Annotated in this window: 104 protein-coding genes, 1 tRNA gene and 1 pseudogene (1 of these 106 running past the window's edge); 14 read left to right on the top strand and 92 right to left on the bottom strand. The window is 33.4% G+C overall.

Going from position 1 to position 115,343, the window contains the following annotated elements:
- From QE109_RS09140 to QE109_RS09115, 6 genes are all read right to left on the bottom strand, one after another.
- Positions 1 to 803 carry the 5' portion of a hypothetical protein gene (locus tag QE109_RS09140; protein WP_281094295.1) on the bottom strand. 1,216 nt of this gene lie to the left of the window's left edge, so only the first 803 of its 2,019 coding nucleotides appear in the window; its start codon is at positions 801 to 803; its stop codon lies beyond the left edge, outside the window.
- Positions 796 to 2,121: a hypothetical protein gene (locus QE109_RS09135; protein ID WP_281094152.1), complete on the bottom strand. Its 1,326-nt coding sequence runs from the start codon at positions 2,119 to 2,121 to the stop codon at positions 796 to 798. Before QE109_RS09135 ends, QE109_RS09140 begins: the two co-directional genes overlap by 8 nt.
- Positions 2,122 to 2,281: 160 nt before the next feature.
- Positions 2,282 to 2,812, bottom strand: coding sequence for an ECF transporter S component (locus tag QE109_RS09130; RefSeq protein ID WP_281094151.1), 531 nt, complete (start codon positions 2,810 to 2,812; stop codon positions 2,282 to 2,284).
- Between the two features lie 54 nt (positions 2,813 to 2,866).
- On the bottom strand, positions 2,867 to 3,232 hold the full coding sequence (locus tag QE109_RS09125; RefSeq protein WP_281094150.1) for an ArsR/SmtB family transcription factor: 366 nt from the start codon (positions 3,230 to 3,232) through the stop codon (positions 2,867 to 2,869).
- A 48-nt stretch (positions 3,233 to 3,280) separates the two neighbouring features.
- Complete coding sequence (gene rarD / locus QE109_RS09120; protein WP_281094149.1) at positions 3,281 to 4,189, bottom strand: EamA family transporter RarD; 909 nt, start codon at positions 4,187 to 4,189, stop codon at positions 3,281 to 3,283.
- A 7-nt stretch (positions 4,190 to 4,196) separates the two neighbouring features.
- Positions 4,197 to 5,177 carry a M15 family metallopeptidase gene (locus QE109_RS09115; RefSeq protein ID WP_281094148.1) on the bottom strand — a complete coding sequence of 327 codons (981 nt, stop codon included), beginning with the start codon at positions 5,175 to 5,177 and terminating at the stop codon, positions 4,197 to 4,199.
- A gap of 262 nt (positions 5,178 to 5,439) precedes the next feature.
- On the opposite strand from QE109_RS09115, the gene QE109_RS09110 reads away from it, so the two are divergent.
- Together QE109_RS09110 and QE109_RS09105 are read left to right on the top strand one after the other, a co-directional pair.
- Positions 5,440 to 7,155: an ABC transporter ATP-binding protein gene (locus QE109_RS09110; RefSeq protein ID WP_281094147.1), complete on the top strand. Its 1,716-nt coding sequence runs from the start codon at positions 5,440 to 5,442 to the stop codon at positions 7,153 to 7,155.
- Positions 7,148 to 8,953, top strand: a complete 1,806-nt coding sequence (locus tag QE109_RS09105) for an ABC transporter ATP-binding protein (protein WP_281094146.1) — start codon at positions 7,148 to 7,150, stop codon at positions 8,951 to 8,953. Before QE109_RS09110 ends, QE109_RS09105 begins: the two co-directional genes overlap by 8 nt.
- 94 nt (positions 8,954 to 9,047) lie before the next feature.
- On the opposite strand, the gene aroD is transcribed toward QE109_RS09105, so the two are convergent.
- From aroD to QE109_RS09090, 3 genes are read right to left on the bottom strand one after another with little or no spacing between them, the layout of a single operon-like run.
- The gene (aroD, locus tag QE109_RS09100) at positions 9,048 to 9,845 is read right to left on the bottom strand and encodes a type I 3-dehydroquinate dehydratase (RefSeq protein WP_281094145.1); all 798 of its coding nucleotides are present in this window, start codon (positions 9,843 to 9,845) and stop codon (positions 9,048 to 9,050) included.
- Positions 9,846 to 9,894: 49 nt separating this feature from the next.
- Positions 9,895 to 11,706: a sensor histidine kinase gene (locus QE109_RS09095; protein ID WP_281094144.1), complete on the bottom strand. Its 1,812-nt coding sequence runs from the start codon at positions 11,704 to 11,706 to the stop codon at positions 9,895 to 9,897.
- The gene (locus QE109_RS09090; RefSeq protein ID WP_281094143.1) at positions 11,681 to 12,382 is read right to left on the bottom strand and encodes a response regulator transcription factor; all 702 of its coding nucleotides are present in this window, start codon (positions 12,380 to 12,382) and stop codon (positions 11,681 to 11,683) included. The genes QE109_RS09095 and QE109_RS09090 overlap by 26 nt, the downstream gene beginning before the upstream one ends.
- Before the next feature lie 240 nt (positions 12,383 to 12,622).
- On the opposite strand from QE109_RS09090, the gene QE109_RS09085 reads away from it, so the two are divergent.
- Positions 12,623 to 13,825, top strand: coding sequence for an MFS transporter (locus QE109_RS09085; RefSeq protein WP_281094142.1), 1,203 nt, complete (start codon positions 12,623 to 12,625; stop codon positions 13,823 to 13,825).
- Positions 13,826 to 13,863: 38 nt separating this feature from the next.
- On the opposite strand, the gene QE109_RS09080 is transcribed toward QE109_RS09085, so the two are convergent.
- Positions 13,864 to 15,507: a GGDEF domain-containing protein gene (locus tag QE109_RS09080; RefSeq protein ID WP_281094141.1), complete on the bottom strand. Its 1,644-nt coding sequence runs from the start codon at positions 15,505 to 15,507 to the stop codon at positions 13,864 to 13,866.
- A gap of 230 nt (positions 15,508 to 15,737) precedes the next feature.
- Between QE109_RS09080 and QE109_RS09075 the strand changes: the two genes are divergently transcribed.
- Both QE109_RS09075 and QE109_RS09070 read left to right on the top strand, forming a co-directional pair.
- Entirely contained in the window at positions 15,738 to 15,959 is a 222-nt protein-coding gene (locus tag QE109_RS09075) for a hypothetical protein (protein WP_281094140.1), read from the top strand.
- A 10-nt stretch (positions 15,960 to 15,969) separates the two neighbouring features.
- Positions 15,970 to 17,484, top strand: a complete 1,515-nt coding sequence (locus QE109_RS09070; protein WP_281094139.1) for a methyl-accepting chemotaxis protein — start codon at positions 15,970 to 15,972, stop codon at positions 17,482 to 17,484.
- A gap of 71 nt (positions 17,485 to 17,555) precedes the next feature.
- On the opposite strand, the gene QE109_RS09065 is transcribed toward QE109_RS09070, so the two are convergent.
- The 5 genes from QE109_RS09065 to QE109_RS09045 form a co-directional block, all read right to left on the bottom strand.
- The gene (locus QE109_RS09065) at positions 17,556 to 18,497 is read right to left on the bottom strand and encodes a cation diffusion facilitator family transporter (protein WP_281094138.1); all 942 of its coding nucleotides are present in this window, start codon (positions 18,495 to 18,497) and stop codon (positions 17,556 to 17,558) included.
- A gap of 26 nt (positions 18,498 to 18,523) precedes the next feature.
- The gene (locus QE109_RS09060; protein WP_281094137.1) at positions 18,524 to 19,903 is read right to left on the bottom strand and encodes a glycoside-pentoside-hexuronide (GPH):cation symporter; all 1,380 of its coding nucleotides are present in this window, start codon (positions 19,901 to 19,903) and stop codon (positions 18,524 to 18,526) included.
- Between the two features lie 19 nt (positions 19,904 to 19,922).
- Positions 19,923 to 21,548, bottom strand: a complete 1,626-nt coding sequence (locus QE109_RS09055) for an alpha-glucosidase (protein ID WP_281094136.1) — start codon at positions 21,546 to 21,548, stop codon at positions 19,923 to 19,925.
- A gap of 142 nt (positions 21,549 to 21,690) precedes the next feature.
- Positions 21,691 to 21,945 (bottom strand): response regulator transcription factor, encoded by a 255-nt coding sequence (locus QE109_RS09050; protein ID WP_281094135.1) that lies wholly within the window; start codon positions 21,943 to 21,945, stop codon positions 21,691 to 21,693.
- Positions 21,946 to 22,108: 163 nt separating this feature from the next.
- The gene (locus QE109_RS09045; protein ID WP_281094134.1) at positions 22,109 to 22,951 is read right to left on the bottom strand and encodes an undecaprenyl-diphosphate phosphatase; all 843 of its coding nucleotides are present in this window, start codon (positions 22,949 to 22,951) and stop codon (positions 22,109 to 22,111) included.
- Between the two features lie 167 nt (positions 22,952 to 23,118).
- Here QE109_RS09045 and QE109_RS09040 point away from each other — a divergent pair, with 167 nt between their 5' ends.
- A complete protein-coding gene (locus QE109_RS09040) occupies positions 23,119 to 23,415 on the top strand; it encodes a putative signal transducing protein (protein ID WP_281094133.1) in 297 nt (98 codons plus the stop codon).
- Here QE109_RS09040 and QE109_RS09035 read toward each other — a convergent pair.
- The 6 genes from QE109_RS09035 to QE109_RS09010 form a co-directional block, all read right to left on the bottom strand.
- The gene (locus tag QE109_RS09035; protein ID WP_281094132.1) at positions 23,384 to 23,998 is read right to left on the bottom strand and encodes a GyrI-like domain-containing protein; all 615 of its coding nucleotides are present in this window, start codon (positions 23,996 to 23,998) and stop codon (positions 23,384 to 23,386) included. The genes QE109_RS09040 and QE109_RS09035 overlap by 32 nt on opposite strands.
- Positions 23,999 to 24,157: 159 nt before the next feature.
- Positions 24,158 to 25,198, bottom strand: coding sequence for a DUF6709 family protein (locus tag QE109_RS09030; RefSeq protein WP_281094131.1), 1,041 nt, complete (start codon positions 25,196 to 25,198; stop codon positions 24,158 to 24,160).
- 38 nt (positions 25,199 to 25,236) lie between these two features.
- A complete protein-coding gene (locus QE109_RS09025; RefSeq protein WP_281094130.1) occupies positions 25,237 to 25,575 on the bottom strand; it encodes a glutaredoxin domain-containing protein in 339 nt (112 codons plus the stop codon).
- 43 nt (positions 25,576 to 25,618) lie between these two features.
- Positions 25,619 to 26,308, bottom strand: a complete 690-nt coding sequence (locus tag QE109_RS09020; RefSeq protein WP_281094129.1) for a 5'-methylthioadenosine/adenosylhomocysteine nucleosidase — start codon at positions 26,306 to 26,308, stop codon at positions 25,619 to 25,621.
- A 20-nt stretch (positions 26,309 to 26,328) separates the two neighbouring features.
- On the bottom strand, positions 26,329 to 26,802 hold the full coding sequence (locus QE109_RS09015) for an S-ribosylhomocysteine lyase (RefSeq protein ID WP_281094128.1): 474 nt from the start codon (positions 26,800 to 26,802) through the stop codon (positions 26,329 to 26,331).
- Entirely contained in the window at positions 26,799 to 28,322 is a 1,524-nt protein-coding gene (locus QE109_RS09010; RefSeq protein WP_281094127.1) for a serine hydrolase domain-containing protein, read from the bottom strand. Before QE109_RS09010 ends, QE109_RS09015 begins: the two co-directional genes overlap by 4 nt.
- A 113-nt stretch (positions 28,323 to 28,435) precedes the next feature.
- Here QE109_RS09010 and QE109_RS09005 point away from each other — a divergent pair, with 113 nt between their 5' ends.
- Positions 28,436 to 29,011, top strand: coding sequence for an ANTAR domain-containing protein (locus QE109_RS09005; protein ID WP_281094126.1), 576 nt, complete (start codon positions 28,436 to 28,438; stop codon positions 29,009 to 29,011).
- On the opposite strand, the gene QE109_RS09000 is transcribed toward QE109_RS09005, so the two are convergent.
- The 31 genes from QE109_RS09000 to QE109_RS08850 form a co-directional block, all read right to left on the bottom strand.
- Positions 29,012 to 30,298 (bottom strand): NAD(P)-dependent oxidoreductase, encoded by a 1,287-nt coding sequence (locus tag QE109_RS09000; protein ID WP_281094125.1) that lies wholly within the window; start codon positions 30,296 to 30,298, stop codon positions 29,012 to 29,014. It lies immediately after the preceding gene.
- A 264-nt stretch (positions 30,299 to 30,562) separates the two neighbouring features.
- Complete coding sequence (locus tag QE109_RS08995) at positions 30,563 to 30,931, bottom strand: rhodanese-like domain-containing protein (protein ID WP_281094124.1); 369 nt, start codon at positions 30,929 to 30,931, stop codon at positions 30,563 to 30,565.
- 89 nt (positions 30,932 to 31,020) lie between these two features.
- A complete protein-coding gene (locus tag QE109_RS08990) occupies positions 31,021 to 34,047 on the bottom strand; it encodes an efflux RND transporter permease subunit (protein WP_281094123.1) in 3,027 nt (1,008 codons plus the stop codon).
- Positions 34,040 to 34,954 (bottom strand): efflux RND transporter periplasmic adaptor subunit, encoded by a 915-nt coding sequence (locus QE109_RS08985; RefSeq protein ID WP_281094122.1) that lies wholly within the window; start codon positions 34,952 to 34,954, stop codon positions 34,040 to 34,042. The genes QE109_RS08990 and QE109_RS08985 overlap by 8 nt, the downstream gene beginning before the upstream one ends.
- Before the next feature lie 96 nt (positions 34,955 to 35,050).
- A complete protein-coding gene (locus QE109_RS08980; RefSeq protein WP_281094121.1) occupies positions 35,051 to 35,725 on the bottom strand; it encodes an HAD-IA family hydrolase in 675 nt (224 codons plus the stop codon).
- Positions 35,726 to 36,040: 315 nt separating this feature from the next.
- On the bottom strand, positions 36,041 to 37,528 hold the full coding sequence (locus QE109_RS08975; protein ID WP_281094120.1) for a methyl-accepting chemotaxis protein: 1,488 nt from the start codon (positions 37,526 to 37,528) through the stop codon (positions 36,041 to 36,043).
- 104 nt (positions 37,529 to 37,632) lie between these two features.
- Positions 37,633 to 39,606, bottom strand: coding sequence for a TRAP transporter permease (locus tag QE109_RS08970; RefSeq protein ID WP_281094119.1), 1,974 nt, complete (start codon positions 39,604 to 39,606; stop codon positions 37,633 to 37,635).
- Positions 39,607 to 39,620: 14 nt separating this feature from the next.
- On the bottom strand, positions 39,621 to 40,190 hold the full coding sequence (locus tag QE109_RS08965) for a DUF1850 domain-containing protein (RefSeq protein WP_281094118.1): 570 nt from the start codon (positions 40,188 to 40,190) through the stop codon (positions 39,621 to 39,623).
- Positions 40,191 to 40,272: 82 nt separating this feature from the next.
- Positions 40,273 to 41,292, bottom strand: a complete 1,020-nt coding sequence (locus tag QE109_RS08960; protein ID WP_281094117.1) for a TAXI family TRAP transporter solute-binding subunit — start codon at positions 41,290 to 41,292, stop codon at positions 40,273 to 40,275.
- A 245-nt stretch (positions 41,293 to 41,537) separates the two neighbouring features.
- Positions 41,538 to 42,299 carry a Na-translocating system protein MpsC family protein gene (locus tag QE109_RS08955; protein ID WP_281094116.1) on the bottom strand — a complete coding sequence of 254 codons (762 nt, stop codon included), beginning with the start codon at positions 42,297 to 42,299 and terminating at the stop codon, positions 41,538 to 41,540.
- A 24-nt stretch (positions 42,300 to 42,323) separates the two neighbouring features.
- Positions 42,324 to 44,516 carry an ATP-binding protein gene (locus tag QE109_RS08950; RefSeq protein ID WP_281094115.1) on the bottom strand — a complete coding sequence of 731 codons (2,193 nt, stop codon included), beginning with the start codon at positions 44,514 to 44,516 and terminating at the stop codon, positions 42,324 to 42,326.
- Between the two features lie 121 nt (positions 44,517 to 44,637).
- Positions 44,638 to 46,134: a tripartite tricarboxylate transporter permease gene (locus QE109_RS08945; protein ID WP_281094114.1), complete on the bottom strand. Its 1,497-nt coding sequence runs from the start codon at positions 46,132 to 46,134 to the stop codon at positions 44,638 to 44,640.
- Between the two features lie 9 nt (positions 46,135 to 46,143).
- Positions 46,144 to 46,638, bottom strand: a complete 495-nt coding sequence (locus QE109_RS08940; protein ID WP_281094113.1) for a tripartite tricarboxylate transporter TctB family protein — start codon at positions 46,636 to 46,638, stop codon at positions 46,144 to 46,146.
- Positions 46,639 to 46,691: 53 nt separating this feature from the next.
- On the bottom strand, positions 46,692 to 47,699 hold the full coding sequence (locus tag QE109_RS08935) for a Bug family tripartite tricarboxylate transporter substrate binding protein (RefSeq protein ID WP_281094112.1): 1,008 nt from the start codon (positions 47,697 to 47,699) through the stop codon (positions 46,692 to 46,694).
- A gap of 20 nt (positions 47,700 to 47,719) precedes the next feature.
- Positions 47,720 to 48,223, bottom strand: coding sequence for a citrate lyase holo-[acyl-carrier protein] synthase (citX, locus tag QE109_RS08930; RefSeq protein WP_281094111.1), 504 nt, complete (start codon positions 48,221 to 48,223; stop codon positions 47,720 to 47,722).
- Complete coding sequence (gene citF / locus QE109_RS08925; RefSeq protein WP_281094110.1) at positions 48,223 to 49,686, bottom strand: citrate lyase subunit alpha; 1,464 nt, start codon at positions 49,684 to 49,686, stop codon at positions 48,223 to 48,225. The genes citX and citF overlap by 1 nt, the downstream gene beginning before the upstream one ends.
- A 4-nt stretch (positions 49,687 to 49,690) precedes the next feature.
- Entirely contained in the window at positions 49,691 to 50,560 is an 870-nt protein-coding gene (gene citE, locus QE109_RS08920) for a citrate (pro-3S)-lyase subunit beta (RefSeq protein ID WP_281094109.1), read from the bottom strand.
- Positions 50,553 to 50,858 (bottom strand): citrate lyase acyl carrier protein, encoded by a 306-nt coding sequence (gene citD / locus QE109_RS08915; protein ID WP_281094108.1) that lies wholly within the window; start codon positions 50,856 to 50,858, stop codon positions 50,553 to 50,555. Before citD ends, citE begins: the two co-directional genes overlap by 8 nt.
- A 37-nt stretch (positions 50,859 to 50,895) precedes the next feature.
- Positions 50,896 to 51,957, bottom strand: coding sequence for a [citrate (pro-3S)-lyase] ligase (gene citC, locus QE109_RS08910; protein WP_281094107.1), 1,062 nt, complete (start codon positions 51,955 to 51,957; stop codon positions 50,896 to 50,898).
- 215 nt (positions 51,958 to 52,172) lie between these two features.
- Positions 52,173 to 53,057 (bottom strand): triphosphoribosyl-dephospho-CoA synthase, encoded by an 885-nt coding sequence (locus tag QE109_RS08905; protein WP_281094106.1) that lies wholly within the window; start codon positions 53,055 to 53,057, stop codon positions 52,173 to 52,175.
- Between the two features lie 90 nt (positions 53,058 to 53,147).
- Positions 53,148 to 53,912, bottom strand: coding sequence for an ATP-binding cassette domain-containing protein (locus QE109_RS08900; RefSeq protein ID WP_281094105.1), 765 nt, complete (start codon positions 53,910 to 53,912; stop codon positions 53,148 to 53,150).
- A complete protein-coding gene (locus tag QE109_RS08895) occupies positions 53,905 to 54,864 on the bottom strand; it encodes an ABC transporter ATP-binding protein (protein WP_281094104.1) in 960 nt (319 codons plus the stop codon). Before QE109_RS08895 ends, QE109_RS08900 begins: the two co-directional genes overlap by 8 nt.
- Before the next feature lie 31 nt (positions 54,865 to 54,895).
- A complete protein-coding gene (locus QE109_RS08890) occupies positions 54,896 to 57,088 on the bottom strand; it encodes an ABC transporter permease (RefSeq protein ID WP_281094103.1) in 2,193 nt (730 codons plus the stop codon).
- A complete protein-coding gene (locus tag QE109_RS08885; RefSeq protein ID WP_281094102.1) occupies positions 57,081 to 59,492 on the bottom strand; it encodes an ABC transporter permease subunit in 2,412 nt (803 codons plus the stop codon). The genes QE109_RS08890 and QE109_RS08885 overlap by 8 nt, the downstream gene beginning before the upstream one ends.
- Before the next feature lie 24 nt (positions 59,493 to 59,516).
- Positions 59,517 to 59,590, bottom strand: a tRNA-Gly gene (locus QE109_RS08880).
- A gap of 56 nt (positions 59,591 to 59,646) precedes the next feature.
- On the bottom strand, positions 59,647 to 61,089 hold the full coding sequence (locus tag QE109_RS08875; RefSeq protein WP_281094101.1) for an S-layer homology domain-containing protein: 1,443 nt from the start codon (positions 61,087 to 61,089) through the stop codon (positions 59,647 to 59,649).
- 171 nt (positions 61,090 to 61,260) lie between these two features.
- Positions 61,261 to 62,880 carry a phosphoenolpyruvate--protein phosphotransferase gene (ptsP, locus tag QE109_RS08870; protein WP_281094100.1) on the bottom strand — a complete coding sequence of 540 codons (1,620 nt, stop codon included), beginning with the start codon at positions 62,878 to 62,880 and terminating at the stop codon, positions 61,261 to 61,263.
- A gap of 54 nt (positions 62,881 to 62,934) precedes the next feature.
- The gene (locus tag QE109_RS08865; RefSeq protein WP_281094099.1) at positions 62,935 to 64,875 is read right to left on the bottom strand and encodes a BglG family transcription antiterminator; all 1,941 of its coding nucleotides are present in this window, start codon (positions 64,873 to 64,875) and stop codon (positions 62,935 to 62,937) included.
- Positions 64,872 to 65,339 (bottom strand): PTS sugar transporter subunit IIB, encoded by a 468-nt coding sequence (locus QE109_RS08860; RefSeq protein ID WP_281094098.1) that lies wholly within the window; start codon positions 65,337 to 65,339, stop codon positions 64,872 to 64,874. Before QE109_RS08860 ends, QE109_RS08865 begins: the two co-directional genes overlap by 4 nt.
- 21 nt (positions 65,340 to 65,360) lie before the next feature.
- Entirely contained in the window at positions 65,361 to 65,777 is a 417-nt protein-coding gene (locus tag QE109_RS08855; protein ID WP_281094097.1) for a PTS sugar transporter subunit IIA, read from the bottom strand.
- Between the two features lie 131 nt (positions 65,778 to 65,908).
- Entirely contained in the window at positions 65,909 to 66,739 is an 831-nt protein-coding gene (locus tag QE109_RS08850; RefSeq protein WP_281094096.1) for an AAA family ATPase, read from the bottom strand.
- A 120-nt stretch (positions 66,740 to 66,859) separates the two neighbouring features.
- On the opposite strand from QE109_RS08850, the gene QE109_RS08845 reads away from it, so the two are divergent.
- A complete protein-coding gene (locus tag QE109_RS08845) occupies positions 66,860 to 67,636 on the top strand; it encodes a nitroreductase family protein (protein WP_281094095.1) in 777 nt (258 codons plus the stop codon).
- A 16-nt stretch (positions 67,637 to 67,652) separates the two neighbouring features.
- Here QE109_RS08845 and QE109_RS08840 read toward each other — a convergent pair whose 3' ends face one another.
- Positions 67,653 to 68,384 carry a phosphatase gene (locus QE109_RS08840; protein WP_281094094.1) on the bottom strand — a complete coding sequence of 244 codons (732 nt, stop codon included), beginning with the start codon at positions 68,382 to 68,384 and terminating at the stop codon, positions 67,653 to 67,655.
- A 187-nt stretch (positions 68,385 to 68,571) separates the two neighbouring features.
- Between QE109_RS08840 and QE109_RS08835 the strand changes: the two genes are divergently transcribed.
- Positions 68,572 to 68,958, top strand: a complete 387-nt coding sequence (locus QE109_RS08835) for a hypothetical protein (protein WP_281094093.1) — start codon at positions 68,572 to 68,574, stop codon at positions 68,956 to 68,958.
- Entirely contained in the window at positions 68,958 to 69,503 is a 546-nt protein-coding gene (locus QE109_RS08830; protein ID WP_281094092.1) for a DUF2087 domain-containing protein, read from the top strand. The genes QE109_RS08835 and QE109_RS08830 overlap by 1 nt, the downstream gene beginning before the upstream one ends.
- Before the next feature lie 66 nt (positions 69,504 to 69,569).
- On the opposite strand, the gene QE109_RS08825 is transcribed toward QE109_RS08830, so the two are convergent.
- The 6 genes from QE109_RS08825 to QE109_RS08800 form a co-directional block, all read right to left on the bottom strand.
- Entirely contained in the window at positions 69,570 to 70,886 is a 1,317-nt protein-coding gene (locus tag QE109_RS08825; protein ID WP_281094091.1) for a TldD/PmbA family protein, read from the bottom strand.
- A complete protein-coding gene (locus tag QE109_RS08820) occupies positions 70,886 to 72,238 on the bottom strand; it encodes a TldD/PmbA family protein (protein ID WP_281094090.1) in 1,353 nt (450 codons plus the stop codon). The genes QE109_RS08825 and QE109_RS08820 overlap by 1 nt, the downstream gene beginning before the upstream one ends.
- Positions 72,239 to 72,338: 100 nt before the next feature.
- Positions 72,339 to 73,508: a PP2C family protein-serine/threonine phosphatase gene (locus QE109_RS08815; protein WP_281094089.1), complete on the bottom strand. Its 1,170-nt coding sequence runs from the start codon at positions 73,506 to 73,508 to the stop codon at positions 72,339 to 72,341.
- 16 nt (positions 73,509 to 73,524) lie between these two features.
- Positions 73,525 to 73,830, bottom strand: a complete 306-nt coding sequence (locus QE109_RS08810) for an STAS domain-containing protein (RefSeq protein ID WP_281094088.1) — start codon at positions 73,828 to 73,830, stop codon at positions 73,525 to 73,527.
- Positions 73,812 to 74,246 carry an ATP-binding protein gene (locus QE109_RS08805; protein ID WP_281094087.1) on the bottom strand — a complete coding sequence of 145 codons (435 nt, stop codon included), beginning with the start codon at positions 74,244 to 74,246 and terminating at the stop codon, positions 73,812 to 73,814. Before QE109_RS08805 ends, QE109_RS08810 begins: the two co-directional genes overlap by 19 nt.
- A 16-nt stretch (positions 74,247 to 74,262) precedes the next feature.
- A complete protein-coding gene (locus QE109_RS08800; protein WP_281094086.1) occupies positions 74,263 to 76,062 on the bottom strand; it encodes an SLC13 family permease in 1,800 nt (599 codons plus the stop codon).
- A 185-nt stretch (positions 76,063 to 76,247) separates the two neighbouring features.
- On the opposite strand from QE109_RS08800, the gene QE109_RS08795 reads away from it, so the two are divergent.
- Entirely contained in the window at positions 76,248 to 76,817 is a 570-nt protein-coding gene (locus tag QE109_RS08795; RefSeq protein WP_281094085.1) for a LemA family protein, read from the top strand.
- 29 nt (positions 76,818 to 76,846) lie between these two features.
- Entirely contained in the window at positions 76,847 to 77,641 is a 795-nt protein-coding gene (locus tag QE109_RS08790; protein ID WP_281094084.1) for a TPM domain-containing protein, read from the top strand.
- 74 nt (positions 77,642 to 77,715) lie between these two features.
- Here the strand turns inward: QE109_RS08790 and clpB are convergent, their stop codons facing one another.
- The 7 genes and pseudogenes from clpB to QE109_RS08755 all read right to left on the bottom strand — a co-directional run bounded on the left by clpB (position 77,716) and on the right by QE109_RS08755 (position 87,064).
- A complete protein-coding gene (gene clpB, locus QE109_RS08785; protein WP_281094083.1) occupies positions 77,716 to 80,313 on the bottom strand; it encodes an ATP-dependent chaperone ClpB in 2,598 nt (865 codons plus the stop codon).
- 223 nt (positions 80,314 to 80,536) lie between these two features.
- Entirely contained in the window at positions 80,537 to 80,914 is a 378-nt protein-coding gene (locus QE109_RS08780; RefSeq protein WP_281094081.1) for a DUF302 domain-containing protein, read from the bottom strand.
- Positions 80,915 to 80,980: 66 nt separating this feature from the next.
- Entirely contained in the window at positions 80,981 to 81,865 is an 885-nt protein-coding gene (locus QE109_RS08775; RefSeq protein WP_281094080.1) for a TrmH family RNA methyltransferase, read from the bottom strand.
- The gene (locus QE109_RS08770; protein WP_281094079.1) at positions 81,865 to 82,311 is read right to left on the bottom strand and encodes a YaiI/YqxD family protein; all 447 of its coding nucleotides are present in this window, start codon (positions 82,309 to 82,311) and stop codon (positions 81,865 to 81,867) included. The genes QE109_RS08775 and QE109_RS08770 overlap by 1 nt, the downstream gene beginning before the upstream one ends.
- 77 nt (positions 82,312 to 82,388) lie before the next feature.
- The gene (locus QE109_RS08765) at positions 82,389 to 83,543 is read right to left on the bottom strand and encodes a methyl-accepting chemotaxis protein (protein WP_281094078.1); all 1,155 of its coding nucleotides are present in this window, start codon (positions 83,541 to 83,543) and stop codon (positions 82,389 to 82,391) included.
- Positions 83,544 to 83,868: 325 nt separating this feature from the next.
- Positions 83,869 to 85,530 (bottom strand): annotated as a pseudogene (locus QE109_RS08760) (methyl-accepting chemotaxis protein); the annotation flags it as partial.
- Positions 85,531 to 86,026: 496 nt separating this feature from the next.
- Entirely contained in the window at positions 86,027 to 87,064 is a 1,038-nt protein-coding gene (locus QE109_RS08755; RefSeq protein ID WP_281094076.1) for a DUF2804 domain-containing protein, read from the bottom strand.
- 138 nt (positions 87,065 to 87,202) lie between these two features.
- On the opposite strand from QE109_RS08755, the gene srtB reads away from it, so the two are divergent.
- Positions 87,203 to 88,015 (top strand): class B sortase, encoded by an 813-nt coding sequence (srtB, locus tag QE109_RS08750; RefSeq protein ID WP_281094075.1) that lies wholly within the window; start codon positions 87,203 to 87,205, stop codon positions 88,013 to 88,015.
- 71 nt (positions 88,016 to 88,086) lie between these two features.
- Here srtB and QE109_RS08745 read toward each other — a convergent pair whose 3' ends face one another.
- The 3 genes from QE109_RS08745 to QE109_RS08735 all read right to left on the bottom strand — a co-directional run bounded on the left by QE109_RS08745 (position 88,087) and on the right by QE109_RS08735 (position 91,906).
- Positions 88,087 to 89,529 carry an aldehyde dehydrogenase family protein gene (locus tag QE109_RS08745; protein ID WP_281094074.1) on the bottom strand — a complete coding sequence of 481 codons (1,443 nt, stop codon included), beginning with the start codon at positions 89,527 to 89,529 and terminating at the stop codon, positions 88,087 to 88,089.
- Positions 89,530 to 89,630: 101 nt separating this feature from the next.
- Complete coding sequence (ytvI, locus tag QE109_RS08740; protein ID WP_281094073.1) at positions 89,631 to 90,662, bottom strand: sporulation integral membrane protein YtvI; 1,032 nt, start codon at positions 90,660 to 90,662, stop codon at positions 89,631 to 89,633.
- Between the two features lie 47 nt (positions 90,663 to 90,709).
- Entirely contained in the window at positions 90,710 to 91,906 is a 1,197-nt protein-coding gene (locus QE109_RS08735; RefSeq protein ID WP_281094294.1) for an Nramp family divalent metal transporter, read from the bottom strand.
- Positions 91,907 to 92,247: 341 nt separating this feature from the next.
- Here QE109_RS08735 and QE109_RS08730 point away from each other — a divergent pair, with 341 nt between their 5' ends.
- Complete coding sequence (locus tag QE109_RS08730; protein WP_281094071.1) at positions 92,248 to 94,206, top strand: EAL domain-containing protein; 1,959 nt, start codon at positions 92,248 to 92,250, stop codon at positions 94,204 to 94,206.
- 83 nt (positions 94,207 to 94,289) lie between these two features.
- On the opposite strand, the gene QE109_RS08725 is transcribed toward QE109_RS08730, so the two are convergent.
- From QE109_RS08725 to QE109_RS08615, 23 genes are all read right to left on the bottom strand, one after another.
- Positions 94,290 to 94,763 carry a DUF4358 domain-containing protein gene (locus QE109_RS08725; protein ID WP_281094070.1) on the bottom strand — a complete coding sequence of 158 codons (474 nt, stop codon included), beginning with the start codon at positions 94,761 to 94,763 and terminating at the stop codon, positions 94,290 to 94,292.
- Positions 94,756 to 95,640, bottom strand: a complete 885-nt coding sequence (locus QE109_RS08720) for a GDSL-type esterase/lipase family protein (RefSeq protein WP_281094069.1) — start codon at positions 95,638 to 95,640, stop codon at positions 94,756 to 94,758. The genes QE109_RS08725 and QE109_RS08720 overlap by 8 nt, the downstream gene beginning before the upstream one ends.
- A gap of 37 nt (positions 95,641 to 95,677) precedes the next feature.
- Positions 95,678 to 96,790, bottom strand: a complete 1,113-nt coding sequence (locus QE109_RS08715; RefSeq protein WP_281094068.1) for a DHHW family protein — start codon at positions 96,788 to 96,790, stop codon at positions 95,678 to 95,680.
- A 14-nt stretch (positions 96,791 to 96,804) separates the two neighbouring features.
- A complete protein-coding gene (locus tag QE109_RS08710; RefSeq protein ID WP_281094067.1) occupies positions 96,805 to 98,205 on the bottom strand; it encodes an MBOAT family O-acyltransferase in 1,401 nt (466 codons plus the stop codon).
- A 246-nt stretch (positions 98,206 to 98,451) separates the two neighbouring features.
- Positions 98,452 to 98,925, bottom strand: coding sequence for an acyl-CoA thioesterase (locus QE109_RS08705; RefSeq protein ID WP_281094066.1), 474 nt, complete (start codon positions 98,923 to 98,925; stop codon positions 98,452 to 98,454).
- Positions 98,926 to 98,947: 22 nt separating this feature from the next.
- On the bottom strand, positions 98,948 to 99,433 hold the full coding sequence (locus QE109_RS08700) for a hypothetical protein (protein ID WP_281094065.1): 486 nt from the start codon (positions 99,431 to 99,433) through the stop codon (positions 98,948 to 98,950).
- 43 nt (positions 99,434 to 99,476) lie between these two features.
- Entirely contained in the window at positions 99,477 to 101,663 is a 2,187-nt protein-coding gene (locus QE109_RS08695; RefSeq protein WP_281094064.1) for a bifunctional alpha,alpha-trehalose-phosphate synthase (UDP-forming)/trehalose-phosphatase, read from the bottom strand.
- 257 nt (positions 101,664 to 101,920) lie between these two features.
- A complete protein-coding gene (locus QE109_RS08690) occupies positions 101,921 to 102,280 on the bottom strand; it encodes a DsrE family protein (RefSeq protein WP_281094063.1) in 360 nt (119 codons plus the stop codon).
- A gap of 38 nt (positions 102,281 to 102,318) precedes the next feature.
- A complete protein-coding gene (locus QE109_RS08685) occupies positions 102,319 to 103,098 on the bottom strand; it encodes an N-acetyltransferase (protein WP_281094062.1) in 780 nt (259 codons plus the stop codon).
- A 135-nt stretch (positions 103,099 to 103,233) separates the two neighbouring features.
- On the bottom strand, positions 103,234 to 104,151 hold the full coding sequence (locus tag QE109_RS08680; RefSeq protein ID WP_281094061.1) for a glycine betaine ABC transporter substrate-binding protein: 918 nt from the start codon (positions 104,149 to 104,151) through the stop codon (positions 103,234 to 103,236).
- A 12-nt stretch (positions 104,152 to 104,163) separates the two neighbouring features.
- Complete coding sequence (locus QE109_RS08675; protein ID WP_281094060.1) at positions 104,164 to 104,898, bottom strand: ABC transporter permease; 735 nt, start codon at positions 104,896 to 104,898, stop codon at positions 104,164 to 104,166.
- On the bottom strand, positions 104,867 to 105,988 hold the full coding sequence (locus QE109_RS08670) for a betaine/proline/choline family ABC transporter ATP-binding protein (protein WP_281094059.1): 1,122 nt from the start codon (positions 105,986 to 105,988) through the stop codon (positions 104,867 to 104,869). The genes QE109_RS08675 and QE109_RS08670 overlap by 32 nt, the downstream gene beginning before the upstream one ends.
- Before the next feature lie 16 nt (positions 105,989 to 106,004).
- Complete coding sequence (locus tag QE109_RS08665) at positions 106,005 to 106,625, bottom strand: ABC transporter permease (RefSeq protein WP_281094058.1); 621 nt, start codon at positions 106,623 to 106,625, stop codon at positions 106,005 to 106,007.
- Positions 106,626 to 107,076: 451 nt separating this feature from the next.
- Complete coding sequence (gene hisIE / locus QE109_RS08660; protein ID WP_281094057.1) at positions 107,077 to 107,691, bottom strand: bifunctional phosphoribosyl-AMP cyclohydrolase/phosphoribosyl-ATP diphosphatase HisIE; 615 nt, start codon at positions 107,689 to 107,691, stop codon at positions 107,077 to 107,079.
- An 85-nt stretch (positions 107,692 to 107,776) separates the two neighbouring features.
- Positions 107,777 to 108,550: an imidazole glycerol phosphate synthase subunit HisF gene (gene hisF / locus QE109_RS08655; RefSeq protein WP_281094056.1), complete on the bottom strand. Its 774-nt coding sequence runs from the start codon at positions 108,548 to 108,550 to the stop codon at positions 107,777 to 107,779.
- Between the two features lie 61 nt (positions 108,551 to 108,611).
- Positions 108,612 to 109,358 carry a 1-(5-phosphoribosyl)-5-[(5-phosphoribosylamino)methylideneamino]imidazole-4-carboxamide isomerase gene (locus QE109_RS08650; RefSeq protein ID WP_281094055.1) on the bottom strand — a complete coding sequence of 249 codons (747 nt, stop codon included), beginning with the start codon at positions 109,356 to 109,358 and terminating at the stop codon, positions 108,612 to 108,614.
- Positions 109,359 to 109,374: 16 nt separating this feature from the next.
- Positions 109,375 to 110,004: an imidazole glycerol phosphate synthase subunit HisH gene (gene hisH / locus QE109_RS08645; protein WP_281094054.1), complete on the bottom strand. Its 630-nt coding sequence runs from the start codon at positions 110,002 to 110,004 to the stop codon at positions 109,375 to 109,377.
- Positions 110,001 to 110,573 carry an imidazoleglycerol-phosphate dehydratase gene (gene hisB / locus QE109_RS08640; RefSeq protein ID WP_281094053.1) on the bottom strand — a complete coding sequence of 191 codons (573 nt, stop codon included), beginning with the start codon at positions 110,571 to 110,573 and terminating at the stop codon, positions 110,001 to 110,003. Before hisB ends, hisH begins: the two co-directional genes overlap by 4 nt.
- Positions 110,570 to 111,640: a pyridoxal phosphate-dependent aminotransferase gene (locus tag QE109_RS08635; RefSeq protein ID WP_281094052.1), complete on the bottom strand. Its 1,071-nt coding sequence runs from the start codon at positions 111,638 to 111,640 to the stop codon at positions 110,570 to 110,572. The genes hisB and QE109_RS08635 overlap by 4 nt, the downstream gene beginning before the upstream one ends.
- Positions 111,612 to 112,883, bottom strand: coding sequence for a histidinol dehydrogenase (gene hisD / locus QE109_RS08630; protein WP_281094051.1), 1,272 nt, complete (start codon positions 112,881 to 112,883; stop codon positions 111,612 to 111,614). Before hisD ends, QE109_RS08635 begins: the two co-directional genes overlap by 29 nt.
- Complete coding sequence (hisG, locus tag QE109_RS08625; RefSeq protein ID WP_281094050.1) at positions 112,884 to 113,498, bottom strand: ATP phosphoribosyltransferase; 615 nt, start codon at positions 113,496 to 113,498, stop codon at positions 112,884 to 112,886. It lies immediately after the preceding gene.
- 13 nt (positions 113,499 to 113,511) lie between these two features.
- A complete protein-coding gene (locus QE109_RS08620; protein ID WP_281094049.1) occupies positions 113,512 to 114,405 on the bottom strand; it encodes an ATP phosphoribosyltransferase regulatory subunit in 894 nt (297 codons plus the stop codon).
- Between the two features lie 506 nt (positions 114,406 to 114,911).
- Positions 114,912 to 115,343: hypothetical protein (locus QE109_RS08615; protein ID WP_281094048.1), on the bottom strand; the 432-nt coding region annotated here is incomplete at its 5' end.

Genomic DNA, 115,343 nt, shown 5'->3' with positions numbered 1-115,343 from the left:
TTCTCATACATCAGAAAACGTGCATAAATTACTAATACTGCGAGATAAGCAACGTATAACTGATAGTTACCCATGTTTAATGAAAGATCATATAGTAAACTTTGTTGAGGATTAAGATAAACCATACTTATATAACTCAAACTAAATGTAAATGGTGCTGATATAAAAACCACTACACCTAGAAAAGACGCAATTGAAGTTGCAATAATCTTAAAGCGGTCTCTTTGTATGTTTCGATATAAATAAACCAATATAAGAGGTAAAGCAAAAAGCATCGGAATTTTGACACTAAACCCAAGTGCAAGCGCTACTGACATAGATATATAATGACGCTTTTGAAGATGATAAAGTGACAGGAGTAAAAAGAATATTGCGATCAAATCCAAGTGTCCAAGAAAAAAGGATGCATATATAACAACGGGTGACAACAGAAAAAAGTAAATGATCTTCCATGCTTTTTTAGGAAACATCTTATTCAGTACTAAAAAACAACCAAGATCCGCTGCTAAGATCGGTAGCGTATAAAGTAAATTTCTTAGCCATTGAGGTGCAGTGCCAAAAACGGATAATAAAAGTTGCATGAATTTATATACATATAGCATGAGTGCTGGATATGGAAATACAGAATAATCTCCATTTGCATAGAAAACTTCCCAAGGAGAAGTACCTATCGAGAAAGTACTTACAAAATCGAAAACAGAGTCCACTTGCGCACGATTGATCAAAACAGTTCCTATTATTAACTTTATGGTCGTGATTAAGACGATAGATAAGAATATCTTGTTTTTAATAAGTTTATTCATTTTCAATAGTTCGCTCCTGTTTTAAAGGTATTTCGAATATAATAAATACAGCTGCAAAAAAAGACCATAGCAAAGGCTCTGCCATATATCTCGCTTGAATTTCAAATATACTATGGAGCATCATAAATGCCAAATAGATTGTAAACGGTATAAATGCGCCTCTAATCTTATATCTGATTCTAAACATGATACATGCCAATATCAATAAACTGGTAATCCATTTAAAGGTCTTAACCCATCCCTCTTCTACTTTTTCATAATGTCTTGTGATTTCTAAGTCAGACACAGTATAATCTCTATATTTAACGCCAAATGCAAGTGTTTCCCTAAAAGAAAATTCATCATAATTTATGACGGCTTCTAGTTTACAAAAAATAATATCCAAAATATAACTTTTGCTCTTTACACTCAAATGTTTGGAGATTACATCAACTAACGGTAAATCGATTTCTTCTAGTGTTTTATCATAAGCTTCTCTTGTCCATCTACCACACATTGAACCTACTTCTGTATCTAATAGGCCAGTGTAGAGTTGTAATCGGCCTTGTCTCGCCACATCTAGCGGACGATCTGACTGACTTCTAAGTGCGAGCTCAGATATTGCAGCAAAAAAAACCGCAATGCATACAGTCAAAATGACAGCCCTTAAAACGCTGTCTTTCGTCAATTTTTTAATATTAAATAATATCGTGAAGCCTACAATAATACCAAGTGCCAAACCAGTTTTTACTCTTAAAGCCACAGCTAAAAATATAGCGATACCACTTAGAATAAGCCAAAGTTTAGATTGGGGCTGATCACTATTCTTTGATAGTTGACTAGTCAGATACAAACTAAAAAAACGTGTTGCCGCAATAAGTAAAGCTACGTTTGGAAAATCAGCATTTACCATACCAGCATAACCGGTATTCCAAAGTGCAAACATTGCAAATCCAAAAGTTGCAAATAACTGTCCACCTAATTTATACCATATATTCTTCTGTTTAACGCCTAACCAAGTGGTGGTAAAAACAAGTATTAAAAAATTTGAATTTACAACTAAAGCAGACCAATAAGGCTGAATCCCAAAGTATTTAAACGGTGCATATATAAAACCAATAATACCACCTTTATGGTATATGGATAAATCACTCGCAAGGTTCCAATAATAAATAAAATCACTTGTTGGCATAGGTCGAATAGTAGAAACTACATCATAAGATAATTTAAGAAAATATACCAGCACAAATGAATGTAGAATAAATAGTATATAATCGACGATCTTTGCTTTAGAAATAACTTTAGAAAATGCTTTAAATATTGCCTTATAAAATCTCATTTAACGCCCCTTTAATGATATTGATTAAACACCTAATTATAACATAAGGAAAGGCTTATAAACAGCGATAATCACTAGATTCTGCTATGAATTCATTACAAAAAAAACTGCTAATGGACCTAATATTAAGACGAATCCATTAACAGCATAATTTTATATGTTATTTTTCTTGATTTTTTAAGTAGCCTGACAAATAGTGAGCTATAATCACTGCTAAAACGCCACCAATTAGGGCTGTATATAGTTGAGGTAAAGAAAATGCAGCGATAAGTTTAGGTGGTACTTTCTCAACAAATAATACAACTAAATATCGTATTGATATCGCCAAAAAGCTTGCTTTAACTACGGCTGCAAGAACCACACCTATCCAAGCACCAAATTTGTGAAACTTTCCTTTGAATAAAGAAAAAGTCAATACTAGCAAGGTATTTGCTATCATGATAAATGGAACGACTGGTAAAAGTGGCATAATACCCAAGAAAAATGCAACTAGCGGCGTCAAGCAACCAATGATTACAGCTGATATTGGACCCACTACAATTGCTGCGATAATCAAAGTCATATTGACTAAAGGTCCTACTGCTGGCTGTGCAAATTGATTAAAACCAACTTGAAAAATTAAAGCTAGAGACAAAAGAACTGCTGTCCTCGTTAATGTCAACATCGTTTTGTTTCGTTCATTAGAATTCATAGAATGCTCCCCTTATTTACCTAAATTTAGTCTTTCATCGTAAACTTTGTAATCTTACTCGGCGTTGTGAACAAGACCTAGACCAATAATTTGCTTAACATGATCATCGTCTAACATATAATATACCACTTTGCCTTCTTTTCGCGATTTAACAAGTCTAGCTTGTTTTAAAACTCTCAATTGATGTGATATTGCACTTTGAGTCATACCCAAAAGAAAAGCAATATCGCATACACAAAGTTCAGAAACTGAAAGTGCAGACAATATTTTTACTCGTGTTTGATCACCAAAAACTTTAAAAAAATCTGCTAATAGACCTAAGTCATCATTAGATGGAATCACTAATTTCACTTTATCAATTGACTCTTGATGAATGACATTACACTCACATCTATCTTCACTTTGATTTTGTTTTTTCATGTTTACCTCAGTTCATATTTTATTTATTCTATTATAAAATCTAAGGCTTTAGATTTCAACCTTTACCGATGGTGTTTTTGCTTTTACAAGTCGAACTTGTGAATAAGAGAAAAACACAAGTCCGATCCAAATAATGATAAATGGAATAAATTCAACCACTCCAAAGGGCTCATCAAATACATATATTCCTAAGAATAGTGCTATAGTTGGTGCGATGTATTGCAAAAATCCAACAACATTAAGCGGTAAGCGTTTTGTACTTTCAGCATACATAAGTAATGGTGTGGCAGTAACTATACCACTGGTTGCAATTAATAGCCAAAACCAACCAGATAGATTACCTGATATCCCTACACCACTTGTTTCAACATTAATCAAATATATCAAAGATGGAATTCCTATGACAAAAGTCTCAAAACCAAGGCCCATTAATGATGGTAATGCTGACTTCTTCTTTAATAATCCATAAGCTGCAAAACAAAATGCAAGTACGAGTGCAATGATTGGTATGCGTCCATATAATATGGTTTTAAGTAATACACCAACACCTGCAAATGTTAAACCAATCTTTTTATATTTATCTAGTTTCTCCTTGAAAAAAATTGCTCCAAATAAAGTGAGTATCAAAGGGTTCATATAATAGCCCAAACTTGTTTCGATGACATAATTGTTATTGACAGCCCATATATAAAGCAGCCAGTTAATTGATATAAAAATTGCTGGCAGGGCAATTCTGCGCCATTGTACGGGCGATTTTATAATATGGACTAACTTTGAAAAATCACCTTTTACTAGCATCAATACAGTCACAAAAACAAAAGACCAGACAACGCGTTGTGAAAAAATTTCATATGGTGTTATTGCTTTTACAAGTTTCCAGTATAAAGGGAGTAAACCCCATATTACAAATGCTAGCGCCCCCATCAAGAGACCTTGAATATAATTTTTTTTATCCAATTTTCACCTACTTTAGCAAGAATTTTGCATAATATTCATCATATGTTAGCCCTGACTCATATACTTTCGTAGCCAGTTCAACACCTAGATATCTATAATGCCATGGTTCATACATATAACCAGTGGTTGATTCTTTTCCCTCAGGATATCTTAAAATAAAACCATATTGATGTGCATGATCTTGCAACCAAACAAACTCTCTCGTGTTTTCAAAAGATTGAGAAACATCATTAATATCAATTGCTAAACCCGTTTCATGTTCAGAATGTCCTGGTCGTGCTGAAAAACGATCGGCTGCTGCTTGTCCATTATTGGCTTTATATTTGTTATAAAGTCTCTCTTGATAAGCGTAAGTACGATAAGCAGATATAATTTTTATCGTGAGCTCTTCTTTTTTTGCCTCATCAGACATTTTGATAAATGCATCCAATGCATTTTGAGATAATTTATATTCTTTTCCATCATTTACAAAGTAACCATTTGTCACATTCACTAAATTTTCAGGTGTAAAATTACTTGATAATTGATAATACTTATTACAAATTACATTTAATACACTTGGTTCAGTTACAGGAATTATATTTGTATAAAAATCAAAATCATGATTCATATTAACCGCCAAAACTATTTCCTCTGCAGTTTTAGAAAGATGCGAATTCAGGTATGCATTATATCTTTGTTCGTTTTTTTCAATATAATAGGGAATCTTTGAAAAATCCATACTTGCCTCCTGTTGTCTTGTTGACTCTGAACTGGTTGACTCAGCGCTACCTACTTCTATAGTAGTTTCAGTCGTTCCGGCATCAGCTTCACCACTCTGGGTTTCATCTATTGAATTTTGTTCATTGGTGATAGGATGAGTCGTTTCTATTAGAGCACTATCATTTGAAGACATCTCGGTACTTTCAATTAATTGACCATCAATTTCTTGATTTGAATTTATAGTATTCTTAATCAAACTAAAAATAAAAATTAATAAGATGATCATTATAAGAATGATAACTAATCTTCTATAAAGATATTTCGATGATAGAAATTTTTGGAGTTTATTCTTTTTTGCCATTATAATTTTGTCCTTTCAATTGATGAAATATTAATTGTGTCATTATTGGTTCATTTTCCTTCATTACATTATAGCTTATGTAACCATGAATGACATTAAAAATTTGTGAATTTCAGACACTTTGACATAATCTTTCGGGTATGGTAATATTTTTTTAACATAACTCTACTTTGTTTTCGGAGGTTTTATGAAACGCATAATTTCATATCTTAAACCCTATCTACCTAAAATGACGATAGGACTTTTAATAAAATTTACAGGTACTATTATGGATCTTTTGATTCCTTGGATTTTAGCACATATGATTGATAAAGTTGTGCCCCAAAAAGACATTAAACTTATTATATACTGGGGTCTTGCCATGGTTTTTTGTGCAGCACTTGCTATCGTAGCCAATATTACAGCGAATCGAATGGCAACAAGAGTTGCTGCTGAAACAACAAGAAAAGTAAGACACGACCTCTTTGAAAAGATAACATATCTTTCTTGTGGTCAAATTGATAATTATACAGTTCCCTCTCTCGTGTCAAGACTTACATCCGACACTTATCATGTACATAGAATGATCGGTATGATGCAAAGATTAGGTGTTAGGGCGCCTATTTTACTACTTGGAGGAATCATAGTTACCATTTCAATTGATCCCGTCCTGTCATTAGTACTTTTAGGTATTCAACCCTTTATCTTTTTAACTGTATTTTATGTATCAAAGAAAGGGATACCACTATACAATAAACTTCAACAATCTGTAGACCAGATGGTTCGAGCACTCCGTGAAAATATCACTGGTGTGCGTATTATTAAAGCGCTAGCAAAAACCGATTATGAAAAAGATCGTTTTGCATCGGTCAGTTCCGAAGTAGTTAAACGTGAAAAAAAAGTTGGTATGACAATGGCGCTTACTAATCCAGTGATGAATTTATATCTTAACTATGGCTTAACAGGAGTGATACTCATGGGTGCCTATCGCGTTAATGCAGGACTATCTCAACCTGGTGTTGTCATAGCTTTTTTAACTTATTTCACTATTATTTTAAATGCAATGCTATCAATAAGCAGAATTTTTGTTTTGGCATCTAAAGGACTTGCTTCGTTTAACCGAATTATAGAAGTGATAGACACACCGGAAGATCTTACAATAGAAGATATACCACCTACTCCTTCAGCGTACCATATTGAATTCAAGAATGTTACCTTTTCATATCATAAAAACCAAGCCAATCTCAGAAATATAAGTTTTAGCTTAAAAAAAGGAGAAACACTTGGGATTATCGGACCGACGGGTAGTGGAAAATCAAGTATACTTAAACTTTTGCTAAGGTTTTATGATACTGATGAAGGGGAAATATGTATTAACGGTCGCAATGTCAAATCAATTCCAAGAAAAGAGCTACATAAAATGTTTGGTATCGTTTTTCAAAACGATATATTATTTGCAGATAGCATCGCTGAAAATATTGATTTTGGAAGAGGATTACCTTTAGAGAAAATTATGTTTTCTACAGACTTAGCTCAAGCGGGAGAATTCATTGATACACTAGAAGCGCGGTGGAACCACAGACTTACAAACAAAGGTTCTAATCTCAGTGGCGGTCAAAAACAACGTATACTTATTTCTCGTGCATTGGCTGCAAATCCAGAAATTTTGGTATTGGACGATTCTTCTAGTGCACTTGATTATAAAACTGATGCACAACTTAGAAATTCACTTAACCAACATTTTGAAGATACAACTACAGTAATTGTTGCACAGCGTATTAGTTCCATTATGCATGCACGTCATATCATTGTGCTAGAAGATGGAGAAATCATAGGTAGTGGATCACATCAAGAACTCATGAAAAATTGTAAAAGCTATCAAGAAATAAGTATATCTCAGATGGGAGGTGCATCACTTGACTAGAGCTGACAGATCACCTACTCCAAATAAATCAACAGAATATACACCCAAAAACAGAAGAAAAATACTGTTTAGATTAACAAAATACCTCTATGCATATAAATTATATATTTTGCTTGCTTTAATTCTCACTTTTACAAGTAATATTTTGTCCTTAATAGGACCTTCTTTAGCGGGATCTGCCATTGATGCCTTTGGGACTTCACTGGGCCAAGTAAATTTTCCAAAAGTTTTTGGTTATATTATAACCATGTTAATCTTATATGGCTTTTCAGCTCTGTTGTCTTACTTATTAGCGATCTTAATGATTCAACTTAGCCAAAAGGTTGTCTATAAGATGAGAAAAGATGTTTTCGATCGACTTGCTGATTTACCTGTAGGATATTTCGATCAACATCAAACAGGAGATATCATAAGCCGAGTTACTTATGACATTGACACAATTAACACTTCACTCTCCAATGATGTGATTCAAATTTTTACAAGTTTAATTACAGTTGTTGGTTCACTTACTATGATGATCATCATTTCACCTCAACTTGTTTTGGTTTTCCTTTTGACAATTCCAGCCTCCATCGCTTTCACACGATTTATGACTCAAAAGACTAAACCTCTGTTTCGAAAAAGGTCAGGCAAGCTAGGTGAACTAAATGGTTTTGTAGAAGAAGTTATTTCTGGTCAAAAAGTTATCAAAGCATATCATCAAGAAGATGTAATGATTGAACGTTTTGATATAAAAAACGATGAAGCAGTGGAAGCTTTTTACAATGCAGAATACTACAGCAGTACTGTTGGTCCAACCATTAACTTTATTAATAACCTTTCACTCAGTTTAGTCAGTGTTTTTGGGGCTATTTTATACCTGCTTGGTCAATTGACCATAGGAAATGTCTCTTCATTTGTGCTCTATTCTAGAAAATTTTCAGGACCAATTAACGAACTTGCTAACATCATCAGTGAATTACAATCGTCACTTGCTGCTGCTGAGCGCGTTTTTAAAGTTATCGATGAAATACCCGAAAAAGAAGATGCAATTGATGCTATTAATATGTCTGAAGTAGAGCTCAAAGGTAACATCACTATAGAAAATTTAACGTTTGGGTACAATGATGAAAAAATTATTATTGACAATCTTAACCTTCAAGCCAAAAGTGGTGACTTAATAGCAATTGTAGGACCTACTGGTGCTGGAAAAACAACAATTATTAATCTTTTAATGCGTTTTTACGATCCTCAAAGCGGAAAAATATCCATTGATGGACATGACATTAAATCAGTTACTAGAAAGAGTTTAAGACAGTCATTTGCAATGGTTTTACAAGATACTTGGTTGTTTCAAGGCACAATATACGAAAATATAGCTTACGGAAAACCTAACACCACACTAGAAGATGTCATCAAGGTTGCTAAAGCCGCTAAGATTCACAATTATATAACCCACTTGCCTAATGGTTATGAAACCCTACTGAACGAAGAGGGAATCAATATATCACAGGGTCAAAAGCAGTTACTCACAATAGCAAGAGCAATGTTACTTGATGCAAAGATGTTAATACTTGATGAAGCAACATCAAACGTTGACACACGTACAGAATTACAAATTCAAGAAGCTATGTATGATCTAATGAAAGGTAAAACAAGTTTTGTTATCGCACATCGACTTTCTACTATTCAAAATGCAGATACTATATTAGTAGTTAACAATGGTCTAATCGTAGAACATGGAAAACACACTGATTTACTTTCGTTAAAAGGACTTTATGCTGAAATGTATTATAGTCAATTCTCATCTCAAAACTAAACAACTCTATCAATTTCAATCCGTAAAAAAGCTACAATAACAGTGCTAGAAAGCAGTATTATTGTAGCTTTGTTTAATTGTAAGGAAAATCGAATTATATTTCATCCATCAAGACAGAATCCCAACTATGAAGCATGGATTCAATAGACATTTGTCCAGGTGCTGATGGGTAAGTCCCTCTAGCAAAGGTAATTTCAGATCCAAACTCTCCACCAATAATTCTAGAAATACGACCAATCTCACCCATAGATAATGCAATCATTCTCTGGTTTAAAACAGTAGCACCATACTGACTAGCAGCTAATAAAGATAATACATCCTCGCTAGTTGATGGCATATATGCCAATTTAACTAAATCTGCTCTTAAACTTTGCGCTCGTTTAATGATAGCAACCATATCCTGAAAAGAAGGTGTTTTTGTAAAATCGTGATTAGACAAGATCAACTTGATATTTTGTGTTCTCGCTTCATTGACAATTTGCTTAAAAAGAAGGGATAGCACTTCATCTTTTTCAGTTGCATCACCATGATCATATAATTCTAGTTCTAAGTCAATGTATTGTATTTTACACTGCGTCATCGCCCAAAAGATCAGCATCATACGTACAGTATCATCAAGTTCTGCACTGCCACCTTCGTGTTTACCTCTTAATGTTAAGATTAATTCAATTTTTTCATGCTCTAAAATACTAGATACATACATAAGTGGCTTAACAAGTTCTAACTTTATATCTTCTACAGTTAAATTTGAAACCTCAAGTAAAGATAAAAACTGATCTACTCGCCACTCAATAAGATCCGGTTTCATACCAATGATCAAGTTGATTTCTTCTATAAAATCATCATAATTAGTTGCAACGATTGGAATACAAATTTTAGGTCTTTTGATCATTTGGTCACCTCCAAGAATATATCTATATTCTACCCTATTTCTTGGATTATCATATTAAAATTTCGTTAAATTGTAAAGTTACTTTAAAAAGATCACCATCAATGCTTAAAAAGAACTGTCCACCGCTTACCTGAGTAAAACTTTCTGCAATGGATAAACCCAATCCACTACCTTCTGTAGTCCTAGATGCATCCGCTCTAGAAAAACGCTGTAAGATCTCATCAGCAGTAAATTCCATTTCATAAGAAGCCGTATTTTTAATCGAAACATAAGCCTTATGATTAATGGTTTCAAGTTCTATAAATACTCGAGTTCCATGAAGGGCGTATTTTAAAGCATTATCAATTAAATTTTGGAAAACTCGATATAACTTTTGTCCATCGGCATTTACCATAACAGGCACTTCAGGAAGCTTAATTTTAAACTGTATTTCAGTTTTAGCGATTTCATCATCCATATCTGCCAGTGTTTGTTCAATTAATTTTTTCAAATCAATCGGTTCTAATTGCAGCGCTATATCACCTGATGAGCTTTTTGCTAAATCAAATAAATCTGCAACAATATTTTTTAGTCTATTGGATTTATCGATCAAGATGTTCACATAATCTCTAGAAACCTCACTTAAGTCTTCTTCTTTTGATAGCAGATCTGCATAACTGATGATTGAGGTCAGAGGTGTCTTCAAATCATGTGATACATTCGTAACAAGCTGTATTTTCATCCGTTCAGCTTTCATCTGCTCTTCAAGACTATCATTGAAGCCTCTATCAATTGCTTCAAAAGTCTCTCGATTTCCTTTTACAAACCAAAAGATAAGTAGAATTTCTAAAAGTGGTGGCAATAACATAAGTGGAGGAAGAAACAGCAACACAAAGGTCATAAATACTAACACAAAACTAATCCCAATAAAGGATGCTTGTCTATAGAATAGTTGTTTGGTTAATTTATTACTTGAAAACTTTCTACCATCGAATATACTCCTAAAGTAATCGCCTATACCAAAAATCACTTTATAAATTAAAGAATTTTTTATAAGTTGTTTCGCCTTAATTCTTCTGACTATCGAAAGGTAAAATACCCCTGATAAAACCATAAAGATAAAGAATAACATCCCAGAAATCACTAGAAAGGTCATCATTTCACTGATATAATACGTGCGATATCCCAACGTATTATCAAGCATCATAAAACATATGCCAGTTAATGCAGCATAGATGACTAAAAATACATCCGAAGGGATAAGATCAAAAAAATTCAAGTGAATTACGTCGTCTTTGTACGACTTCCCCACTGTAATTGTGAGATAAATCAACAAAAGTATACTTCCAAGTATTGCACCAATCATAGAATATACAACTGGAAGTGCACTTTCTCTATCTGACTGCCATTCTTTTTGTGCATCAATCATATAATCAGTTGAGAAAACGAGATAAGCGTTCACATCTGACTTCACAAAACCATTGAGGTAAGTTCTGTTTAAATCGCCATTATATTCCCAATACCCATTATTTAAGATGAACATTTTCCCTGTATATTCCTTAAAAAATGAGTCATCACCTGAAGCCAGATTTGTATGACTTCCCATTTGATCTTCATAGTAATAATAATAGTGATCGCCAAGATTAGAAACGACATCACCGTTAATTGCACTTGATAAACTATAAATTGCTGAAGACGCATCTCTTTGTAAGAACTGTGTACTATCTCTATATGATGGAACTAATATAGATTCCATTGCAATATCAGAAAATGCTAAATACTGAATTTCAACAACGGCTGTTGTAAGTGAAGCTGCTATCAAAAGAAACGCTATCACTTTAAAAAACATCGCATATTTAAAACTTTTCAATTTTGTATCCAATTCCCCACACCACCTTTAAGTATTTTGGCTCTTTAGGATTAATTTCTATTTTCTCTCTAATTCTTCTTATATGGACCATAACTGTATTTTCAGCTGCATATGGCGTTTCATTCCACACTCGTTCATAAATTTTGTCTGCTGAGAAAACAACACCTGCGTGTGACATTAAAAATTCCATAATTTTCAACTCTTTAGCCGTCAATCTAACAGGGTCGCCATCAACATAGAGTTGCATTCCTTCTAAGTCTAATCTTAGTCCACCAATTTCTATCAACTGTTCTGGCATAAAATTACTCGCATCTCCCAATTGAAAATAACGTCTAAGCTGGCTTTTCACCCTTGCGATCAGTTCAGGTGGACTAAATGGTTTGGTCACATAATCATCAGCACCCATAGATAGACCAAGTACTTTATCTGTATCTTCACTCTTAGCAGATAATATTATAATTGGAATATTTTTCTTCTCACGTACTTTCATTGTTGTTGACAATCCATCAAGTTTTGGCATCATCACATCAAGTACGATCAGATGAATCGCTTCAGTTGATATAATATCAAGTGCCTCAAGTCCATTATGTGCTATGAGAACATCATATTCTTCTTTCTTCAGAAGCTTTGCAATTGCTCTTGCAATCTCTACATCATCATCTACAACTAAAATTTTTGCTTGATCCATTGTCTACTTCCTTTCAGAGTCATTGTCATCATTATACATGTTACACCTTAAGAAAATACCACTATAAATCTTACGAAATTCTTAAAGATGCAAGTTATCCTATTTTAAGATATAATTATCTTGATATATGATTATCTGGATTAATATAATCATAACATATTTATCAAATTTCTAAGTTCTTTAATGGTTAACTATGAAGTAAAATCAATACAAAATAAATAATAGAATAAGGAGAAAGTTATGAAACTGGATGTCAAAAAAACGTTTTTACTAGGTCTTGGTTTTTTCGCTGTAAGTTTGGTTTGGCCGCTTTATAATGTCTATGTACCAATTTTCCTCAGAGATTTCTTAGATAGTCAATTTCAAATTAACGCCATTATGACACTCGACAATTTATTAGCGGTAAGTTTAATTCCATTTATTGCCTCTTTAAGTGATCGAACCAATACACGTTTTGGGCGAAGAATGCCATTTTTAATGATTGGGATCCCAATATCAGCTATTGCTTTTGTATTTCTACCGAATTATACGAGCTTTCTTACTTTCATGATTATTATTACCGTTTTAAACTTCTCAATGGCAATTTTCAGAGCACCTACAGTTGCACTCATGCCTGATATCACGCCAGCTCCGCTGCGTAGTAAAGCAAATGGGATCATCAATTTTATGGGTGGGCTTGCTTCAGTTTTTGTCTTAATTGGTGGTTCATTCCTATATAAAGCTAATAAAAATTACCCTTTTGTCTTCACTGCGCTTATGATGTTCTTTGCACTAGGGATGCTTCTCAAATATATCAAAGAACCTAACATTGGAGAAAAAGCTGCCGAAGAACGAATTGGCATCATTAAATCTGTAAAAGAAATCATACACGATCATGACAAATCAACACTTTTTATTCTTTTTGCAATCTTCTTTTGGTTTTTTGGTTATCAAGGAATCGAAGCTACATTTAGTAATTATTGTGTTCAACTCCTAGGACTAGAAGTTTCAGATGCATCTTTGATTCTTGGTTTTTTTGCACTCTCCTTTTTGGCATTTGCCATACCTGCTGGTTTTATAGGTACTAAAATAGGTAAAAGAAAAGCTATTTTAATCGGACTTATTGGTGATGCAACTATATTCATATTATTATCATTTATTGGAACAGTGATCCCTTTCAACCAACTCCTTATGATGTTTCTTATGGCAGTTGGAGGTTTTTTCTGGGCCCTAATTAATATTAATTCTTATCCGATGATCGTCGAAAGAACAAGTGAAGAAAAAATCGGCACTTTTACAGGACTTTACTACTTCAGTTCTTCGCTTGCTGCAATCTTTGGTCCATTGTTCTTAGGTGCTTTTGTTGATTTAATTGGATTTTCAATCTCATTTTGGTTTACCTCACTCGCATATTTAATTGCATTTGTCTTTATTAAAAACACCAAAATTCTACAAACAAGTTAGACTTTTTTTTATCAAATTAGAATTAAAGCCAGTACTCATTATTTGAGTACTGGCTTGTTTTTTTTGTCTTGATACAATCGACGATCTGCAACTTCAAACACCTCATCAAATGTATTAATTCCTGGTTCAAACACAGCCGTACCAACTGACAACTCATAATCATAAGACAAATCATTTGATTTCATATGCATCATAGTACGTAAATCAACCACCATTTTTTCGAAATTGTCGGCTTTTTGAACTGCAGTTAAGCATGCGAACTCATCACCACCTATACGATAGCAATTTTCAAAAACAGATTGGATACATTCATATGTGCTCATGATAGCCAAATCACCTGCTTTATGTCCATAGTTATCATTAATTTGCTTTAAATTATCAATATCAAATAAAATGAGTTGGATATGATGGTTTGAATAATCTCTGACAGCACTGTGAATATCGCGTTCAAAAGCAGTTCTATTATTTGCACCCGTGAGTATATCAATATAAGCTAACTTTTCATATAAATTCGTCTCACTTTGTTTTAAGATCATCGAATTGATGTATCGAAAAGAGTCACCAATTAGCAATCCAAAGAATATGAGAATTCCAAACTTGGTATATGATGAAATTGAAAGGTAGTTTTCTGTATAGTAATCATACAACTCAAATCCAAGTACAACTCCCATTACAATCAGTGACAATAGAAAAGTCTTAGCCGCGTTATTTTTAAATACTATGGACTCATAAAATAGTACTATTATAAGTACCATTAAACATAAAAACATGAGTGCATTTGTAATACTAATTAACTCAATAAAATGAAAAACATCTAATAGCTGCAAGCTCAAATTAATAATAAAGCTACTTCCAAATATTGCTATTGGTAAATAGAAAAATTTGTAATATTTTTTTAGAGTTGTATCCCTTAAGTAAAGCAGTAAAGGTATAGGTATAAGTGACAATACCATATAACTTGTTCCACCAACAATCAACCGATTACCAGTAAAAAACTGCATTACTTTTGCTTCTGATAATAGCCATAATGAAACAAAAATTGCAAATAAACCAAGATAGAATACCCTTCTATCAGGAAGTTTTTTTACAAACAATGATACAATTAAACTAATACACCCAACTATAAATAAAACGATCCCTACCAAGATACTCACCATATTCTCTGTAAACGTCTTATATAGAAGTGCGTCACTCTTCCCATAGTAGACTGTATTGATAAGACCAGAAAAGGAACTCACTGGGGACTGAATTTCTAAAGATATTTTTTTTCCACTTGATCCATTTGGAAGAGAAACAAAAAACCAAGCACTCGCTTCTGGAAGTTTAGGAATTTGTGATGAAGCAAGTTGATTTTCAAATATTAGCGTGTCATTCAAAAAAACTTTTATCTTTTGCATAGATGCTCTAAATCTAAGCGTTGTTTGCTCTGGCATATCTTTTGGTAAGATTCTCCAAGCGTATGTAGTTGTCATAGTAGGTATCTTATCTTTGAATGGCAGCACCTCATCTTCATAATTTTTTCCATCAAGTGTAATTTGCCATCCATCATTGAGATCATATACCTCAGAGTCCGCTAGTTTTAGTTCAGCATCATTTACATTCATTGATAGAAAAATAATCAATCCTAGCAATGCCACAAGTGATATAACTATACTAAAAATATATGACTTTTTTCTTTTCATTTTTCACCTTAACTATTCTTAAATAAGTAAGCATATAAATATCAGCAATTTTAATTATAACTCAATCTAGGTATTTTTAAGTACTATTTTTATCATTTTATCATATTTTTTATGTATTCATTATAGAGATGCAGTTGTATTATAAGATCATCTGCCCTTTGAATCATTGATCTATGAATATTTGGTTGATTCAAAACGATAAGGGGTATCTAATTTTCATAATAACAATTATGGAGGCAAGTATGATAAGAAATTTAAGTATTACAAAAAAACTAGTACTTATGGTTTTACCCTTGTTTATCGTTTTGATTGGTTTCATTGGTGTTTCTTCCTATCAGCTTTATACTATTAGTAGAGATACCAACGAAGTAATTTATCATCAAACTTATCTTAGTACTGCACTTATTTTAAATGCTGATCGTGATTTTTATCAAGCTGATTTAGCGCAATAGAACCTATTTCTTGATAAAAATCTTAGTACTGACGAAAAACAGAACATTAGTTACTGATTATCTAGATAACGCTGATCAAGTTAAAACCAGAGTAACAGATGCATTTACCAGTATGAAGAAGGACAACGAACTATTTAAGCTAACTAAGCATCCTTCAACTGGTGAAACCATGGATCAGTTAGAGGTAAAATTTAATCAGTCATATGCCGCATGGTTTTCGGCATTTGATACCAATACTGCAACTGGTGATCAAAACACAATCTTTACTAATTTTGATATTGCAAGAGAGGCTTTAAACAGTGCAACTGAGATTTTAGAATCCTATGGCGCCGAAAAATCTGATGAGATGAGTTCAAAAGCCATGAATAGCATTATCGTAATGGTTGTTATTGGACTGATTTCTATAGGTGTAATCACATTTTTATCGTTAACTATTTTATTTTTAATGAGAAAGGGTATTACACATATTTCAGAATCTCTATCACAACTTTCCAACAAAGAATTAAATGTTACCTTTGATGATAAAATCATCAGTGGAAAAGATGAATTTGGCTTATTAACCACTTCAGCTTCCAATGTTGCTACAATGTTAAAATCAATGGTCAGTGCTATTGGTGAATCTGTTCAAAACATTGATAATACTTCTGATTTCTTACTAACAAGTACTGGTGAAATAAACATAGCACTTGGTGAAGTCTCTGATGCAGTCAATGAAATTGCAAGTAGTTCAACCAAGCAAGCAATTGACACACAAAAGGTTACCATGGATGTAAGTGAACTTGGAAACTTTATTAAGACAAATACTGAGAATACAACGGCATTATTCCAGATGAGTTCAGAAATAGAAACCCTTTCATCTGATGGCCTAAAACTTGTCAGTGATTTGAGTAAAGAAACAGTTAGAAACTCTAAACTTTTTGAAGAAATTTTTACAGTTATTGATCAAACCCAATCAAGCACAAACAAAATTGGTGATGCAAGTAAATTAATCACAGAAATTTCTAATCAAACAAACCTTTTAGCGCTCAACGCTGCCATAGAAGCTGCTAGAGCTGACGAAGCAGGTCGAGGTTTTGCAGTAGTCGCTGACGAAATTAGAAAGCTTGCTGAGCAAACTGCACAATCAACAACATTAATAGACAGTATGTTAAGTGACTTAATCAACAATGTTGAATCTGCTCAAAGCAAAAGTGATGTCGTAAGAAAAGCAATTGATACTCAAAATCAAAGCGTCCTCATGACTGAGAAAAAATACAACACAATCGTAGAAATTCTTGCCTCTATGCAATCTGAAATCAAGACTCTTAGTGACATCAGCACACACATGGAAAACAATAGAACCAGTGTTGTAGATGTCATAGAACAACTCTCTCAGATCGCAGAAGAAAATGCAGCAAGTACTGAAGAGACCTCAGCTTCAACTGAACAAATTCTTGCTACAGTTAATGAACTGAATGGTTCAAGTGATACTTTAAAACAGTTAGTTAATTCACTTAGTAATTTAGTTTCAGAATTTAAAAACTAATTAGCTACCCTATTTTTCACATATAAAAAGGAGCATGAACTCATGCTCCTTTTTAATGCAGTTTTATTAAGTCAATCTATTGGTCCGACTTGTCCATCGCCTATTGGATCAACATGGATTACTAAATCTATTCCTAGTTCTTTTAATATCTTTTTTTCAAGGCCATCGATAATAGCATGTGCTTTGACAATATCAGTTTTATCGGATAGTTCAGTATGAATTGATGCAATTGTTCTTCCTGGACCATAGTCATGTACTTTCAAATCATGCGCACCACGTATACTTTCACTTTCAGTGATCAGTTCCATTATTTTATTTACAGTTTCTTCGCTTGGTGACATCCCTAGTAATATATTCACAGTGTCTTTGGCAATTCCAAATCCCGTATACATAATCAATAAAGATACAATAATTCCCGCATATCCATCCAGTGGGATTTTAGTTAAAGCTCCTATAATGGTTGTAATAATTACAGCACTTGTTGCAATGACATCATTTAGACTATCTGCAGCCGTTGCAATATTTACTCCAGACCGAATCAGTTTACCAATATAGCGATTATAAGAATACATCCATAGTTTAACAACCACAGTCATTGTCAAGATTACGATGATGATGGGATTAATCGATACCAAACTTGGATTCAATGCTTTTGAAAAAGAACTTTTTAAAAGTTCAAAACCCACTAATAAAATAATAAATGAAATTATCAGTGAGGCTACATACTCAAAACGACCGTGGCCATAAGGATGTTCGTGATCAGCATCTCTTGAACTTAATTTAGCTCCAACAATAGCAACCAAAGATGAACCCGTATCAGATAAGTTATTAAATGCATCTGAAGTTATAGCGATACTGCCAATCATAAAACCAATCAGCAACTTCGTTACAAATAAAATAAGGTTACATATAATACCTATCACACCTGATAAAACGCCATATGCCTCTCGGACACTTGTTTTCTCGAAACTTTCATAATCTTTTACAAATATTCTTATCAATAATTTAATCATATATTCCTTCTTACATTTGATTTATGCTATAACAGATCGCCTTTATCTCTTAGCTGCTTGAGGATATCATCATATAATTTTGCATCTATAATATATCTTTTTCTATAGATCATGTATCCTGAAAATATACAGATGAGTGGAAATATCATCATAGCAAGTTTAAGTAAAAATAGTCCTTCTTTTGAAACATCTGAGGGTATCACAGCATCATTTATACCAGAAAGTATAACAGTAACACCAACAACGCCACTTGCTATAGCACCTCCCATTTTGTTGATGAAAGGTTGAATAGAAAATGTAACACTTTCATTTCTTCTTCCCAATTTTAATTGGCCGTATTCAATCGTATCAGCAAGAAACATTAACATTAAAATCTGAATAAAAGCTTGCCCTACAAATAGTAATATTCCAGCTAACCCTATATAGATCATGTTCATTGGTGAAAAGAAAAATATGATATAGCCAACTACAACTAAAATTGTCGCATATCGATATAAAATCTTTCGTTCAACCTTCTTACCTAGAATCGGAAAAAAAGCAAGAGCAATGATTTGAGATATCCCTAAGATCAAAGCAAAGATTGAATACATCCCCTCATCACCATATGCATATTTAAAAAAATAAAGACCAAAACTTGCTGTTGTAGTATAACCAATCATAAAAAGCGCCATTGAAATTCCAGTCACCATCAACTGATCGTTTTTAAAAATCGCAGTTACTAGATCATGAAGTGAAGTATGGCTATCTTCTTTTATTATTCTTTTAGGTTCAACGACACCAACTACTGTAATAAACTGTCCTACCCACATTATGATAACAACTAAAACAGAAAAAATCAAATAACCCATGTACATACTTCCAAATTGATCACCAAGTGCGTTGGTTAATGGCACAATTCCTGCAACAACAGCAAATAAACCAATGTTTGCACAGATCCTTGCGAATGCACCAATTTCTTCCCTTTCATGCGGATTGGTTGTGAGTGAAGGCATCATAGACCAGTACGAAATGTCATTAGCAGTATAAGTGATCCCCCATAATAAATATAATACTGCAAAAATTGGTACAAATACTGCTTCACTTAATCCATAGTCCATAAAAATCAGTATAGTGAAAATACCTGAGGTAAATGCACCAAATGTTATCCATGGTTTGAATTTTCCAAAACGCGATCGAGTATTATCAACGATAACACCCATAATAGGGTCATTAAACGCATCAAATATACGAGCAACTAAGATGATCCCTGTAATCCACCACATGGCATTATTACTAAGTTGCTTGATTTCAGTTAAGAAAAAAATCAAGTACATACTAATTAAAGAATATACCATATCCCTTCCTATAGTACCTAGTCCAAAAGTTATACGATTTCGATTAGAGAACCTTATAGCACTTTTCTCCATGTTAGCCTCCAAAATTTATTTATTTTTTTGATTTCAATACAACTGCTTCATATGGTAATAAAATACCATCAAAATACTGTTTGTCATAATTTGAAACCAAGACATTCCCAGTTGCGTTAACAGTTTGAGTGCGTATACTAAAGTTCAAAATAATAGTAATTTTGTCTTGATTGAGTTGTCTTGAAAAAATAAATATATTTTTAGATGCTTTGTGCAGTTTGTACTCTCCATATATAAGTATATGGTTTTCTGCTCTTAATTTAATCATCTTTCGATAGTAGTTTAAGATTGAATTCGAACTATGATCTTGATCTTGAAAATTGATCTTGATGTGGTTCTTATTTAACTGAATCCATGGCGTACCATCAGTGAATCCAGCATTTTTTTCTCTTGTCCACTGCATTGGTGTACGTCCATTATCTCTAGAGCAACGTTTCATCATTTTCCATATATAGGATTTAGGAATATGCAATTTTCTTGCGAGCTTCTCAATATTGAAAGATTCAATATCTCTTAACTCTGACATATCTTTGTAGTCAAAATTAGTCATACCAATTTCTTGACCTTGATATATAAAAGGGGTTCCCTTTAGAGTAAATAATAAAGTTGCTAATAGTTTACTTGATTTATCCCAATACTTTTGATCATTACCAAATCGACTAACACTTCGTGGCTGATCATGATTTTCAAAATATATAGCATTCCAATCAACAGTGTTTTGCCATTTGCTAATTACTTTTGCGAAAGTATCTGAGTTAAATTTTTTCTTAAACCATTTGACAATATATTGATCCGTTTCCATGTGTTCAAAAGAAAAAATCATATCTAATTCTTCACGTTCAGGAGCACATAAAGCATTTCCCATCTCAGGTGTCACAAAAACTGTTTCCCCCACTGTAAAACAATCATACCCTTTTAAGACGTCATGCCTCAGTTCTCTTAGAATCGCATGATTTCCTTCTTGGGATAGATAATGCTCTGAACCTGTTAATATCAATTTTTTCTTACCATCCTCTAGTGAGGATTTATAGATAATATTAATCACATCACATCTAAAACCTGCAACACCTTTATCTAACCAAAATCTCATAATATCTTTAATTTCAGCTAAAACTTTAGCACTGTGATAATTGAGGTCGGGTTGTTCTTTTGCAAATAAATGAAGATAATATTCATCACTTAAGGCATCGTATTCCCAGCATTTTTCACCAAAGAAACTAGTCCAATTGTTAGGTAATCCACCGTTCTTACTTTTATGCCAATAATAGTAATCCCTATAAGGACTTTTAGGATCACGGCTTGCTTGAAACCAAGGGTGTTGATCAGAAGTATGATTGATCACCAAGTCCATAATAATCTTAATATTTCGTTTTTCTGCTTCTTTAATTAAAAGTTCCATATCTGCCATACTACCATAATCAGTATGAATCTCTCGATAATCACTTATATCATATCCATTATCAATATTGGGAGATTTGTAAACCGGACTTAACCATATTACATTGATACCTAGCGCTTCAATCTCATCTAAACGCTGGAGAATTCCATTTAAATCTCCAATTCCATCGCCATTTGAATCTTGAAAACTTTTTGGATATATTTGATAAACAACTGCTTCTTTCCACCATTTCCTATCATATTCCATTGATGCCTCCATGAGAAACAAAATTAATTTATTTATACCAAAGTTTGTTTAGATATAAACATTTTTAATTCAAATTAAACTTATTTTGTAAATGGAAAAACCTTAGGTCAAATTTTATGACCTAAGGTTTTTCTTTCAAATTTTATTTAATAAAATTTTCGTACCATTCTGAATATAACTCTAAAAAATGTTTTCTATCATTTGCTTCACATTTACGAAACATATTCTGTATATGCTTTTTTACCGTTGCTTCAGATATATATAAACTTGCAGCAATATCTTTATTGCTTTTTCCTTCCATAATCTTTAACGAAACATGAATTTCTCTTTGAGAAAAATCCTTTGAAGTTAAAATACTATAGACAACTTTTGCATCATAAGGATTCGATTGTATCATTTCATTCTTATCAGAAATTTTATCATTGTCACAACACCACTGAAAAAAAATAACGCCTATAAGCAATTATCCCATAGGCGTATTTAAGGCGTATTCACACCAAAATCATAATATTTTTACAAAGTAGTTGATCTTTTCAATTTATTTTATTACATTTGATTGATTAAGCGATTACAAGAAAATATAACAAGACGACAACACCCAATATAATTCTATACCAACCAAAAACTTTAAAATCATGCTTTTTGATATAGCCCATTAAAAACTTAATCGAAATTATAGATACTACGAAAGCTGTTATCATACCGCTAATCAAGATACTTAATTCCATCGTTGAAAAATCAAGTCCAAATTTAACAATTTTTAGTAAGCTAGCACCAAACATAACCGGAACGGCCATAAAAAAAGTAAATTCTGCAGCTACTGTTCTAGACAAAGATAGCATTAACCCTCCGATGATGGTAGCACCCGATCTTGATGTTCCCGGAAAAATAGCCGCTACCAACTGGAAAATACCAATGATAAACGCTGTTTTAAAAGTAATATCATCAAGCGAATTAATAGTCGTCTGCTCTAAATTTTCAGTGTTAGACTTATGCTTGTTTTCTATCCATATAAACCAGATTCCAAATACGATTAATGCCACTGAAACGATAACATAGTTATAAAAGATAGCATCAATCTCATCACCCCATTTGATACCAACTATTGCAGCAGGGATACATGCAACAACGATTTTTGCCCACATTATCATTGTATTTTTTTTGATGAAATATTTTTCTCCTCTCGTAAAAGGAAATATTTTGTTCCAAAATATAACAACAACCGCTAGAATTGCACCTAACTGTATGACAACTAAAAACATTTCCAAAAAAGCCTCTGAAACATTAAGCTTAATAAATTTATCTAGTAGAATCATATGTCCTGTACTACTAATAGGTAGCCACTCTGTGATCCCTTCAACAATGCCGAAAAATATTGCTTTTATTAGTTCTATTAAGTCCATTGTACACCTCTATCATCTAGTCATTATTTATGTCATAAATACAATAACATGATAGTGTCATTCTTTCAAGCATCAAGAAATTATTTGATATTATTTGAGTTCAAACAAGTTCTCCGGGTATAATAATAATATAAACAAATCAAAATACTTAACAAAAGGAGTAAATTATGACTTATTTAGCAACAGTAGATGATAATATGGAAATTGAAATGCTCAAAGAAGTTTTTGAGAACAATAAAATTGGTTTAATGACAAAACATCGCGAAACTGGTGAATTTATGATGCTAAGTGCTGGGATGTCAATGTTTGGTTCTGATTTATACGTTAATGAGGATGATTATGATAAGGCTCTAGAACTATACAATGCATATTTTAATGCTGATCATCCAATTTCCGACTCAAAATTAGAAGAACTAGCACTTAACGCTAAGCCTATTCCTGATGAATCTGAAAGCGAAGAATAGTTTTAAGTTTTGATTCAATTGTTTTTCTAGGATCTGAAAGATATATTTCTCTATGCGTCTTGTAGCTTCTTGTGTAACCATTTTCTTTACAAAAAGATGACATAATTTCAAAACTCTCAGCTTCTTTTGAAAAACTTCCGAGATGAAGAATTTGACAACAAAGACCTTCATCTAAATACTCAAACCTAGTTCGACTCAAGTTCGGATTGGGTTTTTTATTGCTTACTTTTGCTCGAAAATTTTCAAATATTTCACTATTCATAAAATCAGGTTGACGAATCATAATTTTATATTTGTAATTTTCTTTATTTTCACTTCCAAGCGACGGATCAATTAAATCCCAAATTCCTTCCAAAGGAAAAACCTTATAGGCAAAGTATCCTTCAGGGACATCTTCTGACTTATATGACATCTTTATTGCATAAGATAAACTATAAAGGGCCTCTACTGATGACTTAAAACCTTCTCCGTTTGGATTGCCTTGTCCCTCTAATGTAATATACGGAATTCTAGGTACTGTCAAAATCTGTGGTACTGCTTTTGCGCCATACAACTCTTTATAATCTTTTTTATAATCTATCATGACTCCTCCTTTGTCTATTATAGATACTGTATACTTTACTTTTTGCAGTTTACATATTTATTATACCAACTATTCCTGACAACTGTATGTCAATAAATACAATTTCTTTGGACAATTAAAAAACGCTAACAGTATGTAACTGCTAACGTCTTTTTTTTATTAATACTCATCATCTAATTCAGTTTCTTTGTATGATCTATTCACTTCACTAATAAGATAATCTCTGTTATTTTTATACATCTGCTCAATTTCTTTAGTATATCCAAATATCAACCAAGGCGTGGTTTTATTGACGGTTTCAAGAGCAGAAGGTATTTCCTTTGCTTTTAAAACAACTTGATATTTTTTATCTTTTGTCGCTAGCAGAAGGCTGTGAACCTTAGAAACAGTAAACAAGAAATAAACACGCTTCTTATACACATGTTCATAAGCCCATATTACTTCACGTGATGGAATTATATTGATTTTATTTTTATGAATTAGTATATAATTTGAACCAGCAACACCAAAATTAGGATGCATTGCATGGACGGGTGCTCTTTCTAGATCCATCAATATTCTATCTGCATCACCCGCTAAAGCAGCTTGTTTTTGTATAGCTGCATTACTTGAATCTGCTAAGACGCCTATGAATTTAATTACAGAATAAATTATATACAAATACCCAATTATCAGTATAGCTACAAAAAACCAAGAGACTGTTCGGTTGTCTTCAACTTTGAAAAGCTGACTAGGCATCATATCGATTGCTTCCTGTTCAGAAAAGTCTAAAGCAATCAAATCTTCTAATATCATAGCTTTTAAGTCTTCTTCTACAGCAACAAAATGGCCAATATACTGTTTAACATCAATATCATCATATAACTTAACAGGCACTTCCGCCAATACAAAATAACCATCCTCGTTAATCAAAGCTGCATAATACTGAAGAACATTATCATCTTCATCAACATACGCTGTATCAAATGTGTAAATATTATTAAAATCAGCGGGCGTTTCATAATAGTACGGTGTAAAATCATATGAAATTTCATATAAGCTGTTGAAATCTTTATACTCAACTGGTTGGGTTAGCGATCTGATATCGTCGTAAAACGCAATAGTTAAAAATGTAAATAGTATCAATAAAACAACGATTCTTACAATATAACTTCGCTTATGCACATTTTTGATGTGCGTCAATAAATTTTCAGCAATCATTTCAACCATCCTTAAGTATTTATTTGTTTTTTTCGTAATTATGACATATGTTCGAATTGATTTTTACAATTTTTACATGTTATTTTCAACTTGCCTTTGCCTTTTGGTACCATCATCTTCTTACCACAATTCGGACATTTCTCAACAGTAAAGTCGAGTAAGGACTCTATTCTATTTTGATCAAATCCAACGACTAATTCATCTCCAACCAAAAAAGCTGGTACACCGGTTAATTTTAACATTTGAAATTCTTTTAATGCTGAAGGATTATTATTTACATCGCGTTCTTCAAAAGGTATGCCCTTTTCACTTAAATATTGCTTTGCTTTTAGACAATGTGGACAAGTTTGTGTTGTATACGCAATTACTTTTTTCATTATAAACCACCTCCATAAAAGAAAAGCCAAGATATATCTTGACTTATTTTAACATATTCATAACCATTTTACTTGAATGATGTGCTGCTTCAACTGCAAATTCATCAAAGCTAACATGTGCACTTCCATCGGCCTTATCTGACATCGCTCTGATAATAACAAATGGAATTTGATTAATGGTAGCAACATGTGCGATTGCAGCACCTTCCATCTCAGTTGTGTGTGCATCAAAATTCTCAACCAAAAATTCTTTTTTCTCAACAGATGAAACAAACTGATCGCCCGATACAATTCTACCTTTCACAACTTTATGTGCCTTTATTTCCAACAAACCAGCTTCATAAGCTTTTTCTACCAAGTTTTCATCTGCTACAAACACAGAGCTCTCAAGTCTTGGAAGTTCACCAAACTTATAGCCAAAAACTGTAACATCTACATCATGTTCCATACAATCTGTAGAAATAACAACATCACCCACTTCAAGATCTTGATGAAGTGCGCCTGAAACACCAGTGTTAACTAAAGCATCTACATTAAATCTCGTCACAAGTATTTGAGCACACGATGCTGCATTAACCTTACCAACACCGCTCGTTACTACAACTGAATCAACATTATTAAGGAGTCCTTCATAAAACGACATCCCTGCAATCTCATGTTTAACAACATTTTTCATCTCTTCAATTAACAATTTTGTTTCCAAATCCATGGCACCAATTATTCCATATTTCATCTTATACGTCCTTTTCCTCTCTAATTTGGATAATTCAGTTGATTTTGTCCAATATTATTTAAAACCTCTAAATAATCATTTGCTTCTACTTTGGCTTTAGTAAGGCTGTGTAACTTGTAACTTCCACATTCTATCTCACTTACTCCAGGGATTTCACCCTCAAATGCGATAACGAACTCAAAAGCACGTTTCAAAAGGGGTACAATATCCTGAGATTTATAATTACCATGAAGGATTAAATACATGCCTGTTAGACACCCCATTGGACCAAAGTAAACAACTTTCTCAGAAAATTCTTCATCGTTCCGTACAAAAGTTGCAATTAAGTGTTCAAGAGTATGAATCGCTTCATTATCTAACAATTCTAAATTAGGCTTTTTCATCCTTAAATCAAAGGTAGTGACAACTTCTTCACCAAGATGATCAATTCTTGACACATAAACACCTTTTTCAAGTTTAATATGATCAACGGTAAAACTATCTATTTTATTCATTTGATACCTCCTAATTTTCTAATCATTTTCAATCTGATCACCAAGGTGGTAATCACTGATAATATATTTATAACAATAATCCAAAGAATTGGCAATACTACTTCAGGGTTTGCTGCTACAAAAAAACGCCAAGAATTATCAAATACAATAGGAAATCCAAAATATGCAATTAAAGATATTATGCCTCTAAAAATTTCCATTCCATGAATATATTTAATTCCCTCAAAGTTTTTGCTTTTTCTAGTGTCCAACAAAATTCTATATGTCTTTATAATCTCATTCAGCATAAAGATGGTTAACACAAAAGCAAAAATAGGAAAAAACCACATGCTAATTTGAGACTTACTTTCAAACACATACGGTGTTTGATCTAGTAAAATATCAGTTATATCATTTGCGATAGTTTGCGCTGTGATTGCTGGTATATTATATGGATTGCTTTGATTGGTCAAGATGATTATGCCCAAACGTTTTTCTTGATTTATTAACATTGCAGAATTGTAATTTGGTGTCGACCCAATCGCACCATAAAAACCATTATAGTTTCCTTGAGATGTACTATTATTTTGATTCCACAATATATCATAATACGGTTGACCTGGCTCTAAACTCACATCGATTGGATATAATACATTATCTTGAAATATGCTTTGATCTGATTTTGTATACCCATTATTGAGTAAAAGCATAATATATTTACTTAAATCACTTATATTTGAAACTAAATAATTAGAAGAAACTAAACCAGAAGGATATGGCACTTCTGTTTTCATAGTAAAACCATAAACGATCCTATGACCAGCAGTAATCCCCTCTAAAGAATTCTCAAAACCTGATGTACTCATATTTAGCGGTTTTAAAATATTACCTTGAACATATTCAGTATAACTTTTACCAGTCACAACCTCAACAAGATGTCCTAAGATGATATAGTTTAGATTTGAATATTGCGCATCGTTTTCAAACAAATATTGAGTATGCTCAGACCGGTTAATCTCTTCAGTTAGGGTTTTTAGCGAGTATTTTGCATTATAAGTATATGCTTCTTCACCACTTGCAGGTAATAACCCACTTGTATGATTCATCAAATCTTTTACTTTAATTGCTTCACCATCAGGTTTAGAAAGCGTAAACCAAGGTATATATTTCTTAACTTCATCAGTTTCCTTCATAAGGTTTTGACCAATTAATTGTCTTGCCGCAAGTGCAGTAAAAGATTTTGTGATAGATCCAGTTATAAAAGTAGAATCCACAGTTACATCAGATCTTCCATTACCCGTTTTACCAAAACCCTTTTGATAAAGCACTTCATCATTTTCTACAATTGCAATTGAGAGTCCAGGGATTTTTCCTTCACTCATTTTTTCTTTAATATACTGCTCTATTTTTTCACTTTTATGTGTATCAAATAATATTTGTTCAGATGTAGATGAACCATAAGATATACCTACTAGGTTTAATAACAAAATCGTACTAAGCACTAAAACATTTGATTTTCTGATGATTTTTTTTATTATCACTGTCTTTACCCCACTTAATCATTTATTTTTATAGAATAATCATACACTGCTTGACAGTTTCTTTGAATAAAAATATAATATATTTTAAAATTGTAAAAAATGGAGGTGATGTAATGCAAGATATTTTATTAATCACAAATACCGACTCAAGTGAAGGTTTTATCAAAGAATTATTAATGAATACCTCGTATGGTAAAATCTTTAGTGCATTTAACTATTCTGATGCAACCAACCTATTAGATGTACATGAATTTGATCTTGTCATTATCAATGCTCCTATGAGAACAGAACTTGGCGATCGACTTGCTAAATATGCCGCTCAGAGAACGACAACTAGCATCATGTTTATAGCACGAGAATCTACTTATTTGCAAACAAAAGAGCTTCTTACTAATTTTGGTGTTCTCTGCATTAAAAAGCCCGTTGTTGTAAAGCCATTTCAAAACTTATTAAAATGTATAGAAACAACACGAACTAAAATACACGCTATGGAAAAAGACCATATTGAAGTATTGCCAATGATGGACGAAATACGAACCATTGATGCAGCTAAATGGTATTTGATTAGCAAGTTTAATATCAGTGAGTCTCAATCCGCTAGAACGATTGACTCCTTTTCTGTAGAGCGAGAATTATCGCGCTATGCAGCAGCGGAATCTATTTTACAAGGCGCCATAAAAGAGTTATAACTAATCTTCAAATACCAGCCAGTTTTCTCTACAATTTTGCACGACTGATTCCATGCATTCTGGCGCATCACAATTGTCACTAAACTCTAAAACACATGTATCTAAAGTTTGACAATAGGTATCGATTGTCCCTGCAACCACTTTTGCATGTGCAATTGCCTCTACAACTGTCTTTGCTCCAGTCACCACGTCACCTGATGCAAAAGTACCTGGTTTAGTTGTGCGTCCATCACGGTCTGTTATTAAAAGTCCCATCTGTGACGTGTTGAGTTCAGTGGTACTTCTTACAATGTTGTTACGTGCGGTTTGACTAATCGCTATAATAGTTGAATCCGCATGAATAAACGACATCTTATCCATTTCTGAATCCGTTAATCCCACAAAGATACCATCATCCTTAATCTCTATAGGATACTTATAAAGTTCAAAACTTATCCCATCATCTAATGCTTCTTTTATTTCTTGATCCGTTGCTGGCATTTCTGAAAATCCTTTTCTATATACAATTGTCACTTTCGAGGCACCACCGCGAATTGCACTTCGCGCAGCATCAAGTGCAACATTACCTGCTCCAATTACAGCTACACTCTCTCCCAGTCTATAAGTCTCAGGTGATTTTAAATAATCAATCGCATAGTGTACATTGCCAAGTGTCTCACCTTTTATAGTAAGTGGTTTAGGATTCCAAACACCTGTACCTATAAACGCGGCCTTATAGCCATCTAAAAACAGCCTATCCAATGTGATCACTGGCCCAATCAAAGTATTAGGTCTTATTCTTACTCCACTTTCTATTAACTTTTCTTCAACTAAATCTACCATATCATTGGGCAATCTATATTCTGGTATACCATACCTTAAAACACCACCTATTTTACTGTGTGCTTCAAACAAAGTGACATCATACCCCTTTTGCGAGAGTATAAATGAAATGGTTATACCTGCTGGACCACCACCAATGATTGCAACTTTTCCTTTATTTCTATTTGATGGTAATAATTTATTTTCTTGAAAATATACTTTTGAGATTTCTGTTTCAATCTTATGAAAAGCAACAGGATCACCTTTTTTATTGAGTATGCAGTTTCCTTTACATTGATCTTCATGTACACAGACCATAGAACAAATTAAAGATAACGGATTGTTTTGAAATAACAGTTCGCCTGCTTTCATTATGTCACCACTTTTATATAGTTTAATCACCTCTGGAATTGGTGTATTTATTGGACATCCTTCTTGACACTTTGCATTTTTGCATAATAGACATTTGTTAGCTTCTTGAAGCATATTTTCCCTCCTTGCTTAAAAACAATTTCCTTATATACTATCTTATGAACTTGATTATTGCAAGTCCTCTGGATAGATGTATTGAATAATGCGATATTTAAGGTTCTATGCGCCCTATAACATTTTTTTAGTATCATACTGACAAATTATACCATCCTAAATGAAACTACCGGAGAACAGGTATTTATAGCTTAAATAGGCCTATTAAAATTATGCACATAAAAAAAGGGACCTACTCATAGCTAGTAGTGACCCCTTTCATGTTTATTTGCTTGGATAAGAACTAATTCCGCCTTTTACATTAACAATGGTTTTATAACCATTTTTGTTTAATATCTTTGCAGCTTTCATACTCCTACTCCCTGAAGCACACATAAGCACTACAGGCATGTCTGCATCAATTTCTTTCATTCTTTTATGAAGTTGGTCTAGCGGAATATTTTTAAATCCTTTAACTTTTCGTGAATTAAACTCACCTGCAGTTCTTACATCAATGTACTGCTTTTTATTAGTTTTGTCCCCTAACATCTCATCTAACATCTTTCCACTTACGTGTTCAACTTTTGGCGCTGTTAGTTTACTAATAATTAAAAATATAACATACGCCACTGTTACAGCTAATAAAATATCCATTCGTTACTCCTTTCAAACCCCTGTATAGGGGGGTCAAGGTTATATTAGCATATCTCCACTTCTCTTGCAAGTACTATAAATGAAACAAACTAAATTTCTCTTTTATGACTTTGGTAGTAGATCAGTGGTATCACAATAAGTGTTAATAAGGTTGAAATTGTCAAGCCGCCCATTAAAGCCATTGCCATAGGACTAAAGAAAGAACTACCAGACAAAGCCATAGGTACTAACCCAATAACTGTAGTAATGGTACTTAGCATAATAGGTCTAAATCGTCTTTCGACTGAATTAACACACGCTTCGTATACAGACCGATCTAATCTGCGTTCTCTATTAATATATTCAATCAGTAATATCGCATTATTAACGACAACTCCAATTAAACTTGCAACCCCAAGACCAACAGTAAAAGTAACATTTTGATTAAAAATAAGCAGTGCAAAAATAGAGCCTATTATTGAAAGTGGAACTGTCGCTAATATGATAAATGGTTGCATCATGGAGTTAAACTGTATCAATAAAATAATATAGATAATTATAACAGCAATCGCAGCCGCTCCTAATAAGCCAGAGATGTATTTATCAAATATTTCTTGATCACCACCAAAGGAAATTGATACACCCTCTTGATCTATTCCAAGCAATACACTATTTTCGATCCACTTTTGCAAATCGTTTGCAGAGTATCCCGGCATAACATTTGCACTTACCGAAACTGAAGAATTTCTATTTAGACGTTTAATTGAACTCAGTTCTTTATCCAGTGAAACAGTAGCAAATTGTTTGAGAAGGTACTTTCCTCCGGTTGTACTTGATTTGATTTGTAGGTTCATAAGATCGTCTAATTTGTCAATTTCTCCACGTATAATTACATCATATGTTTTACCACCATTTTCTAGTGTTGCTGCTTTCATTCCGTTAAGGGCTAAACTAGTTTGTAACTGTATATCATAATTTGTAAGACCTAAACTAGAGGCTTTAATACTATCTTGATCAATTAAATATTGATACTCATATGCAGCACTATCATTTTGAACATTAATCGTTTGATTATGACTTAATATCACATTATAAAGTTGATCTGAGACACGTTTGACATCTTCTCTCTCTTCACCAGAAATTCTGATATCCACCGCTGGACCAGGTTGGTTAATCTCAAGTAGATTCACAGTTGCAGTTCCACCAATTAATTTTTCATCAACTAATCTCTGTAAATAATAAGCATAAGTTTCTCGCGAATCAAACTCTTTTGACTTTGATAAATCCACTTTTAATAACAATTGACTATAATTATCAGAAGGAGGTCTAACGCCAACTGTTAAGTAGAATTTAGGAAATCCACCACCAATTGATGAACTAATATCTACAATTGCATCTTCTTCTTTTAACAACTCACGTAATTCTTTTGCTAGTTTTTCAGTATATTCAATATCACCATCTTTTTCTGAAAAAACATCGATATATACAATATCTTTATCTGCATATGGAAATAGTTCTATAGATAAAAAAGATGCTGCATAAACAGATCCCATTAATATAACTAAGATGAAAAATAAAGACATCTTCGGCATTTTTAAAGAACCTTTAAGTCCTGATTCAAAGAAATGTCTTAGTCTATTTTTAGGGGCGTTTTCTTTATGTGTGTTTTTGAAAAAGATACTCGCAAGGGCTGGTGTTACAAACATAGCTACAATATATGAAGCTATCAATGCAATGATAACTACTTGAGGCAGTGATTTCGCAAATTCTCCAGCCTCTCCAGGTAAGACAATCAAAGGAGCAAATGCAACTACTGTTGTAAGAGTAGATGTCAAAACAGGTATAGACTGTTCAACAGTACCTTCATAACACGCCTTTTTGATTTCAATACCTTCATTAATTTTAATTTGAATCGAATCACTTATTACGATCGAATTATCCACCAGCATTCCGAGTGCAATAATAAGTGCTGCTATTGACATTTGTTGTATATCTAGACCAATAAGCTTCATTGCAATTATTGTCATTGTAATTGAAAGTGGAATTGCAATAGATACTACCATTGCATTTCTAATTCCCATGCCTATCAGTACAACAATAATAACGAAAATCATACCTTGAAGTAAGTTTATGATAAAACCTTCAATAGAACGACTCACTTCTTCTGGTTGAAACAATACTTCATTTACTTTCAAAGCACTCGGCATTTTATCATTGAGTAAGTTTATTTCATCTCTAATATCATTTCCAATTAAAACAACATTTTGATTGTCACTGAAATAAACGGTTAATAGCACCGAGTTCTTTTCTCCTTGCTTGTAGCTATGTTGTTGGCGATCATATTCGAAACTTACATCTGCAATATCTTTTAGTTTAAGTAAAGCACCGGATTCTTCTGAACCATATATGATCATATTTTCTGTTTTAGTTATTGAATTGATATCACTTGGATTTTTAACGCCAATTTTTCCATAATTCGTTTGTATTGCGCCAGCAGGTATACTAACACTTTGTGCTGACACTAAATCAAAAATATCCTTTAAAGATAAAGGCAAGCTCTCTAATTTTTTTAAATCCACTTTTATTTCTAGATTTTTCTTTGGAATGCCATCTATGACGATTCGTTTAACACCTTCTATATCTTCAAGTCTTTTCTTATATGTTTCAGCATATGCACCTAGTTGTTCGTAGGAATAGTCTTCACCAGATAAGCTTAAGATGATACCCGCTGATGTTGTCAACTCAGTTTCTATTTGATAATCTTGTACATTACTTGGCAAATCGTTTTTAAGTGCATCAAGTAACACTCTCATTTTTGCCCATTGCTCATCATAATTAACATCATAATTGAGCGTTAAAATCACCACTGAAACATTAGGATTTGAATACGAAGTGATGTTCTCAACACCATCAAGCGTTGCTAACTCATCTTCAATTTTCTGTGTAACTTGTTCTTCAACTTCATTTGCAGTTGCTCCAGGGTATACAGTAATGATTTGAGCAGAAGGACTAGAAGTATCAGGATTTTCTTGTTTAGGTATATAGTAATATGCATATATGCCATAAAGAAAGATCATTATCGCTAATAAGAAAGTAACCTTTCTTTCATGGATAGCTACTTTTATTAGTTTATTCATGAACATCCTCCCTTGCATTAACAAGTTGCCCTTCGTTCACAAATGAATTCCCAACAGTTATAATGCGATCCCCATCATTGACGCCAACGACACGAACCAAATCGTTATTTAGCTCATAAAGTTTTAAATTGCGTCTTTCTACTCTATTATCAGAGTTGACAATGTAGACATAATCCTCACCATCGTTTTGAACGTAAGAAATAGGTAACCAGATGCCAGATATTCTAGATAATTCTAGTCTAACCTCTGCCAAATCTCCAATTATTGTTTGTTTTGAAGATTCTAGCTCAATAGTAACAGAATAAGTCATCGTCGACGCATCTGGTATCAATGCAATTGACTTAAATTTTGCGGTGCGTGTAACATTGTTTACGCTTACTTCAACACTTGGATTACCATAGTTTTCTATCTTTTTAAAATCCTCACCTGTCACGCCAATGGTGATTTTTTCATCACTAGACTGCAAGATAATCGCTGGATAGTTTTTTGATGCAAGATTACCCTCATCTACTAATATTTGACTTACAACGCCATCAATTGGTGCATAAATTGTTGCGGCTATATCCGACTCATTTTCTTTAGTCAAATTCATAAGCGTATCTCCAGCAAGGACTTTCTGACCAGATTCAACATTTATATTTTCGACTTTTCCATCTCTTTGAAAATTAAGCGGAATAACTTGACTTGAGTTGATAAACCCGTTATAAACAAGTGTCTCTCGATGTGCTACATCACTTACGGTATACACCGATACTTGTCTAACTTTATCTACAATTTCTGTTTCCTCTTTTTGAGTACACCCCACTAAAAATGGCATAAGGATCATAGTACCGACTGTCAACATCATAAGCTTTTTTAACTTCTTGCTATTTATGTTGTGTCCTTTTTTTAACAGACTTATTTTCATTATTGTCCTCCTAAACGCATGTTTAAATATCTCGATATATTATACCCTCTTTCGAGTCATATGTCTCATAATTCAAAAAAATATAAAAAAAAATGACTAAACAGCCATTTTTTCATAAGGTATAACATCTTCATTTATTGAATCGAGTATTGTCATAAGTTGTAAAGGAGATGCAATAACATAATCAGGTTCAGAAAGTAAAATTTCACTCACATCCAGTTGACTCCACCCCACCATAACACTCGAAATATTTGCTCTTTTGGCTGCTAACATATCATTATGTGTATCACCAATATAAATTGCTTCAGAAGGAGCAGTCTCCAAAAATACTAAAGTTTTTTCAAGGCCCTCTGGTGATGGTTTGACTTCGTGGACATCATCTCTAGTAATGATCACATCAAAATAGTCCGTTAACATCAGGTGCTTAAGTCCTTGGTTTAAACTAACTTTACTATTATTACTTACAATCGCCAATCTATAGCCTTGACTTTTTAAGTTCTTAATCAAAGTAATGATACCCGGAAAAGCTCTTGTTTTTTCATTGTGATGATGTGTATACCAAATTTTAAACTGCTCTAACATACTAAAAGCATGTACTGGATGAATATAATGCATCTGATCTTCTAAAGTTTTACCTGTTAAAGCTGTTATTTCTTTTCGACTAAGTACATTACCTCTATATCTCAATGAAAAATGATTTAGCCCCTCTTCTATGAGTGCATTAGTGTCTATAATGGTACCGTCAAAGTCAAATATTATGGTTTTTATCATTAGACCTCCTTGCCAAGGATACGGTCTGGTGGCTCTTTATTGGATGTTTTGAAAATTATGAGATGGTTGTTTACTTGGGGAGTAAGCTTAGAAGGAGTGAGCCACCAGCTCCGTTATGGCTTCTATATCAAAATTATGTGGTAACTATCCAATAGCTAAACTATACCTCAAGTATTTAAAATCTATATTAAGTTCAGATAATGTTTATGTGAATTTTATATAATGTCAAAAGATTAATCACATAAACAACACCTATAGCGGCAATTAAAGCAGCACTATTTTTGTGACTATATAAGAATCAATCTATCCTATTTACTATATTTTTATCTGAACGATTTGATCTTTATGTGTACCAAACATTTCACCTCTATTTTGTTTTAGGTGATCCGAAACTACATCTAATAGTTTAAACAGACGTAAGGAAATGTCCTTAGCTTCAAGATATATACTATTTGCTTTATCATAATTATTATTATTAATAGATGTAATAACACCTTCACCTTTTTTATGAAATTCATTATGCAAGATACCAATTTCATCCCATTCTTTGGATAATATTGTGTCGGACAGATCTATTGAATGATAAAAATGTCCAAAAGCACATTTATGTGAGTTCAACTGAATTGGATATACACTCATTTGATCTATCATATTTTTTAAATTATCGCTCCAGTTGTTATGAGCAATTTTTGCACTTTCTAAGTTGATAAGTATTTCATCATTATTTATATGGTTTGCACTCATATTAATAATTGACATTTGGTTATATAGAATTTCTGACATCTCATCATCTATTTTAGAAATTTGTTTTGCTTGCTTGTAACTTGTCTCAGCATTTTCCCTTATCGAAATTGTCATATCACTTAATTCTTCAGCATCTTTAGTTGATGATTCCATTGCTTGATTAATTTCTTGTGTTGATAATTGGATATTTTTCATTTCCATTGTAATTTCTTTAATATCTTTGACAGTTCTATTTAAGAGAGATACATTTTTATCTATTGTACTAGATACATTTTCGATCTTATCTCCAATTGACTGAGTGGATTCAATTGTGTTATCCATACTAATTACGCCTTCAACTGTTGCATTTTTAATACCTCTAACTATACCACTCATTTCATCTAAACTGCTTTTAGTCCCTTCAGCTAATTTTCTAATCTCATCAGCGACAACAGCGAATCCACGTCCATGCTCCCCTGCCCTTGCTGCTTCGATTGATGCGTTTAGTGCCAATAAGTTTGTTTGTGATGCAATTGCTTCTACTGCTGAAACTATTTGTTCTACACTTTGTGTGTAGTTAACTAACTCCTGCATTTTATTTCTCATCTCATCAGAATTATTGATAACGATATCTTTTAAGTCCTTGATTTCTCTTATTTGATCATAAGAAGCATTATTACTTTCTACAATGATTTCTGTAGCTTCGCTTAACCCTGTTAAAGTTTCCGTAGTATTTAAAATAGTTTCTGTAAAAGTATTCATACTTGCAGTCGTTTCTTCAACTATTGCTAAATTTGATTCACTTAAGATTGAAAGTTTATTGGAGAAATTCGTTAACTTTTGAGCTGAATGTGAGAGTTCTACATCAAAAGAACTTAGTTTAATAACTGTACTTAAAATATTCATTGTTGATATCTTCATTTTTTCTTCGCTGTTAAATAGCTTTTTGAAATAATCAAAAAACTTTATATGAATATGAAAATCCAATTTTGGTTCTTTAATATTTTGACCATTAAATTTAGCCTCAACGTATTCAATAATACCATGAGTTTCCGCACAATTATTTTTCTTTTTAAACATTTTCCCTCCAGAATGCATTTTAATAAAATTATATCACACTCTGATAAAAAACAAAGGACCAGCTATTGTGGTAGCTGATCCTTTGCTATTTAAGAAGGGTGTTTCTATATTGTTGCTACTATTTCAGGTGTCTTTTTTTTGTTTTTGAATTGAAAGAAGCATACACTTCCTAACATAACGGCTGCAATAAGATTTACAACTGGAGCCGTTGTAACCATCATTACACCACCCACTATAAATAGTAATCTTTCTAATACGTTCATTTTCGTCTGGAAATATCCTGTTAATCCAGAAGCAACTGCTATAATTCCTAATATCGCTGTTATCAATATAAACACAAGATGTAAAGGTGTTACATTAACAAGCAGCAGTTCAGGACTGTAAACAAAGATATATGGTATTATAAAGGCCGCTATTGCAAGTCGCGACGCCTGTATACCTGTACGCATCGGTTCTGACTTGGCGACACCGGATGCCGCTACTGCTGCAAGTGCAACCGGTGGCGTTACATCGGCTATAATTCCGAAATAGAAAGCAAACATATGAGCAGCAATAATTGGGACATCAAGCATTAGCAATGCTGGTGCAGCAATTGTAGCAGTAATTACATAGTTAGCAGTTGTAGGAACACCAATACCTAATATTAATGATGTAATCATCGTAAACACTAAAGTTAAGAATAGTTTTCCTGATGCTGCACTAACCAGTAGTGAACCCATCTTTAAGCCTAACCCTGTTTGAGTTACAACACCAATGATGATACCAGCTGTCGCACAAGCAGCTACAACTGTAATTGCAGTCCTTGCACCTTCAACCAATCCTGAAAATATATCTTTCAGTGAAAGGCGTGTCTCTTTTTTAACTGCAGAAACAAGTATTGCTGATACAATTGCACCAAGTGCTGCTCTAATCGGTGTATAACCAGAGATTAAAAGATAAATAACAATCACGATTGGCAAGATCAGATGACCTCTTTCACGCATTACCTTACTTGCTTTTGGAATCTGATCTTTAGGCATACCTTTAAGACCTTGTTTTTTGGCTTCATAATGAACGCCTGCCCAAACACCAAAATAGTAAAGTAAAGCAGGAATAACAGCTGCACCAATGATTTGAACATAAGGAATATTGGTAAATTCAGCCATAAGAAAGGCAGCAGCCCCCATAATTGGTGGCATTAACTGCCCACCAGTTGATGAAGTGGCTTCAACTGCTCCTGCAAATTCTGGTTTATAACCAAGTTTTTTCATCATTGGAATGGTAAAGCTACCTGTTCCAACAACATTTGCAACTGAAGAACCAGATAAAGTTCCCATAGTAGCACTTGAAATTACTGCTACTTTTGCAGGACCACCTGGTGCACCACCAGCAATCGAGTTTGAAATATCTATGAAAAACTCTCCCATCCCTGTTTTTCCTAGATAAGCTCCAAATAACAAAAACATATAGATAAAAGTTGAAGAAACCCCAATTGGAAGACCAAAGATTCCTTCAGTTGTATAGTATAAGTGCTGTACTAAATTTGATAATTTTACGCCTCTATGTGCTAATGGTCCTGGAATATGCGGACCCAAAAGAGCATATGCAATGAAAACTGATGCAATTATGACCATCGGCCACCCAATAACTCTTCTAGCAGCTTCTAGTACTAATACGATTGCAATTAAACCAACAATCATATCCATCGTACTTACACGTCCCGCTCTAAATACAAGCTGTTTATAGTTGAAAAAAACATAAAGACAAACTGATGCTGCAAGTATTGCAAGTACCACATCAACTGGATGTAGTTTTGATCTTGAGAATTTCTTGGAAGATGGATATAGTAGGTAGACTAAGGTTAAACCAAAAGCGAGATGAATTGAACGTTGTAGCATTGCATCCATAACTCCAAAAATTCCAGTGTATAATTGAAATATAGAAAACATTGCTAATATTCCAACCAACAATTTATTTTGAATTCCGCTAAGTACCCTATAGTCTGAACCTTTGTCGTATTTTCTCAGCAAATCATCAGCATTAATTGCACTTGCTTGGTCTGTATTTGCTGTTTGTTTTATTTCATTTAAGTCAGACATGACACCGATCCTTCCTATAAAACAACATGATAGTTGCCAATTTCAAAAACTTTCTTTTTAATCACATGAATTATGAGGTCATGTGTGTACTTTTGTCTTTCAACATCATTTTTTATAAGCTTCTTAAAAGACTCACTTGTGACATCAATAGACTCCTTGTTAAATAACTCTGCAATATATATTTTTTCACCATTCACCGTTATAGAATGCTTGGGAATTGGTGAAGCGATCATATTGACTTTTTCAAACTTCCGGTCCATATATAATATAAATTTACCATCTACAATTTCAAACTCCGCATCACTCATCTGTTCATAAGGAAGCCCCACCCCAAAAGACTCATATACAGTCTTTTGGAGTATGAGGTTATTATCTTTATCAATTTCAAAATACTCATCTACCGGTGTTAGTAACACAGAATGAATATAGCCAAGTTCAAAGTGATTGTCACTTGGAAACAAACTATGTTTTTCTCCTGATTTTTGATCTTCAATTATAATTACAGTCCGCTCTTGAAGACCAGTCATCACCAAAATTACTAACAAACAAATACTGAGCAATCCAATAATAGATTTTCTAAACAAAGCTTCCCTTCTCTCTTTAAGAATTGATGTTATCAATTTATTTCTAAAATTTTATGATAAGAGACCCTAAATTAACTTATCTTTATTCGTTGAAATATCTCTCAGCACCAGGATGAACAGGAATTGGCATTGCATCAAGTGCAGTTTCTTTAGTGATATATTTGCCTACATTGTGAGCCAATACAACTCTGTCCAAGTTTTCATAAATTTGTTTAGTTAATTGATAAGCTAATTCTTCATCTAAATCCGCCGAAACACAAAGCATAGATTTAACTGTTAACGTAGATACATCTTCTGTTTGTCCTTTATATGTGTTAGCTGGAATTGTATAGTCTGTAAAGAATTTATAGTTACTTTTAAGTGTAGCCGCTATATCGCCTTCAATTGCAACAATATATACATCATTTTGTGCAGATAAATCTTGAATAGCTGCAGTTGGAATTCCTGCAGTTAAGAAAGCTGCATCAACTTGCTTATCTTTAAGTCCTGAAGAAGCTTCAGCAAAAGATAAAAACTTAGGATCGATGTCTTTTTCAAAATCCATACCAGCAGCAGCGATTATTTGTCTTGCATTTGCTTCAACACCTGAACCAATAGCACCAACTGCTACTTTTTTACCTTTTAAATCAGCAACTGTTTTAATGCTAGGATCTGTTGTTACGATTTGAAGAGGCTCACTGTAAAGTGTTGCAAGTCCTCTTAATTTATCAAAAGTTTGACCATCAAACATCATTACGCCATCATGCGCATAAAGTGCTGTATCATTTTGAACGATAACAACTTCAACTTCACCATCAATTAACAAGTTGATATTTGCAACAGATGCACCTGTTGATTGAGCTGTTGCATTGATGCCTTTAATATTATTGTTCCATATTTCAGCGAATGCACCACCAAGTGGGAAATAAGTACCTGCAGTACCACCGGTACCAATATTTACGAAAACATTATCAAAAGATGGATCTTCTGACATTGCTGCAGTCGTCTCGCCTGCTGCTGCAGTTGTCGCTTCAGTTGTTGCTGGCTCATCAGTAGATGTACAACCAGTTACAAGTGTGAACATTAAAATTAATACCAATAACAAAGACATTGCTTTTTTCATAATTTCCTCCTGCTCAACTTAAATTTAATTTCCTTAACTGTATGCTCCCCAAACTAATCGTGTGCGCATACGAATACACGACACCATTTTTATATCATTCACCCTACATAATCCTACAAAATGTTACAAAATACTACAAAATTATTTAAAATTTATTCACAATGTTTGAAATAATATGTAAATAATCAGAAAACGGGATAAATTCAACTGTGATTTTTAATCATTTTGAATTTATCCCGTTTTTTTTAGAACTCAAATATAAACCTTATGACATCAATATCTTTTGTACTGTTACACTTTAATCCTTGAAAAACTACACGAATACCTGTTACTTCCTTTATAGAGGTTTCAAAGGTTTCTTTTAGTTGTGTGTAAAGTACTTCTCTTAAGTAGTCACCAATTCGTGTGTTTTTTTCTTGTTTAAGAATGGTTTGTTCTAATTGTGTTCGAGAGCCACTGATTACTATTTCACATAGATTAGCTTGTAAAAAGGCTTGAACTCTATTTGGTCCTTTTCCAGTTGACAATTTAATTACTCGTGCAATTTCTGTCTCTGTTTTTCTTTCAATTGATTTTACTTCATCTAATGAGAGCCGAAAGCGCTGCTCTTTTTTCTTTTTTCGCGTTAACTTTTCATTCATACTTATGAGCATTTGATTTAAAGTCTCTACATCGATTGGTTTTAATAGATATCTATCAATTCCCACTTCTATCGTTGACTGCATTAACTCAACATCACTTAAAGCAGTTGTGATTACAATAGGAATATCAAGGTTCTTTTCTCTTATTTTCTTCGCCATTTCAACACCATCAAGAACTGGCATCATTAGATCAGTTATCACAAAATCAAACTTAAAAACATCGAAGATTGCCAATGCCTCTTGCCCATTTTCTACACTTGTGACGGTTTTAACCCTTCGCTTTAAGAATCGTGTAATTTCTTCTCGCAATATTGGCTCATCTTCAACATATAATACATTTAGGTCCATTTGCTTTTCATTTAACATGAGTTTTCTCTCCTTGGACGAAATTTATATTGGAAAACTAATGGTTATGCATAAACCGTTTTCTTTGTTGATTGCGTTAATATTTCCTTTAAAGTTCTTTTCAATAATTACTTTTGATATATATAGGCCTAGTCCAGTTCCTGATTGCTCATCTTTTGTCGTAAAATACGCATCAAATAATCGACTAACATTGGCTTTAGATGCTCCACCACCACTGTCTTGAATACTAATTAATAGTTCTTCATCACGTCCCTCAATTGCTATGCAAATTTTTTTCTCTGAAGAATTATGTTGAACAATTGCATCAATTGCATTTTTAATGATACTAAATAGAACTTGTGACAGTTGATTTGGCAACCCATTTATCAACACATCACTTTCTAGTTTGACGATTACTTCTATATTATTTAATCGAATGGTTTCCTTTAGAAAGTCAATGGTTCGATCACAAACACTGGATATTAAGAAATCACGTTTTTCAGTTTTGGGATCAAAGAAAAATCTAAAGTCATCTATTGTACTCGACATAAATTTTACGAGATCTGCATGTCTAACCCCTTGTGCCTTAAGATAATCTTCATCTAGCTCATTATATTTATAAGCATCAATTATGTTATTGTAGATCATGGCAAGTCCACTTAAAGGTTGTCTCCATTGGTGAGCTATATTTCCAATCATTTCACCCATAGCAGCTAATCTCGATTGGTAAATCATCAGTGCTTCACGTTTTTTGTTTTCTTCCATCTCCTGATCAAACAAACGCTTCATGGTTATGTCTCTTGAAATCATGACGATCTGCATCTTATTTTCATTATTCATGATTCTTGCATTAATTTCTACTGGAATAACTTTCCCATTTACACCTTTTAACTCATCCTCAAATGTCACACCAGAGTTAATTTCAATACCCTGTATTAAAGCGTTATATACATCTTCACTCACCTGTGTGCTAATCTGATAGTAAGACATAGATAAAAGTTGTTCTTTTGTATATCCCAGAGATAATTCTACTTTATGATTAACTTCAATGATCTGTGCACTTTGATTCATACTAATAACAAAGATACAATCTGAACCAGATTCAAAAATATTTTCAAATTTATTTTTACTACTTAATAACTCGCTTTCAAGTTTAATCCTCTTAGTGATATCGAGTTCTAGTGCTTCATTTAGTGCTTTTACTTCTATCATTAAAGCGCGTTCTTTTTCGATAATAGCTTTATCCTTGGTGAACTTATAAAACAATAACCCAAAAGTAAGAAATACAAGTAACAGTAAAAAGTTAATGATCACAATGGTATATGTTCTGTTTTTTAGAAAAGATACGACTTCTAAATAATCTTTTGAGATGTTTACAATCCAAAAATCACTTCCAATATTAGCAGGGGCATAAGCGCTAAATTTCTTGATCCGTTGTTGATCATTATCAGTGAACCATAATGAGTGATAAACGCCAACGCCAGATTCTTTGTTCTTTTGTTTTTCAACAAGTTCTGTCAGTTCACTCCAGTCAAAATCAGGATATGTGTTTTTACGTACTTCAATAACATTTTCACCAATATCTTCAGTGTTGGGATGCATTATAAGTACGCCACTGGAATCTTTCACAGATGCATAACCTTTTTCTCCTGCTTTAACAGGTGCTATAAGACTTTGATAAATTGTGTTGATTTTTACTTTTATATAGAGTGTCGCATCAAGTTTCTCTTCAAAATAAATCGGATGATATATATTAACATAAAGCTTATCAGACTCTTTATATATTTCCCCTACATCCGGCTTTTGGACTAACTTCACCCTCTGACAATCATCTAAGATGCCATCCCCATAATCAGTAGTTGGAAATGCATAAATTTCTGTACCATCTAGTTTAACCAACCTTATTAATTCAATATTTTCACTTTGAATATTATAATAATCCTCTAGATTCTTAAACAAATCTTTTTGTGTCCCATCAGCTGAAAAACCATTATAATCTTTAATAAATGTTCGATTTTTTGATAATATTTCAAGATTATGTTGTTGGTTGGTAAAAAAATTCTCAACACTTTTTGCAAGTGTCTCAGCTAGAGATAAGAGTTGAAATTGCTCTATTTCAATTACCTTATTTTGTATTTTTATATAGTTTTGATAAGATGCGCCAATGATGACGATCATCACCATCAGTGCAATCACAATAATCATTGCATACTTATATTTATTTAAAACTTTTATCATCAAATACCACTCATTTCATCAGTTTACATCCATTATATGAGCCTCCACACTATAACACAATATACTGATTAAAGCCACCTTCAGATAACTGAAGCTGGCTTTAATTTATATTAAACTATACTTATTTATTACTTTTTAATAGTGCAAAGCCTTTTTTAATTCCAGGGAAGCCTACAAATATAACCGTAATTGCTATTAAAGCAATCGCAAGTGGTGAGCCCCAGAAAACACTTAAAGCACCATCTGAAATTCTTGTAGCTTGTCTAAATGATTGTTCCATAGTACCGCCAACTATTACTGCAAGAATCATTGGCGCTGATGGAATTTTAGCTTTTTCCATAAAGAAACCGATGATTCCAAACATAACCATGATATAGAAATCTATCACTGAGTTTGAAATAGCATACGTACCTACAAAAGCGAGTCCAAGTACCATTGGATAAAGTACTTTTGATGGTATAGATAAAACACGAACTAAAAGTCCAGCCATTGGAATGTTAACAATTGCTAATACAAAGTTACCAATAATCATACTCGCAATAAGACCCCATGCAACATCAGGATGTTGCGTAAATAAAAGTGGTCCCGGTTGTATACCAAGCATTAAGAGTGCACCCATCATAATCGCTGTTGTTCCAGAACCAGGTATTCCAAGTGTTAACATTGGGATAAATGCGCCTACTGATGCAGCATTATTAGCAGCTTCAGGAGCGGCAAGTCCAACAATTTCACCTTTACCAAAATCATCAGGATTTTTTGATAGTTGTTTTTCGTTATTGTATGCCATAAGAGATGCCATTGTACCGCCTGCCCCTGGAAGTGCACCTACTATAAAACCAAGAGGTGTACTTCTAAGAATTGCTGGCCATGACTTTTTCCATTCTTCTTTAGTGATCCATATTTTCCCGAATTTTCTCTGCGGTATTTTTTTACCACTGTTGATATCTGAAAATGCTTTAAAAACTTCACCAATAGCATAAAGACCAATAATAACTACTAGAAAATCAATACCCGTTTGAAGTTCTAAGATATTGAATGTGAATCTTGAAATTCCAGACTGTGCATCAATTCCTACAGTTGCAACAGCAAGACCAAATAAAGTTGAAATAAAACCTTTGATCATATTGCCCTTTGCCATTGACGAAGTCATCGCAAGTGCAGCTACCATCAATAAGAAGTATTCAGCTGGACCAAATTTTAATGCAAATTTTGCAACAGGAGTTGCTAAAGCAATTAAGAATACAACTGATATAAGACCACCAATGAACGACGCAATCGCACTAATCGCAAGTGCAGATTCCGCTTTACCATTCATAGCCATTGGATAACCATCAAATGTTGCAGCAAGTGCAGCACCATCACCAGGTGTATTGATTAAGATTGAACTTCTTGAACCACCAAACATCGCCCCATAATATACACCAGCCATTGTAATAAGTGCCGCTGTTGGACTCATAGAAAAAGTCAGTGGTAATAAAACAGCAACGCCTGTAGCTGGTCCAAGTCCAGGTAGCATACCAACGATAGTACCCAAGATCCCCCCGAAAGTGATCAGAACAAGATGATAAGGTTGCATGGCAATTAAAAGACCATCCATTAAATGTTGTAAAATATCCATAACAGCCTCCTATATATTAAGAATAGGCGTCATAGGTAATGAAATGCCTAAAAGATAGAAAAATACATAATAAACGATAATGCTAAAAATTGCTGATGTAATTAAGTTCTTAACGATTCTCTTCGGTTCTAAAACTGACATGATAAATCCTACGAATAAGAATGTAGAAATTACATATCCCAATATATGAAATATCAAAGCATAGACGATTGCAGCTACAACTGTCATGATAATCATTTTTCTACTTAAAATATCGTTTGCCGTAGTGTTCTCTTTGATTTTTCTAAAAGCAATTTTTGTCGCTTCTAAATTGCTTTTCAACAGCAAGACAACACCAAATATTACCAATCCACCTGAAACAATCAGTGGAAAAATCGAAGGAGCCATAGGATCTCCCATAGGACTTCTTTTTAATCCAAATGCCATTATGCCATAAATAATACCGAATATAACGGAAATTGCTCCTGTTAAAAAGTCAAAATTTCCTTTTTTCTGCTTCTCCATAATACCTCCAAATTTAGGGGGATGAGAGCCACACTGGGCTCTCTATTTATTTATTAATTTGATGAAAGACCTATTTCATCTAAGATTAACTTGTAAGATTCATTTGTTTCTTCTAAGAATGTATTGAAATCTGCTTGATTTAAATAAGCTGGTGCCCAACCGTGTTTAGCAGCTTCAGTTTTCCATTCATCTGTTTCTACCATTTTTGCTAATGTTTCTTCCCAGAACTTAACTGCATAATCTGGCATATCTGGTGCCCCAAATAAACCTCTCCAGTTCTCGAATACACCATCAATACCTTGCTCTTTACAAGTAGGAATCTCAGCTAATACGCCTTCTCCAACTCTTTCAGCGCCAGTATGTGCAAGAGCTCTTAAATCTCCACTTTCAACTAAAGATTGAACATCTCCTAAACCTGTTGTTAACAAGTCAACATGACCACCTAAGATTTGAGCAGTTGCCGTTCCATCTTGGAAGCTGATATAATCAATTTCTTTAAGATTTTGTACGCCAGCAGCTTTTGCCATAATTAAGAATTGAATATGATCCATAGAACCAGCAGCTGAGTTACCACCGATTTTTACACTTTTAGGATCAGCTTTTAATGCATCCATAACTTCAGTGATTGTTTGGTATTTTGAATCCTTAGGCACTACAAATGCTCCGTAATCAGTTATAAGTCTTGCAAGTGGTGTTGTATCTTTATAACCAAATTCGCTTGAACCATTTAACTCAATTAACAAAATTGGTGGTGAATAAACTGAAATTAATTTTTCTGATCCTTTTTGAGTTTGCATGTAGGCTAAGTTTACGCCTCCGCCGCTACCAGCTTTGTTTGTTACTGGCATATTTGCTTCTACTAATTTAGTATCTTGTAAAACTTTTGCAACAGTTCTGATTGTTAAATCCCAACCGCCACCAGCCCCAGATGGTGCAATAAACTCTAATGAGCCTTTAGGATAATCAGTTCCCGTTTCTGATTTTGAAGCACAACCTGTAAGTGCCATAGCGCCTACCAATGAAAGTGCTAACAAGCTTGTTATAGCTTTTCTGAATTTCATATAATTCCCTCCATACCTTCTTATTTATCTTCAAGCATTTCTGCTTTTAAGATCATAAATTGATGCAACTCTTGAATTGAGTGTTTGCGTGTTCTACCACATATAAAAGCGGGTTCACTACATAAATAACATTGTCTATCTGGTATATCAAATTCATCCCTCGAAATACTATTGCCCTTGAAATCATAGACATCAATATCTAGTAACCTACCGATTTCTTCATCACTTTCAAGTTGAATTGTTAGTCTTTTTACAGATATTGGCTCACTTTTCACTCTATAAAAAGAAATATACTCATAAAACAAATTACAAAATTCTTCTTCAATTCTTTGAAATTTAATGGCTTGATTTAAAAACAATTCTTCAAATTTCAAACTTGCATGTCGATGAATTTTTTCACTCCACGCAAATTTCTTTTGTTCTCCAGGAACGTTTACTCTGATGCATACAATTGCTGCACCATATTGACTTTTTCCCTCAATCAATTGCTGTTTTTGTTCCTTAAGTTCAAGGTAATTCATCATTACTTTCTTTTCCTAATGGAATCAATTATACTTCCATCTCTATACTCAACATTAGCGACTATCATGTCGTCAAATTCAATTGGTTGTGGTTCGCCGATTATGCTCTTAGCAAGAGCAACAAGTTCATGCATTTCAACGACTGGAAGATTTGCTTTTTTTAATTTCTCCACTAAATCGGTTCTTAAAGGATTTATCGCTATTCCACGTTCTGTTACTAAAACGTCAATGCTGTCTCCTGGTGTGATAATCGTTGTTACGCGATCTACAACTGTAGCTAATCTGCCTCTATATAAAGGTGCAACAATAATCGTAACTTTTGCAGATGCTGCAGTATCACAGTGACCTCCTGATGCGCCCATAATGACACCATCTGATCCGGTCATGACATTAACGTTAAAATCTTTATCAATTTCAAGCGCACTTAGAATTACATAATCAAGCATAGATGCCATGCAACCTTTGTTAGAAGGATTTGCATATTCAGAAGCACTTATTTCATAATGTCTTTCGTTTCTATACATTGAGGCTGTTGATGTTAAGTCAAAACTTTGTACATCAAATAAACAATCAACATAACCTTCTTCTAGTAAATCAACCATCGGCTTCGTTATACCACCAAGTGCAAATGATGCTTTGATTCCATCTTTAATCATTTGATCTTTTAAGAATCTCGTGACGGCTAAAGAAGCACCTCCAGAACCCGTTTGGAATGAAAAACCATCTTTATAATATTCAAGTGAGGTTATCACTTTAGATGCTAACTCTGCAATTTTAAGTTCTTTTGGGTTCTTAGTATATCTTGTAGCCCCAGATGCGATTCCCTCTGGATCACCAATAGCATCTAAAACAACTACCATATCGACATTATCTTGAACTATGCTTCTTGGCATATTGGGATAATCACATAAATCATCAGTTATGAGCACCACTTGATCAGCGTGTTTTGAATCAACGATTGCATAGCCAAGTGAACCACATTGTGTTTTACTGCCGTTTCCGCTTGCATTTCCCATACAATCAGTTCTTGGAACCGCTAAAAAAGCAATGTCAATTTTAATCTCACCGGCTTCAATAGCTCTTGCACGGCCACCGTGACTTCTAATCGTTATTGGTTTACTCATATTGCCATCAGATATAAACTCAGCGAGTGGACCTCTCAATCCACTTGTATGAATCTCACTGATTACACCTGATTTTATATGTTCTATTAAAGTTTCATGTACCTTGCCTAATGAACTTGGAAACAATACTAGATTTTTTATTCCCATTTTAGCAATTTCGTCCATCACAAGGTTTATCACATAATCACCCTCTCTAAAATGATGGTGAAATGATATTGTCATGCCATCTTTAAGATTAGCTTTTTTAAGGGCAGCTTTTATGTTTTCAAGGACTTTTCCCGAAGCATCAGCATTAACTTCATAAGGTTTTATTAACTTACCATGCACTCTTTTTTCTATCATCACATCACCTACTTGCCTTTGCTAATTCTATAATTCTCTGAGCTCTTTCGACGATTGGCTTGTCAATCATTTTTCCGTTTAATGATACAACACCGAGTCCTTTTATTTCAGCTTCATCACTTGCTTTAATTACTGCTTGTGCATGACTAATTTCAGAATCCGTTGGTTTAAAGACTTGATGAACGATTGGTATTTGTCTTGGGTTGATTACGGATTTTCCGTCAAACCCCAGTTGCTTGATTAACTTGACTTCTTTAGTAAAACCTTCTGAATCATCAACATCTGAAAACACTGTATCAAGTGCTGCGATTCCGGCAGCTCTTGCAGCGTTTAGCAATTGTGATCTTGCATAAAGTAATTCAACACCTGAGGCTGAGCGAGTCGTTTTAAGATTGGTGACATAATCTTCTGCGCCAATAGCTATGCCAATTAGGCGATTTGATGCTGTTGCGATACTGTAAGCATTGATAATACCTAGTGCACTTTCAATTGCAGCCATCATTTTAACGGTACCTACTTCAATGTTGTGTTTCACTTCATATTTTGCAATTAATTGCTCAACAGCTCTTATATCTTCTACTGTTTCTGTTTTGGGTAATCTAATAACATGTATACCTGCTGCAACCATTGCTTCTATATCATTTTCACCATAAGGTGAATCAAGACCATTTACTCGACAAACGAGTTCTACACCACCAAAATCGAGATTTTTTACAGCTTGATAAACAAGATGTCTAGCTGCATCCTTTTCTTTTAAAGAAATTGAATCTTCTAAGTCAAACATAATTGAATCCGCACCGTAAATCATAGCATCGGCCATCATTCCAGCATTATTCCCAGGAACATATAACATCGTTCTTCTCAGTCTACCCATGTGCGATCACACTCCAATCCACACTATTTTCATTTGCCATAGCTCTCATAATTGCACTCTCGGTTCTAGCTTTAATAGTACAATCCAAAGCGCCTTTATCAACTGCATGAACAAGCACACCTTCTAATGCATATTTGTCTAACATATTTTGTATCAAACTACGGATATGTTCACCAAACTGCTTTTCAACTGGGCTTTTAAGATAAATTGTGTTCGTTTGATCAACGCTTTCTTCAATTCGAATCTGTATATCACAAGAATCCAAAGTTCCTGCAATGGAAGGTTTGATAATTTTCATATTGCCTCCTTGAGCGTTCATATTTATATGTTTTAAATTAGTGCCTTGAGTCAGAATCTATAAGTTTTTCTCTTATTGCTTTTATTTTGGGCGATTTTATAAAATCGAGTGTCGATTTTGGCACGAGTTTTTCTAACAACTCATAGTTTTGATCTAGTATTAATGCTCTAACAAGTGATGCACTAATTGCACCTTGTAACGTTTCTATTCTCTGTATTTCTATGAGTTCTATGCCATATTGTGGCAATAATTCTTTTAATTTGTCGTTATAACTATTCGTAGTTTCACAATATGGTTCGGTGCCTACAAATCTTCTTTTGATACCTAGTGTATCTACTATATAATCTGCAAAAATCTTCACATCCAATGCTGCCTGAAACTCAGTTGCTGATGATTTTGATTTCAAGAAGTAATTTGGGAAAGTGGCATTTGAAATGATATAATCTCCACCAGAAATCACATAGACATTATTAAGGTGCGCTGTTCCTTGAGCGATAAGATCATATCTTACATCATAAGGAAACGTTGAATGTTCGGCTCTAACCACAAATATATATAAAAAATCACATGCGTTTGCTGCAGTTTCTATTAAGAACTGATGCCCTAGTGTAAATGGATTCGCATTCATAATGATCGCACCATTATTTTCTGTTGTAACTTTGAAGTTTTTCAATAGTTTTAAGTATGATTTTAAACCTTCGGGATTTTTTTCCATAAGCACAACTGCTTCAGATGTTGTATCTGATTTAATTTCTATACGGTCAACCTCATAAAACCCTAAATTTGAAAATGAATTAACTGCATCTGGTTTGGTAAATAGAAATATATTTTTGAAGCCTCTTTCATACACATCGTACATGATATCGCTTAACATTCTGCCAAGTGCATTGGTTCCACGTACATTACTATCAAGTGCGATGCTTTTAATTACATTTTCTTGAACTGATGCTGTTCCAATTAACTTATCATCTTCAAAATAACCAAATGTACAATCTATTGCATCGTCTAGTCTGATGTTTGACTTTTCTAGAAGGTCTAAGATATCTTCCCATTCTTTCGAATCCGGGCTTAAAATCTTAAGTTCACTTTGAATACACATCTATTACTCCTTAACTTGAGACAAAAAAAAATCAGTATACAAAATCAAAGATTTCGTATACTGACCTTAGAGGCTTTGCGCCTTTCATTATCAATATGATTCACTTGTAAGTTTTATCACCCCGCAAATATTGCTCATCACAACGCTCGCTTGAGTATAAGCACATTTTAATAGATATTTGAACAAAATGCAACTTTTTTTTGAACAATTTAAATTTAATCCTTACCTTCTTGCTTTATAAAATATAAAAAAAGCGTTACAACAAGTAAATCCGCACTTCCCCCATGGCTAATATTTTCTGCTATACACCACTGACAGTAAGTATTAAGTTCATCTACACCAGCTTTCGTATGCATACCTCCAAGTTCAAGGATATAAGCAGCTTTGACTTGACTAATCGCGAGTATAGTTCGATCTCTCCTTCCAATTACATTTGAGTCTTCAAGAGATGAAATGATACTTAAAAGTGACTGTACCATCGCATCATTTTGTGACAAACCAGAAGATATAGCATTTTCCAAAGCCTTTAATCCAACAACTCTTGCATGAAAAAAACCACTTGCAGCTTCGCCACGTGCGCCTAGTAATCCATATTTTTTAAATTGATCTACACCATAATTCCTATAATTTTCTCCACTTGAAAATTCGATATCCATATGGGGCAAAACATATTGACTTGCACGCTCAGTTATATAAGAGATACGCTCGTTTCCACATACATTTTGAATACCATGTGACAATTCTAACTCAGTAGCAGATGCAACCAATAACCCTAGCGCATAAATTGCGCCTTTATGCGTATTTACACCTTTAGTACAACTAAGCATTTTCTTTTCAGCATCTATCCCCAATGGTTTTATCGTCTTAAAAACAACTTCAGCATCACAACGTGTTTCACTAGTAGATCCATATATATTTATAATTGCATGCTTGATTTCTTCAAAGTAGGTTCGAAGTGAAACAGAACTATCCATAAAAGTAAAAAAATCCATATCTGTATGCGCACCATTGCTATGACGATCAACTAGACCTGGTTTAGGTGTAGCTGCAACCTCATAAAGTAGTGATTTCAAAGCAATTTCGGTAATTTTATCAATCATGATTACTCCTAATTATGAATATTATCTTGCGCTCATAATTATAACAACCTCTCATAAATTGTCAAAGACATTTTTTCAACTAACATTATCTTACTCATTGTAAAGGTTTCCTAATAGTTTTTTTGTATAACTCATCTGTGGATTAGTTAGTATTTCACTCGTTGTCCCTACTTCAATTAACACACCCTGATGCATCACAGCAAGGCGGTCTGATAAATGTCGTGCGATTTTCAAATCATGTGTGATAAATAAATATGTCAATCCAAGCTCTTTTTTTAATTTAATTAGTAAATTTACAATCTGTCCTTGTACGGAGATATCAAGTGCTGAAACAGGCTCATCTAATATCAGAAATTTTGGTCTAGATGCAATGGCTCGTGCAATCCCAACCCTTTGCTTTTGACCACCACTAATTGCAACCGTTTTCCTATACATCAAGCCACTACTTAACCCAACTAGACCTAGAAGCCTTGTAACTTCATCTTCAAGGCTTCCTTCAAATTGAATTTGATGAAGTTTAAGAGGTTCACTGACTAACTCGTATACTGTTTTTAGAGGATCAAGAGCACCATACGTATATTGAAAAACGATTTGGACATCTCTTCTCAGATGCAAAACGTCTATCTGGTTAAAGGTAATCTGACCGTTGTCAGGAGGTATTAGCCCTAAAATAAGATGACTTAATGTTGTTTTTCCACTACCACTTTCACCTATTAACCCCAGCGTTTCACCTTGATAGATACATAAATTGAGTGCCTGGACAGCCCTAATCTCATGCGTTTTTCCAAACAAACTTTTTTTGACATAGTAGAACTTATCAAGTTCTGTAATTCTAAGTAGAGGTTCATTATTCATTATTCACCTCCAGTGCATGAATACATCGTACAAAACAAGATGATGTGTCTCTTGCCTCAATCAATTGGGGTATCTGTGATTTACACACTACGGTTGAATACATACATCGGTACCAAAAAGGACATTCATCTTTAAACTCTGTCGGGTCTAAAGCGTACCCCGTCAAAGTATACAGTTCTCCATCTCGTGATTGAATAGAATTGACACATTTCATGAGTTCTTGAGTATATGGATGTTTTGCATGGTTAAAGATTTCTGTCTTTTTGCCATATTCCATAACTAGCCCACCGTATAATATCAGTATCTCATCACTGATTCTAGCGGCTAAATCGAAGTCGTGTGTGATAAATAAAATTGAAATACCATATTTTTTGTTAATTGACAAAAGTAACTCAACAATAACATCCGTTAAAGATGCATCAATAGAACTCGTTGGTTCATCAGCAATGATAACTTTTGGATTTAGTGAAAGTGCGAGAGCAATTGTCACCCTCTGTGCTTGACCTCCACTAAGTTGATGTGGGTACATATTGAGAATATATTTACTTTCAATGTTCAGCCCTACAGTTTCAAGTAAAGCTTCTATCTCTTTTTCATCATAAGTTCTATGGTGCACTCTAAAAAGTTCTTTGAATTGAGAGCGAATCGTTTTATTAGGACTTAAAGCGTCGTTCGGATTTTGAAAAATATATGCGATTTGTACGCCTCTGATTTTTTGCATGGATCTTTCATTAATTGAAAGTAAATCGATCTCATTTAAAGAAAGTTTATCAGCTGTAATCAAAGCCTGATTTTCACCATATAATTTCATAATCGACATTGCACTCACGCTTTTTCCAGAACCAGACTCACCTAAAACACTTAAAATCATTCCTTGTCTTAGTGTAAATGTAATACCTCTCACAACTTGTATTTGATCAAATTTTACTTTAAGGTTCTCTACTCTTAACATACTCGCTCCATCACTTATACACTATATATTCCTAATAGTTATTTTGATTAATTACAGTTGTAATCATTTGACCTAAATCTTTTAAATCAACTTTATTTGTATCCGTTGTTTTACGATCTTCTTTCAAACCAATTATTAAAGTTGGAAATCCTTTTTCATCAAAAAGCAATTGATCCATAAAATTGGAATTCTCAATTTTAACAGCTTTTATATTTGTTTTATCAAGTTGTTCAGCAAATTGCATGGAAAAAGTATACGCAAAATATCTTGATATCGGGGATTGATTTTGATCAAATAAGATTTCACCTTTATCAAGCCCTTCAACGCGTGTGAGATCTACATAAAGCAATACATCCTTTTGAGAATAAAGTGATTGATTAGCATAATCTGCAATGCCATTAAATGCATCATTCATGGTTCCATCAAGGAACAAAACGATAAGTGTTCTTTTTCTATTCGCTTTATTCTCAATCACTGCATCAAGCACTGATAAGTTAAACTGACACAGTTTCTCAAAACTATCTTTAGTATTAGCATTATATGCTAAACCTAATATGATTGCTTCTTCCCCCATAGAAGGACTGGTTCCTGGTAATATGGCATATAAATTCTGTCCTTGTGAACTTGTAACTTCACAATCTTCATAAATTTTAACTTTGTTAGTTTCAGTTAAACCAGCTATTGAGAAATTTTGCGATAAATATAAAACAGGTACACGAAGGCTGAGGTTACTTAAATTTTTTTGCCTAATTGTATCCAGATCTTTACGCCATATAATTCCAGCAATCTTTTCGGAGAGTGCAAAACGAGTACTGATGTTTTCTATCTCAAACTCACTATAAAAACGACCATCTAACACCAATACAATTTCTTCTGAGGTATCAATCTGATTTAACAAATTTTTATCATATAAATCTGCATCCTGTAAATCTAATAATGAAGCTTCGATATCAAAGTCACCATGAGCTAACCATACAACTTCAGAAGTAATATCTAAATCGTTCAAAATCACATTAGCCACTTTTGCATAATACCCTTTTTCACTTGGATAATTTTGTATAATTCGATTTCCTTTTAAGGGTAAGAAACCACGTTGATTAAGCTGCTGTTCAATATATGTTGTCGCAATCAAAGCATTTGAATTGCCCATAAGTACAGGTTCATCAGTCAAATTTAGTCCAGAAACAGACTGCTCTTTAAGTTCAAATCCATAATTGGTTTGATAAAATTCCCACGACTTGACCCCGATAAAACTGACCAACACTAAAAGTAAAACACCTATGACAAATCGACTTGGTTTTTTAATCTTAATCTGACCACTTAAAACATTCCTCAAGCTCTCTCCAAAAGCGTTTAAACCTAGAACACTTATGAAAAAGGCCATCGCTGGATAAAAAACGATCCAAGGCGCAGAGCGAATATTGTTTCTTGCTGCACCTAGCATACTTGCCCATTCAGGCTCGTAAGATATATCCATGGTTTTTACGCTTCCATTTGAAGTGTCTTCTATAAACCTAACATTTCCGACAAACACTGCAAAAAGACCAAGTTGTAATAATAGCGTCAGTACTCTAGCAAACTCCAGAAAAAACATCACAATTAATTCAGGATATAAATGTCTAAAAACAGTCGTTAATGCAATTTGAGTCTTGCTTTTGCCAATTGCAATATCACCTTTAACAAAGGGTTCTCTATTAATACTTGTGACACGTTCTTCTATGACTATACCTGTTTTACCAAAACCGACAAAACCTAGTAAAAGTACAAACGATAGAATCGACATATTTTTATCAAGACCAACAAAAAACTCCATTTTCAATATAATGATACAAAGTAAAAGCGTAGGAATTGTTCCAAAAAAACGTGAAAGTTTATCGATCGTACCATGTGCTGTTAAGCTTCCAAAACCTGCTAAAAATCCAAGGGGAATCGCTAAAATAAATCTCAAAATGACAATGAGAAAAGCAAGCGTCATCGTCAATTTTGTCCCATAGACGATTAATGACCAGATATGCCTTCCCATTTCATCTGTACCCATAATCATCCCCTTTTGTGGGGCAAATGGTGCTTTCTCTAAATGATAAGTACCCTCCTCATCGACATAGGATTTTAAACCTTCAGTCGCATAGGGATTAACAGTTGTAAAAAATGAGGGAAATAAAATCATCATAACTAAGATCACTAAAACAGCGCACCCCAAATATAGCTGTAGTTTCTTAAACATGCTTACTTCCCCCTTTGCGTCTTGAAGTAGTAAAACTGATGCTGAATCTAATTAAACCAGTAAAAAGAATGTATAGTACACTTATTGCTGCAATCAAACTGATGAATGTCACTTCATCTTTTGATTTATCTGCAATCAGCACAAAATTTGCTAAACCTTTATAATCAAAAAGATACTCAACAATAATCATATTTGAAATCATCACTGACGCAAGACCTAACATTGAAGTTAATACATTTTCTAAAACAGGTACAAGCAAATGGTTGCAGTAAATACGTAATTTTGAGAAGCCTCTTGATTTTAACGCGTAATAATAAGGCTGTGTTTTTTCTTTGACAAAAGCTAGATATGAAATTCGACTTACATAAATCGTTGGCATGATCGCAAGCGTAATTAAAGGAAAGATCAAATGCCTTAAAACTGGTAGTTCAACATATTGCCCCACTTTAATGATGATCATATTTGACATTAAAATCCAAAGAATATCTGGAACAGATAGAGCTGTTAAGCTTACAAAACTTCTAATATCAGAGTTTTCTTTTTCACTATATGCATCAAACATTCCCTTTAATGTACCAAAACTCACTGCAATTAATGCCGATGCAGCAAAAAGAAAAGTACTCTTTTTAAACGCACCAAATATGAAATCAAAATTATCAATACCATTTACAAGTATATTGTTGATAAAAGAAATTGCATTTTTTAACGATAAATAGAACGAAAAATTAGTATCTAAATTACCGCCAACAACAGCCACATCCATATCTCTTGGTAACTTCGTAATAAAGATTAGAAGCAATAATATTGAGACTGGGGTTAATATCTTCCCCGCTTTTTTAATGAGCTGTATAGGTGTACTAAAATAGAGCTTTTCTACTGATACGCTTTGATATTTAAAAACTTCTAACAAGTACATCATGAGCAAGTATATAACAACTATGATTAAGACGTATTTTTGGATTGAATTAAGCGCTTGCCATGGATTTACAGAATAAACTTGCATTTCTATGTAACTCTGTAGGAGCAATAGATCTCTTGACAATACAGCATCAGATACCATAGAAGCATCATCTTTTAAAGTATTACTAATGTCCGAGTAATTAAAAATACTTATAGATGAAATACCAGCAGATTGATAGTAACGATCTGTTGGTGTCTGACTTCTTAATACACTTAAGTTTATTGCTAAATCATCTGCAATAATTGCCATCTTAGATTTTGCTATACTCGATTTTACATCTGAACCAGTAACATAAACCGACGGATCAACTTCACTGCCAAGTGTAAATAAGTTTATAACTTGTACATGATCTTCTCTGCCTTCAAATAATGATGATAAAGCTTTTACCCCCTGCCCGTCAACTTCTCCAGCATTTAATATTGCGAAAACAATCATTTGGTTTGGTTTGGCATCTGAAGACATATTTTTAGCAATTTCCATTATACTAGCCACACCCGAAGCATTACTCAGTGCACCGGGAAAATAAGTTTCATCATCGAGTCTACCAACATGATCTATATTTGCTGTAATCAATAAGAGATCATTACTTTCAATAAGTGCTTTGAAATCCTCTTCAGTTTTGATCTCACGATTAATTTTATTATCCGAAAGAATCGCATAGAGATTCTCTGTGTACTGAGTATCAAAAGAAATAGTCTGGTTAATTTTGATTTTATCAATTATGCCATGCACAGTACCTGTAGGTAATGTTGTGGTTGGTTTAATTGGATTTTCACGCGCCTTTAATTTAAGTGCTGTATATACCTCTCTAGATATAAAACCCAGTCCAAAATTATTTCCTGTTTTTGGACCAAGCTCCAAGGTTTTTTGCTGAATAAACGTTTGAGGATCATCCATCCAGTTTGAGGTATAATATAATACACCTACAGCTCCAGCATCCATAATCGTCTTTAAACTCTCTCCAATATAAGGTGTTGCTTCAGTTATTACAACTTTTCCCTCCATCCATTTGGGATCGAGTTTGTAGACATTATTGTCAGCAAATATTGCTTCTCCCTCATAATGTAATGAACCTCCTGGTCCCCAAGATGAAAATTTAAAATCTTCATGAGGTTTTAACTCAACCCACTCACCTAGCTGATCAAGTGATGCGTAACTAAAAAAGGATTCTGTCTCAGTCTCAGGGATGAGTGATTTAAAGGCTTGTCTATAAATAGGCAAACCAATAGACTCAAACTGAGCTGTTACAAAATCCAATGCTTTTTCGTTACCGAATGTACCGGTCTTTCGACCTTCAAATTCTGCCGATGTTAGCTTCGCAATATTATCTTGAACATCTGAAATCATAAAAATAGAAGGATCAAATGGATCCTTTTTTGTAAAACTAAATATAATGGCTATAAGAACAACTGCTGATATTAATAAACTGACAGATTTCTTCATCGCACCCTCATAATAAGATAGTTTTGGAGCGGGTGATGGGAATCGAACCCACACAGCTGGCTTGGGAAGCCAGAACTCTACCACTAAGCTACACCCGCAATAATTATATTCACAAAACCATTTTATCACAATTTTGAAATAATTGAATATTTTTTTATTCTCCTAAAAATGAAAAATGCATATAATCGTTACTCATTGGCCATGCATCTCCACCCCATGTAAATCCATTTGATTTAAATGCATTAACAACATCGCCTGTTGGCTTTATTGAATATTGATTTTCACCTGGTTTCCAAAACGATCCAGCCACTACAGTACCATCTTTTCTTATCATATAATTTTCATTTGAATTAATATCTATTGCAAGTCCCCAGCGATGTTCTGAAGTAGAGCTTGCACGCCACGCATAACATCCTACATTTTTGATTGGAAACTTTTCTGGACCTTCATAAATATCTTTAAAAACTTTTAAAGCTATTTCTGCTATATTTTCATTGATCGTTATAGATTTTCTACCTGTACTCTTTGTACCATCACCATTTAAAATCCACACGTCAAATGATATTGATTTCATATGCTTAGCAGCTTCAACTGCTGTCTGGTAGCGCTCTGCAGTTACTGAACCAAAGACCAAAGCATATTTAACGGAATTGTTTCCAAGTCTAACCAATAGCTCTTCAGGTGTATAAATTTCTTCTAAGCTTCGGTGATCCCAGTACTTTCTACTATTGGGATCTTGAGATTCATTTGTATCCATATAGCTATCAAAATTCATTGGCTTTGATCTAGTAAAATTTCCTCTGCTTACAAAATAATTAGTAGCATTTTCATCTTTCAAATCATTTGAATCAATTGCAACTTTTGGTTCTTCTAAGTTTTTTAAGGCATTACTCATATTTTGTGCACTTGTAGGCGCATAACGAACTTTTGTAAGTGCAGTTTTTAACATAATTATCGCCTGTGCTCTAGATGTGATTGATTTTGGTGATAATAAACCTGAAGATCCACCTTTTACAACACCTGAATTTACTAAATCTTCTATAGACTCTGAAGCCCAAGGACTTGCTTTTTCACCATCTACAAATCTTTCGCTTAAAAAAGACATCGCTGCTTCTGTTTTAAATTTTTGATCTACATCTGATTCTTGAGTATTATTTTGTTCATCTGATTTTACTTTAGACAAATCTAATATGCTCATTAATTTGCCTATCATGACAAAGATTTCTTCTCTTTTAATTAAATCATCTGCACCATATGTACCGTTTGGATAACCAGCAACGATGCCCAACTGATACGCAACTTCAGGATAAACCTCGATGATATCGCTAAAATGTTTCTTATCATGTAAATTATCAATGTTTCCATTTGCGCTTAGATATGCTCTAATCACAACTTCAGCAAACTCACCTCTTGTTATAAAACCATTTAGTGATTCATCCTCGATGCTTTCAGGTATGATCATCCATTCTTTAGCTTCTACGATGCCGGTATCATACCATTTACCATCAGCAAAAGTTGGTGAAGCATTTATAAAAAATATATTCAAGAGCATCATAACGATGACTGCCATGCTAAACGTACGTTTTCTTTTAATCATTTTAACCTCCTTAACTCTAACTAGGCTTATCGGTTGTAAACTCATTTTAGCATACCTATTTTACTAATATGTAATAGAAACGCAATAAGTGCCCATACTGAAAGAAAAAAGGACCAAAGTCCCTGAGAACTTTAATCCTTTTATCACTTTGTATGAAATAAATATTTATGTTTATTTTAATTCGTTATAGATTAACTCTTTAACATCTAAGATTGAAGAACCAGACATAGAAAACTCGTCCAATCCCATCTCAAGTAAAGTCTTGGTTACTCTTAAATCACCAGCCATTTCGCCACACATGCCACACCAAATTCCCGCTTTGTGTGCCGCTTTTATTGACATTTCAATAAGTCTCAAGACGGATACGTTCATTGGATTATATAAATGTGAAATGTTTGAGTTCATACGGTCTACTGCTAGCGTATACTGAATTAAATCATTTGTACCAATACTAAAGAAATCAACTTCATCAGCTAAAATATCCGCAGCAATGGCAGCTGCAGGAATCTCGATCATGATTCCAACAGGTGTATCTGCTTTAAACGGGATACCCTCTTCTTTTAATTCATTCTTACACTTTTCAATAATTTTTTTTGCTTGTCTAATTTCATCTATCGTACCAATCATAGGTAACATTATATTTACATCACCAAAAACACCAGCTCTTAGTAAAGCCTTAATCTGTGCTTTAAACATATCTTCATACTTGAAGCACAGGCGGATTGCACGCAATCCTAAAAATGGATTCATTTCTTGCTCAAGATGCAGATATGGAATTTGCTTGTCACCACCAATATCTAGCGTTCTAATAACTACAGGTTTTCCGGACATTCTTTCAGCGACAGTTTTATAAATCTCAAATTGTTCATCTTCAGTTGGCGCTACATCTCTATCCATAAAAACGAACTCTGTTCTAAATAATCCTATACCATCTGCTCCGTTTTCAATCACTGAATCAAGGTCTTTTACAGAACCAATATTGCCCGCTACCAAGATTTCTCTTCCATCTTTATAAGCAAGTTTTAAATCTTTATATTTTTTAAGCTCGATTCTTTTTTTGCGATAAGCTTCAGCTAGTGACTTATATTCTTCTAGTGTCTCTTGATCAGGAGATAAAATCACCTCTCCTTTTATACCGTCAATGATACATTCCATACCATTTTTAACAGTGGAAGTGATATCACCCATCCCAACTACAGCACAGATCTCTAAACTTCTCGCCATAATTGCACTATGAGAAGTAACGCCACCTATATCTGTTAAAAAACCGATTACCTTACTTTTATCCAGTTGAGCTGTATCAGAAGGTGTTAAATCGTGAGCTACTATAATTGTATTTTCTGGTAAATCATTTACTTCTGAAGAAATACCTAGGATATTTTTGATGATTCGGTTTGAAACATCGACAATATCAGCTGCACGTTCTCTCATGTATGCATTATCCATTTGCGCAAACATATTCTTAAAAAATAATTTTACTTGTTCAACTGCTGATGCCGCTCTCTTCATTTCACTTTGAATTGCCTCTTCCATTGCACCAACGAATTCTGGATCATCTAAAAACATCATATGACTATCAAACACCATTGCTTCATGCTCACCGATGTTTTCAGCTGTTTTAACTCTAAGTGCTTGAAGTTGCTCTTTTGAATTTACAACAGCATCTTTTAGTGCTGTGAGTTCCAGTTCCACACTTTCACATGTGCTCTCGTCAATCGTCAATTCTTGATGTGTCATAATACTGATTTTACCAATTGCGTACCCCTTTGATGCTGCTATCCCTTTTAACATTTTCATACCACCTTATCCATATTCATTTTTATTAAAGTCACCAATTAAAGTTAATCAATTAAATTCAAATCCATCTACAAAAGTTTTGATAATGTCGATTTTCTGATGAAAATCATCGGACCTAATCATGTCATACACAAATTGTATGTTTCCAGTTGCCGCTTTAGCGATACTAAGTGCTAAAAATGGTGCTGCTTCTTTTCGACCATTAATAACCATTAGAATTAATTGACAATATTCTTTGTCCCATAACATCGGTCGTTTTAAAATACATCCCGCAATAATCGGGCAATCAGATGAAGCATATAAAGTATGTGGTATAGCCACACTATTTCCCTTCTCAGAAGATGACAATTGTTCTCTTCTAAAGAGATTTTCTAAAGTATGCGCATCAATATCATGCTTTTTCTTAATTTGCTCATGTAAAAAAGTAATTACTTGATTTTTATCATCAAACTCCATGTCTTTAAAAAATAAAGTTTCATGAAAACACTCTACAAAATGTTCTGAGTTAATTTGCGAATGCATAAAGAATCTTTTGAGTTTCTGAAGATCGTTTTCAGTCAAAAAGTAATTCACTCGTCTTACTGGAACTGAGACATTAAACTGAATAGCTGGAATATCTGTTAATATGCAATCATAGTTTTCAATGTTGAGGTAAGGTAACTCATAAAACTCCGTTGCATCCACATTTTCAATAAATTTTCCAAAATTAGTTTGCAATTCATGGATAAATAAATCTGAAGCATTTTTACCATTTGAAAGGACGACTAAAATATTGGATTTTTTCTGAAAAGCCATAAATCTAAAATGCATATAGAAACGATAAGATAAAAAGGCTATTTCTGTTTCTTGAATATCCATATTTAATCTATTTGATAACCAGTCAGAAGCAATCACAGCATATTCAAAAGCAGGATTACTCCCCTTGCTCTCTAAGATACCTACATCTCTTTTCTCAAGGCCATATTTCACACGATAGGTCATACCTCTTATGTGCTTAGCAAGCTCGTACTCGAAGCCCTCATACAATGAAAAATCTGATGATAAATCGTTTTTCAACTTTTGAATAATTTCTGTACTATAAGACATATATAACGCTTCTTGGTGAACTGAGAAAGGCTCACTCTTCATAATGTTTCTTCTTGAGATGATAAATATTGCTAAAAATGCGATCTCTGTACTATCCCAATTAAGTCCTAGTGCATGGCAAATATCATTTGCAGACTCATATTCACCTTTGCTCGTTAGATTTACTAGTTCAACCGTTGAAAATATCATGTGATGATTTTTACTAATACGATATTCCGATACAATTATAAGCTTAATCAATTTTCTAAGTGAGTTTGTAGATATTGAGATGCGATTGCTCATAAGAGAATTGATAACCACATCATTTACTTCTATTGGATCTCTCATATAGAGCGCCTGATCATTATTATAATCCACACTATTTGAATCTTCATCTGCATCAAGATAATCAACTAAAGCTACACGATGGTGGCTTTCTTTCCCATTGATTTTAAGTCCATATTTAGCCCTGTGTTCTAGTTTCAAATGATATGACCGCAACGTCTTGCGAACTTCTTTTAAGTCTTTCGTAAGTGTAACTCTGCTGATATATAACTCATCCATCAACTGTTCCATCTTTAAATATGAATCAGACATCAAAAGCCTACGTGTAATATACGTCACGCGTGTAGATATATTAGTTGGAATCCAATAAGCATCTAGGTACTTTGCATTAAAAGTTTGCATGAAAACGCGATACTCATTGTCATCAAAAACTTCAATTGAGTAACCACTTCCAGTTTTAGAGATGATTTTTGCACCCCCAGCAATTTTTAAAATTTCACCTACATATTCCATACTACTTCGAATCGTTTTCGGTGAAGTCCCCAAAATCACACCAAGTACATCGCTACTTAGTGGCTTCTTTGCATTAATTAAGTGCTTAATAATCAGAATTTCTCGTTTTCCAAGCTGATTAATCATAAAATCACTTCCATATTTTCATCATTTGGAAGGATTTGCATGTTAATCTGAACATCTAATTTTCTAAGTAGTTTACAAGTTATAACATTGCTTTCATTCATATAAACTGTATTGCTCAATTGTAATGTTGCATCTTTTGAATGTAGATTACCCAGATTAGCAGCCTCTATAATAACCCCTTCTTTGATCAGTCTAAGTAAGTTTTCTGGGGATTTAATAACGAGTATAACTCTTTGACCACTATAGGCACCTTCTTTTATACGCTTAGCTGCTCTTTCAATTGTTAGTACTGATAAACTGACACTACTTGGTGTTGCAAGTTTTAAAGACATTTTTATGAGTTCAGATTTAGATGCTTCATCATCAACAACCATAATCCGAGTTGCACTTAAGCTATTTGTCCAAATCATTGCAACTTGACCATGTATCAGTCGATCATCAATTCTCACATGAACAATGGCCATTATAGAAGCCTCCTCTACTCATTAAAGTTCATCATCATCAGAAATCTGAATTGTATGGGTGTTCATATATATAATTTGTTCTTTGGCAAATTCGATTTCTGAAAGAATTTGATCTACTTCTAATTTAGTATCTTCACTTAACAACATAATAGACAAAATAAGCGGTAAATTCACACCTGTAATAAGATGAAAATTTTGATGCTTTAGAAATGGTACAAAGAATTGATTGACACTTCCGTGTGAAATATCAGTAAAAACAACTACCTCTATACCTTTTGATAAATCCTCAAAAATAGGCTTTGATAGCAGCTCAATATCATTACAATCAACATATGCACTCAGTGCATCTAGTGTTTTCTTATCTCCAAGCAGCATCTTAATCGTTGCCTGTATCCCTTCAGCCATTTTGCCGTGTGTCATCAAATAATACTTTCTCATACGCCGCCTCCATGTATGCATGTTTATTATACTATACATCAATTATTTAACTAAACATATGTTTTTTATACATCATTAAGGTAATTCACTTTAATTTTTGCAAAAAAAAAAGAGCATGTGCTCTTTAATGATTATTCTTTATCATATTCAAATAAAAATTGACGTCTACGAACAAACATATTAAGAAACTGAATATTTTCTAATGCATCATATGTTGTTTTCGAAATCTTACCATCATATATTTCAAACAAACTAGCCTCAGGTATAGCTGTTATTACAGGAGAATGTGTAGCTATAATAAATTGACAGCCTCTCTTTACTGCATCTCTAATAAGTACTGCCAAAAGATATTGATTTTCATAACTTAAAGCACTTTCTGGCTCATCTAAAATATAGAGTCCATTATCAATGATTCTCGACTTGAAAAATGAGATAAATCCTTCACCATGAGATTTTGTGGCGAGTGATTCACCATACATTGATTTGATGTCATATAAAGTATGTTCATGTGGTTGCCTCGCTAACATACCAGCATATGTGTCCCCATACCTTTCGTCTATTTCCTCTAAGGCTACTTGAGACTCTTCTTTTGTCTTTTCCAGCCAATCAATATATTTTATAAAATCCTCACCTGAAAAGAAGAAATTTTTTTTTGCACGTTTCCTCGTCTTCAATTTTAAAAAGGTAAACTGCCCTAATGCATCATAATTTGAATTATTTTGACCTGATGAATTTGTAATTCGATATGCGCCTAATTGCTCAGCTATTCCTTTTAACAGCGTGCTTTTTCCACACCCATTATCACCACATAGTATTGTGATTGATGATTCTAACTCAAAGCTTGATAAATTATGAATCACTTTTGTGTTAAATGGATACTTTGCATTTATATATTTCTTTTCACTTAATGGGTTATAAAGTGTATTTTCAACACCATATACATAGAGTTGATATTGATCCATATTATCGCCCCCTTTTTATATAGATTTTACTACTCTTTAAATAGATTTTATAAAATGTAATTGTATACTTTACCCAACCCAAATAATATGTTATTCTCTTTTTTAGAAGAGAGGTATAATATGAAAAATTATATGTTAACAGATCTTGAAGCAATTCAGACAAGAATATCCAGACGTAACTATATATCAAAGAAGATTGAAAAAGATTTGGTTGATCACTTTATCAATCGAATTATTGATTTTAACCACGATTCCGGTTTGACAATATCTTTTATAGAAAATGCATCAAAAGCATTTGATGGTCTTAGTAAAAGTTACGGTATGTTTAAAGGTGTTCGTTCACTAATTGTGCTAAAAGGACCTAGCTCAGATATTCACTTGAAAGAAAAATGTGGTTATTTCGGTGAACTACTTGTACTTGAAGCCACTAAACTTGGACTAGGTACATGCTGGGTAGCAGGGACCTTTGATAAAAAAGACCCTCTATTTAATTGCCAAGATGGTGAACAGCTGGTATGTGTTATTCCTATTGGTTATAATGAAGTCAAAAACTCTTTTGGTGAAAAAGTAATACGTAAACTTTCTCATAGAAGATCCAAAGATCTTGAAGAATTCTATTCAGTACTTGAACCAGAAACAAAGATTCCTACATGGTTTATCGAAGGTATAAAAGCCGTTATGCTTGCACCTTCTGCTATGAATTCTCAACCTGTTTACTTTGAAGTATCAGGAGATAAAATAGCAGCTTGCACAGCTGATCGAAAAGGAACCGACCTAGTAGACCTTGGAATTGCAAAACTGCATTTTGAACTTGCAGCAAGAGGTTCTTTTCCTCTAGGGAATGGTGCAAATTTCCACAAAGATCATAATGAAAATAATTTCTCAAATGCACTCTAATAAAAATCGACGATAATTATCGTCGATTTTTTTCAAATTCTGAATTATACTCAATGAATTGAGTTAGCGCTTGCATGTTAACAATTAATTCTTTAGGGAAATTAATCTCCTCTAACAGTGACATCGCATAATTGGTCGCTCCAATATAATCATGGAAATGAGCATCGCTATTGATAATTATTTTGACACCCTGTTTCATACAATATGCCAACATTTCTTTATAATTCTCATAAGCATTTTCTCTAAACGCATTTGGTGATAATGAGCTGTTATTAACTTCAAGTAATACGCCGTGTTTTTGAGCCGCTTTCACTAATTTTTCGTAATCTAAAGGATATCGACCATCATCTGGATGCCCAATTATTTTTACTATCTTATGCTGCATGGCATTGATCAGTGCATTAGTATTATCACTTTTACTTCCCCCTTCATAACAAGGTGGATGTAAACTAGCAATTGCATAATCTAGAAAGCTCAAAGTTCTTTCATCTAAATCTATGTTTCCTTCAACATCTAAAATATTGAGTTCAACACCTTTTAGTATACGTATACCTTCTATATATTGTGGAAGCACTCTCAAGTTACTAAAATAGTACTCATGAGTACTTCCTGGCATAGCTGGTGCGTGATCGGATATTCCAAGGACTTCGATACCATTAGTTTTAGCAACGCGTATATTATCCATAAGTGTACTATATGCATGACCACTTGCAACGGTATGGGTATGCATATCAATTTTATTAAACATTCTGTCATCCTTTCAATTTGTCAAATTATCTATATTGTATCAACATATAATAACCATTATAACATACATTAAATTCAACTTCATTTATTGACATTTTTTTTCATTCTTGTATAATTTGATTAGATAAACATCAAAATGTATATTCGATATGTAATTTGATAAAAAACAAAACTATTTGGAGGTCACAATGACACTATCTACTTTTATACAAAATTACAAACAAACTTTGACTGATGAAATCTCAAATTTAAATGCACAGTCTGAACAACTCAAAATAGAAAACAGAGATGACGAATACAATTTTAATCGCGTTGAAAATAATATTGTTGAGATTTTTGATCAAATGTTTGAGATCAGTCTCAAGAAAATTAAAGATGAATCAAACTGGAAAACTGAGCTCACTACTTCTTACTTATCTTTTTTCAATAAAATTCCCACTGCATGGCATACCAATCTAGAAAAATGTAAAGTACATGGATTAGAAGATGAAATATTTATCGAAACATTAAAAATTAATAAAGCTGAAACTATAAAAACCATGTTTTTGACCATGATTGAGGAGGAAAAAATATAATGGAAGATGCTATAAAACTTTTTAAAGCGTTATCAGATGCTTCTCGTGTGCGAATCATAAATAGTTTAATAGATGCGCCTAAATATGTCGAATTGTTAGCAGAGCGTTTAGAACTTACACCTTCAACCGTTTCTTTCCATTTAAAAAAATTAGAAGATGTCGGTTTGGTTACAAAACATAAAGATCAATATTACATCATCTATGAGATTTGCAATGAAACTTTAAATCAAACATTAGAAAATCTTGTTAAGTCTACTAACTCTCATGTTGCTATTGAAGATGCACGTGAACAAGAATATAGACAGAAAGTCATTGATACTTTTTTTAAATTTGAAAAATTAAAATCTATACCTGTTCAAAGAAAAAAAAGAATGATTATACTTGAAAAAATGGTTGAAGCCTTTAAATTTGATGAAATTTATACTGAAAAAGAAGTAAATATAATCATTGCTGACTTTCACGACGATTTTGCAACTTTAAGAAGAGAGTTAATCAATGAAAAACTGATGAAACGAGACAATGGCATCTATCAACGAATCAAATAAAACAAAGCCTATTACACTTTAAAGTAATAGGCTTTGACTATGTTAATATCTATTATTTTAATGCTTTTACTTACCTACAATACTAGCAGAACTAAACTTTACCATAGGAGAATATCCCATATGATAAAAGATCCCTCTCATTGGTTCTAGTTCTGTTCCAATAGATTCAACATTCTTAAAAAGGTCATATATATTACCCGCAATCATTGCACCTTTAACTTTACCTGTAAGTTCGCCATTTTCTATTAAATATGCAGATGATATGTTTAAAGAAAATTCACCTTGATTGATATTTCCTGTATGTGCGCCCATTACACCTGTTATAAATAAACCGCGCTCGATTCCCTTAATAAGAGTCTCATCAGAAATACAGTTACCTTCAACAATTAGGTTCGTTTCAAAAACAGATGGTGCATTTTCTATCTCTTTTGAAAAAAGTGCTCGTTTTATTGCATTTCCTGTTGCAGGTATGCCAAGTTTTCTTGCATGTGATTGACTTGCAAGATAGTTTTTCAAAACACCAGTCTTGTAAAGTACTGTGTTTTGAGAAGGTGTCCCTTCATCATCAAAAGCAAAAGTATTGACGCCAAAAGGCAAAGTACCATCATCTCTAATCGTAATTCGGTCTGAAAAAATTTGCTGACCTAGTTTGCCCGTAACTGGAGATATCTCTTTAACAACATTTCCTGCATTTACACCACCAAGTACTCTTAACATCATTGCACCCATTACGTGACCTGAAAACACCACTGGCAATTTCTCATTTGATAGTGAAACTGGTTTTTCATCAAGCTGATGCAATTTAATAAGTTTTTCTAAGTCATCAACTGAAAACGTATGAATTTCGGTTCCTGTAAATTCCTTACTTACATTATGAAAGCCCTGTGCATTGAGCGTGTAAACACCTTGATCTAACTGAGTATGAGTATAGTTTCCATCAAACCCAGAACTATTAATCAAATAGACCTCTTTTATATTTTTAGAAATATCCAGACCAAACTTTATGTTTTGATCCATATTTACAATTCTTTCAGAAAGTGAAATTAAATTTTCTACCATTTGATCGGTTGTTAAATTTTTTACGGCATCTGATTCGGACTGTACAGGATTAAAACTCGTGTTTTCAAAAGCACATGCTTCCGATCCTTGATGTGCAAGTGAAATGAGCGCACGTTCAATAATGGTTTCATCATCTACTGAAGTGGCAATTGCGGCTCCCATCTTTCCATTTTTTACAATTCTAAGGGAAACTTCGGTTTTCTTTTCACCCTCAATTCCTTGTAACTCACCCATTAACATAGAAACAGAAGTACTACTCACTTTTCTCATATAGACTTCAGCACTGTCACAAACTTTAAGAGCGTTTTCTAACAACTTTCTCATCACTTGCCTCCTATTCCCATATTTTTTATCTTTATTGGTGCAGAACCTTTTCCTGATTTGATAAGGATCTGGCCACCTTTACCACATCCACCTGATCTAGAAAAATCAATTTCATTACCAATCATTTCAATATTTTTAAGTGTAGAGAACAAGTGACCTGTCAATGCTAAGTCTCTAACCATTCCTGTGATTTTTCCATGTTTAATTCTATATGCGCCCTGAACAGCAAAAGTAAATGTATCACCACTGGTTTGACCTCCAGCAGAACCAAATAAATATAATCCATCATCAATGGATGCAATCATTTCATCTAAAGTATGTCTGTCTTTGTCTATATAAATATTACCCATTCTTACAATTGGTGTAAAACCAAAATTCTTAGCACGAGCATGGCCTGTAGGGTTTTCATGCATAAAAGCAGCACTTTCTAACGAATGAAGTCTTCCACTTAACTTACCATCTTTTATCAAGTAAGTTTTCTTAGCTTTAGTCCCCTCATGGTCATAAGTATAGCTTCCAGGATATCCAGGTAAAGTTGGATCATCAATTACATTAAATTCTTTGACAGCAAATGTCTCGCCAATAGTCATTGTATTAGCAAGCACCTCATTACCTATAAGATTGTCGGCTTCGCTTAGATGGCCAAATGCCTCATGTATAAATAGTCCACTTACTTCACTATCTAGAACTACATCATAATTTCCACCGATCACTGGTTCAGCGTCAAGTAGATCAATAGTTTGTTTTACTTTAGCAAGCACTTCATCTTCTTTATTAAGTAATAGATCAAAGCTATCACCACCACCAAGAGATAATCTTGTGATCTGTGTTAAATCATCTCTCTTAGAAGTGATTCTAAAATTAAGACCTACAATAAGTTCCTCCTGACGAACCTCTGTACCTTTGTTGTTTAAAATTATAGTATCAGTAAACTGTTCATAGTATTCAGTTTCTAAGTTCACAATAAGTGAATCTGACATAAAAAGTGCTATATATTTTGCTACTAGTGCCTTTTTGTCTTCAATTGAAATTGTTCTCGGATCTAAAACTGGATTGACTTTAACTTCGTCTACATTAACTTCTATTGTTTCAATTTTTTTCTTTCCTTTAATTAAATTACTTGCAAAGGTAGCTTCTTTAAAAGCATCATGAATATCTTCCAAATCTGTAAAACAAAAAGTACCATAACCGCCACCCGTTAGTACGCGTACATTACCACCTGTCTTTTTAATAACAGCTACAGTATCTATCTCGTTTTTTGTACCCTTGATGGATGTTACATTGAAATCTTGGTATCTAAGGTCGCAAAACCCTTCTTCTGGGAGTGTCGCCTTTAGCGATTGAATATCCATATAAGCCCTCCAATTGTATCATAATATTTCGTGCCCCTTAATATCTAGTTTACAATCTTTTTTTGACTATGACAAGACTTAGAGCCTAAAAAAAAGGGCATTAGCCCTTTACTTTTAATAACATCATAGCAACATCATCTGTAAAATCTGTATGGTTAGACTTGTGTATCATATGAAACGCATAGAAAAGTTCATCTAGAAAATCTTTTGGATTGATAGTAATAACTTTGGACAACTGACGGCTTAATAAAAATACATTTTCCCATCCAGTAAAATCTTTTCCTTCACATGCACAAAATAGTCCATCAGTATATAGAAAAATCAAATCTCCTTTATCTAGCTGATAGCTATCAGTATTGAATTTTACATGATTAAGCATACCAACTAAGAAACCATTTTGTCTAATTTCTTCAAAAGTATTAGATTTAGAGCGATAGATCATAGGATAAGGATGTCCAGCGTTTGAATATTGTAAACTACCATTTTCAAGTATGCCAACAAAAGCTGTAAAAACAAAATAATTATCTTTACCAGCAAAATCAAAAATCTCAAATATGGATTGGTTCATCTCTTCTAAAATTTCATTTGGTAATATATTTTTTTTCTCTATGATCCTTCTATAAAGTACTTTCACCATTGAAGATGCCATACCAGCAGCTATACCGTGCCCCGTTACATCAGCAATCATAAAATGAATTTTTCCATCTTGTTCAACACAGTCGAAAAAGTCGCCTCCAATACCAAGAGAAGGATGGTACTTGATAAAAAGTTCAACTTGATTAAACCCTTTTTCCTTTGGCAACATAATATTGGCAAATGTGTTTGCATTTTTTAATTCTTCACTAATTTGTTGATTAAGTGCAACAATCGTCTTTTGTTGCTCATAAAGTAACAATGCATTTCTAGCTTTAAGCGGTAAAATAATTTGCATATCATTAGGTGAAAGTGGTTTCGTGAAATAATCAACAGCACCTTCCTTTAATGTTTGTTCAATTGAATGGATTTCAGTAATGGCGCTATTTACAATCACAGGAATATCATGAAATTCAGGGTGTTTTTTTAACCATCTTAATGTTTCATATCCGTCCATGACAGGCATCACTAAATCGAGTATGATGAGATCCACTTGTGAAAATTGAACGATATCTAAGACATCCTCCCCATTAACTGCTTCAGTAAATTTTGCGTTTGGTAAACTTTTTGTCAGTATGTCTCTTATCAAAGTTCTGTTCATTGTTGCATCATCAGCGATAAGTATATGATAAGACATGAGGGCCTCCTGTCACTTAGTCACAAATATCAAAAAATTGATCTAATTTCATCAATTTAAACAAACTCAATATATCTTCACTGGCACCAGAAACACTAAATTTTTTATCAAAATCCTCGGCCTTTTTATATAAGCCTATTACAAAAGTAACGCCTACAGAATCAATGTTTTTTGTACTTGCTAAATCCAGTACAATTTCACTAAAAGAGATATCCGAACTGAAAATCGCTTCTAATTTATCATTAAATTTTGAAACATTATTCGCAGTCAAACCATCCACTAATATAAGTCTAAGACAACTTCCTAATAATTGTTCTTCCATAATCGCTCCTCCTGACTCAAATTTAAAATGATGATCACCTGTGACGCTTTGATCTCAATATCAAATTCCATATCAATAATTGTTTGATGTCCTCTATTTCTCTCTCTTAATAACGATTTTGGATCATGTGATGCTGTCAAAATATCTTCGGGCTTTATGCCTAATCCTTGATCTTTTATTCTAAAATATAATTTTGGTACAACATATTCAATCTCACAGAGTACCTCCTTATCAATATTAAAATGATTGCCGTGTTCAACAGCATTATTAAGAATTTCTCTCAGCATAAAGTTGATATTAAATAGATATCGCTCACTCATAAATATAAACTTTTCCTTAATCGCAGCTGTAGCAAGAGGCACGACTCGATCCACAGCATCAAAAGTTGATTCCAATTCACACGTAAATATCACCATATCTCTCTCCTATTTCTCAATGTAAAACAAAGAAGATTATCATTGCTACTGCGGTTGGCATTAGAGCGTATTTCAAAAGATTGCCTGCTTCTATTCCATTTTTAAAGAAAGGTTTTAAAATGGATTGACCAATTGGGTTCGGTGAATTTGCAATAATCGTCAAACCACCACCAGTTATTGCACCTGAAACCACTGCATATTTAAGAGTGTCTGGAAAATTTGGTACCAATGTGCTAAGATACGTAATTGCAGCATTATCGTTAAATGAAGTTAAAACTATGGATGCAAAGTTGAGACCTAGAGGTGGTAAATTACCAAGTATCGGTGCAATCCACCATTCTTGTAAAGTGCCATGCACTATTAGTCCCGCTAGAAAAAAACCAACTAACAGGGCAGTTCTAAATTCGATCTTGTTTTGATAATATGATGTAATCTGATAAAAACCAAGAAAAAATAAAAAACCAGCTAAAAACAGTATCGTTTCATGCGCATTCATTATTGTCCAAAGCATAAAAAGCAAATGAGAGCCCATAATCCAAAATGGAACGCGATCATCTCTTTTATCCCAATCTGGGTCATTATACTCGTCGCGTTCTTCGTTTGATAAAAGACCAGGTATCGTACGTCTAAACTGTTTATTGGCAATACTTTCGAACTTTTCATCAATTGCTAAGTCTACTTCATATTCTTCAATCTCTTCTTTCGTAAGTTTTCTTCTTGCAATCGCTTTTAAATTGTCTTTTAAAATTACAGAAAAAGCTCTTACTTCTTTTGAGTATCCCATTCTAGCATCAACATTTTGCTCTAAGTCTTCAAACAAGATTTCTAACTCCTTCTGACTGATAAATCTATTTTGAATATACCTTTTAAATTGGAGATCTTGATGCGGTTTTTCAAGCGATTTGAATTCTTTTCTAAATAATAAAAAATATGATACTGTTCCAATTGTAATTGCAATTATTGATTTCCAACCGAAATTTAAAAACATGAAGAGTATGTTCCAATCCCATACATCAACAACCATAAGCACCGGAGGTGATGCAAAATTTGTCATAGCACCTCCAACAGATATATTGACAAAGAGAAGTGCCAAAGTAGTGTATTTAAGTGATTTAGAAGGATTAAGGACAAAGAACTTATCTGCAAGTAACATCGCACAAATCGTCATCGCTGCAGGTCCTGTGACAAATGAACTTAAAAAAGCCGACAGCAATAGTATCGATAACCACCATGCTTCTATCGAACCATTAAACACTTTTACGATTCGCCATAAAATCAATTCAAATAACTTTAAGATAGGACGGCTTGAAGCAATCACCATAATTACAATGATAAAAATTGGCTCTCGATAAGACAAACTATTGATATAACTAACGAATGTGCCCCAATCATAATAACTGGCACATGCAATTCCAAGTACAATAGCCCAAAGTCCAAATACCACCTCTACTTCTCCAAGAAAGTGATAAATAGTTGCTTTCATTGATTTTGAATCTCGACTAATCTTACCTTGAAGTTTTAGACTTTCAAACTCGTGTTCTAACTCATGTGCTTTTGAATTAAAATAATTTACTGAAAGTGAATGTGCAATCGCCAAAAAAAATATAATTGTGACAATACCATTAAAAGGTTCTTTGATTAAACGCCCTTTTAAAATCGTCATTAAATTGGTCTCATTTGCATCTTGATATGCACTTGAAGTTAGCGGGAATACTTCTGATTTAATAGGTCGATCCAATGTTGCAATAAAGATAAAAACCAAAATAATAGCACTATATGCAATGATTTTCAACAATAATCCTTTATATTTTTTCATATAAGCACTCTCCCAAAAGGTCAAATTAGAACTTATATGCGTTTATACCCACTTTCATCATAACTAAATTAATTAAATCCTCACTTTTTAACATCTTATATGTCTAATATTAATGCTTTCTTAATCTTTTACAGGTATAATGCTAATTGTAAACCAATAAAATAAAAGAATATTGAGGTGTAAATATGAAAAAAGGTTTAATTGTCATTCTAGTTGTTGTATTGCTCATTGTAGCCTTTGCAGGTACATTTATTTCAAAATACAATACGCTTGTAACGTTAGATGAAGAAGTTCAGATGGCATCTAGTCAAATTGATAACCAGTTGCAAAGAAGAAATGATTTAATTCCAAACTTAGTTGAAACAGTTAAAGGTTATGCCGATCAAGAAAAAGAGATCTTTGCAAATGTCTCAGATGCAAGAGCAAAACTTATAGGTGCTACAGGCGTTCAAGAGAAAGCAGACGCTAACAATGAACTTTCTGGTTCACTTTCTAGACTCTTAGCTATTTCTGAAAATTATCCTGATTTGAAATCTAACGAAAACTTTATTCAGTTATCTGATGAATTAGCTGGTACTGAAAATCGTATCGCAGTAGCTAGACAAGACTACAATAGCGTAGCCAATGATTTTAATAAAACAGTAAAACAATTTCCTATGAATATATTTGCTGGACTATTTGGTTTTGAAAAAGTTGCCTACTTTGAAGCTGCTGAAGGCGCTGATCAAGTACCTACTGTTGATTTTAATAACTAGTTGTTTCAACTCTTAAAAAGGAGAAACCATTGAATCAAATTATGTTTAAAATGAAAAACAGATATGTATATGTCTTATTGATTGCTACTTTACTTGTGCTCAGTACTTCTCTTAGTTTTGCTGCTTCTTATCCAGAACCAACTAAGAATTTTTATGTCGCGGATTATGCTAACATTATCTCTCAAGACACTGAGCAACTCATCATGGATACCTCTGTTCCATTGGCAAATGAAACAGGTGCACAGATTGTTGTAGTCACTGTAGATTCCCTTGAGGGGCAAGACTTAGAGTCATATGCAACTGCTCTTTTTAGAGAATGGAAAATTGGTGATGCTAAAAAAAATAATGGTTTACTTTTACTGATTGCATTTGAAGATGGTAAATCCAGAATAGAAGTTGGATATGGACTTGAAGGTGCGCTTAACGACGCAAAAACAGGTCGTATTCAAGACGATTATCTAATCGGAAATTTCAAGGCAGGCGATTATGATGAAGGCATAAAAGGCACATATCTAAAGCTTGCTGAAGAAGTATATAAAGAATATAACTTAGATGCTAGCATGCTTGAGAATCAAAATGTATACTATTATCCTTCAGATGCAGCAGACGGTGAAAGTTCTGGTATATCCATAAAAGAAATCATCATTGGTTTTTTCGTTGTTATCTTTATTATTTTGGATTTGATTTTTAATAGAGGCCGTATGACGCGTTTTATCATTTACATGGCTGCAAGAGGCTCAAGAGGCTCTCGCGGTGGTGGCGGTGGTGGATTTGGTGGCGGCGGCGGAAGTAGCGGCGGCGGCGGTTCATCTAGATCTTGGTAACTACTAATAGTGAGTGCTAAAAAAGGAACAATTATTTGTCAATCAAATAACTGTTCCTTTTTTGTTTGAAATTATTAGCTTTCTAATCTATTTTCTTTCTTAAATATCAGTTGATCCTCAATAAATGATATTAGGATATTATCTCCTTCAACAAACTCACCAGAAATAATAGCCTTACCAAGACTTGTTTCTATGTGATGCATAACATATCTTTTAACTGGTCTCGCGCCAAACGCTGGATTATATGCGTCTTTTGCAATATGTTCAAGTGCAGATTCATCAACAAATAATTTGATATTTTTTTGCTTTAGTCTCACTTGTAATTGATCTATTGTTAAGTTAACTATTGCTTTAATTTCATCTAGTGATAAAGGTTTAAACATCAATATATCATCTAACCTATTAATAAGTTCTGGTTTAAATGCTTTATTAAATTGTTTCAATACATGTTCCTTTGTTTGATCATCAATAGAAAGACCTTTATTGATTTGGTCCAATAGAATTGAAGATCCTAAATTTGAAGTCATTATAATCACTGTATTTTTAAAATCTACAACGTGACCTTGTCCATCAGTCAATCTACCATCATCTAATAGCTGAAGCAGAACGTTAAAAACTTCTGAATTTGCCTTTTCAATTTCATCAAGAAGAATCACAGAGTAGGGTTTTCGTCTAACAGCTTCTGTTAATTGACCGCCTTGGTCGTAACCAACATATCCTGGAGGTGCTCCTATTAGTCTTGAAACTGAAAACTTCTCCATGTATTCACTCATATCAATTCTTATCATATTGTTTTCATCATCAAATAGAGAAGCTGCAAGCGCTTTAGCAAGTTCTGTCTTACCCACTCCAGTTGGACCTAAAAATACAAAAGAACCAATTGGTTTGCTAGGATCTTTTAGACCTGCTCTCGCTCTAATTATCGCATCAGAAACAGCACTAACTGCTTCATCCTGACCAATTACCCTCTCATGTAATTCCTTCTCCAAGTTTAATAATTTATTGCGTTCTTCTTCAACCAACTTTGATACTGGTATCCCAGTCCATTTAGAAACAATTTGAGCAATTTCTTCTTCAGTTACCTCTTCTTTAAGCAATTCAGTTTCTTTCTTACTATTTTTAATAGATTCAAGTTCTTTTGTTAACGTCACTAAATCACCATATTTAAGTTGAGCGAGCACTTCCAAGTCATAAGTTCTTTCGGCTTCATCAATTTTTAATTTAACATTTTCAATTTGTTTTTTTATTTCTTTTTCTTTGTCGATCGACGCTTTTTCAACTTCCCATTGACCTTTCAGTGCATTAAAAACATCTTTTAACTCAGCAATTTCCTTCTCAAGTATACTCAATCTATTTAGTGCGTCCTTATCCTTTTCTTTTATTAATGTTCGTTTTTCAATTTCTTTTTGCATAATCTTACGATTTAGCTGATCCAGTTCATACGGCATAGAATCAATTTCAGTTCGAAGCATAGATAATGCTTCATCCATTAGATCAATTGCTTTATCAGGTAAAAACCGGTCAAGAATATAGCGCTCTGAAAGTTCAGCAGCAGCTACAATAGCGCCATCGGTCATTCTGACACCATGATGGATTTCAAACCGCTCTTTTAAACCTCTTAGAATCGCAATAGTATCATCTATTGAAGGTTCTCCCACTAATATCGGTTGAAAACGACGTTCTAGTGCTGCATCTTTTTCAATATACTTTCTATATTCATCAACGGTTGTTGCTCCAATAAGTCTAAGTTCACCTCTTGCTAGCATAGGTTTCAAGATATTTCCAGCGTCCATAGCGCCCTCAGTTTTCCCTGCACCAACAATAGTGTGAAGTTCATCAATAAATAAGATTATCTTGCCATCTGAATTTGAAATTTCGTCTAATACAGCTTTTAAACGCTCCTCAAATTCTCCTCTGAATTTTGCACCCGCAATTAAGGCGCCCATATCTAAAGCAAAGATTGTCTTCTCCTTGAGCCCATCAGGTACATCACCCGCTAAGATTCGTAGGGCTAAGCCTTCAATCACTGCTGTCTTTCCAACACCTGGATCACCAATTAATACAGGATTATTTTTTGTTCTCCTTGATAGAATTCGTATTGCTCTTCTAATTTCTTCATCTCTACCAATTACAGGATCAAGTTTACCTTTTCGTCCCATATCCACCAAATCTCTGCCGTATTTTTCCAAAACTTTGTAGCTATCTTCTGGATTTTGATTTGTTATTCTCTTGTTCTCGCGGATATGGGCTAGGCCTTTCATAAACAGTTCTTTAGTAATACCCATTTTCTTTATAATGATCTTTTCCTCATTTGATGCATTATTTAAAAGCGATATATATAAATGTTCTACACTTATATAATCATCCTTTAATTGTAATGCTTCTTCTTCTGCATCAATTAAAACTTTATTTAGTCTTCGTGATGCATAAATATCATTTTGATCAGACAATATCTGAGGCATCTTTTCAATAATATTCTTAAGCTCTGTACCATACTGATTTATATCTATATTCAAGTTAAAAAGAATACTAGAAATTAAGCCCGATGAATCAGATAATAAACTAAAATGTAGCTGAGGGGTATCGATTTGTGATTGATTATACTTTATTGACAATTTTTGAGCATTTTCAATAGCTTCAATTGATTTACGTGTCATTTTTTCAGCATTCATATGATCACTCCTTTCAAGATTGTTAGCACTCTAACTCGTCGAGTGCTAACTCTATATTTATTATAAAACCCTATCAATTATCAGTCAAGTAAACCAATTGTTAAGAAATTTTATATAAAATAATCTCGAACTACAAATTACTAAATTTAGAATAAAAAAAATGTACAAATAAAAATTTGTACATTTAAATATGAGAAACTGTGGTAATCAATATGCTATTATTCTAAATTGCATGCTCAATTGCATGTTTTAAGTCCTCTTCTACTTTCATTGCTACTTCTTTTAACTGAACGTGATCCACTAAAGCACTAGGTTTCATCATACCGACAAAGACTTCGTTCTCTTTAGTGTAAACGCCAACTTTACAAGGAAGCATAAATCCCATCTGAAGATCTATTTCAAGAACTTCTTTTGCTTTTGAAGGATTACAAACTTCCATCACTAAGAAATCTTCTTTAAACTCCAATCCTTTTTCAGAAAGTTTATCTTTAAAATTAAGCTCCCAAAGTACACCAAAACCAACTTTAGAAAGTTCACTTTTTAGTACTGCTCGGGTTTCTTCAAAAGATTTATTCGATTTAAGTTGATAGATAAAATCCATATAAGCCTCCATTAAATTATAGTAGTTTAATACGTATCACTACATATCTACCCGCATTAATTTTGGTTATGCATTTTTAGTAATTTTGGTTCTATCACCACTTCTGTAAATTGCAGCTTCATATAGCATTAAAGTTGCAGCTATACCTACATTTAATGAATCACAATCTCCATACATCGGGATTTTAACTGATTCTGTAGGAATATCATACCATTCTTTTGAAATGCCATATCGTTCACTCCCCATAATGATAGCAATTTTACCATGATAGTTTGTATCATAATAAAAATGCTCAGCATCTGTATCGGTTAAAATAATTCTATAGTTGTTATCTTGAAGCCATTTAATAATTGTTGCAGATTCTTCCTCAACTATAGGAACTTTAAAACAAGAGCCTTGGCTACTTCTTAATATTTTAGGATGAGTAATCCTAGTTTTTCTATTACATATAAAAATTGCATCAGTATTTGTGCCATCACATGAACGAATAATTGTTCCAATATTACCTGGAATTTCTAATCCGTCTAATACAACGATTACTTCTGAGTTAGCAGCATTGATCATATCAAGTTTTTTAATCGGAAACTTTGCAAGTGCAAATATGCCAGCAGATGTTCCAACTTCTGAAATCTTACTATATGTTGAATGAGACACAAGATGGATTTCCTCTGCTATTTTTGCTAAGGATTCCATTATTTGAAACGCGTCTGGTGTCGTTATCGCATCCACATCAAGGATTAGTGCATGTACAATAATATCATATTTCAGTAAAAGACCAGCAGCCCAAATTCCTTCGACTCCAACCAACTTATCTGGATTTGAACGATTATTGTTTACTATACCGTGAATTTTCTTGATTACTGCTGCATTTTTACCTGATAGTCTACATTTATCTCGATACATTTCTTTAATATATCGCTCTTTTTCTTCTACGCTTCCTTTTAAAAACATTATTCCTCCTGATCATAGTTATTAATAAACAACTCTAACGCTTGAGAATAGGACCTGTCATCAAATGCTGTCCGCTTTTTATGACGTGGACCACGGCTTCCTTTTAAACGATCTAATTTACCTTGATGTCTATTTTCAAGTACAAAATCAATATTAAATCCAGTAATTTGATTGCCATTTGCAGTCAATACAGAACCTTCTTTAGCTAAAACCATAGCTGCAAGGCCATAGTCCTGAGTAATCACCAAATCACCACGTTTCATATGATTGGCAATATAATAATCAGCTGAATCTCTGCCAAGATCAACAGTGATAATTTTTGCGTAATCATTTTCAATTTTTATCGCATGATTTTTTACTATAGTCACTTCTATATTTTTTTTCTCAGCAATCTTTATCGTACATAAAATTACTGGACAACCATCTCCATCAATCCATATCTGCATCTTGTGCCTCCGTTTATTATTCTAACACATTTAGATAAAAAAAGGACTCGCACTTTTGTGCGTATCCCTATTTATCACTAAAACATATCACATATAGCTTTTACTTTTTTCTCATGTTCTAACATCTGAGAAAATATTACTTCTAATGAACTGAACATTGTACTTATTTCAGCTTTTGAATTCAGTGTCATACTATGAATTTCATCATAATATGATTTTTGCTTTACTGAATCATTATAAAATCCATTAATACTTCCAAAGATTTCACCAAAATCATTTGATACTTTAATCAATTTATCGAGGTTTGATTTTGATAAATCTGTCGTGTTTTTAATCGTATCACTTAGTTTAAGATTATCTTTATTAAGTACAGAGACTTCCTCTTCGAGTTCACTTTGAACTATCTTTATCTCGCCTATCACACTTTGAGTATCCAAAGATAGCTTCCTTACTTCATCAGCTACCACACTAAAACCTCGTCCATTTTCTCCTGCTCTAGCCGCTTCAATAGAAGCATTAAGCGCAAGCAAATTGATTTGACTTGATATATCCGATATACGACTTAATTCATCACTTATTTTATGTGTAACCAATTCTAAATTATCATTTCCTTCATGTGATTGCTTTAATACTGCTAATGCTTCACCCATCACATGGTCACTTTGATTAATAAAATTCATCGTTAACTCATACTCATTTGCAAGATGCTTAAGTGAACCCACAATATGTGCTAATTTTGTAGTATTAAGACTATTTCCATCAACAAGTTTAGACATAATGACTTCAATCTCTTCAATATTATTTTGAATCTGAATATCTTTTGCTTTTACACCTTCTAATTGCTCTTGGGTTTTAGAAAATCCCGTAAAGAATTCATCAGTGCTTAGCTGGACCGTGTTATACTGTTCTGATAATTTATCTGAGTATGTTTTGATTTCAACTTTTGATAACTCTGCAATTTCAAGTAGTTTGCGATTTGTTTCTAATAGCTCTACAGCCTTGGATTTACTTATGCCACCAATTAGTGCAAAAATACCAAGAAAAATTGGAGCAGTATCAATCATAAACAGCAACTTATTTGATTGATGAGCGCTTACAATTACGCTTGAATTGAAATTCAGATCACTTAAGACTATTTCAAGTAAAGTTGCCATCACAGGAAACATAAATCCAAAAGCAACGCCAATCAAAAAATAATTTCTTTTTATATTGTTCTTCTTTTTTTCTATCATATTTTAGCCTCACCTTGATATTTCTTTATAAAAACATACCCGGAAAGAAATTTTTCACCCAAAAAAAACGCTGTAATTAAATACAGCGTTTTGATATATCTTTATTTTATAACTTAAATTTCGATACAATGTTCTTCATTTCTTCTGCAAGCTTTGCAAGTTCTTCACTTGATTCTGATATTTCTTGCATTGAAGAAGATTGTTGTTCAACAGTTGCTGCAGCTTGTTCTGTTCCTGCTGCATTTTCTTCAGATATTGCTGATAGATTTTCCATTACGCCAACGATCTCTGATTTTTTATGATCCATAATTGAACTCGATTGACGTATATCTTCGATCATACGCTTCATTTGATCTAATACATCCGAAATTCCTAAGAACTTCTCATTGGTTTTACCAACACTGATTGATTGAGATTCGACTACTGTCTTATTGTCTTTGATGGTATTAACAGCTTTACCGGCTTTACCAATCAAATCTACAATAGTCTGTTGGATTTCATTTGTAAATGCAGCAGATTGCTCGGCTAATTTTCTAATCTCATCAGCAACTACTGCAAATCCTCTACCTGCTTCTCCAGCCCTAGCAGCTTCTATTGCAGCGTTTAATGCCAATAAATTGGTTTGGTCTGCAATACTCTGAATCATTTTACTAGCATTTTCAATTCTATTTGCGCTATCATTTGTTTCTAAAACAATTTCATAGACAATACTTGATGATTCACTGCTTTTTTGTGTCTCTCTTACTAGTGATTCAATAATACTTAAGCCTTCATTTTTCAATGAATTAACATCATCAGCAGTTGCATTTAACCCATTTATAAGTTTTTGTTCTTGATCAATTAATCGTCCCAGTTCGATAATGTTACTAACACCAAGCTCAGTATTTCTAGCTTGATCAGTAGCACCTTCTGCGATTTCATTAATAGTTTTTGAAACTTCTTCAACGCTGTCAGAAGTTAAACTGCTTGATGCAGATAGTTCTTCTGCTGATGAAGCTACCATTTCAGAACTGTTAGTAATTGATTTGATTATGCTCCTTAGACTATCGCCAATAATTTGAATTGACCTTGATAGACCACCTATTTCATCTTTTCTTTCAAGTAAATCATCAGATACATTTGAAGATAAATCATAATTTGAAAATTCTTCGATAATGACCATCGTTCTTGATATTGGTTTTGTGATACTTCTAGTAATTACAAATGCTATAAAGATACTACCTAAAATTGATATCACCAAAATAGAGATATTAATTGTATTTGAGGTCTTTCTAATATTATCAATAAAATCAAGCACTCCCAGTTTTAAAGCTTCTGCTTCATCTGATGCTGCAACAGCATGCTCCCTCATGATCTCAATAGATGCCTCTTGATCAGTAACATTCGTTGAATAGTCAATGAATGCACTCTTATAATTTTCAACCGCTTGACTTGAATCATTAAGCGATTTCAAAGTACTAGGATCATTTATTTTCGTTTTTACATCAGCAATTTCGCTTTCAAGCTGTGAAAATATTGACTCTACTTCAGCAATATTTTCTGCCGATTTATTTTGAACATACTTGTTAATGTATACTCTGACTTCTAATATATTATCTTTAATGCTTTGAAGCATTAGATATTTGCCATGTGAAGACTTTAAAATTTCAGGATCTGTCAATGAAAGTATATACTCATTCTCAAGTTCTAAAGTTTGATCTATACTTGCTAATGCACTATCAGCTGCACTAACTTCCTTTAATTGATTGTTATCTTTATCAGTTTCAAGTGAAACTACCTTTTCGAAATTAGTTTTATATGCATTGAGTGCTTCAATAACCTTATCAGCTTTTTCTACGTTTGCTGGTGATTTCATTAATGCTTTTGCATCAGTTACATTTTGAAGCGCATTATCAATTTCTAAAAAAACTTTTTCTGCTGTTTGTGAACTTCCGTCTGATTGGAATCTGACTTGTTCAACTCGTGCGATAGCCACCTCTGTTTCCATTTTTGATACTTCATCAAATATCGTAACTTGATAAGTAATATCACTAAGGTTATTCATCCCTATTACTGATATTACAATAATTAAAACTATTACAAGTGAAAAACCCAAAATCAACTTATTTCCAATTTTTATATTATTCATAATACTACTCTTATTCTTAGATTTATTTTTCATATATCCTCCTTGTTTTTCGTGCAAACTAATTCCTTCTTTTCTGCATAATATGTATTTCATCTATTTTTAAATAGGTATTTATACCTATGAATATATAGGCTAAAGTTGCAACTGTCAATACGCAATTGAAAACGTTTCTCATTTGTTAACAAATGCTTCACATTTGCCCCGGAAGAGGCAATCTGTATATATGTATCCTATATTTTGTTAACTCAAACTAATATAGTAAAGCTTACGTTAATTCAAGATCCCTGATATTTTACGTTATGATCAAAAATAAAAAAAGCGAGCAACAGGTGCACACTTTTTTTCATTGAAATCATTACCATTTGTTTCTAACTTTTTCAGCAAAACCTAAGAATTTATCGAAATTGATAACAGTTCCATCATCTAGTTTAGCTTTGCCAGTAAAATATCCAAATACTTGATGTTGATCACTTTTTAATATCCCAAGCGAAATCAGTGCTGATCGATCAATTATCGGTTCAAATATGGCTTCAAACCTCAAGTCGGATGACGAGAACTTCCAAGTAGACATATAATCAAGTTCATGTTCACTATTTAGGGGAATTTGGAACTTAACATGTTCAATTTTATGGCCTTTACCATCATAGAATAACATATTTTCGGTTGCAGCTGTTGTATCTCCGAAGCCATATCCCAAGTTAAATCCAAATATGTGATTGTCAATCTCACCTACAGCTGAACTCCAGTACCAAGTATTATCATATGTCCAAACACCTCGACCCCAGTCAAGAATTCCTAACATCTGATCATTTGGATTAAATTCATATGTTCGACCATCAAAATTAACACTACCGTTGGCTTTGATCCCAACAATTTTCTGATTATAATAAAAAGCATGCTTATCTTCTTCAAAGGGGGTCGCAATAACCATGCTATCTTCAGGTGCATCATAAAGATTTAGATCAACAATTAACGGTTTATTTTCCATAAAATTTGCATAGTTTAGTCTTAGTCTACGAGCACCAATTTCATGATAAAAATCAATTGCTACATGACTGCTTTTATAGCTTGCCTCACCATCATAAGAACATTCAGGCATTTTAAGTCTACCAAAAGTGAATGGGATAATCTTACTTTTGGTTACCTCTATCATTGTTTTGAAATCAATAATAGTAGCACTCACCATTCCCATATAACTATTATCTGCCAACGTAAGTGCAACTGCAAAATCATTATTATACACTAAATAATAGTCCCATTCTTTGATTTTAAATCTTTTAGCCTTAATTTTCTTTCTGTTGTACTTCTTTATCAATTGTTTAGAATAACCACTTTGCATTAAATATCCATTTTGATCTAACAAATCACCAGGTAATAGTTCTTTTTGAGACATGATTTACCTCCATATGCGTAGTTGATCTTCTCTTTAAATATAGCACTAATTCATCACTCGTGAAAGGTAACTCTTGAAAGAATATTATCGATTTTTTAGGGTATATATTAATACTCAGCAACTTTAAGGAGGCTGTCTATGAAAAATATACTTTATTGTAAATTAAAACCATTTTTTTTGTATTCTATGATCGTTCTAAGCATCATAATTTTAACATCATGTGATACAAATCCTCATACTACCACACAAGCAATTGCTACTACTGAAATTACGACTGAATCAATCAGTACCACTGAATCAGATACGACTTCAGAGACTACTACCGAAAAAATTGTAGTTGAAAGCACACCACTCGCTACAGTACAGATTCCATTTTCAATAACTACTAACTACCCATATAAAGAATACCGTGATGCATATGAAGACTTTGTTGGTTGGATTTCAATTCCAGGAACAAAAATTGATTATCCAATAGTCCAAACAACTGATAATGAACATTATTTAAATTACGATTATACAAATTCAAAAAATTATGCGGGCGCGGTTTATATGGACTATAAGAATAAAGGTAATTTTTATGATAATCATATTAGTCTCTATGGACATTATATGAAAAACGGTACTATGTTCCACGATTTACATTTATTTAAAGAACAATCTTTTTTTAATGAGAACCACTCCATTTATCTTACAGGCTTAAGAGAAAAATTCAGATATGAAATCTACTCAGTTCAAATTGTTTCTGCATATACCTATCGCTTATACCTCAATCTTGATGCAAGTGAATTAAATGAGTATGCACTTCACTTTCAAAGAGAATCACTCTTTGACCATGAAATTGAAAATACAGATCAACTAAAACTTTTAACACTGGTTACTTGTACTTATGAATTTGATAATGCAAGATTATTGATTCATGCATATCAGGCTGAGTCTGTACCTTTCGATTAAAATTAGGTGTTTTCTCCATTTAAAAACAGCTACAATAACGTTAAGTTATTGTAGCTGTTTTTTTACCAAGCCTAAATTTTAGTTATAGAATTAACCTCATTAAAAACGCTTTTAATTTCTAAAAACTCTTCTATTCCTGGTATCCCCCCTTCGCGTCCAATACCTGATTGTTTATAACCACCAAACGGGGCATCAATGTCTCTTTTTCCATCATTAACATATACGGAACCACTGCGGATCTCAAGTGCAATTTTATTGGCTAATTCTTCAGATCCAAAAACAGCACCTGATAATCCGTAAACGGTATCATTTGCAATTTTCACAGCTTCATCGATATTGTTATATGAGATAATACAAATTACGGGGCCAAATATTTCTTCTCTTGCAATTCGCATATTATTATGGACGTTCGTGAAGACAGTTGGTTTCACATAATAACCATAACCATTAAGCTCATCTAAAGGTTTAGGAATTTCTCCTACTATAAGGTTTGCACCTTCATTTATACCGAGCTTTATATAAGACCTTACTTTTTCATACTGTTTATAACTTGCTAGTGGGCCCATATGTGTATTTACATCCTCTGGATCACCAACAATATAATTTTTGGATAAATCTATTATTAGACTTTCCACTTCTTTTAACTTGCTTTGAGGTACAATCATTCTCGTTAAAGCTGCGCAAGTTTGACCTGTGTTATCATAACATGAACTAAGACCAGCCTTCACTGCCAACTCCAAGTTTGCATCTTCTAAGATAACCAAAGGAGATTTTCCTCCTAGTTCTAAGGCAACTTTTTTAATATCTTCTAAAGCTAATTTTGCTACTTCCTTACCTCCAGTAGTAGATCCAGTAAACGAGATCATATTTATAGCATTATGTTTAGCAAGTGCATTTCCAACTTCCCCAGCTCTACCTGTAACAAGATTAAATACGCCTTTTGGTAATTCTGCTTTGTGAAAAGCTTCCGCCAAAATCATAGATGATAACGGTGCTATTTGAGAAGGCTTTAGTACAACAGTGTTTCCTGTTAAAATTGCTGGAATCACCTTTTGCATGATTTGACCAAGAGGGTAATTCCACGGTGTTAAGCAACCTATTACGCCGATTGGTTCTTTCACAATAGTTGCATGCTTTAACTTTTCACTGAAATTGAAATTTTTGATTAATCTTATATAATTTTCGAATCTAATGATTGGACCCATAACATGAGCACGTTCTGCCCATTTTAAAGGTGCACCTAATTCAGAAACTTCCATGCTTATCAAATTTTCTTTTTGAGATTTTAAATGCTCTAGTGCTTTTTCCATATAGGCTATCCTTTTCTCAACAGGGGTATCCTTCCATGTCAAGAATGCATTAGCAGCGCTCCTAACTGCCAAATCAACATCAACTTCGTTTCCTTTTGGCACAGTACCTATGATCTTTCTTGTTGCTGGATTTTCCACTTCTATTAATTCATCTAGATTAGAAGAAATCCATTTACCATCAATATATAGTTTGTTATAAAACATGTCGTCCTCCTTGTTAATAATTATTTATTTAGATACCCAAAGTATTCATAAATAAAAGGATGATCTATAAAAAGACCATCCTTTTTGAAAATTATTATCAATTATACTTTTACATTGAGTTTTAAAATATCTGCACTTATAAGTGCACTTACTAAAATAACCACTGCAGGCCCTAAAAATAATCCTATGGCACCTACTAGCTTAAAAGCTATATACATACTAGCAAGTGTTGATAAAGCACCAATCCCCATTGCATCTCCCAGAATTTTGGGTTCTGCAATTCGTCTGAATGCAAATAGTACAGCATATAGAATAAGTAAACCAATCGCTAAAAAATATTGACCTTTAATGATGTAGAAAATCGCAAGAGGAACAATGACAGATCCCGTACCAAATATTGGTAGAACATCAACCAACGTTACAATCCCTGCAGTAGCAAATGGATAACTAATCTTTATAATTAATAGTCCCAAAAGTGTCAAAGTAAATACTATGAAACTTAAAAGAAGTTGTCCTCTTATAAATCCAAATATTGCACTATAAAGTTTTTGCATAACTTGTTCAATTTTATGCTTTGACTCTTCAGCAAAAATACTTAAGATTCTCAATCTAATTTTTGGTAAAGTCATACTTACCATATAGAGTGCTACTACAAAAATCAAAGTATCCAGTAAAAGTCCAGGAACTCCTTGTAATAAACTAATAAGTGCATTTGACAATCCTAAAACTACTGCTTGAAGTGAATCAATTCCCGTTTTTATAAAGTCATTGATCTGTAAATTCATATCTTGCGTATATGGACCAATAAATGATTGAGCGCTCCAAGTTAAGTCCGTTAATTGATCATAGTTGTCTCTTATATATTCTACAACGGTCCTAGATAAAGCGATAAGTTCTCGAATCCCTTTAAGTCCCAACAAGTATGTCGATCCTATGACAATTACAAAGAAAGCAGTACAAGTTACAAGAGATGCGATAACTCTTCTTCCAAAAAACACCTTTGTAAGAACTTTTACAAATGGATCAATTAAAAGCGCAATTATGATAGCCATTAAAAATGGAAAACCAACAGTAAAAAGTAAATAGAGTAAAAAAACAATTAATCCTAGATAGATTATACTATATAAATTCAACCAAGCACCCCCTGCTAAATGTCTTGAGCTAAAACAAATCAGTCAAATTAAAAAAAACTAATCAACAACATGATATTTAATACCGTAAGAATAATACCGATGCTCCAAAGTATGATTTTGGTGAACAACGTGTTCTTATGTTTTCCCATAACTTTTTCTGATGAAGTAAGGTATATCTGTAAAAATACTGTTATAGGTAATTGTATACTTAACAACATTTGGCTATAAATTAAGCCATCAAAAGGATTCGAAATAAGAAAAACTGCTGCTGCAGCAATTACCAAAATACCAATCACACCAACTTTAGAATGTGTATCTTTTATATTGTAAGATTCTTGGAAAATTCCAGCAAATATTGAGCCGCCTGCCATCCCAGCAGTTATAGTAGATGATATTCCAGCAAATAGTAGTGCAATTGCAAAGATTAAAGATGCCCCACTCCCAACTAGAGGTGTTAACATTTCTTTGGCTTGTCCAAGTTCCGTAACATGTACTTTATTAATAAAAAATGTAGTCGCTGCGAGTATGATCATTGCGCTATTTATAGCCCAACCTACAATCATCGAGAATAGTGTGTCTAGGAACTCGTAAGATAATTGCTTCTTCTGAATCGCTTCATCTTCAAGATTCCATTGTCTACTCTGAATGATTTCAGAATGTAAAAACAAATTATGTGGCATAACAACTGCGCCAAGAACTGACATAACAATTACCATAGATCCATTGGGGATACTTATATGAGTCCAACCATATACAGCTTCACTCCAGCTTACATTGACTAAACTTAACTCATATATAAATGATAATCCAATAAGTGATACAAAACCTATGATCCATTTTTCAAGTTTATAATAAGAGTTTGATAATAGCATATAAATAATTAAACCTAATATCAAAACAGTTCCAACTTTAATTGGCATCTTAAAAAGTAAGTTTAATGCAATTGCACCACCCAAAATTTCTGCAAGAGCTGTAGAAATTGCAGCAAGCACTGCAGAAGATAATATCGGTATAGAGTACCTTTTTTTTATATGTCTCGTTGCCGATTCCGATAGGCACTCTCCAGTAACGATGCCAAGATGCGCTACATTATGCTGTAAAATGATGAGCATCAATGTAGATAGCGTAACCATCCATAGCAATTTATACCCGTATTCAGAACCTGCAGCGATATTAGAAGCCCAGTTCCCTGGATCAATAAAACCCACTGTAACCATAAGTCCAGGTCCTATAAATTTAAGCATCTCTTTAATGCCTAGTTCTCTTTTATGTGATCGATTTTTTAATTCCTTTAGCAAGTTCAATAGAGACCTCCAATGATGTCGTAATAATTTTGACTAGATGCATGTAATTACATCTATCACTATTATAAATGAAATTGTAGATAATACTATAAAAATTCTTCTTTATGCTGAAATTATGTACTTCTAATCATAATATAACAAAAGTGTAAATATTATTTTATTGTCTTTTTATAATTTTTTATCAAATAGCAATTGATTGAATATCTAATTTCTGTATAATAGAAAGAGTGACTAATTATTGGAAATTAATTAGAACAATAGTAATTCTTTAGGAGATATTTATGCTTTCAACTATTGATATATTTCAGTATTTTATTATGAGTGTTATTTTGCTTTCAAATACAAACTATGTTTACTTCGCTATTGATAACATTATAAAAGATTCATATCATAAAAGCGACTACATATTACTATGCTTGAAATACTCATTAATTACAATTGTTGCCTCTATTATATATGTTGTCAAACTCCTCATATATACCCCTATCAAATTTGATTATCCTCTCGTCCAACCGGCAATCATTATTACTTGTACTATTGCTTTTTTAACTACGATTGGCATATATATCAAGTTAAATGAAAATCACCGGATTAAATTCAAAAAAATAAGTCCTAACATTTTGATCTCAATTGTCTTACTATTAGCATATCTAAGCAATTTAATCACAATTCAATTATTCTATAACTTAATTTTTGTTTGGTTTTTAGTTGTAACAGCTATTTTCTCATATCAAGTCATTTATACTAAAAAGATCATAAATAACTCTGGGGTCTACTTTTTAATTGCGAGTGCAAGTATACTTTCTGTTGTCAACTTGTTGTCCCATCAACTTCCGCTCCAGATGGTACTAACTGTGAACTTAGGGATTGAATCACTTATCATTTATGGTCTTTTTTTATTTTATTCTCAATTTTATGTTGATGCTCTTGCAGATGCCTACGACAGTGAGATTAAACAAGCAAACGAACTTAGAATTTTAAATTCAAAAATCACTAAAATGGCTTACCTTGACGCCGTCACTGGAATTGAAAACGAAATTGCACTCATGAATGATATAGAAAAAATGGGACATTCCTTATCACTTATTACAATTAATATTCGAAATTTTTCACTATATAATCAAATATTAGGTTTTAGTCAAGGCAACACACTATTATACGAAATAGCGCATACCCTCTCCTCTGAAATTGAGAAACTAAGTAAATCTAACTGTAAATTATATAAACTTCATAGTGATAAATTTATCGTGCTTTGTAATACCGTAGATGTGAGAACTTGTGTTGATCATATCGATCAAATTAAGACAATATTTTTGACACACACCTTTATGAATTTTAGATTAGATGCTTACTATGGTATCAGTTCTCTTAAAAATGGAGAATTTAAAATAAATGAATTCAATTCGCTCATTGGCGCAGTTGAACTGGCATCAAAACATGCTAAATTAGTTCCTGAAAAATTTTACTTTTTATCACTTGAACGTTATGAAAGAGAAAAAAGCAAGTTTGATATTGAATTTCACTTGAAAGAAGCTATTGAACTTGGTTCTCTAGAAGTATATTATCAGCCACAGATTCATGCTAAAAGTAAGCAAGTTTGTTCTTATGAAGCACTAATTAGGTGGCAAGATAGAGGTAAATTTATTTCACCAGCTATTTTTATCCCCATCGCTGAGAATACAGGATTAATCACTGAGATTACCCATTTTGTAATCGAAGATGTGTTTAAAAACATATACACATTACAATGGAACGAAGACAGAAAAGTAAGTATCAATCTTTCAGCTATTCAGCTTGTTGAAAATGGTTTTGTAGACTATGTTAAAAACATATTACTTATTTACCCTATCAATACTTCTCATATCGTTTTTGAAGTTACTGAAACCGCTTTAACTTATGATCTCAATAAAGTAGAAGACACTATTAAAGCGTTAAAATCAATTGGATTTGAATTTTCTCTTGATGATTTTGGAGATGGCTATTCTTCTCTGAACCGATTATCAAAGCTTAATTTTGATGAAGTAAAATTCGATAAGTTTTTTATCCAAGACATCGCTAATGATGACAAGTTAAAACTCACTTTTCTTAAAACCGTAGAACTTTTTGATTTGTTGAATTTGCGAATTGTTGTTGAAGGCGTTGAAACACCTGCTCAAGAGACTTTTCTTGATCAATATCCTATTGATGTTTATCAAGGTTACCTTTATTCCGAAGCGAAACCTCTAAGCTATTTATACTAAACAAAATCCCCCCAGCGTATCTTATATCATAGATAACTGGGGGATTATTATGCTCAAAATTCGATTGTTGATGATCCAAGTGATTATTTAAGATACGACTTGATACTTGTTTCTAAATCATCGTAAGAACTGCTCACACCAACGATTACGTATTTTCCTTCTCTCAGTACAATAGCATGTTCAAGCTTATATACCTCATCAGGTTTATAACTTTGATAACCTTCAATATTATCTGAAATATGCTCCTTAGCAAGTTCATAAATATCTTTTGCACTTTCATCGTTTTTTGCATCAATAAGTGTGAGTTCATCAGCCAGCCCACCACTACTTGCGTAACCTACAATATCAATATCATCCGATTCAATGCCATATTTTTGAGCAATAATATTGCTTTCAACTACAAAAAAATCTTCACCAAATAAATCACTTTCAGATATTTCAAGTGCTACTTGACCTATGTCTAAATCAATTTCTTTTTGACTACATCCACTCATCAAAGGGATTAATAGTATAAGTAAAAAAAATGATGTTACTTTACTAACTCTAAATTTATTCATGAATTACCTCCACAGTATGTTCCTTTAGATAAGATAGCCATTCCAAGCAAAAATCTGGTTTTAAATGTACGCCGTCAAATGATGCTCCTTCTGGTAAACTTCCCTCACTGTCTGCTATTCCTTCCGTAACATTTACATAAAAAACTTCCTTTTCCAGTGCAATCTCTTTTACTAGTTGATTAAATCTTTCAATATTATCATTATTATATATCGGATCATAATTAGCTTTTGCTTTTGATACGGGTAAGATAGATTGCATATAGATGATACTCTCAGGATGATTCAATTTAATTTCATCAATTACTGAAGCATACTGTTCTTTGAAAAGTTCTGGAAAAGCCCAACCAAGTTCGTTCATCCCCAGCATAATATATATCTTACCAAACTTTTTAACTTTAAGTGCATCCATTATGGTCATCTTTTTACCATCAATTTTAGCAATTTGAGAAGTGCGAATTGTGTCAACTTTTAAACCAATATGCGTGAGTGCTTGTGCTTTTTTTAATCCAGCATACATCATAAATCCTTCAGTTCTGGAATTTCCAACAAAAATTGCATCATCAAAATAAGAGTCTTCAACAGCAAGACTTTGTGGTACTGGTTGGCTATAATCATATAGATCAGTCTCGTTATCTGTTATACTTTCTGTGGTCTCTTCAGTAGTTTCAGTTGTTGTTTCAGTTGTTGTTTCAGTTGTTGTTTCAGTTGTTGTTTCAGTTTCAACTTCTGCTCTAGTTTCACTTGTATTTTCAACAACAAGATCAGATTCATTGATAAAATCATATGACCTTTTTTGTGTATCTGTGTATCCTACTAACAGTGCAACAAGTGCTACGCTCACAGTTAGCAAAAGGACTTTATATAATATTTTAAACATGTAGCACCTCCAAATGTGACATACTTTAAGTCATAGTTTATTTAAAATTAACTCGGTTATTCAGCACAGTTGTATTATACACAAATAGCACATCTTGGTCCGTAAAATCAATATAGTCATTCAATTTTGAAAGGTCCATGTACCTAATATCTATTAAAGTAACTTTAGAATACCCACTTAACAATAAAGGCGTTAAGCTGCTTCCAAATGAGTCACGGAAAACTATTAATTCCTTTTTTGTTGTAGCTTCATAGTTCATAATATTTACAATAGGTTGAGGTCCCCCCAAAAATACATCATATGCATCTAAATTCTCTAAGTTTTTTAAATCATAGACACGATGTTCTTCTGATTCATCTTGATAGGTTACTACTGCATGGTTGATTACTTGATTCGTAAGATAATTGAGTGTCTCTGATTGAAGTGCGCCTTCAGACCTTCCAAAATATACGCCATTAAAAGGTGCATAACTATTTAATTCATAGCTTTTTTCATCAGAAATTTCCACTGACATCTTCTTGGCAATAGTTTCTGCAACTGGATATATTTCTTCTTGTCTCCAGTGTGCATCTGTATAGTAATATTGCTTAAGTGTTAATAATGGAAACACATCAATATAAGTAATATTTTTGTCTAAATGTTTCATGAAAGTATCTACCATTAATTTGTAATCTATTGAAGGATATCCATTATGATCAGCAGTGAAATAACCTTTATCTGGCACAATCGCCATATAAACATTCATATGCATAAGATAACGGTTATAAAGCTCAGAAATCTTATCAGCATTGTGAATTACATCACTTTCATTATATGAATATAGAATTTTACTAAGATACTCTCCCACTCTATAAAAGCCATCTACATCACCATTTTTAAATACAACTTGTTTTAAAGATATATCTAGATATTTGACCTGCTCTCTCATAGGAAACTGATCTAGAAGATAAGATTCAAAAGAGTCTAGCCATTGATTTGTCAAGAGTTTAGATACTGTAAACTTCGGAAATTGTTCTAATCTTCTACGCTCAATTAAAGATATTTTTTCATCATCCATAAATAAGTGTAAGATGCTAAAAGCAACAATACTTATAAAGAATATAGTTACAGTAATCAAATTGACGATCTGTTTACGCTTCAGTTTATGCATTATAATCACTCCTCCTAAAATCTAAAATATAAAAAAGGATTAAAGGAGCCACTTACTAAACTTGCAGTATTTATACTAAGTAATATCAACACCATAATAGGTTCTAATATGAACAATCGCTCTAATAATTTAGTGTAGATAATTTTGGGCAATGGCGTTGCTGCAATCCCTGCAATAACAAATAATATAAAATAACTTTTTAGATAATACAGCGTAACTGAATTGAATATTGGAAGTTCCTGGTGATATTCTCCTGTTGCTAAGAACATACCAGAAAGATCACTAAACGCTTGATTTAAGTTATCTGCATTAAAGATAACAAAACTAATCGTCACCAATAACATGACGTACATATGAGGAATCCATCTTCCAACTCGCGTAAGGATTTTCCCTAAAAAGACTTTTTCAAGTATTAGCAATACACCAAAATAGCCTCCCCATAAGATAAAATTCCAAGCTGCACCATGCCAAAACCCAGTTAGAAGCCAAACCGTTAGAATATTTCTGACCCAAGACCATTTTGAAACGCGATTTCCTCCCATAGGAATATAAACATAATCTCTAAACCATCGACTTAAAGTGATGTGCCATCTTCTCCAAAACTCAGTTATTGATTTTGAAATATAAGGATAGTTGAAATTTTCTGGAAAATTGAACCCCAACATCTTTCCCATACCGATTGCCATATCACTATAACCTGAGAAATCAAAATATATTTGTAGTGTGAAAGCAATGCCATACATCCAATAAAAAACAACACTTTTATCAGGTACTTCTCTAAAAATCACACATAATTGTCCAAAAGAATTTGCAAGCAAAACTTTTTTTGATAATCCAATGATAAATCGTTTAACTCCTATAGCAGTTTGATCCCAAGAAAGCACTCTACTTTGCAGCTCAGTTGCTATATCAGTATATCTAACAATTGGTCCTGCAATAAGTTGAGGGAATAAACATACAAAAGTTGCAAGTCCAATGATACTCTTCTCAGCTTTAACATCACCACGATATACATCGATTGTATAACTCATTGTTTGAAAGGTAAAAAAGCTAATTCCTATAGGCAAAGGCACATTTAACAATGCTAGCTTTAATCCTGAAAAGCTATTTAATAAAACTATAAAAAAATCTATATACTTAAAGAATGCTAGGGCTAATAGGTTAATGATAATTGAAGAAACTAATGCCCTTTTAGCATACTTAGTCCCTCTATGTTTCTCAATATATAGACTGTGAAAGTAATCTGAAATTGAAGAAAAAACCAATAAAAGTGTATAAATAGGTTCTCCTGAAAAATAGAAGATTAAACTTGTAATTAAAAGCACTAAATTTCTATACTTTTTAGGTGTAATCAAATATAATCCCAGTGCAATTGGTAAAAAATAATATATAAAAGTTATGCTTGAAAAGAGCATTGATCATCTCCTGAATATTGTCGTGTCGTGATTTGTGTAAAGTGTTTTCTAATTAATATGACAGGCCTATAAATAAAGACGTTTGAGTGCTTAAAAAGTTTCAAAAAAAGGTAAAAAGTGCTCACAATGATTATATCATTGAAAGCACTCCAAATAGAACCTGTAAATCATTAAATTATAAATTATTTCGTAATTTTAATGAATATCCTTAATTTATGATCCCGTATGCGACTGAATAAAATTATATTATATTTTTTTACTCATTTTGGCTTTGATTTCTATATATTTTTGTTCTCCAAGTGCATAAAGTTTTTTCTCATCCTCAGTCTCTGGATTTAACGGCTGTACAGGATGAGGTTTGTGATCTTTAATATGAACCATCGTAAAAAAAGCTGTTAGTGCTACCTCTGGCTCACTATAATTTTCAACTTCATGTACTGAAACAGTTACCATCACTTGCATAGATGATTTACCAACATAAGATAATTGACCAACACAAGTTACAATAGCTCCAATACCAATTGATTTATGAAACTCAAGTTCATCTACACGGGCTGTTACAACCATACCTTTCGCATGTTTTGATGCAGTGATGCCTGCAACGACGTCCATCAGCTTCATTAACTCACCACCATGTACGTTGCCAAATATATTGCTATGAATAGGTTCCATGACCATACATGTTTCAGCCCTTGAAAAGCTGATGTTATTTTGATTCATATAAATTCCTTTCTGCTTTACCCTATATCAATCTTTTGACAACTTTTTTTATTCCCCATACTTCATAATGTAGTTCTAAATATAAGTCATCAGTCTTTGAAAAAGTACGCTCTGTTTTAATTTCTAAAATGAGTTTGATATCTTTAGTTCTGGTTTTATAGTTAGCAAATGACTGCCAAAACTCATTATGCTTAGCATCGTTTTCAATCATGAAAACACCTTGATCGTCTTTCGTAGTATGCCAAAGTGTCCACTCAAAGTCCAAATGATCTGGATTCAATACATCACCAGAACGATTGACAATAAATGCGTCTTTAAGTACAACAGGCAAAATACCATGTTTTGAATACATCATCACTATACCGTATTGAGATTCTCCTTCATAGACATCAATCGATGCACGATTAATTGGATATAAATTTGTGGTAGTTGCTATGAAATAAATAATTCCTAAGATGATAATCAATGTTATGATACTTGCATAAACTTTTCTGTTTAGAATGTTCACGGCTGCCTCCACCAGAATAAATATACTATTCTTATCTTCAGTATCAATAACTACTTAATTTATTAAGCAATTTACGTACAGACTGCCAAGATCTCACTCTGTAGTTAGCCTTTGAATTCCCTAGACCAACCTTGATACCAAAACTATCCTCACCTAGAACGTCGAATAGATCTTCATCCGTGACATCATCACCAATACTCATAATAAAGTCATAATTAGGATTTTTCAAGAACTCCGAAGCACCATATCCTTTGTTCACACGCAAATCTTTCATCTCGATCACTTTGTTGCCCTCTTGTAATCCAATCGTCATGGTCTGTGTCATTGATACCAGTGCATCTTTTACCTCGTGAAGTTTAGTAGCAACCAAATCTGGTTCACAAAGTCTGTAATGAAACGCGAGTGAATAATCTTTTTCTTCAATAAGCGCACCAGGCATTCTATCCGCATAAACTTCAAGCACGTGATTGATAGTTGACTTCCATTCATTATTTAAAGAAATCGTCATCTCCCAAGAAGAATCCGGATGTTTTAGCCATAAACCATGTGAAGCAATTAAATGAACTTTTAAATCCCCAAACCATTTTTCAAGCGTTACATGATCTCTACCAGAAACAATTACAACTGTATTATGTTTATTGTCTACGAGTTTTTGCAATAGTTCTTTTAGTTCCCTATCTGGTCTTGCCTTTTCTGGTACAGATTTAAAGCCAACCAAAGTCCCATCATAATCCAGAAGTAACAATCTATTTTTTCCCACTTCAAATGATTTTAATAATGAAGATGGTTCTTCATCTAAATCCACCTGCCCTGTTAATTGCATAGGATCTGTAATCAAATTCGTTAAATTATACATAAAATCTTCTGCCCAAAACTTGACGTTATATCTTTTTAGCCGTTTACACATAGTTTGATTAATCACTTGTTTTTCAATAATTGGCATTTCCAGTGCTTGCTTAATTCCTTCAGCAATTTGGTCAAGATCATTGGGATTGACGATAATATATTCACCAAGCTCACTTGCCGCTCCAGCCGTCTCACTGATAACTACCATTCCAGCATAATCCGTTCTTGAGGCAAGATATTCTTTTACGACTAAATTCATACCATCTCTAAGTGGTGTTACCAGCATCACTTCCGCACTTCTGTAATACGCAATAAGTTCTTCTTGTGTGAATGATTGGAAAAAGAAAAATATAGGTTGCCAACTGATGGTTCCTAGTTCTCCATTGACTTCACTAACAAGGATCTGTATCTCTTTCAACAGTTCCTTATAGCTATCGACAGCTTCTCTTGAAGGTGCGACGATTAGGTTCAATCTAACTTTTCCTATAAATTCTGGATATAACTCTAAGAAACGTCTATATGCTTTTATCCGCTCCGGTATACCCTTTGTATAATCAAGTCGATCAATTGAGAGAATCATCTTAATATCTTTTAAACTGTTTTTTATCGCTTTGAATTGTGATTTATACCCTTCATCTTTATACTCCGCTGCAAAGTGATTAAAATCGATACCCATAGGAAATACATCAGCTTTCACATATCTACCATTAAACGTTATTGTGTTTAAGTGATGTTCACATCCGAGAATTCTTCTCACACTTGACAAGAAATGTCGTACATAATCGTAAGTATGAAACCCAATTAAGTCCGAACCAAGTACTCCTTCAAGTAATTCCTCCCGCCAAACAATCGTTCTAAATATTTCATATGATGGAAAAGGAATATGCAAAAAGAAACCAATCTTAACTTTGGGATGGTTCTCTCTGATCATCTGTGGCAATAACATCAATTGATAATCATGAATCCAGATAATATCATCTTCTTCTATTAAATTTTTTATTGAATTGTAAAATTTCAGATTAACCTTCTTATATGCATCCCAATTCTCTACATCATGACTGGCAAGATTTGAGAAATAATGAAAAAGTGGCCAAATCGTTTTATTTGAAAACCCATAATAATATCTATCGATTTCAACTTCTGTGAGATTTACAGGAACGCATTTATAGTCCTTCAATAAAATAGATTCAATTTCTTGGTGATCCAATTCAGTCATAATCTCATCTTGTAATCCAGTCCATCCAACCCAAAGTGAATCAGATTTTTCATGGTAGCCTTGTAATCCGGTTGCTAAACCACCTATGCTTTTATGAAAACTGAGTTTGTCATCCTCTTTTTTTACCGTAACAGGTAATCGATTTGATACAAAAATTGTTTTACTCATATAAACTCCTAACTTAGTATAAAACATAGGACTATAAGTCCTCTGACAGTGTTAAACAAATAATGTAACTAAATAAATGAATGAATACTACATGTTGCCGTATAGTATGTATTACATCATAAATATATATACCATATATGCAGCAATTTAAACATATACAACGAACAAAATAACCACAAATTACACATTTGAAAAAAGGCGGTCCTTAAGACTGCCTTATTAGTAAATATTACGCAATAAATAGTTGAGGTGCCCATTTATAAAGTGATCAATTTAGTACCTTGCTTCAAATAGGCTGTTAAAGGCTGCCCCATATATTTCACATCAATACCGAGTTCAGAAAGGTGATCAGACACTCCATATTGATCTGCACATGCTTTACAAGCAACTACTTCTACACCTATCTCAATCATTTTCACAACTTGATCTTGTAAGGCTTGATCTTCACTTAATAGCTTCGATGATGGCCCCCAAACAATTAGAGTTACTTCACTCCACCACTTTCTAAGTTTTGAGTTAAGGGTATACATGAAAACCATTTTTTCAGCTACATCACGATCACTACTAGTCCATAAAACTACTAAATGATCATCTCGGTCTAATAACTTTTCTTCCATTTTAACCTCCATTTTATACAATTTTATCAATTGTCTAATTAAAAATAAAATCTCAGCAAACGTGTTTTTGAAAAAGCACCAGCACTTTCCATACTTTTCTTAGAGTTATGGTTGTAATACCAGCACCCCGATACTGCTGATTTTCCACGTTCTATCACTTTATTTTGAAGTAACTTTAATATATTTTTAGCATAACCTTGTTGTCTCTTGTCCTCTTTTACGTACATTCCTATGCTACCAATAGTATCGATGATACGACTGTATTCTATTACACCAAAGCCAATAAATACCTCATGATCTTCTACCAAGTATATTTCAAAGTAACCATCTGGGTTAATCACTTTAGCTTCCGATCCATCATCAAAAAAATCATCTGCTAGCTCTATTAGTTTTGCATCACTTTCACCAGAAAGTTTTCTCATGCTAATATTCTTTATACTTGCCTCATTGAGAGGTTCAGATCTATAAACCGAAAAATAGGCTTGCTTTTCGATTTTAGTATAATTGTCGAAGGCGTGACTTAAAAAGAACTCATCTCCAGTTGGTATAAAAGCATTAGTCACTTGTTCATAGTGTTTTATTTTTTCAAAACACACCTGTCCATGCTGAGCAAATTCATCTACCATATGGAAAAGTGTAATCATTTGCGCTTCAAAAATAGCAAAAAAGCCAATGATTCTATTATTTTCAACAATTTTATAGTGTTGACTCTTCAATATATGGTCTTCCCAAAACGAATCAACAGTAATTTGTTTTGAACAATAATAGGAAGAAACCAACGACTTAATTTCATCAAAATCGCATCTTAAAAATTCCATATAATTCCCCTTTACATCTCAGATTTGTCTTCTATGTTCAGTTTAACATATTGAATTAATAATACAAAAAAACTTACTTTCTAAACTGATTCAATAGTCTAGAAAGTAAGTTTGTATTTTATAAATACTTTTTGCTTATTTAATCAGTCCTTGTTCTTTTAACCAATTTTCTGCAACTGTTTTAGGTTCCATTTCTTCTATATCAACTTGATAATTCATCTCGATCATAGCATCATTATCTAACTTCGCTGCAATTTTGTTTAAAATATCTGCAAGTTCAGGATTTTCATCCAAAGTTTCTTTTCTTAAAACAGGTGCTGGATTATAAACAGGGAAGAAATCTTTATCATCGACTAAGTTTACAAAATCAAAGGCAGCTATACGCCCATCTGTTGAAAAACCCATACCAGATTTTACTTCGTCTTCTTTAAGTGCTTTATATACAATACCAATATCCATAATCTTTAAAGCATCGCCTTCGTATTTGAACCCATATTCTTCTTCAAGTGCAGGTAGACCATCTGGTCTTGCTGTAAACTCATGATCTGCTCCAAAAGATATTTCGCCTGGATTTGCATTAACATAAGCAGCCAAATCACTAATACTTTTAATATTTAAAGCTTCACTATCTGCTCTTCTCATCATAATCGTATAAGTGTTATTAAATGGTGCATAATCTAACCAGATTAAGTCGTTTTTAGCATCAGCTTCTTTTACAGAATCATATGCAACTTGAGAATTCGTAATTGCTTCATCATTTTGTAAATGCATCAACCATGCAGTGCCAGTATATTCCCAGTATACGTCTAAATCCTTGTTAATTAGTGCACTTCTAACTTTATCAGATCCAGCTACATTGGTTTTATCTTCCACTTTATAGCCCGCATCTTCTAGTGCCAATACCGTGATTTGTCCTAATATCAATTGTTCAGTAAAATCTTTAGAGCCAACTTTAATCGTTTCTTTTGATGAACCACATCCCATCACTGATGCACTGATTAGAACAAGTAAAATCATTCCTACTAATACCTTTTTAAATTTTAACTTTCTCATTTTTTCTCCTTTTTAAATCGTAGTTTTTCTTTCTATTGCGCCAAAAATAATATCTGACAATAATGCCATCAAAGCAGGTAATGAAGCACCAAGAACTAGGATTTGCCATCTGTTAACGTTATTACCAGATATGATCAAATCACCAAGTCCTCCGCCGCCTACAAATGCAGCAAAAATAGCGGTTCCAATATTAATAGTTACAGCAGTTCTTATACCTGCGATGATAATTGGCATCGCAAGTGGGATCTCAATTTTAAACAAAATGCGTTTAGGTAACATCCCCATCCCTTTCGCAGCTTCAATAATGGAGGGTTCAACGCTGAGTATACCAACAAGTGTATTGTTCAAAATAGGAAGTAGTGAATATATCCATAGTGCAAGAATGGCTGTTCTTGTCCCTATTCCCAATAAACCAACAAAAAGAGCTACTATAGCAAGGCTAGGTATCGTCTGACCAATATTTACAACTCCTAGAACAGTTTTAGCAAATTTCTTATACTTTGGTCGAGTGAGGATTAGCCCCAAAGGAACAGATGTAGCAATTGCCAACATACTAGATATCACTACTATAGAAAGATGCTGCAAGATGCTGCGAATAATTTTTTCATAGCTCATAAATCTTTCAACAATTTTATCTTGCGGAAAATTAACGACATATACACTGAAACCAATACCAATAGCAAAAATCAATACAATAAGGGCGATATCCTTTAATCTAAATATCTGATTCTGAGATCTGCTCATCATCTTTCACCGCCTTTAATAAATCGTCCATTGTAACAATACCTTCAACCGTTCCTTTCGTTCCAGATACAAAAACAGTTTTTTTACCTAAACTAAACATTTTAGATAATACGTCTTGAAGTGTTGTTTTTGGTGTAACTGTTTCACCAATTTCCTTTATAAGGTTGCTTACAACGGTGTCATTTGAAGCAAGAGATCCATAACTGACATAACCTAATAATTTTTGACCATGATCCGTTACCAATAAATTTTTAACATCATGCTCATTTGCAATTTTCAAAGCAGCTTTTGAAGATTCTCTTGAATCAACATTAGGAATCAATCTCATAATATCTTTACATTTCATCAGATTCATCATCTTAAGATTACTGTTGCCACCGATTAGTTCAGAAACAAACTCATCCGCAGGATTAGATAAAATCTCGTTTGGTGAACCAAACTGTACGACTCTACCATCACGCATCACAACAATTTTGTCTCCCATTTTTAAAGCTTCATCAATATCGTGAGTTACAAAAACAATCGTTTTTCCAATTTTTTCTTGTATACGCAAAAATTCATCTTGCAGCTTACCACGTGTAATTGGGTCTAACGCACCAAAAGGTTCATCCATCAGCATAACGGGTGGATCTGCAGCAAGTGCACGTGCAACACCTACTCTCTGTTTTTGTCCACCACTTAAATCTTTAGGTTTTTTATCACGATAAATTTCAGGATCAAGGTCCATAAGTTCTAAAAGTTCATCAACTCTATTTCTAATTTTATTGCGACTCCATCCCTTTTCTTTTGGCACAGTTGCAATGTTATCTGCAATTGTCATATGCGGAAAAAGTCCTGTATCTTGTATAACATAACCAATATCTAATCTCAGATTAATTGGATCAACTTGATCAATATCCATTCCATCGATGTATATCTTGCCCGATGTCGCTTTGATAAGTTTGTTAATCATCTTCATTGTTGTTGTTTTACCACATCCTGAAGGTCCAACCAGCATACAGATTTCACCTTTTTGTATATGCAGATCAAGATTGTCTACAGCAGCTTTATCTTGATTATTATACTTTTTAATTACTTGTTCAAATACGATCAAATGCTTGCCTCCTCAACTATATTTCGAATTTTTTTTGAATGAAACCCAATCCTCTATCGATGATAATCGTAATGAGCGAAACCATCACAGCTCCAATTAGTATCATCTTATCGTTGCTTCGGTTTATACCTTGGAAGATATATTCGCCTAAACCACCAGCACCAATATATGCTGCAATGGCGCCTAAACCGATTCCCATAACAGTTGCCGTTCTAACACCGGCCATAATAACTGGAAATGCAAGTGGCAACTTTATTCGGAACATAATCTTAGATCTAGTAAGTCCCATCCCTCTTGCCGCTTCAATTATCGAAGGATCAATATTTAATATTCCTGTATACACATTTCTAATAATTGGAAGCTGCGTATAGAGTACTAAACCTGCAATAGCTGGCGCTCTACCAATACCAAGTATAGGGATTAGTAATGAGAAAAGTGCTAAACTAGGTATCGTCATCATGATATTCGCTATATTTAGCATTACTTTAGCAGCTGTTTTGTTATAGGTTATTAAGATCCCTATTGCGACCCCCATTAATATGGAGATCAACATTGCGGTTAGAACTATTTCAAAATGATCAATCGTCATTTTGAGAATACTTTCCCACCTAGATAATGCAAATTCGATTATTTTCAATATTTTTTCCTCCATTTCATTGATATAATCTAATAAAACCTTGTACAGCTCGCACAGGGTTTAATAAAAACCACTTATATCTAAAAAAAACACTCTAACCTTCTGCTTTCGCAGAGAGTTAGAGTGTTTAAGTTTCGACATTTTTGCCTCGCTTTATACCATTTTCAAATAGTATAGTCCATGTCCGTTAGGACCTGTACAAACCCCAGTTCTCCATTTAGTTTTTCAGTCCCCTTTCACATTTTTTCGGAAAACTAACAACCATCCACTTCATAATACAGCGTATGAATGCTCATAATCCTTGCTACTCCAGATAACCTACTTCACATAATGATATTTTAACTAAAAGTAATTATAACATAATTTTAACATTTTTACCACTCAAACGAGGTTAATTCTTCATAACTACATAAATTTTCTAATAATATAGTGTTATTAATTCACAATAATTTTATGGTGCAGAAGCTCTTACGCTTAGTTCTGCAAAAACTTCATTGAAATCAATTTCTAAAGATTCGTAAAGTACCAATAAGTGGTAAAGTAGATCTGCTGTCTCATAGATGACTTCTTTTTTGTTGTTTTTAGACGCGATGATCACTTCTGCTGTCTCTTCACCAACTTTTTTTAAAATCTTATCCACGCCTTTTTCCAGTAGATAGTTGGTATAAGACCCTACTTCAGGATTAACCTTTCTATCATATATGGTTCTTTTTAGCTTACTGAAAACTTCTGATGGAAAATCAAATAAAACTTGATCTTCGTAAAAACATGACTTAGAGCCGGTATGACATGCTACGCCAACCTGATCTACTTCGACCAGGATAGAATCGTGGTCACAATCTATAAAAAGTGACCTTAACTTCTGAAAATTTCCAGAGGTTTCACCTTTTGTCCATAACGCTTTTCTTGATCTTGAAAAATAGGTTATAGTCCCTGTTTGAAGGGTTTTAACTAACGATTCTTTGTTCATATAGGCCTGCATCAACACCACCTTAGTTTGATAGTCAACTGCAATACAAGGTATCAATCCATTACTTGCAAACCTAATATTATTAATTAATGCCATTATATCCTCATTTGATTTTATGCTTTCTAGATTAACTTGTCCCATAATTAATTACCTCTCAGTCTAAATATTTGCTACATACTTGCTATATACTTGTTCTAACAACAATTCCTTTTTCGGCTAATAATTTTTTTAGTATCGGAATCTCAACGCTACCAAAATGAAAAACGCTAGCAGCTAAAGCAGCATCAGCGGCCTGATCTTCAAACAAATTGATAAAATCCATTTGATTACCAGCACCACCAGAAGCAATAACTGGAATGCCTACAGCGCTTGAAATCATCTTAAGAAGTTCTCTATCATATCCCTTTTTAACGCCGTCTTGATCAATTGCATTGATTACCAACTCGCCAGCTCCTAACGCTTCGCACCTTTGGGCCCATTCAACTGCTTTATAAGATGTCTGATTTCTACCACCATGCGTAAATACCATATATTCACTATTTACTTTCTTTATATCCAAAGATGCTACGATACACTGGTTTCCAAAACGCTTTGCACTCGCACTAAGCACTTCTGGCGTAAGAACTGCTGCAGAATTAATAGAGACTTTATCTGCCCCACTTAAAAGTGCATTATAGACATCATCAACAGTTCTGATGCCACCACCAACTGTAAACGGTATTCTGATTTTATTTGCCACTTGCGTTACTATACCTAGAAAATTGGAGCGCATCTCAACACTTGCATTGATATCATAAAGTACCAATTCGTCTGCACCTTGAGACTCATAATACATTGCAATCTCAATTGGATTTCCAATTTCTTTAACATTTTGAAATTTAATACCTTTAGACACTAAACCATTTTGTATATCAAGGCATGGTATAATCCTTTTAGCTAATTTATTGTCAGTCATGCATTACCCCTTTCATATTTTAGTTCTATGATTAAACAATGTTATACAATATCCTTACTTGTTATAAATCACTTAAATCTTCTACAAAGCCTTCAAAGATTGCCTTACCTAGAATTGCACCATATAAATCAATTTGACTTAATGCCTCTAAATCTGCTCTCGAAGTTATTCCCCCTGAAGCAATCCATCTTATATTTGTCTGATTCAGGTCCTCCATCATATCTATATTAGGACCTGTTAGCGCACCGTCTACAGCGATATCAGTACTCATCACTGCATAGACATCACCTATTTTCCCAGCTTTTATGAGTTCCTTTATAGATATGTTGGTATCGACTTGCCAGCCATTTCTCTTTATTGAACCATCTTTAACGTCAAGCGCCAGTATAATTTGACTGCCATAGAGTCTAACGATCTCTCGATATACATCGTAGTCAGTAAAAATTAAAGAGCCAATCACAACCTTATCCACACCTATCTCAAGTAGTTTTTCAACATCATTTATACTTCTAATACCACCACCAACTTGAAAATCGATTTGATCACCAAATTTACTTATCATTTTTTTAATCACGCTATAGTTTAAGCTAAACGCGTCTCCTTCACGGTTAATCTGATCTTTATTATTGCTTTCACCCTTTCTCGCACCATCCAAATCGACGATGTGAATCCGTTTTCCACCTTTAGATACAATCATTTCAAGTGCCTTAAGTGGATCATCATAATATACCGTTACTTTATTAAAATCACCTTGATAAAGCCTAACGACTTTTCCTTTAAGTAAATCTATTGATGGTATTACTTTCATAGCTTTCCTCCGTTTATTACTGGTTTATTAACTCATTTAACAAATTTTGAATCAGTTGACTTCCCACCATACCGCTTTTCTCCGGATGAAACTGAAAGCCTATTAGATTCTCCTTTTTCACAATTGCTGGGACTTTAACGCCATAATTTGTACATGCTATAAGTGTTGATTCATCAATACCATCAGCATAAAATGAATGAACGAAATACACGTAGCTCTCATCGCTTAAACTAGATAATAGATTAGATTTACTCCCCCTAGTAGAAAGCGTGTTCCAGCCCATATGAGGTTTTTTCACAGCACTTGGAAGTTCAATGATTTTACCCTTTAAAAGTCCTAAACCTTTGCAAAGACCATATTCTTCACTAGATTCATATAGTAATTGCATGCCTAAACAAATTCCAACGATCGGTTTTCCACTTTGATATAGTTCTTTAATCACGCTAACCAAATTTCTTTTTTCAAGTTCTTCCATTGCATATCTAAATGCACCAACACCTGGTAAAATCACCATTTGTGCACTATTAAGCAGGCGCTCATCTGAGGTTAAAACGACTTCAACAGGTAAACCATTTAACTCATATGATTGAAATGCTGAAATCAAACTATGAATATTACCTATACCATAATCAATAATTGCGATCATCCTATACTTCCTTTCGTACTCATCATTTCATCACTCATGACCATTGATTCATAAAGACACATTCCAAAAGATTTAAAAATAGCTTCAAAAATATGATGTCTATTAAAACCACGAATTACATCTACATGAACCGTAAGTTTTGCATTAATCGCTAGTGCTCTTAAAAATTCAAGGAGAGATTGTTCAAGGGACGTGAGCGCGTATAGATCTATTCCCTCAATTTGAAAATAAGGTCTACCACTGATGTCTAGAACAGTTCTTACGAGCGTTTCATCCATTGGCGCATAACATGATGAAAAACGCTTAAACTTATTAATTTCACCATAATAACTTTGAATAACATCTCCTAATACAATACCTATATCTTCAAGACTGTGATGTGCATCAACATCCAAATCACCTTCACAATAAATATGCATTTCAAGTTTTGCATAAAAGAGTAAAGCATTTAACATATGTTCAAAGAAAGGAACACCTACTTTTAGCTTAGGAACAAGCATATCCTCTTTTTTCGTTTTTAGCTGAATTAATATATTTGTTTCTTTTGTTTTTCTTTTTTTCTCAATCACATCATCACCTCTTTTATCACACTTAAAAGCACTTCAAATTCATCGAATGTGGTTAGTGTTAATCGTATACATCTGTGTAAAGGTTCATCTTGATTTAAATTAGATGAGTTTTTAAAATACCTTACTTTAATCGCGTTTTTCTCTAGTGCTTTTTCCAGCAAGCTGTAATTTTCTTTTGTATTTACTTCAACCAATATAAAATTTGCTTCGCTTGGATATAAGGTTAAACCATTCACTTCTTTTAACAAATCAAATGCTTTTCTTCTAAGTGCTTTAACATCTGCTATATACTGATCTGAATAATCAGTATCATTTAGAACTTGTAAGGCGATAAGTTCTGAAACCCCTGTGATATTATAAGTCATTTTATAAGGTGACAAACTAGCCGTTACACGCTCGGATGCAATCAGATAGCCTATTCGTAAAGCTGCTAACCCATATGCTTTAGAAAGCGTCCGAGTAATTAATAATTTCTCGTATTTTTCTAGTAAGCCTAATGCCGTTTCTTGTGAAAATTCTGCATAGGCTTCATCAACTACGATCCATGCGTCTGTGTTTATGAGCAGTGCTTCAATTTCCTTTTTTGAAATCAATTGACCCGTTGGGTTATTAGGATTTGCAATAAAGATTAAGCGAGCATCATTTCTTTTTTGAGCATCTATTAAAGCCTCAACATCTACTTTGAAATTATTACAAGGTACTTTTACAAGTTTACCTTGTACAAGCTGAGTCAATTTCTCATATTCACTAAAACTCGGATCAGGTGCAATTGCGACACTTCCTTTTTCTGTTAATCCCTCTAAAATTAATTTTAAAATCTCGTCTGAACCTGTTCCAATTATTAATTGTTCTGGCGAAACAGGCCTATAGCGATTATCACTGTCGTATCGGCTCTCCTTTCTATTTAGTTCCTGACAAATAACTTCCTTAAGCGCCAAACTATCAGGGTCTGGATAGCGATTAAACGCTTTTATCTTTGACCAGTCTATCGTTAAATTAGACGGGTCAAAATTCATCTCGTTTGCATCAAGTAGAAGCTTATATTCTGATCGATACTGCTTTTCCATGGGCTTGTAACCTCTCTTTCTTAGTGAAGATATCTATATATGCACTTACCTTCACAAGTTCTGACTCATCATAATATAGGTAATTCATCCGCTTTTGAAAATCATAGGTCCCAAGTGGTGATGCATATCTTGCACTTCCAGTTGTCGGTAATGTATGGTTTGGTCCTGCAGTATAATCTCCTAATGCTTCTGGTGTAAAAGCGCCTAAAAATACTGCACCTGCATTTGTGATATCTGCTAAGACTTCAACTGGATTTTCCACAAGTAATTCCAAGTGTTCCGGTGCAATCTTATTTGACATTTCAACCATTTCAGCTATTGATTCACACTTCACAACATATGTGCTTTTATTAAGCGCTTTAGTAACATTCTCTTTTCTAAGTAGTTCTTCAACTTGCCTTGAAATTTCACTTTCAATACGTTCTACTTCTTCTTCAGATATCGTTAATAATATGGCCATCGCTTCTGCATCATGTTCAAGTTGTGCAAGTAAGTCTGCTACGATGAAACTTAAAGGCACTTTACCATCTGAGATGATCAATACTTCACTCGGACCAGCAATCATATCAATAGCAACATCACCATATACTAGTTTCTTAGCTGCAGTTACATACTGATTTCCGGGACCTGTTATTTTATCTACTGGTGAAATTGTCTCAGTTCCATATGCTAAAGCTGCAATAGCTTGTACGCCCCCTACAAGATAAAACTCTTCTATTCCAAGCATATTTGCCGCTACTAATAGTGGCTTTAGTTTCTTGATATCTTTTTGGGGAGGCGTAGTAATGACGATCTCTTTGACCCCGGCTATTTTAGCAGGTATTACATTCATAAGTAATGTTGAAGGATATGCTGCATATCCTCCAGGAACATAGATACCAACTCTACTTAGTGCTTTGACTTTTTGCCCCATAAACTTCTTCTCATCAGTAATTTCATACCCCTTAAGTAATTGGGGCTTATGAAAATCAAAGATATTATCTATTGCAATTTGAAGCGCCTCTATAAATTTAGGTTCAGCTTCATCATAGGCCTCCTTCATCATTTTCTTAGATACACTTATAGAATCCGGAGAGATACCATCAAACTTTATAGAATACTCACTAAGTGCCTTGTCACCATTTTCAATTACCTTTTCAATTATTTCTGAAACAACTGGATAAAGTGAAAATGACTGTCTTTTCTTCCGTTTGTTTATTTCCGAGTACAGCCCACTTGAAAAAGCATAGTTATATAATTTCATCTACTTACCAAACCTTTCACATATGTTTATAAATGCATCTACCTCACTGGATTTCGTTCGATAACTTACCTTATTGGCAATAATCATTGGCGCAATGCTCAAAATCTCTTCATAAACAATCAAATCATTTTCTCTTAAAGTTTCGCCTGTTTGCACGAGATCGACGATACAATCAGACAGATGAATCAAAGGTGCGAGTTCTATTGAACCTGACAATGTAATAATTTCAGCCACTATACCTCTTCTCTTAGTAAACTTTTTCGTGAGTTCTGGATATTTTGTAGCAATCCTTACGCCATTTTTAAGTGATACTTTTTCTTTTGGTCCTGCAACACAAAGTGTACACTTTGCAAAATCAAGTTCTGTCAGTTCATAAACATCTAGGTCATTTTCTAGCACCGTATCTTTACCAACTAAACCTATATCTACTGCGCCATTGGCAACATAAAGTGGGATATCGCCTGCTTTTAGTAGGATCAGAGAAATCGTTTCATCTGCATTGTATAAAATCAATTTTCGAGATGAATTTACTTCCTCCATATCAAAACCACAGCATGTTAATAGTTCTTTTGAATCCTTTGTTATTCTTCCTTTTGCAATTGCAAATTTCAACATTATTTCCACCCCCTTATAATTTAATTGAAAAGCCACACCCTCTTACGCCATAAGCCTTAAAACAATATTCGCCGCCACTTATAATTTCCTTATGTGATGTCATATCATAGACTTTAAAAACATTTCCTTTGTAATATGTCAACCTATAAGAAGAAGTAAAATCAATAACCAATGGTTGATTGATATTTAAATTAAGCGTCATCATCTTACTCAACCACTCATTTATTTCATTTGGGAAATCAAAAGAATTTTCATTGCTAGTGAGCTCTGTTACACTTGCTCTAATTCGTGATAGTTCTAATAATCGATTTTGTATAAGTGGATCAACTTGATTTTTTTCTAGTACATCTAAAACCTTTCTTTCGTTTTTTCTAGAAATATAGTGCTTCAAATCATTAGTTGATTTTAGATCAAGCTCAATATCACGCGTCAAGGTATCAACCAAATCTGTGTGACTAACTTCTATTTGATACTCTCCAGTACAAAGTAGATCAGCAAGGGACTTAGCCAATAGGATGCATTTCTCAAAACTTGATATATGATCGGATTGACCTTCGATAAATTCAACACCTAGTTGTGTTGTCTCCATGATTTTTAAGTTATCAAAGTCGTATGCAAACTGAGGTTCAATATAGAAAAATTTATCATCTGAATGCACTTGATTTGATGCGATCATCGAAATCGTAGAGTCGTATCTTAAGGCCTTAACTATGCCATTTGGTGCACTTAGTTTTACAATTTGATTTTGATGTGCAACATGTACATATTTTTCATATAGTGAAAAGTCAATCACCGTTGGTGTAAATAACTGCACTAAATTTTCTTTCCTTAATTCCTGAATCACCGATTCAAACGCCAAACCTCGATTCTCACTTAAGTTTCTTTCTTGTTTTCCTTTGTTTTTCATCTCTTATCCTCTCTTATCTATATTGACTATAAATATGTCTTTATTTGCTATATTTTAAATATTTTTACATTTAAGAGTTAAAAAATCCCTTATATGTAATCTATGATCGATTACAAAACAATTGTGCTGAAAGTATGTTGTGACTTTAGTAAAAACCTTCGGGCATCAAGCCCCTAGGTTTTGTCACAAGGTAGTTGTGACTTTTAAGAAAACCTTCGGGCGTCGAGCCCTTAGGTTTTGTCACAAGGTAGTTGTGACTTTTAAAAAAAAGAACCGTGCGTCTACTACCCTAAGGCGTCTACGCACGGTTCTCTAAGTACGCGGACACAAGCACGAATAGAGCTTGCATCCGCGATGGATACAAACTCTAAATGTGATGATGGTTGTACTTAGCTATTTCAAAAATAATTGATATTTTCATAATTTATCTCCGTAAATGTTATTATTAGCATAATACTGCTAATCATACGCGATGTCAAGGCAATTTTCATCATGATTCCAATTTTTTAGTCATCCCCACCAGGTACATCAAACATTGAATCCATGTTGAAGTCAACAAATTCAACACCATCAGGCGCTTCAAATAACTTTGAATCCAATTTTGACTTTGCATCTAATTCTGTTACTTTTGAAGTCATAGTCACTTGACCATTTACAAGCATTTCATATTTTAATGGTATACCATAATTAACTGAATACCACATTTTGATGCTGATCTCTCCAACGCCATCTTCATTTGATGCAGTTTCAATTAAAACAGTTTCTTCTCCATCAAGCATTTCAACCTTCGCACTCATAATATCTGTCTCTGCTTCCACTAGTTCTGTTAAGTCAGGGACTTCAATAGAATTACCCTCTTCATACATATCCGAAATTTCTGTCATTTTAAGTCCTGTTACATCACCTTCAGTATATTGATAAGTGACACTTTCATCATT

Origin of the sequence: Fusibacter bizertensis, from assembly GCF_029914245.1 — a bacterium.
In the GTDB taxonomy this organism is placed as follows: Bacteria; Bacillota; Clostridia; order Peptostreptococcales; family Acidaminobacteraceae; genus Fusibacter_C; species Fusibacter_C bizertensis.
The sequence above is the reverse complement of the archived record's forward strand: the minus strand, read 5'-3'. Positions and strand labels throughout refer to the sequence as shown.

Bases quoted from the DNA above. Each gene is read 5' to 3' on its own strand.
- QE109_RS09135 (WP_281094152.1), bottom strand. From the start codon at position 2,121: ATGAGATTTTATAAGGCAATATTTAAAGCATTTTCTAAAGTTATTTCT.
- QE109_RS09130 (WP_281094151.1), bottom strand. From the start codon at position 2,812: ATGAATTCTAATGAACGAAACAAAACGATGTTGACATTAACGAGGACA.
- QE109_RS09125 (WP_281094150.1), bottom strand. From the start codon at position 3,232: ATGAAAAAACAAAATCAAAGTGAAGATAGATGTGAGTGTAATGTCATT.
- QE109_RS09115 (WP_281094148.1), bottom strand. From the start codon at position 5,177: ATGATCATCTTATTAATTTTTATTTTTAGTTTGATTAAGAATACTATA.
- QE109_RS09110 (WP_281094147.1), top strand. From the start codon at position 5,440: ATGAAACGCATAATTTCATATCTTAAACCCTATCTACCTAAAATGACG.
- aroD (WP_281094145.1), bottom strand. From the start codon at position 9,845: ATGATCAAAAGACCTAAAATTTGTATTCCAATCGTTGCAACTAATTAT.
- QE109_RS09090 (WP_281094143.1), bottom strand. From the start codon at position 12,382: ATGGATCAAGCAAAAATTTTAGTTGTAGATGATGATGTAGAGATTGCA.
- QE109_RS09085 (WP_281094142.1), top strand. From the start codon at position 12,623: ATGAAACTGGATGTCAAAAAAACGTTTTTACTAGGTCTTGGTTTTTTC.
- QE109_RS09080 (WP_281094141.1), bottom strand. From the start codon at position 15,507: ATGAAAAGAAAAAAGTCATATATTTTTAGTATAGTTATATCACTTGTG.
- QE109_RS09075 (WP_281094140.1), top strand. From the start codon at position 15,738: ATGGAGGCAAGTATGATAAGAAATTTAAGTATTACAAAAAAACTAGTA.
- QE109_RS09065 (WP_281094138.1), bottom strand. From the start codon at position 18,497: ATGATTAAATTATTGATAAGAATATTTGTAAAAGATTATGAAAGTTTC.
- QE109_RS09060 (WP_281094137.1), bottom strand. From the start codon at position 19,903: ATGGAGAAAAGTGCTATAAGGTTCTCTAATCGAAATCGTATAACTTTT.
- QE109_RS09055 (WP_281094136.1), bottom strand. From the start codon at position 21,548: ATGGAATATGATAGGAAATGGTGGAAAGAAGCAGTTGTTTATCAAATA.
- QE109_RS09050 (WP_281094135.1), bottom strand. From the start codon at position 21,945: ATGATACAATCGAATCCTTATGATGCAAAAGTTGTCTATAGTATTTTA.
- QE109_RS09045 (WP_281094134.1), bottom strand. From the start codon at position 22,951: ATGGACTTAATAGAACTAATAAAAGCAATATTTTTCGGCATTGTTGAA.
- QE109_RS09040 (WP_281094133.1), top strand. From the start codon at position 23,119: ATGACTTATTTAGCAACAGTAGATGATAATATGGAAATTGAAATGCTC.
- QE109_RS09035 (WP_281094132.1), bottom strand. From the start codon at position 23,998: ATGATAGATTATAAAAAAGATTATAAAGAGTTGTATGGCGCAAAAGCA.
- QE109_RS09030 (WP_281094131.1), bottom strand. From the start codon at position 25,198: ATGATTGCTGAAAATTTATTGACGCACATCAAAAATGTGCATAAGCGA.
- QE109_RS09025 (WP_281094130.1), bottom strand. From the start codon at position 25,575: ATGAAAAAAGTAATTGCGTATACAACACAAACTTGTCCACATTGTCTA.
- QE109_RS09020 (WP_281094129.1), bottom strand. From the start codon at position 26,308: ATGAAATATGGAATAATTGGTGCCATGGATTTGGAAACAAAATTGTTA.
- QE109_RS09015 (WP_281094128.1), bottom strand. From the start codon at position 26,802: ATGAATAAAATAGATAGTTTTACCGTTGATCATATTAAACTTGAAAAA.
- QE109_RS09005 (WP_281094126.1), top strand. From the start codon at position 28,436: ATGCAAGATATTTTATTAATCACAAATACCGACTCAAGTGAAGGTTTT.
- QE109_RS09000 (WP_281094125.1), bottom strand. From the start codon at position 30,298: ATGCTTCAAGAAGCTAACAAATGTCTATTATGCAAAAATGCAAAGTGT.
- QE109_RS08995 (WP_281094124.1), bottom strand. From the start codon at position 30,931: ATGGATATTTTATTAGCTGTAACAGTGGCGTATGTTATATTTTTAATT.
- QE109_RS08990 (WP_281094123.1), bottom strand. From the start codon at position 34,047: ATGAATAAACTAATAAAAGTAGCTATCCATGAAAGAAAGGTTACTTTC.
- QE109_RS08985 (WP_281094122.1), bottom strand. From the start codon at position 34,954: ATGAAAATAAGTCTGTTAAAAAAAGGACACAACATAAATAGCAAGAAG.
- QE109_RS08980 (WP_281094121.1), bottom strand. From the start codon at position 35,725: ATGATAAAAACCATAATATTTGACTTTGACGGTACCATTATAGACACT.
- QE109_RS08975 (WP_281094120.1), bottom strand. From the start codon at position 37,528: ATGTTTAAAAAGAAAAATAATTGTGCGGAAACTCATGGTATTATTGAA.
- QE109_RS08970 (WP_281094119.1), bottom strand. From the start codon at position 39,606: ATGTCTGACTTAAATGAAATAAAACAAACAGCAAATACAGACCAAGCA.
- QE109_RS08960 (WP_281094117.1), bottom strand. From the start codon at position 41,292: ATGAAAAAAGCAATGTCTTTGTTATTGGTATTAATTTTAATGTTCACA.
- QE109_RS08955 (WP_281094116.1), bottom strand. From the start codon at position 42,299: ATGTTAAATGAAAAGCAAATGGACCTAAATGTATTATATGTTGAAGAT.
- QE109_RS08950 (WP_281094115.1), bottom strand. From the start codon at position 44,516: ATGATAAAAGTTTTAAATAAATATAAGTATGCAATGATTATTGTGATT.
- QE109_RS08945 (WP_281094114.1), bottom strand. From the start codon at position 46,134: ATGGATATTTTACAACATTTAATGGATGGTCTTTTAATTGCCATGCAA.
- QE109_RS08940 (WP_281094113.1), bottom strand. From the start codon at position 46,638: ATGGAGAAGCAGAAAAAAGGAAATTTTGACTTTTTAACAGGAGCAATT.
- QE109_RS08935 (WP_281094112.1), bottom strand. From the start codon at position 47,699: ATGAAATTCAGAAAAGCTATAACAAGCTTGTTAGCACTTTCATTGGTA.
- citX (WP_281094111.1), bottom strand. From the start codon at position 48,223: ATGATGAATTACCTTGAACTTAAGGAACAAAAACAGCAATTGATTGAG.
- citF (WP_281094110.1), bottom strand. From the start codon at position 49,686: ATGATAGAAAAAAGAGTGCATGGTAAGTTAATAAAACCTTATGAAGTT.
- citE (WP_281094109.1), bottom strand. From the start codon at position 50,560: ATGGGTAGACTGAGAAGAACGATGTTATATGTTCCTGGGAATAATGCT.
- citD (WP_281094108.1), bottom strand. From the start codon at position 50,858: ATGAAAATTATCAAACCTTCCATTGCAGGAACTTTGGATTCTTGTGAT.
- citC (WP_281094107.1), bottom strand. From the start codon at position 51,957: ATGTGTATTCAAAGTGAACTTAAGATTTTAAGCCCGGATTCGAAAGAA.
- QE109_RS08905 (WP_281094106.1), bottom strand. From the start codon at position 53,057: ATGATTGATAAAATTACCGAAATTGCTTTGAAATCACTACTTTATGAG.
- QE109_RS08900 (WP_281094105.1), bottom strand. From the start codon at position 53,912: ATGAATAATGAACCTCTACTTAGAATTACAGAACTTGATAAGTTCTAC.
- QE109_RS08895 (WP_281094104.1), bottom strand. From the start codon at position 54,864: ATGTTAAGAGTAGAGAACCTTAAAGTAAAATTTGATCAAATACAAGTT.
- QE109_RS08890 (WP_281094103.1), bottom strand. From the start codon at position 57,088: ATGTTTAAGAAACTACAGCTATATTTGGGGTGCGCTGTTTTAGTGATC.
- QE109_RS08885 (WP_281094102.1), bottom strand. From the start codon at position 59,492: ATGAAGAAATCTGTCAGTTTATTAATATCAGCAGTTGTTCTTATAGCC.
- QE109_RS08875 (WP_281094101.1), bottom strand. From the start codon at position 61,089: ATGATTAAAAGAAAACGTACGTTTAGCATGGCAGTCATCGTTATGATG.
- ptsP (WP_281094100.1), bottom strand. From the start codon at position 62,880: ATGTTAAAAGGGATAGCAGCATCAAAGGGGTACGCAATTGGTAAAATC.
- QE109_RS08865 (WP_281094099.1), bottom strand. From the start codon at position 64,875: ATGATTAATCAGCTTGGAAAACGAGAAATTCTGATTATTAAGCACTTA.
- QE109_RS08860 (WP_281094098.1), bottom strand. From the start codon at position 65,339: ATGGCCATTGTTCATGTGAGAATTGATGATCGACTGATACATGGTCAA.
- QE109_RS08855 (WP_281094097.1), bottom strand. From the start codon at position 65,777: ATGAGAAAGTATTATTTGATGACACACGGCAAAATGGCTGAAGGGATA.
- QE109_RS08850 (WP_281094096.1), bottom strand. From the start codon at position 66,739: ATGGATCAATATCAACTCTATGTATATGGTGTTGAAAATACACTTTAT.
- QE109_RS08845 (WP_281094095.1), top strand. From the start codon at position 66,860: ATGAAAAATTATATGTTAACAGATCTTGAAGCAATTCAGACAAGAATA.
- QE109_RS08840 (WP_281094094.1), bottom strand. From the start codon at position 68,384: ATGTTTAATAAAATTGATATGCATACCCATACCGTTGCAAGTGGTCAT.
- QE109_RS08835 (WP_281094093.1), top strand. From the start codon at position 68,572: ATGACACTATCTACTTTTATACAAAATTACAAACAAACTTTGACTGAT.
- QE109_RS08830 (WP_281094092.1), top strand. From the start codon at position 68,958: ATGGAAGATGCTATAAAACTTTTTAAAGCGTTATCAGATGCTTCTCGT.
- QE109_RS08825 (WP_281094091.1), bottom strand. From the start codon at position 70,886: ATGAGAAAGTTGTTAGAAAACGCTCTTAAAGTTTGTGACAGTGCTGAA.
- QE109_RS08820 (WP_281094090.1), bottom strand. From the start codon at position 72,238: ATGGATATTCAATCGCTAAAGGCGACACTCCCAGAAGAAGGGTTTTGC.
- QE109_RS08815 (WP_281094089.1), bottom strand. From the start codon at position 73,508: ATGTCTTATCATATACTTATCGCTGATGATGCAACAATGAACAGAACT.
- QE109_RS08810 (WP_281094088.1), bottom strand. From the start codon at position 73,830: ATGGAAGAACAATTATTAGGAAGTTGTCTTAGACTTATATTAGTGGAT.
- QE109_RS08805 (WP_281094087.1), bottom strand. From the start codon at position 74,246: ATGGTGATATTTACGTGTGAATTGGAATCAACTTTTGATGCTGTGGAT.
- QE109_RS08800 (WP_281094086.1), bottom strand. From the start codon at position 76,062: ATGAAAAAATATAAAGGATTATTGTTGAAAATCATTGCATATAGTGCT.
- QE109_RS08795 (WP_281094085.1), top strand. From the start codon at position 76,248: ATGAAAAAAGGTTTAATTGTCATTCTAGTTGTTGTATTGCTCATTGTA.
- clpB (WP_281094083.1), bottom strand. From the start codon at position 80,313: ATGAATGCTGAAAAAATGACACGTAAATCAATTGAAGCTATTGAAAAT.
- QE109_RS08780 (WP_281094081.1), bottom strand. From the start codon at position 80,914: ATGGATTTTATCTATCAACTTAAATCGAATAAATCTTTTGAAGAAACC.
- QE109_RS08775 (WP_281094080.1), bottom strand. From the start codon at position 81,865: ATGTTTTTAAAAGGAAGCGTAGAAGAAAAAGAGCGATATATTAAAGAA.
- QE109_RS08770 (WP_281094079.1), bottom strand. From the start codon at position 82,311: ATGCAGATATGGATTGATGGAGATGGTTGTCCAGTAATTTTATGTACG.
- QE109_RS08765 (WP_281094078.1), bottom strand. From the start codon at position 83,543: ATGATAGAAAAAAAGAAGAACAATATAAAAAGAAATTATTTTTTGATT.
- QE109_RS08755 (WP_281094076.1), bottom strand. From the start codon at position 87,064: ATGTCTCAAAAAGAACTATTACCTGGTGATTTGTTAGATCAAAATGGA.
- srtB (WP_281094075.1), top strand. From the start codon at position 87,203: ATGAAAAATATACTTTATTGTAAATTAAAACCATTTTTTTTGTATTCT.
- QE109_RS08745 (WP_281094074.1), bottom strand. From the start codon at position 89,529: ATGTTTTATAACAAACTATATATTGATGGTAAATGGATTTCTTCTAAT.
- QE109_RS08735 (WP_281094294.1), bottom strand. From the start codon at position 91,906: ATGCTTAAATTTATAGGACCTGGACTTATGGTTACAGTGGGTTTTATT.
- QE109_RS08730 (WP_281094071.1), top strand. From the start codon at position 92,248: ATGCTTTCAACTATTGATATATTTCAGTATTTTATTATGAGTGTTATT.
- QE109_RS08725 (WP_281094070.1), bottom strand. From the start codon at position 94,763: ATGAATAAATTTAGAGTTAGTAAAGTAACATCATTTTTTTTACTTATA.
- QE109_RS08720 (WP_281094069.1), bottom strand. From the start codon at position 95,640: ATGTTTAAAATATTATATAAAGTCCTTTTGCTAACTGTGAGCGTAGCA.
- QE109_RS08715 (WP_281094068.1), bottom strand. From the start codon at position 96,790: ATGCATAAACTGAAGCGTAAACAGATCGTCAATTTGATTACTGTAACT.
- QE109_RS08710 (WP_281094067.1), bottom strand. From the start codon at position 98,205: ATGCTCTTTTCAAGCATAACTTTTATATATTATTTTTTACCAATTGCA.
- QE109_RS08705 (WP_281094066.1), bottom strand. From the start codon at position 98,925: ATGAATCAAAATAACATCAGCTTTTCAAGGGCTGAAACATGTATGGTC.
- QE109_RS08695 (WP_281094064.1), bottom strand. From the start codon at position 101,663: ATGAGTAAAACAATTTTTGTATCAAATCGATTACCTGTTACGGTAAAA.
- QE109_RS08690 (WP_281094063.1), bottom strand. From the start codon at position 102,280: ATGGAAGAAAAGTTATTAGACCGAGATGATCATTTAGTAGTTTTATGG.
- QE109_RS08685 (WP_281094062.1), bottom strand. From the start codon at position 103,098: ATGGAATTTTTAAGATGCGATTTTGATGAAATTAAGTCGTTGGTTTCT.
- QE109_RS08680 (WP_281094061.1), bottom strand. From the start codon at position 104,151: ATGAGAAAGTTAAAATTTAAAAAGGTATTAGTAGGAATGATTTTACTT.
- QE109_RS08675 (WP_281094060.1), bottom strand. From the start codon at position 104,898: ATGATGAGCAGATCTCAGAATCAGATATTTAGATTAAAGGATATCGCC.
- hisIE (WP_281094057.1), bottom strand. From the start codon at position 107,691: ATGGCATTAATTAATAATATTAGGTTTGCAAGTAATGGATTGATACCT.
- hisF (WP_281094056.1), bottom strand. From the start codon at position 108,550: ATGACTGACAATAAATTAGCTAAAAGGATTATACCATGCCTTGATATA.
- QE109_RS08650 (WP_281094055.1), bottom strand. From the start codon at position 109,358: ATGAAAGTAATACCATCAATAGATTTACTTAAAGGAAAAGTCGTTAGG.
- hisH (WP_281094054.1), bottom strand. From the start codon at position 110,004: ATGATCGCAATTATTGATTATGGTATAGGTAATATTCATAGTTTGATT.
- QE109_RS08635 (WP_281094052.1), bottom strand. From the start codon at position 111,640: ATGGAAAAGCAGTATCGATCAGAATATAAGCTTCTACTTGATGCAAAC.
- hisD (WP_281094051.1), bottom strand. From the start codon at position 112,883: ATGAAATTATATAACTATGCTTTTTCAAGTGGGCTGTACTCGGAAATA.
- hisG (WP_281094050.1), bottom strand. From the start codon at position 113,498: ATGTTGAAATTTGCAATTGCAAAAGGAAGAATAACAAAGGATTCAAAA.
- QE109_RS08620 (WP_281094049.1), bottom strand. From the start codon at position 114,405: ATGAAAAACAAAGGAAAACAAGAAAGAAACTTAAGTGAGAATCGAGGT.